Origin of the sequence: Budvicia aquatica DSM 5075 = ATCC 35567, from assembly GCF_000427805.1 — a bacterium.
In the GTDB taxonomy this organism is placed as follows: Bacteria; Pseudomonadota; Gammaproteobacteria; order Enterobacterales; family Enterobacteriaceae; genus Budvicia; species Budvicia aquatica.
In genome coordinates this window covers 161,609-261,443 of record NZ_KE386588.1, presented here as the reverse complement: position 1 = coordinate 261,443, position 99,835 = coordinate 161,609, and the positions used below count along the sequence as shown (strand labels likewise).

General features: G+C 45.3%; 83 protein-coding genes (1 of these 83 only partly in view). 63 read left to right on the top strand and 20 right to left on the bottom strand.

Translation table 11 applies throughout. The features are described from left to right. Positions 1–172: 172 nt before the first annotated feature. Positions 173–1,648 carry a membrane-bound lytic murein transglycosylase MltF gene (mltF, locus tag YWE_RS0125030; protein ID WP_029096907.1) on the bottom strand — a complete coding sequence of 492 codons (1,476 nt, stop codon included), beginning with the start codon at positions 1,646–1,648 and terminating at the stop codon, positions 173–175. Between the two features lie 333 nt (positions 1,649–1,981). Between mltF and purL the strand changes: the two genes are divergently transcribed. The 7 genes from purL (at position 1,982) to YWE_RS0124995 (ending at position 14,216) form a co-directional block, all read left to right on the top strand. Next, positions 1,982–5,872, top strand: coding sequence for a phosphoribosylformylglycinamidine synthase (gene purL, locus YWE_RS0125025; RefSeq protein WP_029096906.1), 3,891 nt, complete (start codon positions 1,982–1,984; stop codon positions 5,870–5,872). A gap of 994 nt (positions 5,873–6,866) precedes the next feature. Further along, positions 6,867–8,291: a sensor histidine kinase gene (locus YWE_RS0125020; RefSeq protein WP_029096905.1), complete on the top strand. Its 1,425-nt coding sequence runs from the start codon at positions 6,867–6,869 to the stop codon at positions 8,289–8,291. Between the two features lie 75 nt (positions 8,292–8,366). Further along, on the top strand, positions 8,367–9,254 hold the full coding sequence (gene qseG, locus YWE_RS28665) for a two-component system QseEF-associated lipoprotein QseG (RefSeq protein ID WP_051323574.1): 888 nt from the start codon (positions 8,367–8,369) through the stop codon (positions 9,252–9,254). Between the two features lie 24 nt (positions 9,255–9,278). Further along, positions 9,279–10,616, top strand: coding sequence for a two-component system response regulator GlrR (gene glrR, locus YWE_RS0125010; protein WP_029096904.1), 1,338 nt, complete (start codon positions 9,279–9,281; stop codon positions 10,614–10,616). A gap of 77 nt (positions 10,617–10,693) precedes the next feature. Continuing rightward, positions 10,694–12,316, top strand: coding sequence for an NAD+ synthase (locus YWE_RS0125005; protein WP_029096903.1), 1,623 nt, complete (start codon positions 10,694–10,696; stop codon positions 12,314–12,316). A 12-nt stretch (positions 12,317–12,328) separates the two neighbouring features. Further along, on the top strand, positions 12,329–12,667 hold the full coding sequence (gene glnB, locus YWE_RS0125000; RefSeq protein WP_029096902.1) for a nitrogen regulatory protein P-II: 339 nt from the start codon (positions 12,329–12,331) through the stop codon (positions 12,665–12,667). A gap of 160 nt (positions 12,668–12,827) precedes the next feature. Then, positions 12,828–14,216 carry a hypothetical protein gene (locus tag YWE_RS0124995; protein WP_029096901.1) on the top strand — a complete coding sequence of 463 codons (1,389 nt, stop codon included), beginning with the start codon at positions 12,828–12,830 and terminating at the stop codon, positions 14,214–14,216. A gap of 55 nt (positions 14,217–14,271) precedes the next feature. Here the strand turns inward: YWE_RS0124995 and hmpA are convergent, their stop codons facing one another. Further along, complete coding sequence (gene hmpA / locus YWE_RS0124990; protein ID WP_029096900.1) at positions 14,272–15,462, bottom strand: NO-inducible flavohemoprotein; 1,191 nt, start codon at positions 15,460–15,462, stop codon at positions 14,272–14,274. Between the two features lie 238 nt (positions 15,463–15,700). On the opposite strand from hmpA, the gene glyA reads away from it, so the two are divergent. The 5 genes from glyA (at position 15,701) to YWE_RS0124965 (ending at position 20,219) form a co-directional block, all read left to right on the top strand. Beyond that, on the top strand, positions 15,701–16,954 hold the full coding sequence (glyA, locus tag YWE_RS0124985; protein WP_029096899.1) for a serine hydroxymethyltransferase: 1,254 nt from the start codon (positions 15,701–15,703) through the stop codon (positions 16,952–16,954). Positions 16,955–17,315: 361 nt separating this feature from the next. Then, positions 17,316–17,690: a rhodanese-like domain-containing protein gene (locus YWE_RS0124980; RefSeq protein WP_029096898.1), complete on the top strand. Its 375-nt coding sequence runs from the start codon at positions 17,316–17,318 to the stop codon at positions 17,688–17,690. Between the two features lie 144 nt (positions 17,691–17,834). Beyond that, positions 17,835–18,461: a DUF1007 family protein gene (locus YWE_RS0124975; protein ID WP_051323573.1), complete on the top strand. Its 627-nt coding sequence runs from the start codon at positions 17,835–17,837 to the stop codon at positions 18,459–18,461. Next, positions 18,452–19,453 (top strand): nickel/cobalt transporter, encoded by a 1,002-nt coding sequence (locus YWE_RS0124970; protein ID WP_029096896.1) that lies wholly within the window; start codon positions 18,452–18,454, stop codon positions 19,451–19,453. The genes YWE_RS0124975 and YWE_RS0124970 overlap by 10 nt, the downstream gene beginning before the upstream one ends. A gap of 40 nt (positions 19,454–19,493) precedes the next feature. Then, complete coding sequence (locus YWE_RS0124965) at positions 19,494–20,219, top strand: glycerophosphodiester phosphodiesterase family protein (RefSeq protein WP_029096895.1); 726 nt, start codon at positions 19,494–19,496, stop codon at positions 20,217–20,219. A gap of 82 nt (positions 20,220–20,301) precedes the next feature. On the opposite strand, the gene suhB is transcribed toward YWE_RS0124965, so the two are convergent. Then, positions 20,302–21,105: an inositol-1-monophosphatase gene (gene suhB, locus YWE_RS0124960; protein ID WP_029096894.1), complete on the bottom strand. Its 804-nt coding sequence runs from the start codon at positions 21,103–21,105 to the stop codon at positions 20,302–20,304. A 132-nt stretch (positions 21,106–21,237) separates the two neighbouring features. Here suhB and trmJ point away from each other — a divergent pair, with 132 nt between their 5' ends. The 26 genes from trmJ to der all read left to right on the top strand — a co-directional run bounded on the left by trmJ (position 21,238) and on the right by der (position 52,456). Then, entirely contained in the window at positions 21,238–22,011 is a 774-nt protein-coding gene (trmJ, locus tag YWE_RS0124955) for a tRNA (cytosine(32)/uridine(32)-2'-O)-methyltransferase TrmJ (RefSeq protein ID WP_029096893.1), read from the top strand. Between the two features lie 199 nt (positions 22,012–22,210). Further along, positions 22,211–22,714 carry a Fe-S cluster assembly transcriptional regulator IscR gene (iscR, locus tag YWE_RS0124950; RefSeq protein ID WP_029096892.1) on the top strand — a complete coding sequence of 168 codons (504 nt, stop codon included), beginning with the start codon at positions 22,211–22,213 and terminating at the stop codon, positions 22,712–22,714. Positions 22,715–22,762: 48 nt separating this feature from the next. Continuing rightward, positions 22,763–23,977 (top strand): IscS subfamily cysteine desulfurase, encoded by a 1,215-nt coding sequence (locus YWE_RS0124945; RefSeq protein ID WP_029096891.1) that lies wholly within the window; start codon positions 22,763–22,765, stop codon positions 23,975–23,977. Positions 23,978–24,031: 54 nt separating this feature from the next. After that, positions 24,032–24,418 carry a Fe-S cluster assembly scaffold IscU gene (iscU, locus tag YWE_RS0124940; protein WP_029096890.1) on the top strand — a complete coding sequence of 129 codons (387 nt, stop codon included), beginning with the start codon at positions 24,032–24,034 and terminating at the stop codon, positions 24,416–24,418. Positions 24,419–24,442: 24 nt separating this feature from the next. Next, a complete protein-coding gene (iscA, locus tag YWE_RS0124935) occupies positions 24,443–24,766 on the top strand; it encodes an iron-sulfur cluster assembly protein IscA (RefSeq protein ID WP_029096889.1) in 324 nt (107 codons plus the stop codon). Between the two features lie 122 nt (positions 24,767–24,888). After that, positions 24,889–25,407, top strand: a complete 519-nt coding sequence (hscB, locus tag YWE_RS0124930) for a co-chaperone HscB (protein ID WP_029096888.1) — start codon at positions 24,889–24,891, stop codon at positions 25,405–25,407. A gap of 12 nt (positions 25,408–25,419) precedes the next feature. Next, on the top strand, positions 25,420–27,270 hold the full coding sequence (gene hscA / locus YWE_RS0124925; RefSeq protein WP_029096887.1) for a Fe-S protein assembly chaperone HscA: 1,851 nt from the start codon (positions 25,420–25,422) through the stop codon (positions 27,268–27,270). Positions 27,271–27,272: 2 nt separating this feature from the next. After that, positions 27,273–27,608 (top strand): ISC system 2Fe-2S type ferredoxin, encoded by a 336-nt coding sequence (fdx, locus tag YWE_RS0124920; RefSeq protein ID WP_029096886.1) that lies wholly within the window; start codon positions 27,273–27,275, stop codon positions 27,606–27,608. Positions 27,609–27,664: 56 nt separating this feature from the next. Further along, positions 27,665–27,865, top strand: coding sequence for a Fe-S cluster assembly protein IscX (gene iscX / locus YWE_RS0124915; RefSeq protein ID WP_029096885.1), 201 nt, complete (start codon positions 27,665–27,667; stop codon positions 27,863–27,865). Positions 27,866–28,012: 147 nt separating this feature from the next. After that, positions 28,013–29,308 carry an aminopeptidase PepB gene (gene pepB, locus YWE_RS0124910; RefSeq protein WP_029096884.1) on the top strand — a complete coding sequence of 432 codons (1,296 nt, stop codon included), beginning with the start codon at positions 28,013–28,015 and terminating at the stop codon, positions 29,306–29,308. A 102-nt stretch (positions 29,309–29,410) separates the two neighbouring features. Further along, the gene (locus tag YWE_RS0124905; protein ID WP_029096883.1) at positions 29,411–30,262 is read left to right on the top strand and encodes an enhanced serine sensitivity protein SseB C-terminal domain-containing protein; all 852 of its coding nucleotides are present in this window, start codon (positions 29,411–29,413) and stop codon (positions 30,260–30,262) included. 190 nt (positions 30,263–30,452) lie between these two features. After that, the gene (locus YWE_RS28660; protein ID WP_084167205.1) at positions 30,453–35,393 is read left to right on the top strand and encodes an alpha-2-macroglobulin family protein; all 4,941 of its coding nucleotides are present in this window, start codon (positions 30,453–30,455) and stop codon (positions 35,391–35,393) included. Positions 35,394–35,548: 155 nt separating this feature from the next. Further along, positions 35,549–37,861 carry a peptidoglycan glycosyltransferase PbpC gene (gene pbpC, locus YWE_RS0124895; protein WP_265331682.1) on the top strand — a complete coding sequence of 771 codons (2,313 nt, stop codon included), beginning with the start codon at positions 35,549–35,551 and terminating at the stop codon, positions 37,859–37,861. A gap of 710 nt (positions 37,862–38,571) precedes the next feature. After that, positions 38,572–39,927: an MFS transporter gene (locus YWE_RS0124885; protein ID WP_029096881.1), complete on the top strand. Its 1,356-nt coding sequence runs from the start codon at positions 38,572–38,574 to the stop codon at positions 39,925–39,927. Between the two features lies 1 nt (position 39,928). Next, complete coding sequence (locus tag YWE_RS0124880; RefSeq protein WP_029096880.1) at positions 39,929–40,738, top strand: sugar phosphate isomerase/epimerase family protein; 810 nt, start codon at positions 39,929–39,931, stop codon at positions 40,736–40,738. A 1-nt stretch (position 40,739) separates the two neighbouring features. Beyond that, positions 40,740–41,597, top strand: a complete 858-nt coding sequence (locus YWE_RS0124875) for a phosphogluconate dehydrogenase C-terminal domain-containing protein (protein WP_029096879.1) — start codon at positions 40,740–40,742, stop codon at positions 41,595–41,597. Positions 41,598–41,732: 135 nt separating this feature from the next. Further along, positions 41,733–42,434: a transcriptional regulator NanR gene (nanR, locus tag YWE_RS0124870; RefSeq protein ID WP_029096878.1), complete on the top strand. Its 702-nt coding sequence runs from the start codon at positions 41,733–41,735 to the stop codon at positions 42,432–42,434. 281 nt (positions 42,435–42,715) lie between these two features. Then, entirely contained in the window at positions 42,716–43,147 is a 432-nt protein-coding gene (gene ndk / locus YWE_RS0124865; RefSeq protein ID WP_029096877.1) for a nucleoside-diphosphate kinase, read from the top strand. A 343-nt stretch (positions 43,148–43,490) separates the two neighbouring features. Continuing rightward, the gene (rlmN, locus tag YWE_RS0124860) at positions 43,491–44,657 is read left to right on the top strand and encodes a dual-specificity RNA methyltransferase RlmN (protein ID WP_029096876.1); all 1,167 of its coding nucleotides are present in this window, start codon (positions 43,491–43,493) and stop codon (positions 44,655–44,657) included. Between the two features lie 101 nt (positions 44,658–44,758). Then, positions 44,759–45,511, top strand: coding sequence for a type IV pilus biogenesis/stability protein PilW (gene pilW, locus YWE_RS0124855; protein WP_029096875.1), 753 nt, complete (start codon positions 44,759–44,761; stop codon positions 45,509–45,511). Then, on the top strand, positions 45,501–46,421 hold the full coding sequence (gene rodZ, locus YWE_RS0124850; protein WP_029096874.1) for a cytoskeleton protein RodZ: 921 nt from the start codon (positions 45,501–45,503) through the stop codon (positions 46,419–46,421). Before pilW ends, rodZ begins: the two co-directional genes overlap by 11 nt. 48 nt (positions 46,422–46,469) lie before the next feature. Next, the gene (gene ispG, locus YWE_RS0124845; RefSeq protein WP_029096873.1) at positions 46,470–47,585 is read left to right on the top strand and encodes a flavodoxin-dependent (E)-4-hydroxy-3-methylbut-2-enyl-diphosphate synthase; all 1,116 of its coding nucleotides are present in this window, start codon (positions 46,470–46,472) and stop codon (positions 47,583–47,585) included. Between the two features lie 144 nt (positions 47,586–47,729). Next, positions 47,730–49,019, top strand: a complete 1,290-nt coding sequence (gene hisS, locus YWE_RS0124840) for a histidine--tRNA ligase (protein WP_036017086.1) — start codon at positions 47,730–47,732, stop codon at positions 49,017–49,019. Between the two features lie 15 nt (positions 49,020–49,034). After that, positions 49,035–49,640: a YfgM family protein gene (locus YWE_RS0124835; RefSeq protein WP_029096871.1), complete on the top strand. Its 606-nt coding sequence runs from the start codon at positions 49,035–49,037 to the stop codon at positions 49,638–49,640. 10 nt (positions 49,641–49,650) lie between these two features. After that, complete coding sequence (bamB, locus tag YWE_RS0124830) at positions 49,651–50,832, top strand: outer membrane protein assembly factor BamB (protein ID WP_029096870.1); 1,182 nt, start codon at positions 49,651–49,653, stop codon at positions 50,830–50,832. A 160-nt stretch (positions 50,833–50,992) separates the two neighbouring features. Further along, complete coding sequence (der, locus tag YWE_RS0124825) at positions 50,993–52,456, top strand: ribosome biogenesis GTPase Der (RefSeq protein WP_029096869.1); 1,464 nt, start codon at positions 50,993–50,995, stop codon at positions 52,454–52,456. Positions 52,457–52,520: 64 nt separating this feature from the next. Here the strand turns inward: der and YWE_RS28655 are convergent, their stop codons facing one another. Further along, the gene (locus YWE_RS28655; protein ID WP_071605935.1) at positions 52,521–54,299 is read right to left on the bottom strand and encodes a cation:proton antiporter domain-containing protein; all 1,779 of its coding nucleotides are present in this window, start codon (positions 54,297–54,299) and stop codon (positions 52,521–52,523) included. Between the two features lie 440 nt (positions 54,300–54,739). Between YWE_RS28655 and YWE_RS0124815 the strand changes: the two genes are divergently transcribed. The 4 genes from YWE_RS0124815 (at position 54,740) to YWE_RS0124800 (ending at position 60,303) form a co-directional block, all read left to right on the top strand. Next, positions 54,740–55,696 (top strand): AEC family transporter, encoded by a 957-nt coding sequence (locus YWE_RS0124815; protein ID WP_029096868.1) that lies wholly within the window; start codon positions 54,740–54,742, stop codon positions 55,694–55,696. A 12-nt stretch (positions 55,697–55,708) separates the two neighbouring features. Beyond that, positions 55,709–55,936, top strand: coding sequence for a zinc ribbon domain-containing protein (locus YWE_RS29995; RefSeq protein WP_029096867.1), 228 nt, complete (start codon positions 55,709–55,711; stop codon positions 55,934–55,936). A 98-nt stretch (positions 55,937–56,034) separates the two neighbouring features. After that, positions 56,035–57,915 carry an ATP-binding protein gene (locus YWE_RS28650; protein WP_051323570.1) on the top strand — a complete coding sequence of 627 codons (1,881 nt, stop codon included), beginning with the start codon at positions 56,035–56,037 and terminating at the stop codon, positions 57,913–57,915. A gap of 72 nt (positions 57,916–57,987) precedes the next feature. Further along, positions 57,988–60,303, top strand: coding sequence for a tetratricopeptide repeat protein (locus YWE_RS0124800; protein WP_029096866.1), 2,316 nt, complete (start codon positions 57,988–57,990; stop codon positions 60,301–60,303). An 82-nt stretch (positions 60,304–60,385) separates the two neighbouring features. On the opposite strand, the gene xseA is transcribed toward YWE_RS0124800, so the two are convergent. Next, entirely contained in the window at positions 60,386–61,741 is a 1,356-nt protein-coding gene (xseA, locus tag YWE_RS0124795; protein ID WP_029096865.1) for an exodeoxyribonuclease VII large subunit, read from the bottom strand. A 169-nt stretch (positions 61,742–61,910) separates the two neighbouring features. Here xseA and guaB point away from each other — a divergent pair, with 169 nt between their 5' ends. From guaB to YWE_RS0124770, 5 genes are all read left to right on the top strand, one after another. Further along, positions 61,911–63,374, top strand: a complete 1,464-nt coding sequence (guaB, locus tag YWE_RS0124790; protein ID WP_029096864.1) for an IMP dehydrogenase — start codon at positions 61,911–61,913, stop codon at positions 63,372–63,374. 165 nt (positions 63,375–63,539) lie between these two features. Further along, entirely contained in the window at positions 63,540–65,117 is a 1,578-nt protein-coding gene (guaA, locus tag YWE_RS0124785) for a glutamine-hydrolyzing GMP synthase (RefSeq protein ID WP_029096863.1), read from the top strand. Positions 65,118–65,218: 101 nt separating this feature from the next. Continuing rightward, positions 65,219–65,551 (top strand): hypothetical protein, encoded by a 333-nt coding sequence (locus tag YWE_RS0124780; protein WP_029096862.1) that lies wholly within the window; start codon positions 65,219–65,221, stop codon positions 65,549–65,551. 215 nt (positions 65,552–65,766) lie between these two features. Next, positions 65,767–68,472, top strand: a complete 2,706-nt coding sequence (locus tag YWE_RS0124775) for a DUF6493 family protein (protein WP_036017084.1) — start codon at positions 65,767–65,769, stop codon at positions 68,470–68,472. A 1-nt stretch (position 68,473) separates the two neighbouring features. After that, a complete protein-coding gene (locus YWE_RS0124770) occupies positions 68,474–69,817 on the top strand; it encodes an SWIM zinc finger family protein (RefSeq protein WP_029096860.1) in 1,344 nt (447 codons plus the stop codon). A gap of 350 nt (positions 69,818–70,167) precedes the next feature. Here YWE_RS0124770 and YWE_RS0124765 read toward each other — a convergent pair whose 3' ends face one another. Together YWE_RS0124765 and YWE_RS0124760 are read right to left on the bottom strand one after the other, a co-directional pair. Beyond that, positions 70,168–71,523, bottom strand: a complete 1,356-nt coding sequence (locus YWE_RS0124765; protein WP_029096859.1) for a glycoside-pentoside-hexuronide (GPH):cation symporter — start codon at positions 71,521–71,523, stop codon at positions 70,168–70,170. A 54-nt stretch (positions 71,524–71,577) separates the two neighbouring features. After that, entirely contained in the window at positions 71,578–72,768 is a 1,191-nt protein-coding gene (locus YWE_RS0124760) for a M20 metallopeptidase family protein (RefSeq protein ID WP_029096858.1), read from the bottom strand. 601 nt (positions 72,769–73,369) lie between these two features. On the opposite strand from YWE_RS0124760, the gene YWE_RS31605 reads away from it, so the two are divergent. The 6 genes from YWE_RS31605 (at position 73,370) to YWE_RS0124730 (ending at position 77,032) form a co-directional block, all read left to right on the top strand. Next, entirely contained in the window at positions 73,370–73,483 is a 114-nt protein-coding gene (locus YWE_RS31605) for an SWIM zinc finger family protein (RefSeq protein ID WP_071605937.1), read from the top strand. 101 nt (positions 73,484–73,584) lie between these two features. Continuing rightward, positions 73,585–74,076, top strand: a complete 492-nt coding sequence (locus YWE_RS0124750; RefSeq protein WP_029096857.1) for a hypothetical protein — start codon at positions 73,585–73,587, stop codon at positions 74,074–74,076. A gap of 116 nt (positions 74,077–74,192) precedes the next feature. Then, complete coding sequence (locus YWE_RS0124745) at positions 74,193–74,384, top strand: hypothetical protein (RefSeq protein ID WP_029096856.1); 192 nt, start codon at positions 74,193–74,195, stop codon at positions 74,382–74,384. 390 nt (positions 74,385–74,774) lie between these two features. Further along, the gene (locus YWE_RS0124740; protein ID WP_029096855.1) at positions 74,775–75,092 is read left to right on the top strand and encodes a type II toxin-antitoxin system RelE/ParE family toxin; all 318 of its coding nucleotides are present in this window, start codon (positions 74,775–74,777) and stop codon (positions 75,090–75,092) included. Between the two features lie 48 nt (positions 75,093–75,140). Next, a complete protein-coding gene (nadS, locus tag YWE_RS0124735) occupies positions 75,141–75,437 on the top strand; it encodes a NadS family protein (protein WP_029096854.1) in 297 nt (98 codons plus the stop codon). 464 nt (positions 75,438–75,901) lie between these two features. After that, positions 75,902–77,032 (top strand): DUF4056 domain-containing protein, encoded by a 1,131-nt coding sequence (locus YWE_RS0124730; protein WP_029096853.1) that lies wholly within the window; start codon positions 75,902–75,904, stop codon positions 77,030–77,032. A 74-nt stretch (positions 77,033–77,106) separates the two neighbouring features. Here the strand turns inward: YWE_RS0124730 and YWE_RS0124725 are convergent, their stop codons facing one another. The 3 genes from YWE_RS0124725 to YWE_RS0124715 form a co-directional block, all read right to left on the bottom strand. Continuing rightward, positions 77,107–78,165, bottom strand: a complete 1,059-nt coding sequence (locus tag YWE_RS0124725; protein WP_029096852.1) for a DUF418 domain-containing protein — start codon at positions 78,163–78,165, stop codon at positions 77,107–77,109. A 2-nt stretch (positions 78,166–78,167) separates the two neighbouring features. Further along, a complete protein-coding gene (locus YWE_RS0124720; protein ID WP_029096851.1) occupies positions 78,168–78,758 on the bottom strand; it encodes a TetR/AcrR family transcriptional regulator in 591 nt (196 codons plus the stop codon). A gap of 216 nt (positions 78,759–78,974) precedes the next feature. Next, positions 78,975–80,204, bottom strand: a complete 1,230-nt coding sequence (locus YWE_RS0124715; RefSeq protein WP_029096850.1) for an MFS transporter — start codon at positions 80,202–80,204, stop codon at positions 78,975–78,977. Between the two features lie 704 nt (positions 80,205–80,908). Between YWE_RS0124715 and YWE_RS0124710 the strand changes: the two genes are divergently transcribed. Next, positions 80,909–82,168, top strand: a complete 1,260-nt coding sequence (locus YWE_RS0124710; RefSeq protein ID WP_029096849.1) for a DUF3142 domain-containing protein — start codon at positions 80,909–80,911, stop codon at positions 82,166–82,168. A 2,290-nt stretch (positions 82,169–84,458) separates the two neighbouring features. Then, on the top strand, positions 84,459–84,776 hold the full coding sequence (pspE, locus tag YWE_RS0124700) for a thiosulfate sulfurtransferase PspE (RefSeq protein WP_029096847.1): 318 nt from the start codon (positions 84,459–84,461) through the stop codon (positions 84,774–84,776). A gap of 61 nt (positions 84,777–84,837) precedes the next feature. Here pspE and YWE_RS0124695 read toward each other — a convergent pair whose 3' ends face one another. Together YWE_RS0124695 and btsR are read right to left on the bottom strand one after the other, a co-directional pair. Continuing rightward, a complete protein-coding gene (locus YWE_RS0124695) occupies positions 84,838–85,200 on the bottom strand; it encodes a DUF2799 domain-containing protein (RefSeq protein WP_029096846.1) in 363 nt (120 codons plus the stop codon). Between the two features lie 68 nt (positions 85,201–85,268). Further along, complete coding sequence (gene btsR, locus YWE_RS0124690) at positions 85,269–85,985, bottom strand: two-component system response regulator BtsR (protein ID WP_029096845.1); 717 nt, start codon at positions 85,983–85,985, stop codon at positions 85,269–85,271. Between the two features lie 251 nt (positions 85,986–86,236). On the opposite strand from btsR, the gene YWE_RS0124685 reads away from it, so the two are divergent. Together YWE_RS0124685 and tyrA are read left to right on the top strand one after the other, a co-directional pair. Then, positions 86,237–87,304 carry a 3-deoxy-7-phosphoheptulonate synthase gene (locus tag YWE_RS0124685; protein WP_029096844.1) on the top strand — a complete coding sequence of 356 codons (1,068 nt, stop codon included), beginning with the start codon at positions 86,237–86,239 and terminating at the stop codon, positions 87,302–87,304. Between the two features lie 165 nt (positions 87,305–87,469). Further along, positions 87,470–88,591 carry a bifunctional chorismate mutase/prephenate dehydrogenase gene (tyrA, locus tag YWE_RS0124680; RefSeq protein WP_029096843.1) on the top strand — a complete coding sequence of 374 codons (1,122 nt, stop codon included), beginning with the start codon at positions 87,470–87,472 and terminating at the stop codon, positions 88,589–88,591. Between the two features lie 424 nt (positions 88,592–89,015). On the opposite strand, the gene speD is transcribed toward tyrA, so the two are convergent. The 4 genes from speD to YWE_RS0124660 form a co-directional block, all read right to left on the bottom strand. Next, the gene (gene speD / locus YWE_RS0124675) at positions 89,016–89,816 is read right to left on the bottom strand and encodes an adenosylmethionine decarboxylase (RefSeq protein ID WP_029096842.1); all 801 of its coding nucleotides are present in this window, start codon (positions 89,814–89,816) and stop codon (positions 89,016–89,018) included. 46 nt (positions 89,817–89,862) lie between these two features. Next, positions 89,863–90,717, bottom strand: coding sequence for a polyamine aminopropyltransferase (gene speE, locus YWE_RS0124670; protein ID WP_029096841.1), 855 nt, complete (start codon positions 90,715–90,717; stop codon positions 89,863–89,865). 162 nt (positions 90,718–90,879) lie between these two features. After that, a complete protein-coding gene (locus YWE_RS0124665; protein ID WP_029096840.1) occupies positions 90,880–91,239 on the bottom strand; it encodes a YacC family pilotin-like protein in 360 nt (119 codons plus the stop codon). A gap of 156 nt (positions 91,240–91,395) precedes the next feature. Continuing rightward, complete coding sequence (locus YWE_RS0124660) at positions 91,396–91,716, bottom strand: helix-turn-helix domain-containing protein (RefSeq protein ID WP_029096839.1); 321 nt, start codon at positions 91,714–91,716, stop codon at positions 91,396–91,398. A gap of 303 nt (positions 91,717–92,019) precedes the next feature. Here YWE_RS0124660 and YWE_RS28645 point away from each other — a divergent pair, with 303 nt between their 5' ends. Next, positions 92,020–92,298, top strand: a complete 279-nt coding sequence (locus YWE_RS28645; RefSeq protein WP_036017082.1) for a YdgH/BhsA/McbA family protein — start codon at positions 92,020–92,022, stop codon at positions 92,296–92,298. An 84-nt stretch (positions 92,299–92,382) separates the two neighbouring features. Here the strand turns inward: YWE_RS28645 and YWE_RS0124650 are convergent, their stop codons facing one another. The 3 genes from YWE_RS0124650 to YWE_RS0124640 form a co-directional block, all read right to left on the bottom strand. Continuing rightward, complete coding sequence (locus tag YWE_RS0124650) at positions 92,383–92,703, bottom strand: Dabb family protein (protein ID WP_029096838.1); 321 nt, start codon at positions 92,701–92,703, stop codon at positions 92,383–92,385. A gap of 67 nt (positions 92,704–92,770) precedes the next feature. Next, positions 92,771–93,601: a phosphoenolpyruvate hydrolase family protein gene (locus YWE_RS0124645; protein WP_029096837.1), complete on the bottom strand. Its 831-nt coding sequence runs from the start codon at positions 93,599–93,601 to the stop codon at positions 92,771–92,773. A 9-nt stretch (positions 93,602–93,610) separates the two neighbouring features. Beyond that, a complete protein-coding gene (locus YWE_RS0124640) occupies positions 93,611–94,822 on the bottom strand; it encodes a Tm-1-like ATP-binding domain-containing protein (protein ID WP_029096836.1) in 1,212 nt (403 codons plus the stop codon). A 115-nt stretch (positions 94,823–94,937) separates the two neighbouring features. Between YWE_RS0124640 and YWE_RS0124635 the strand changes: the two genes are divergently transcribed. Both YWE_RS0124635 and hpt read left to right on the top strand, forming a co-directional pair. Further along, entirely contained in the window at positions 94,938–95,600 is a 663-nt protein-coding gene (locus tag YWE_RS0124635; protein WP_051323568.1) for a TetR/AcrR family transcriptional regulator, read from the top strand. Between the two features lie 305 nt (positions 95,601–95,905). Then, positions 95,906–96,442: a hypoxanthine phosphoribosyltransferase gene (gene hpt / locus YWE_RS0124630; protein ID WP_029096834.1), complete on the top strand. Its 537-nt coding sequence runs from the start codon at positions 95,906–95,908 to the stop codon at positions 96,440–96,442. A 149-nt stretch (positions 96,443–96,591) separates the two neighbouring features. Here hpt and can read toward each other — a convergent pair whose 3' ends face one another. Then, on the bottom strand, positions 96,592–97,245 hold the full coding sequence (gene can, locus YWE_RS0124625) for a carbonate dehydratase (protein ID WP_029096833.1): 654 nt from the start codon (positions 97,243–97,245) through the stop codon (positions 96,592–96,594). A 352-nt stretch (positions 97,246–97,597) separates the two neighbouring features. Between can and YWE_RS0124620 the strand changes: the two genes are divergently transcribed. The 3 genes in view from YWE_RS0124620 to YWE_RS0124610 are tightly spaced (at most 56 nt apart) and all read left to right on the top strand, a layout consistent with a single transcriptional unit that may run on beyond the window. After that, the gene (locus YWE_RS0124620) at positions 97,598–98,524 is read left to right on the top strand and encodes an ABC transporter ATP-binding protein (protein ID WP_029096832.1); all 927 of its coding nucleotides are present in this window, start codon (positions 97,598–97,600) and stop codon (positions 98,522–98,524) included. Then, positions 98,521–99,291: an ABC transporter permease gene (locus YWE_RS0124615; RefSeq protein ID WP_029096831.1), complete on the top strand. Its 771-nt coding sequence runs from the start codon at positions 98,521–98,523 to the stop codon at positions 99,289–99,291. The genes YWE_RS0124620 and YWE_RS0124615 overlap by 4 nt, the downstream gene beginning before the upstream one ends. A gap of 56 nt (positions 99,292–99,347) precedes the next feature. Continuing rightward, positions 99,348–99,835, top strand: the 5' portion of a protein-coding gene (locus YWE_RS0124610) for a DUF1287 domain-containing protein (protein WP_036017101.1). It continues 64 nt past the right edge of the window; 488 of the gene's 552 nt are visible here — the first part of the coding sequence; it begins with the start codon at positions 99,348–99,350; the stop codon falls past the right edge of the window.

Sequence of the window (99,835 nt, the reverse complement as noted above, 5' to 3'; positions counted from 1 at the left end):
GCCAAGTTTGGCCAGCCCGAAAACCTGTTTAGCCCATGAATAGCAGTCAGAAAGTAACATTTTAAAATCAAGAATGAGAGGAAATATAAAGAAAGATCAACAGACAGAGAAAAAGTTCAAAAAAATCCCCAACGAATAGGTCGGGGACTTGTGTATAAGAGACAGGCCTAATTTAGGGGGTTGTAGCCTTTAACTGGCTAAGTTTAACGGCAGGGTAAGACGAGCCCATTTCAGTTTCTTGTGCTGCCGCTAAGAGGGTATTAGCCATTTGGCTCTCCTTCTTTTGCAGATATCCGATCAGGCTGATCCGATAACGGCGAATATTTTCAACAAACTGATAGGCCTGATGGCCGCGAGCATAGCCATAGCGAGTTTTACTGTAGTATTGCTTTTGACTCAGCATCTTCAGTCTTTTTTTAACATCAGCCCAACTGTCCGGATTTGCTCCCTGCTGAGCGGTGAGACTACGTGCGTCAAGCATGTGGGCATATCCCATATTGTAGGCAACCAGCGCAAACCATATTCGGTCATCTTCAGGCACAGTTTTTGGTATCTTCTCAATAAGCTGCTGGAGGTAAGTAATCCCGCCTTTGATACTCTGCTCCGGATCAAGACGATCGGTCACTCCCAATGATTCTGCAGTATTACGCGTCAACATCATGATCCCGCGTACGCCGGTTGGCGAGGTTGCCAGCGGATCCCAATGTGACTCTTGGTAGGCAATTGCCGCAGCGAGCCGCCAGTCAATTTTAGTTGCATACTTTTCAAAGTGGGGCTGAAGTCCCGGGAGGACATTATCAATCGCATCCAAGAACGTTTTTGTATCGACATAGTCGAATTCGCCAACGTGTCCCAGATACTTTTCTTCCAGCTTAGCCAGCGTACCGTCTTCAATAATTTGGTTGAAGAAATCGAGCATGGCGGCATTTAGACTATTGTCATCGCTATTTCTGACATACCACATCACCGGTTCTTCCTCTGTTATATCAAAGGCAACGGCAAGATTCGGGTAAACCCGTTGGAGAATAGCAATAGTGACAGAGTCTGCGATGGTGTAATCGAGTTCACCGTCAGCAACTTGCTTAAGTAATTCAATCGATGAACTGGTTGATGATGAATTCCATGCCAATTCCGGATACTTGCTCTTTTTAAGCTGATGGAGCGTTGAAATACTGGCTGCACCGGTTACTACGGTTAGCTGGCCTTTTAAATTCTCCAACGATTTTGGCTTAGGCGTGTTTTGCCGGTAAACCAACTGCTGGGATACCGAGTAATAAGCAGGACCTGTGCTGTACTCTTTCATTCGATCGGGGTTGTATATCAACCCGGCAGCTAAAATATCTGCTTGTTGATTTTCAAGTTCAGGGAAAAGGTTAGTAATGTTATGTTTGGTCTCAACATTAAGCTTAACGCCTAGGTATTCGGCAAAGAGTTTAGCCAGTTCGTAGTCTAAACCTCCGGGTCCGTTACTACCTTTGTAATAATATGGGGTCGCATTGAGCGTCGCGACATTCAGTACGCCACGGGCTTGAATTTTTTGAATCTGAGACTCCTCGTTACTATGCCAGTGGAACATGGGCCACAGTGCTAAAGTCACGAGTAAGGTCACGACACCAATAAACAGATAACCGATCTTTAGTGGTTTCAAATAATTTTCTCTATAGGTGGAATTTTTGCTGAATACGGCCAGAACGAATATTTGTATCGATACAAACTGCTCTGGTATGAATTATCCCGTACAGCTGTTTATCTATTGATATTAAATGAAATTATCTATCTATTTGTCGCTAAGGAATCGATGAACTTAAATGCTAATGACGCATTTTGCTCAACTCAGTGCGACTTGGCAAACACTATGTATTCAGGATGAGATTCCTGCTTCAAAAAATAATAGCTACGCAAACGGTTTCGTCATTGTGATTGATTCTCTATAATGGCGGCAGTTTTCCTTCGCTCAGCCTTAGACTAGAGACAATCTACTATGGAAATTTTGCGCGGTTCCCCAGCTTTATCCGCTTTTCGTATCACTAAACTATTATCACTTTGTGAAGAAGCCCAACTTCCGGTTAGTGATATTTACGCTGAATATGTTCATTTTGCTGACCTGACTGCTCCACTATCCAGTGATGAAACTATAAAGCTGGAGCGTTTACTTCAATACGGTCCCTCCTTGGCCGGGCATCAACCGGAAGGTCGCTTATTATTGATTACACCAAGACCGGGCACCATTTCTCCATGGTCATCTAAAGCGACGGATATCGCACATAACTGTGGTTTAGTGCAGGTTGAGCGCCTTGAGCGTGGAATCGCCTATTACATTCAATCTGACACCCTGTCCCAAGCCCAGTGGTTTACGCTGTCCGGGTTACTACATGATCGTATGATGGAGTCGGTGTTTACTGATTTCAATCAGGCCGAAGCCCTTTTTTCTCATCATCAGCCAGCACCACTGGTTGAAATCGATATTTTAACCAATGGCCGTCAAGCATTAGACAGTGCCAACCTAAAGCTGGGATTAGCTTTAGCGCCGGATGAGATTGATTACTTATTGCAAGCCTTTAACCGTCTGGGTCGGAATCCGACGGATATTGAGTTGTACATGTTTGCTCAGGCCAATTCAGAACACTGCCGCCATAAAATTTTCAACGCCGACTGGATTATTGATGGTAAAACTCAAACTAAGTCATTATTTAAGATGATTAAAAATACGTTTGAGCAAACGCCTGATTATGTTTTATCGGCATATAAAGATAATGCGGCAGTAATGGAAGGGTCAGAGGTCGGCCGATTCTTTGCCCAACCGGCCTCAGGTATTTATGATTACCATCAGGAAGCAGCACATATTCTGATGAAGGTAGAAACGCATAACCATCCGACAGCTATTTCACCTTGGCCGGGGGCTGCAACCGGTTCCGGCGGTGAAATTCGCGATGAAGGTGCTACCGGACGGGGAGCCAAACCGAAGGCGGGTCTGGTTGGTTTTTCGGTTTCTAACCTGCGTATTCCCGGTTTTGAACAACCTTGGGAACAAAACTTCGGTAAGCCTGAACGCATTGTAACGGCTCTGGATATTATGACAGAAGGGCCTTTAGGCGGAGCTGCGTTTAACAACGAGTTTGGTCGCCCGGCAATTCTGGGTTATTTCCGTACTTATGAAGAAAAAGTCTCCAGCCACAATGGTCAGGAACTGCGCGGTTATCATAAGCCAATTATGTTAGCGGGTGGAATTGGCAACATTCGAGCCGATCACGTTCAGAAAGGCGAAATTGTCGTCGGCGCTAAGTTGATCGTACTGGGCGGACCATCGATGAATATAGGCCTCGGCGGCGGAGCTGCTTCATCGATGGCCTCTGGGCAGTCTGATGCCGATCTGGATTTTGCATCCGTTCAGCGGGATAACCCTGAGATGGAACGACGCTGTCAGGAAGTTATCGACCGCTGTTGGCAAATGGGTCATAACAACCCGATTCTATTTATTCATGACGTTGGCGCCGGTGGTTTATCAAATGCGATGCCTGAATTAGTCAGCGATGGCGGGCGCGGTGGCAAGTTTGAACTGCGTGATATCCTTAATGACGAACCCGGTATGAGCCCGCTGGAAGTTTGGTGTAACGAATCTCAGGAGCGCTATGTACTGGCTGTCTCTGCGGATCAACTGCCTTTATTTGATGCAATTTGCCAACGTGAACGGGCACCTTACGCTGTCATTGGTGAAGCAACCGAAGAACTCCAGTTGACCATGAATGACAGCCATTTTGACAATAAGCCGATTGATTTACCTCTCGATGTCTTATTGGGCAAAACGCCAAAAATGGTACGGGATGTAAAAACACTCAAGACAAATGGACATGGGTTAGACCGCTCGGCTATTACCCTTGAAGATGCTGTTCATCGGGTCTTCCATTTGCCAGCGGTGGCAGAGAAAACCTTCCTAATCACCATTGGCGATCGTTCAGTAACCGGTATGGTTGCCAGAGATCAAATGGTCGGGCCGTGGCAAATTCCGGTTGCTGACTGTGCGGTAACGACGGCCAGCTACGATAGCTATTATGGCGAAGCTATGTCTCTGGGAGAAAGGTCACCCGTTGCATTATTGGATTTCGCCGCATCGGCCCGTCTGGCCGTAGGTGAAGCGCTAACGAATATTGCGGCAACGCAGATTGGTGAGCTTAAGCGTATTAAACTCTCTGCTAACTGGATGTCGGCTGCCGGGCACCCGGGAGAAGATGCCGGTTTGTATGAAGCCGTCCGGGCGGTCGGTGAAGAGCTTTGCCCTGCGTTAGGGATTACTATTCCGGTAGGTAAAGATTCCATGTCGATGAAAACCCGCTGGCAGCAGGATGATAAAACCGTTGAGATGACATCTCCTCTATCGTTGGTCATTACGGCATTTGCTCGAATAGAAGATGTTCGGGCGATGGTAACGCCACAGTTACGTACAGACAAAGGTGATAATGCACTACTGCTTATCGATCTTGGCGAAGGGCGTAATGGCTTGGGTGCAACAGCGCTGGCTCAGGTTTATCGCCAGCTGGGTGAGAAGCCTGCAGATGTTCATGATGCTGATAAACTGGCCGGTTTCTTCAATGCGATTCAGAGATTAGTTGCAGAGCGTGCCTTGCTGGCTTACCACGATAAGTCTGACGGTGGATTAATCGTGACTTTGGCTGAGATGGCTTTTGCCGGTCACTGTGGTCTGGATATCAATCTTAAATCGCTAGATGATGATATGCTATCGGTGTTGTTTAACGAGGAATTAGGCGCAGTTATTCAGGTTACTCAGGATAAGCTTGAGCACGTTAAGCAATGCTTAGCTGAATTTGGCTTAGCAGATTGCGTCCATCATATTGGCCAAGCGGTTAGCGGAGACGATATTTGTCTCCGTCATGGTAATCACCTTGTGTATCAGCAAAGCCGACAAACGCTGAGAATGTGGTGGGCTGAGACTACGTGGCAGATGCAACGTTTACGCGATAATCCGGCATGTGCTGATTCAGAACATCAGTCTAAGCAGAATATCCAAGATCCGGGTCTGAACGTCAGTTTAACCTTCGATCCTAATGAAGATATTGCGGCACCTTATGTTCTCACGCAGGCCCGCCCGCGTTTAGCGGTACTGCGTGAGCAAGGGGTTAACTCACACGTTGAAATGGCGGCCGCATTCCATCGTGCCGGTTTTGAGCCGGTAGATGTTCATATGAGCGATTTGCTGGGTGGTGCGCTTTCACTGGACGGCTTCCATACTCTGGTCGCCTGTGGTGGTTTCTCTTATGGTGATGTCTTGGGGGCCGGTGAAGGGTGGGCTAAATCTATTTTGTTTAACGATCGGGTCAGAGACCAGTTTGAAACCTTCTTTAACCGACCGGACACGTTGTCTTTAGGCGTCTGTAACGGTTGTCAGATGATGTCTAATTTGAGTGAACTGATTCCGGGAGCTGAATACTGGCCGCGCTTTGTTCGCAATCTGTCAGACCGTTTTGAAGCTCGCTTTAGCCTGGTTGAAGTTGCCAATAGTCCGTCATTATTCCTAAATGATATGGCAGGATCGCGATTACCGATAGTGGTCTCACACGGAGAAGGGCGAGTGGAAGTCCGTGACGCACAGCATTTATCCGCGCTGGAACGGTCAGGTCTGATTGCTTTACGCTATGTTGATAACTTCGGCAAGGTCACTGAAAATTATCCGGCCAATCCGAATGGTTCTCCAAATGGAATTACTGCGGTGACCAATAATGACGGCCGTATTACCGTAATGATGCCTCATCCTGAGAGGGTGTTTCGGACCGTCAGTAATTCATGGCATCCGGAGGAGTGGGGCGAAGATAGTCCGTGGATGAGACTGTTCCGCAATGCGCGTAAACAGCTAGGCTAAATTCACCGATGGCGTTTTAGCTATTGAAGTAAAAACAAAATCAAAGTGAAAACATAAAAAGGTGACGAAAGTTGCCTTTTTTAATACTTTGATTTTATAGGTATTTTAATTTTATGTTGGGAAATACAGACAATGCGGGTATTCGGGTGTCTCAAAAGAGAGACATTTAATTCATTGATTTATATTGTAAAAATAACATCAGTCAAAGTATGTCGGTATTTGGAGACAAAAAGGCTATCGTTAAGCCGGTCTGGTTAACTCAATCAGTGGGATAACGAAGTGATAATTATATTAATTCATATATATCATATAGTTATTTGATTCACCTAAAACTTGGCACGCCATGTGCATTAAGTAGTTCGTCGCTCATTCAACTATTTATGTCAGAGCAGTGAAAACTGAACTACATAAGCCTCCGAATGATGCCAAAGCCATGGTACCTATCGTCTACGACACCGATATCAACTGCTTTAAGCAGCTTATCAAACATCAGACGACACGTTGAGTGAGGTGCCAGCCTGTGTCTAGCTACGATGAACAGTGTTTCATCAATAATTGACACATTTGGATGTTATTCGTCAAGTCTACCGATGATTGGCTTAGCCTTCATCAACCAGAAGACGAAAAAATAAGGACATCCACGTATTCCTCCCGAAGGGTGTGAAAGCATTCTTCGGGAACACCAATTACAGATAAACGATATTCGTTAAGCACTTACCATTTATTGGATAAGTGCTTTTTTTTGCGTTTAAAACCGATAGGTTAACCCGTGCCGGACAAATCCTTGGTTAAATAAGTGAATAAATCTATTTTCTTACGTAAAGGTCGGTTAGCATCTATATCCGTCATACTTCAAGTTGCATGTGTGTTGGCTACATTCATTCACCCCGGTCACTTACTTTAGTCAGCGCCTAGGGATTCATTCACTTGCAGCCTCCCTGCAACTCGAATTATTTTGGGTATAACAAGAGCGATTTATTGTGAGAGCGTTGCGTTGAAAAAGTTTAGCCGTTTTCCTCATTCCCTGCGTCAATTAGTATTACTGGCTTTCTTGCTGGTGCTGCTGCCCTTATTGATTCTGGCCTATCAGGCATATAAAAGTTTGGATTTGCTCAGCGAACAAGCCGCTGAGATCAACGGAACGACTCTGAAAGATGCTCAGCGCAGTGAGGCAATGACCAACTTAGCGCTAAGCATGGAGCGGAGTTATCGGCAATATTGCGTACTGGGTGATAAAACGCTGGAAAAACTTTATCTCAACCAGCGTCAGCAATATGCCGAAATGCTGAACGTTCATGCGGCTATTTTGCCCGATGAAAAATATTATAAAATGTTGCATGAACAGCTGGCCGGGCTATCTGCGATTAGCTGCAAAAATAGCGGGCCGGATGATAATTCATCACTTTTATTGGAGGCTTTCTCCAAATCAAATACCGAGATGGTTCAGGCCACCAGAACGGTTATATTTACCCGCGGTGAAAAGCTTCAGCAGGCGATAGCCGATAAAGGTTATTTTTTCGGCCAGCAAGCGTTATTGCTATTTTTACTCAGTATTTTCTTGGTATTTCTGTTCACCCGAATGATTATCGGCCCGGTTAAAGCGGTGGAGCGTATGATCAATCGGTTAGGTGAAGGGAAGTCATTAAGTCATATTTCTCTGTTTAAAGGCCCGCGTGAAATTCAGTCTTTGGCTCAACGAATTCTCTGGCTAAGCGAGCGTTTATCGTGGCTGGAGTCACAGCGCCATGAATTTTTACGTCATATCTCTCATGAACTTAAAACACCGCTCGCCAGTATGAGAGAAGGTACTGAATTATTGGCCGATCAGGTTGTTGGTCCGTTAACCGAAGACCAAAAAGAAGTGGTCGAGATTCTTGATAAGAGCAGTCGTCATCTACAGCAGCTAATTGAACAGCTACTGGACTATAATCGTAATCAGTCTGACTCACTGACAGAAAAAGAGCATATCGATCTCGAAGAATTAGTTTCTGCCGTCGTTTCAGCCCACAGTCTGCCTGCCAGAGCTAAATCGATGCGTACTGAGTGCCAACTGGCTAAAGACCATTGTTGGGCAGAATCTGTGCTATTAATGCGCGTTCTTGATAATCTCTACTCCAATGCGGTGCACTATGGTGAGGAATCCGGTACCATTTGGATCATGAGTCGTCAGGTTGGACAATCTATTCAAATCGACGTAGCCAATACCGGTGATGAAATTCTGCCGCAGGAAAAAGCGATGCTTTTTGAGCCCTTTTATCAGGGTAGTCGCCAGCGAAAAGGCGCGGTGAAAGGGAGCGGATTGGGGCTGAGTATTGCTCGCGATTGTATTCGTCAAATGGATGGTGAGTTAGTGCTAGTCGATGTTGATTACGCTAACGTGTGTTTCCGAATTGAATTACCGTTAACTGCTGAGAAGTAATGCATAATGCGAAAAAGGTCTATACAACACAATTCAGACAGCAGATTAAAATTAACCACAGTGGCGGTGTCCTCTGTGTCGAGTAAGCTTAAGGCCGTTCTGGCACTGGCTTCAGTGTTAGCTATACCGGTTATGTTAGCTGGCTGTAGTAATCAAACGTTAAGTAATAGCCTGTCTGGTTCCATAAAAACCGAAGCGCCGGATCGTAAGATCAGTGATTATTCCCGCGTTAGCTGTGACAGCGCTATTTGGCAGAATCAAAACGATGACACTAATGCCAATTCGCTATACTGGCTGAGACTGATGAGCTGCGTTCAAACATTGACGCCGCCAGTCGCTCGAATTCAGTCCTATGGCTATGAAGTGGTCAAATGGGATCGCGCGTTTAAACGCGCCATTTTGTTGGCCCGAACTGAGCCAACCAGCAGTGAACGCCGAAAATCTCTGGAGCAGCTAAAGAGCTTCAGAGGTGTTTATCCGGATAACGTCTATCCGTTGATTCAGCTATGGAGCGATGAACAGACCCTTGAGTTAGCGCTGTTTGATGAGCGGCTTCGTTCCCAGCGATTAAAAGAAAGTAGTGATGCGCTGCTTGGCTCTTTACAAGAGCAGCATCAGGAACTGAAGCACCAGTTGAACGAGACAACCCGTAAGTTGGAGAACCTGACGAATATTGAGCGCCAGCTCTCTTCGCGTAAAACGCCTCAGACTGAAGCTTCTCATAGCGAGGCTATCGAAAATCCGAAGCCGGATGCGGCAACTGAGCCGTCAGTTACTCCTCCAGCAGAAAAAACAGAGCCGCCTAAAGCGCCTGTACCCCCTGAAGTGCCTGAGAAAAGTGCAGTAAAGGAAGAGGTTAAATCACCAACCCCGAAAACGGCAGGTGAGCAGCCGGTAACCTCTCAACCTGCGGCTACTTCTCCGGTACCAGCTAAGCCAGATACACCGCCACAAAAACAATAAGCCTCTATAAGGAGCTTGGGTGATATGACACAGCGTAAGCCAGCAAATTTATTATTGGTCGATGACGATCCCAGTTTATTAAAGCTTTTAGGGATGCGCCTGACCAGCGAAGGCTTCAATGTCACAACCGCCGAAAACGGACAAGAAGCTTTACGTCGTTTGGCCCGCGACCCGATTGATCTGGTCATCAGTGATTTACGTATGGATGAAATGGACGGCATGGCGCTGTTTGCTGAAATTCAAAAACGCCAGCCGGGAATGCCGGTGATTATTCTTACCGCCCATGGCTCAATTCCTGATGCGGTCGCCGCAACTCAGCAGGGCGTATTCAGCTTCCTGACCAAGCCGGTTGATCGTGATGCTTTATATAAAGCGATCGATGAAGCACTGATTCTTAAAATCCCGGCGGGTGATGATAGCTGGCGGGAGCAAATAGTTACCCGTAGTCCGATTATGCTCCGCTTATTGGAGCAGGCTAAAATGGTGGCACAGTCTGACGTCAGCGTTTTGATTAATGGTTTGAGCGGAACCGGCAAAGAAGTACTGGCTAATGCGATTCACCACGCCAGCCCGAGAGGAAATAAACCTTTTATCGCCATTAACTGCGGCGCTTTGCCTGAACAGTTACTGGAATCGGAGCTGTTTGGTCATGCTAAAGGGGCTTTTACCGGCGCCGTCAGCAGTCGTGATGGCCTGTTTCAGGCGGCGACCGGCGGTACGCTATTTTTAGATGAAATAGGCGATATGCCTTTGGCCCTTCAGGTCAAATTGCTGAGAGTATTACAGGAGCGTAAGGTTCGCCCGCTGGGAAGTAATAAAGATCTGGATATTGATGTGCGCATTATTTCCGCGACGCACCGTGATTTGCCGAAAGCAATGGCTAAAGGTGAGTTTCGTGAAGATCTCTATTATCGCTTAAACGTAGTAAACCTTAAAATACCGGCATTGAATGAACGGGCTGAAGATATTCCGTTATTAGCCGACCACTTATTACGTGAGTCAGCTAAGCGTCATAAGCCATTTGTTCGCAGTTTTTCTACCGATGCCATGAAACGTTTAATGGCCGCAAGTTGGCCGGGCAACGTTCGTCAACTGGTTAACGTAATTGAACAGTGTGTCGCCTTAACCAGTACGCCAGTCATTAATGAATCACTGGTTGAGCAGGCCCTTGAAGGTGAGAATACGGCATTGCCTACTTTTGCTGAAGCCCGTAATCAATTTGAACTGGTTTATCTGCGTAAGCTGCTGCAAATGACCAAAGGAAATGTGACTCACGCCGCTAGAATGGCCGGGCGCAACAGAACCGAATTCTACAAATTACTGTCGCGTCATGAACTGGATGCGAATGATTTTAAAGAGTAGAACTTAATCTTTTTTAATCCGGACGAGAGTCATCTATACTTTCGTCTTTGTAATCAGATAGCGAACAGTGAATTGATATGAGCAGAGCTCTCTCTATCGCATTAGCGCAGTTAAATTGGCTGGTGGGTGATATCGAAGGTAACGCCCAGCGGATGTTGCATACTATTAATGAGCAACAGCAAGCAGGTGCAGATATTGTGATGTTTTCTGAGTTGGCCCTTACCGGGTATCCACCAGAGGATTTACTTTACCGCGACGATCTTTATCAGCGCTGTGATGAGCAGCTAGCCAGGTTACAGGCAGCCTCCTCCGATATTGCTATTATTGTCGGCCATCCTTTTAAGCAAAGTGGCCAGATATATAACGCGCTATCCTTATTTTGGCAGGGAAATCTGGTTACCCGTTATTATAAACAGCAGTTGCCTAATTACGGCGTATTTGATGAGAAACGCTATTTCAACGCCGATAATAAAACCCGCTTTATTGAGTTTAAGGGATACCGATTAGGGCTACTGATTTGTGAAGACCTCTGGTTTAACGGGCCTGTAGATGAACTCAAAGCGGCCAATGTGGATATGATTCTGTCGATTAATGCTTCTCCTTATAATCGTGAAAAGCCATATATCCGTAACCAGTTACTGTCTGAACATTGCCGTCGTACCGGATTGCCATTGATATATTTAAATCAGGTTGGTGGTCAGGATGAGCTGATTTTTGACGGCTGCTCCAAAGTTTTTGATGCCTCTGGCGATATGACTCACCGTTTGGCTGCTTTTCAGGAACAGATCTTACAGGTAAAATTTAATAATACTTGGATCGAACCGATGCCAGACCTTGCACCTCAGGCTTGCGATCTGTCATTGATTTATGATGCGCTGGTTTTAGCCGTTCGCGACTACGTCACCAAGAATGGATTCAAAGGCGTCATCCTTGGCCTTTCCGGTGGTATTGATTCAGCCTTAACGCTGGCTATCGCCGTTGATGCTTTAGGCAAAGATAAAGTTCAGGCCGTGATGATGCCTTTCCGCTATACCGCTGAAATGAGTATTCACGATGCGAGGGAAGAGGCGGAGATCTTAGGTGTCGAGTTCGATATTATCTCTATAGAGCCAATATTTGATGCCTTTATGACTCAGCTAGCCCCGATGTTTGTTGATACTAAGCGAGATACCACCGAGGAGAACTTACAGGCTCGTTGCCGTGGCGTTATCCTGATGGGTCTATCAAATAAACGCGGTAGCCTTGTTTTGACAACCGGAAATAAAAGCGAAATAGCCGTAGGGTATTCTACACTTTATGGAGATATGGCCGGTGGTTTTGATGTATTAAAAGATGTGCCAAAAACGCTGGTGTTTAAGCTGTCTGAGTACCGAAATACCCGCTCTTATGTTATTCCACAGCGGGTTATTGACCGTCCACCGTCAGCTGAGCTGGCTCCTGACCAGCGGGATGATGATAGTCTTCCTCCTTACCCTGTTCTGGATAAGATTTTGGATGGCTATGTCGAACATGATATGTCGGTAGAACAGCTGGTTGCCGAAGGATTTGACGAGACTATTGTTCGCAAAGTGATTCGCTTGGTCGATATTAATGAGTATAAGCGTCGTCAGGCTCCTGTAGGCCCGCGCATAACAGCGCGTAATTTTGGCAAAGATCGGCGTTATCCGATCACCTCTGGCTTTGGCCGTAAAAACTGGTAAGGATTTGCTGTTATGAAAAAGATTGACGCTATCATCAAACCATTCAAATTAGATGACGTCCGGGAAGCGCTGGCAGAGGTTGGTATTACCGGTATGACAGTGACCGAAGTCAAAGGTTTCGGGCGCCAGAAAGGGCATACGGAGCTGTACCGCGGAGCCGAGTACATGGTGGATTTTCTACCAAAGGTAAAAATTGAAATTGTCGTCGCAGATGACATTGTCGATACCTGTGTCGAAACAATTATGAATCGGGCTCAGACCGGGAAAATCGGTGACGGTAAAATTTTTGTTTTTGACGTTGCCAGAGTTGTCAGAATTCGTACCGGCGAGCAGGACGAAGACGCAATCTAACGTATTTATTTATCGGGTAATTTATTTAATTGCCCGATAAATCGTGACCTTTTGTAAAATAGGGTTTTACTGACTTCTTACGCTATCTTATCAATACCTTGCCTGTATTCATGCTAATGTCTTGTTGCTTCTGCCAATTTTTAATTAACAGGACGTTATCATGTATCGATTATCTTTTTTTATCCTGATTATTTCATTGCTCTCCGGCTGTGCTATTCAGCAAGCTGAAAATGCTTATAAAAGTGGTAATTATCAAGAAACAGTTTCCATCATTGCAGACTATCTGGATAAGAAAGGGACCCTGCCTAACGAGAGCGATTCTGAAAGCATGTTTTCAATGGTGAACAATATTGTTATTCGCTATGAGAATAAGATTGCTACCGCTTCTGATGGGGACTATGGCACTAAAATATCTGCCTATGACAATTTATTATCGATGCGCAAGCGCTTAAATAATCGGTTCTACGATAATCATATTCGCTTTCTTACCGGAAAGTACTCGATTGAACAACTGAATAAAAATATCGCTGAGCAATACTATCTTAAAGGTAAAAGCATTAAGCCAAGCGGTAAGGATAGCCACTTAGCCATTGCTAAGGCATTTTCTTCCGGTGCTGAATATTATGACTACCAAGATATTAAACAACTAAGAGATAGCCATTATAAAAAATACGCGACGCTCAATGCTGATGATTTTTACCAACGTGGATTAGCTGCGGTAAAAACTCAGGATTATGCTTCAGCAGCAACGGCATTTTTCTCTGCTGAAGAAGCTTATAGGCAATACGGGAGTTATAAAAACAGTAGCAGCTTAGCGGTTAAATATGACAAGCAGGATAAAAAACAGTTATCAGATCAACACTATAAAGATGCGGTAGCTCTGAGTCGTACGGCAACCTCAAAATATGATTATCGCAGAGTGGCTGATAAGTATGCTGATGCTTATAAAGCGTATGCCAAATATGGGCAGGTTAACGATGCTCAGCTACAAATGAATAACTACAAAAATAAGGGACAGATTCGAGTTTATATTGCGGCTGATTCAGGTCTGCAATCTAAAGTAGAAAAAGAGCTCCGCTATACGTTTATTGATTTCACTAGCTCCGCCGCATCTGCTGACGTGGTAATCAATTTATCAATCGACTCTGATTATAAAAAAGAACATGAGAAACGCCGTACTGAAGCCTTAAGCGAAAACATTGTTGTCAGCCATGAAATGGTTAAAAATGATAAAGGCGAGTTAGAAAAGAAAAATGTCTATAAAGAATATAAATTCAACCGCAAAGAGATTGAAAATCGAAACCGCCTAGATCTTAGTGCCCGGCTAAACGTTTCCGGCGCATTTTCTTATCAGAATAACTATCAAGAAAAGGCCTCGTCCTACTACACTGAATTCAGCTATTCGGGGGATGTGCCGAAAAAATATAAGGATTATTCTGAAGGGCGCTGGAAATCAGAAGATCAACTCTATGATGAGGCTAATTCAGATGTGTGGAGAAAGATAAAAAAAGATATTGCGATTGTCTATGACCGAATTACTGATATTTAGCTATGGCTATGGTGCCACCATGGATAGCCGTGGTGGCATCTTTTACGAATTAAGATTAAACAATTTTATGCGGGCCGAAGCACTCATAGTGTAACTGCTCGGTTTTTACTCCACGCTGAGTAAGCTGCTTGGCAATATATTGCATAAACGCAACCGGCCCACAGAAATAATACTGCATATCCCGGCTAAATAGACGGTGCTCCGACATATCAAGCTGCATCAATCCCTGATGATGATAGTCAATGCCGGCAATATCATCTGAGTTGGGTTGGTTATACCAAACCTGTTGGCGCACGTTAGCCATAGCATCAGTAATCTCTGTGACTTCATTACGGAATGCGGCAGCCGCGCCGTTTTCTGCCGCGTGCAGCCAGTAAATATTCCCCTGATGATTTTGTGCTTTTAGCGTATTTAACATGCCTAACATCGGGGTTAGCCCTACGCCGGCCGAGATCAAAGCTACCGATACTTCCGGTTTTACATCAATAAAGAAATCTCCGTATGGCGGTGCCAGGCTCAGAATGTCACCTTCCTGAATAACATTATGCAGGTAGTTCGACGCCTTACCTTGATCCTCTCGCTTTACGGCAATTCGATAAGTTTTACCATTTGGTGAGCGGGTTAGTGAGTATTGACGAATTTCTTGATTTTCCAACTGCTCACCTTGCAGATAGACAGCAATATATTGGCCGGCAGCATAATCGACAACAGGCTTATTATCGACCGGAGCCAGTTCAAAGCTGGTGATAACATCACTTTCTTTTTGTTTTTTAACGATGCGAAATTCTCTTAGTCCTTTCCAACCCCCCTGTTCATCAGCGGTTTGCTGGTAGATCTGGGCTTCTCGTTGAATAAACACGTTGGCCAATACCTGATAGGCTTTACCCCAGGCTTCAATGACTTCTGTGCCCGGATGCAGTAATTCATCAATGGTCGCCAACAAGTGATGACCTACAATATTGTATTGCTCTGGCTGAATATTAAAGCTGGCATGTTTTTGTGCAATACGTTCAACGGCAGGGAGTATTGCCGACAGGTTTTCAATATTTGAAGCATAGGCACAAATAGCACCAAATAATGCTTCTCGCTGAGCCCCGCTTTGCTGGTGGCTTAGGTTAAAAATATCTTTTAGTTCAGGATTATGTTTGAACATTCGCTCATAAAAGTAACCGGTTAATTTAGGTCCGGTTTCAACCAGAACAGGGATTGTAGATTTAACAATAGCGATAGTTTGGCTGTCTAACATGGGTGTTCCTCAATATTTTAGCTATGCATTAAGCTGTATTTAAAATGCATCTTATTATTGATTTATATCAATGTAAAATATTTTTAAATGGCTTTCAGCGGCTACCTTGAATATGCAATCGTTTGCGTAAAAACCTTCATTTGGGTCTATTTAACAAGATGAAAACATATTACACTGGAACCACGTTGCACTTAGTTGCACCTTTTGCCAGTTGAATTAGCTTATTCAGGAGATGCGGATGTTAAAGCGAGAAATGAACATTGCCGATTATGATGCCGAGTTATGGCAGGCCATACAAAAAGAGAATGTTCGCCAAGAAGAGCATATCGAATTGATTGCTTCTGAAAACTACACCAGCCCGCGTGTTATGCAGGCACAGGGTACCCAGTTAACCAATAAATATGCAGAAGGGTATCCGGGCAAGCGCTATTACGGTGGCTGTGAATACGTAGATATCGTAGAACAACTGGCTATCGACCGCGCAAAAGAGCTGTTTGGGGCTGATTATGCCAACGTACAGCCACATTCAGGTTCTCAGGCTAACGCCGCTGTTTACATGGCTCTGCTGAACCCGGGCGATAAAGTGCTGGGTATGAATCTGGCCCATGGCGGTCACTTAACTCACGGTTCACCGGTTAACTTCTCCGGTAAATTGTATGACATCGTCCCTTACGGTATCGATGAAAGCGGCAAGATTGACTACGCCGATCTGGCAGCTCAAGCGCAAGCACATAAACCAAAAATGATTATCGGTGGCTTCTCTGCCTATTCAGGCGTGGTTGACTGGGCCAAAATGCGTGAAATCGCAGACAGCATCGGAGCATATCTATTTGTCGATATGGCCCACGTTGCGGGTTTAGTTGCTGCCGGTGTTTATCCTAACCCGGTTCCCCATGCTCACGTGGTGACCACGACGACGCACAAAACTCTGGCTGGCCCGCGCGGTGGACTGATTTTAGCCAACGGCGGTGATGAAGATCTGTATAAGAAACTGAATTCAGCGGTGTTCCCCGGTGGCCAAGGTGGCCCATTGATGCATGTGATTGCGGGTAAAGCCGTTGCATTAAAAGAAGCCATGGAGCCAGAGTTTAAAACTTATCAACAATTAGTTGCCAAGAACGCCAAGGCAATGGTTGAAGTATTTCAATCTCGTGGATATAAAATTGTCTCCGGTGGTACTGAAAACCACCTGATGCTGCTGGACCTGGTTGATAAAGATATCACCGGTAAAGATGCTGATGCAGCACTAGGCAGAGCTAATATTACGGTAAATAAAAACAGCGTACCTAACGATCCAAGAAGCCCGTTTGTGACTTCAGGCGTACGTATTGGTACGCCGGCCGTCACCCGCCGTGGTTTCAAAGATGCTGAAGTTCGTGAACTTGCCGGCTGGATTTGTGACATTCTTGACAACATGGGCGATGAAGCAACAATCGAACGCATCAAAGCCAAAGTTCTGGATGTTTGCGCCCGTTACCCGGTTTACGCATAATATTGGCAGCTTATAGGCTCATTTTCATATATACCCGTCATACTTCAAGTTACTTGGCTGGTGACTAGAATTATTTTGGGTATAGTGTGAAATGTGACTTAATAAAACAGGCGTTATATTTATACATATGGCGCCTGTTTTTTTTAGCTGTACCCGTCATACTTCAAGCTGCATCTTTGCAGGTTGCGCCCGGTCACCCGAATCACTTCTCTGAGTAAGTGATTCGGGACAACATGGTCTATTCATTGGCTTTGCCTCGATAAGGCCGCTGCAAGCAGCGATGCAACTCGAACTATTTTGGCTATAAAATTGGTTTGAATCTGATGAGAAGCGATAACTTCTGATAATAAAGGTGAATTTAATGAAGAAGCATAATCCTGGTTTTGAACAACTATGTGAAGCGGCTCGTAAGAATGTAGATGAAATTAGTATCGGGCAGGTTAAGGCGATGATTGATTCAGGTACCGCTCCTCTGGTGCTCGATGTCAGAGAAGAAAGTGAGTGGAATAAAGACCATATCCCGGGTGCTCAGCACTTAGGGCGAGGCGTATTAGAACGAGATATCGAAACCCGAGTTCCTGATAAAACAACGCCAATTATCCTCTATTGCGGTGGTGGTTACCGTTCGGCGCTGGCAGCAGAAAGCATCCAAAAAATGGGGTATAGCCAAGTGTTATCAATGGACGGCGGCTATCGTGCATGGAATGAAGCAAACTACCCGCTAGATAAACAATAATTAGCCGTGATAGTTTATACCCGTCATCCTTCAAGTTGTTTGGGTGTTGGCTGCGCTCGTTCGCACCTGTCACATAGTGGGCGATGCTCCTGCCGACTCTCGAACTTGCCGGCTTCAAGCAACTTGAATTATTTAGGGTATAGAATGATCAGAATACTGGCGTTGATATTGAGCATGATAAGCCCGTTTGTCTGGGCCCACCCTCATAGTTTTATTGATTTAGACTCCAGTTTAGTCACTGAGAATCAGACAATCACGGGCATCAACATGGTCTGGTCGATGGATGAAATGACTTCGGCTGAATTATTACACGATGCCTCTCTGGCAAAAGATAGCCCGGCCATATGGCAATCTATGGCGGATGAGCTTATCGCCAATGCTGCTATTCAGAACTATTTCACCGAGATGCGCTCGGGCGGACAGCCGGTTGAATTCGGCAAAAAACCGGAAAAATATGCCCTATCCCGAAAGGGAAACAAAGCTATTCTGAGCTTTGTGCTACCGCTGGAAAAACCGGTATCGCTGGTCAATAATGTCATTACTATCTCTACTTATGAGCAGAGTTATTACGTCGATATGAGCTATGTAGAAGATGATAATTTCCGGCTGCCGGCTGATATTGCCGCTAGCTGTAGTGTTAGTATCGATACACCGAAACCTGACGCCTCATTGTTGGACTATGCCCAGTCTCTGGATAAAGATGATGCGCCTGAAGAGGATATGGCACTGGGAAGTCAGTTTGCTCAAACCGTGACGATTACATGCAAATAACCCATTCAGACAAAAATCAGAAAAAACAGAGCAATCAGAGTTTATGGCCGCTCTATGTCTGTTTGGTGGTATTGCTACTGTTAGGCGGGGTGATTTGGCTAAAGTGGCCGGATCTAGTATTACAAAGCGCTCTCTGGCAGAAGTCCCTTCATCAGCAACTGGTAGGATTATTACAGGAAGTTAAAACACATCCTCTGGAAACTGGCGCCATGCTGATGGCGTTCAGTTTTGTCTATGGCGTACTTCATTCAGCAGGACCCGGGCACGGTAAAATTATTATTACCGCCTATCTGGCAACCCACCCGTTAAAACTTCGCAATAGCCTGTTACTGACCATTGCAGCATCAATGGTGCAGGGCATCGTAGCGATTGTATTGGTGACGACGGTTACTTATATATTGCAGCTCTCTTCACGCTCTTTACACCAAAGTAGCTTCTGGATGGAAAAGGGGAGCTATTTATTCATTGTGCTAATTGGTGGAATTATCAGTTACCGGGCTTTGCGTAATCTGATGGCGACGTCAAAGGCCAACAGAATTAACATTCGCTCTCTGACGCCCATTGATGCAGAACATGTGCACAGCGCTGATTGTGGCTGCGGGCATCGGCATCTTCCTACCGAGAATGAGCTTTCAGCCGGCGGTGGATGGAAAACCAACCTGGCCATTATTTTTTCTATTGGTTTACGCCCGTGCTCCGGTGCAATATTAGTGCTGTTATTCTCAAAAGTGATTGATGCCTATTACTGGGGCATGGCTTCAGCTATGGTAATGGCAGTTGGAACTGCAACTACGATTTCATTATTAGCTCTACTGGTCCATTTTTCTCGCCGTCTGGCCGAACGTCTGACGGTAACCAGAGGCCGCAAATTATGGGGGCGAGTCGCGATATATTCTCTCTCATTTACAGGTGGTGTGTTGCTCATTCTGGCTGGAATGATTCTTTACTATGCGGCTTCTCCCGCGGCTATGGGTGGTATCCGTATTTTTTAGATTCTTAATAGTCGTTATTATTAAATAATAAGGATGCGTTATGAGAACTATCTATGCCCATCGCGGCATGTCTTCACTGGCTCCTGAAAATACACTCTCGGCTTTTAAACTCTGTGCCGATTACCGTGTTGGTTGGTTTGAGTGTGATATCGATATTCTGCACGACGGTACCATTGTCGTTTCCCATGACTCAACGCTGGATCGCTGTACTAACCGTTCCGGCCTGCTATTTGATATAAATAAACAAGACCTCGCTGATATTGATGCCGGTAGCTGGTTTAGTCACGATTATTTGGAAGAACCCATACCGACCTTAGATCAACTGATTGAGGTCATGAATCGCTATAAGCTGAATGCCAATATTGAAATCAAATCTTGTGAGTCTAACGTTCAGGCTAGCCGTGATTTACTCGATGGGCTGAACGCGGCGCTAGAACAGCTTGCTCCTGAACGTGAATATATTATCTCTAGCTTTAACCCCATTCTTCTAGCCGAATTTAAAAAAATCCGACCTGAAGCCCCAATCGCTTGCCTGTTTGAAAATCAGACTTTAAATGATGACTGGCATGTGATTATGGAGTGGACCGGGGCGCAATATATCCATCCGCAAAACGATGGATTAACTCGCGAACAGGTCAAAATGTTTAAGGATCGAGGGTATAAAGTCAATGTCTGGACGGTGAACGCCAAAGATAGGGCTAATGAGCTGTTTAACTGGGGAGTCGATGGGATTTTTACTGATTTTGCCCAGAATTTTTCACGCTAGGTGCTTGGTCGATCTTTTGCCTTTGAGGATTAAGAGGCTTATCGGGCAATAACACTATATTTATTGCCCGATAATAAAATGATTAACGCTTAAGTGCATCACTCAGTTCGTCACGCATGGTGGAAAGCAGCGCTTTCACTACCCGCGGGTTTCCTGCAACGATGTTGCCAGAAACATACGAATTATGGCCGCCAACAAAGTCAGTCACAATACCACCAGACTCGCGAACCAGTAACTCTCCGGCAGCAAAATCCCAAGGTTTCAGACCAATCTCAAAAAAGCCGTCAACGCGAGAAGAGGCGACGTATGCCAGATCTAACGCAGCTGAACCGGTGCGACGGAAGTCGGCGCATTGAGTAAATAATTTACCCACAATATTGATATAGGTTGCTGAGTGTTGCTTCAGTTTGAACGGGAAACCCGTAGCAAGAATAGTACCGGAAAGATCTTTAGCATTTGAACCGCGCAGGCGGTAACCGTTTAGTTGAGCACCCTGACCGCGGGTAGAGGTAAAGAGTTCATTGCGCATTGGGTCATAAACAACGGCAACTTCGGTACGGCCTTTAACGCGAACGGCGATAGAGACACAAAAATGTGGAAGGCGTCTGATGAAATTGGTGGTGCCATCTAGTGGATCGATAATCCATTGAACGTCCGGATCTTCTCCGGCCATTTCACCGCGTTCCTCGCTGATGATGGTGTGTTGAGGGTAAGCTTTGCGAATCACTTCAATAATTAAATGTTCAGCTTCGCGATCAACGTTAGTAACGAAATCGTTGTCACCTTTTTGGCTTGCTTCAACGGCGTCAGGTGTTTCATAAAACTTGGCGATCAGGTTACCGGCCTTGCGCGCAGCGCGTACGGCTATGTTCAGCATAGGATGCATGGGTATCTTCCACTAAATGTTAAAGAACAGGAGAAACTTAAAACGGCGCAAAGTATACCAGAGGATCGGCAAAATACATAGGCTGTGTTACCATTCTTCTCCACAACTTTTAGCGCGCAGAATTTTGTTCCTATGTCAGAGCTTACGTCACAGATAATCACCGGATTAGACAATATCCGCATTGTTTTGGTTGAAACTTCTCATACCGGCAATATGGGCTCTACTGCCCGGGCCATGAAAACCATGGGACTGACCAACTTATATTTAGTTAATCCATTAGTCCGGCCGGACTCTCAGGCTATTGCCCTCGCCGCGGGCGCCAGCGATATTATTGGTAAGGCTTCAATTGTCGATACGCTGGATGAAGCCTTAGTTGGCTGTCGCTTGGTGGTAGGTACCAGTGCCCGATCGCGAACCTTACAATGGCCAATGTTGGAACCGCGTGAGTGTGGAGTCAAAATGACCCAAGAAGCCGCTCAGGCGCCGGTTGCTTTAGTCTTTGGCCGTGAGCGTGTCGGTTTAACCAATGACGAGCTACAGAAATGTCATTATCACGTCGCTATTCCGGCTAACCCTGATTACAGTTCGCTAAACTTAGCAATGGCAGTACAAATTCTAGCTTATGAAATTCGGGTGGCGTGGCTTGACCAACAGGCTAATCATGCTGAACCACAGCCGACTGAAGCAGAGGTTTATCCCTTAGCGGAGGATCTTGAACGTTTCTATCAGCATCTGGAAACTGTATTGCTTGATATCGGTTTTATTCGAGCTTCCCATCCGGGACAGGTGATGAATAAACTTCGCCGTTTAATTAACCGTTCTCGGCCCGAAAGTCAGGAAATTAATATCCTGCGGGGGATTTTGAGTGCGATTGATAATCCGGATGACAGAAATAGGCATAAATAATACCCTTTAACGCCTTTTCAATTGTTACAATACGCGCGACAATAGCGACCACACATTGTTTTCAGTCGTTCTAGCCCATTGTTGTTGCGTGTTTTAGTCATCGAAATAATACCTGACTAAAATAGTCAACTAAATAGTTGACTGAAATAGTTGGGAATGCCAAACTATCTGCATATTCACTAACAGATGGGCATTATCAATGAGACTGACTTCAAAGGGTCGCTATGCAGTAACCGCCATGTTGGACGTGGCTTTACATTCTCAAGAAGGACCTGTCCCCTTAGCTGATATTTCCGAACGTCAGGGGATTTCTTTGTCGTATCTTGAGCAATTGTTTTCCCGTTTGCGTAAAAATGGGTTAGTCAGTAGCGTGCGCGGGCCCGGCGGTGGTTATCTGTTGGGAAGAAATCCTGCTGAAATTGCAGTAGGTTCTGTAATTAGTGCAGTAGACGAATCAGTAGATGCTACTCGTTGTATGGGGCGCGGTGGATGCCAAAGCGGCACCCGTTGTTTAACCCATACGTTGTGGCACGATCTCAGCGAGCGGATCAGTAGCTTCCTCAATGATATTACTCTGGCTGAGCTGGTAAAAAATCAAGAAATACTCGATGTTGCTGACCGTCAAAATAATGATACTCAAGGTTCAGCAACCAGTTCTCATCGTCTATTCGATGAAGCGAAAAAAATCAATCTGCGCGCTTAATCGCCAGTGATTATTTGCATTATTTTGAAGTAATGTACGGAGCAAAGAATGAAATTACCTATCTACCTAGACTACTCTGCAACAACTCCGGTCGATCCGCGTGTTGCTGAGAAGATGATGCAGTACTTAACCCTTGATGGCATCTTCGGCAATCCGGCTTCCCGGTCCCACCGTTTTGGCTGGCAGGCTGAAGAGGCTGTTGATATTGCCCGTAATCAAATTGCTGATTTGGTTGGCGCAGATCCGCGTGAAATTGTTTTTACTTCTGGTGCCACAGAGGCTGATAACCTAGGTATTAAAGGCGCAGCTAACTTTTATCAGAAGAAAGGTAAGCACATCATTACCAGCAAAACCGAGCATAAAGCGGTTCTGGATACCTGTCGCCAGTTAGAGCGCGAAGGTTATGAAGTGACTTATTTAGCGCCACAGGCTAATGGCATCATTGACCTGAAAGAGCTTGAAGCGGCGATGCGTGAAGACACCTCGGTGGTTTCTATCATGCACGTAAATAATGAAATCGGTGTGGTTCAGGATATCGCGACTATCGGTGAAATGTGCCGTAGCCGTGGCATTATCTTCCATGTTGATGCGACACAAAGCGTCGGTAAATTACCGATCGATCTGTCTCAGCTTAAAGTCGATTTAATGTCTTTCTCTGCACATAAAATTTATGGTCCTAAAGGTATCGGTGCTCTGTACGTTCGCCGTAAACCTCGTATCAGAATTGAAGCTCAAATGCACGGTGGCGGCCACGAACGTGGTATGCGTTCAGGTACGCTACCTGTACACCAAATTGTTGGTATGGGCGAAGCTTATCGTATTGCTAAAGAAGATATGGACTCCGATATGGCCCGTATCCGTGGGTTGCGCGATCGCCTGTGGAACGGTCTGAAAGATATTGAAGAGACTCATTTGAACGGCTGCCTTGAGCAAGGCGTTTCTAACATCCTCAACGTTAGTTTTAACTACGTTGAAGGTGAATCTTTAATTATGGCACTGAAAGATTTAGCCGTTTCTTCAGGTTCAGCCTGTACTTCTGCCAGCTTAGAGCCGTCTTATGTTTTACGCGCTTTGGGAATGAGTGATGAATTGGCTCATAGCTCGATCCGTTTCTCTTTGGGTCGCTTTACCACAGAAGAAGAAATTGACTACACAATTGATTTAGTTAAGAGATCAATTGGCCGTTTGCGTGATTTGTCTCCTCTTTGGGATATGTTTAAGCAGGGTGTAGATATCAGCACCATCGAGTGGTCTCACCATTAATTGACTTAATATCGCGTCATTATCGGTGGCGCGGTCAAAAGCAGGAGTAATATCATGGCTTACAGTGACAAAGTAATAGAGCACTACGAGAATCCACGTAACGTGGGCTCTTTTGATAATGAAGATCCTACCGTTGGTAGCGGTATGGTTGGCGCACCCGCTTGTGGTGACGTAATGAAATTGCAGATTAAAGTTAACGATGCAGGTATTATTGAAGATGCGCGTTTCAAAACTTATGGCTGTGGTTCAGCAATTGCTTCCAGTTCGCTGGTAACCGAGTGGGTTAAAGGCAAATCACTGGATCAGGCTGGTGCCATCAAGAATACTGAAATTGCGGAAGAGCTGGCATTGCCACCGGTTAAAATCCACTGCTCTATTCTGGCAGAAGATGCAATTAAGGCAGCTATCGCGGACTATAAAAATAAGCATAGCAGCAAATAAGAACTAAAAAATTGAGGTTTGGTTATGGCGATTACCATGAGCGACAGCGCAGCGCAGCGTGTTCAGACTTTTTTAACTAACCGGGGAAAAGGCGTCGGCCTTCGCCTTGGGGTAAGAACGTCGGGCTGCTCCGGAATGGCTTACGTTCTTGAGTTTGTTGACGAATTATTCGATGAAGATACGGTATTCGAAGACAAAGGCGTTAAGGTAATTGTTGATGCAAAAAGTCTGGTTTATCTGGACGGCACCGAGCTTGATTTTGTTAAAGAAGGCCTGAACGAAGGGTTTAAATTTAATAACCCGAACATTTCTAGTGAATGTGGTTGTGGCGAAAGTTTTAACGTCTAGTCTGCTTTCGTAGTATGCCAACGGCATACACAGCGTATTTTAAGTTTTGACTATACCGTTGCTCCTTTACTTCACTTGGTGGTGAAGGAGCTTTCGCCCAACTACTATCATCAGAGCATGTCATGGATTATTTCACTCTATTCAACTTACCCATCCATTTTGTTGTGGATACCCCATCGCTCTCCGCCCGTTATCAAGAACTTCAGCGCCAGTATCACCCCGATCGTTATGCTACCGCTTCTGACAGCGATCGACTTCAGTCGATTCAACAGGCAGCGACCATCAATGACGCTTACCAAACGTTAAAAAATCCGCTGCGGCGGGCAGAGTATCTGCTGTCTCTCAAAGGCTTCGACGTAAGAAATGAACAACAAACCATGCACGATACTGCTTTTCTTATGGAGCAGTTGGAATTGCGTGAAGAGTTAGATGCCATTGAGCGTAAATCAGATGCAGAATCTGCACTGGCTAGTTTTAGCCAGTGGGTAGAAAAAATGACTCGCCAGCGCAGTGAACAGCTAGTCAAAGAATTAGATGATGAGAATTGGCAGACAGCGACGGATACAGTCCGTAAACTACGCTTTCTGGATAAGCTTCAACAGCAAGTAGAGCAGCTGGAAGAAAAGCTGCTGGACTCCTGACGGATACTGAACATGGCTTTATTACAAATAAGTGAGCCCGGATTAACCGCGGCTCCACATCAACGCCGGCTTGCAGCCGGTATTGATCTTGGCACGACTAATTCTTTGGTTGCCACTGTCCGTAGTGGACAAGCTGAAACACTTCCTGATGAGCAAGGTCGCCACCTTTTACCTTCAGTGGTTCATTATCAGACGGATGCCATTGACGTTGGTTGGGACGCTCGCGCTCAGGCTGCGCGCGACCCTTCAAATACAGTGAGTTCCGTCAAACGTATGATGGGCCGTTCGCTGAACGACATCGTTCAACGTTACCCTAATTTACCTTATCAACTGCAGCCAAGTGAGAATGGATTACCGACAATCGTTACGGCTAGCGGGGTGGTTAATCCGGTTCAGGTTTCGGCTGAAATACTGTCGGCACTGGCTAAACGGGCTAAGGAAACGTTAGCGGGCGAGCTGGAAGGCGTAGTCATTACCGTGCCTGCCTATTTTGATGACGCTCAGCGCCAAGGTACTAAAGATGCCGCCCGTCTTGCAGGGTTGCATATTCTGCGTTTGCTGAATGAACCGACTGCTGCGGCTATTGCTTATGGTCTGGATTCAGGTCAGGAAGGTATTATTGCCGTTTACGATCTGGGTGGCGGTACTTTTGATATTTCTATTTTGCGTTTGAGCCGTGGCGTATTTGAAGTGCTGGCGACCGGCGGTGATTCTGCTCTCGGTGGCGATGATTTCGACCATCTACTGGCTGACTGGCTGCGTGAGCAAGCCGGATTAGGTGAACACAGCGATCATCAGGTACAGCGCCAGCTATTAGATACGGCGATTGCCGCTAAGATTGCGCTGAGCATGAGTGACAGTACCGAGGTTAAGATTGGCGACTGGCAGGGGGAGGTTACCCGTGAACAGTTTGATAGCTTAATTGCTCAGCTAGTTAAGAAAACCCTGATGTCGTGCCGCCGGACCTTAAAAGATGCGGGCGTTACCGCCGATGAAGTTTTGCAAGTGGTGATGGTAGGCGGGTCGACTCGAGTCCCTCTGGTTCGTTCGATGGTTGGTGAGTTTTTTGGCCGCACGCCGTTAACTTCGATTGACCCGGATAGAGTGGTGGCGATCGGTGCCGCTATTCAGGCAGATATTCTGGTCGGCAATAAGCCGGATTCTGATATGTTACTGCTCGATGTCATTCCTTTGTCATTGGGCATTGAGACTATGGGCGGATTGGTTGAAAAAATTATTCCGCGCAATACCACGATTCCGGCAGCCAGGGCTCAGGAATTTACGACGTTTAAAGATGGTCAAACGGCCATGATGGTGCACGTTTTGCAAGGTGAGCGTGAACTGGTTGATGACTGCCGCTCTCTGGCTCGATTCACGCTGCGCGGTTTACCTGCGATGCCTGCCGGTGGCGCTCATATCCGAGTGACCTATCAGGTTGACGCCGATGGTTTACTCAGCGTGACCGCGATGGAAAAATCGACCAACGTTCAGGCATCTATTCAGGTCAAACCATCTTATGGTTTAAGCGATGATGAAATTGCTACCATGATTAAAGATTCGATGGCTAATGCGCAGCAGGATATTAATGCCCGTATGTTAGCTGAGCAAAAAGTTGAAGCAGCTCGCGTACTTGAGAGCTTAATTGCTGCTCTTAACAGCGATGCAGATCTGCTAAATGAAGCAGAGCTTAGCCAAATTAATGCCGGAATTGTTCAGTTAGAAGCTATTGCACAGGGCGATGACCCTGCCGCTATTGAGGCGTCTATCAAGGCGCTGGATTCAGTCACCCAAGATTTTGCCGCCCGCAGAATGGACTCTTCCATTCGCCGCGCTTTGGCGGGTCATTCTGTAGATGAGGTTTAAGCATGCCTAAGATAGTTTTTCTGCCCCATCAGGACCTGTGTCCGGAAGGTGCCGTTGTTGAAGCCAAAGAGGGCGAGACCATATTAGATGCCGCATTACGTAACGGTATTGAAGTTGAGCACGCGTGTGAAATGTCCTGCGCATGTACCACTTGCCATTGCGTTGTGCGTGAAGGCTTTGATTCTCTGGATGAAAGCAGCGAGCTGGAAGATGACATGCTGGATAAAGCATGGGGGTTAGAGCCAGAAAGCCGCCTCAGCTGCCAGGCTAAAGTCGCTAACGAAGATTTAGTTGTAGAGCTGCCTCGCTATACGGTTAATCACGCACGCGAGCATTGATCCTTAAATCTGTTGTTACTAAATCGGTAACGCCTGACTTGATGAGGGCCGGAGTAATGAATTTAACATGGCAAAATACGCGTGAAATTGGTGAAGCCTTATATGACCAGTTTCCCGATTTAGATCCAAAAACGGTACGGTTTACTGACTTACACCGCTGGGTCTGTGAGCTTGAGGATTTCAATGACGATCCTGAAGCTTCAAACGAAAAAGTATTAGAAGCTATTTTACTGGTTTGGTTGGATGAAGCCGAGTAAATGATATCGATTAGGGTCACCTTAGGGTGGCCCTAATTATACCCGTCGCGGGTGCGTTGGCTGCGGTCATTCACCTTGATTTATTTCGGGTATATTAATTTTCTATCCATCACAAGATTAAAAATAAAAAATCGGGAGCAATAAAAAATGACCAATCAATTTATGCCTGTTTCGATTTCCCATGAGCCTGCCAGTGCTGTCTGGGGTGAAAAAGCGCTGTTAAGCGCAAATAATGATGGTATGACTATTCATCTGAGTGGTAATGGCAAGCTAGGTGCGATGCAACGTGCCGGGCGTAAGCTGGATGGACAAGGTATTAAGCAGGTTAAGCTTGTTGGTGACGGCTGGGATTTAGAGCGAAGCTGGAGTTTTTGGCAGGGTTTTCGCGGGCCAAAAGGTGAGCGAAAAGTTGAATGGGCTGAGTTAGATGCCCAAGACCAACAAGAGTTAGAACGTCGTCTGCGGATTATTGACTGGGTACGTGACACCATCAACATGTCAGCGGAAGAGTTAGGGCCTGAGCAACTGGTTAAGCGTTCAATTGATCTGCTTTGCAGCCTGTCTTGTGATTCAGTTAGCTATCGTATTATTAAAGGTGAGGCACTGCGTGAACAGGGCTATATGGGGATTCATACCGTTGGCCGCGGCTCTGTGCGTGAACCTGCATTTTTAGCGCTGGATTATAATCCAACCGGTAACCCGGATGCGCCAGTATTAGCCAGCCTGGTCGGCAAAGGTATTACCTTTGATTCCGGTGGATATAGCATGAAACAAAGCGCATTTATGGACTCAATGAAGTCTGATATGGGCGGCGCTGCAACCATTACCGGTGCGCTGGCGCTGGCTATCAGTCGTGGTTTAAATCAGCGAGTAAAACTATTCCTGTGCTGTGCAGATAATCTGGTCAGCGGTAATGCGTTTAAGCTCGGCGATATTATCCGTTATCGCAATGGTAAAACGGTTGAAGTGATGAATACCGATGCTGAAGGGCGTCTGGTGCTCGCTGACGGACTTATTGATGCCGAAGCGCAAAATCCTCAGTTGATTATTGATTGTGCGACGCTGACCGGCGCAGCTAAGACCGCATTAGGCAATGATTATCACGCTTTACTAAGCTTTGACGACCAACTGTCTGATGAACTGCTGAGCTGTGCGAGCAGTGAGAATGAGCCGTTCTGGCGTCTGCCTTTGGCCGAGTTCCATCGTAGTCAGTTGCCGTCTAACTTTGCTGAACTAAACAATATGGCCGGTGCTGCATACAGTGCGGGCGCCAGTACTGCGGCAGGCTTCCTGTCCCATTTTGTGAAGAATTATCAGCAAGGCTGGTTACATATCGATTGTTCTGCAACTTACCGCAAAGGTGCCGTTGAGCAATGGGCTGCCGGAGCCACTGGTTTAGGCGTCCGGGCTATAGCTAATCTATTGTTACAAAAAGCTAAGTAATACTTTAGCGTTATTCGTTGATTTAAGATGGCCAATCCGTTAGGGTTGGCCAGAATTTAAGCACAATGATGTGCTTTAGAAATATCACTCATGGATGAATTGATGGACCACTCCTTACTCGAACAGTTAAACCTGTTATCTGATACTTCTAGCACTGGCGATCTCGACCATTATTTACAGCAATGTGAAGCTTTTCTCGAGGCTTTTGAGCCACATCTTTTTTGGGTGTTGTGCGATTCTTCCAACCATGAAAATAATAGCGAGATGGTTAATCTGATTCTTGAAGATTTGGATTCCACTGAGTTACCTATTCTGTTTGCGACCTTAGGTCATCAACCAGGGGTGCCGCCTTTATCGCTACCTAAAATTCACCAACCCGATAAATTACAATATCTGGAAGTGAGTGGCTCGACAATTATAGGATTTGCCCGTCAGCAGCGTTTTAATACCGCCCTGATAGGTGATGAGGATAATTTCGTTATTCTGGAACATTCGTTAATGAACCGGCTAATCACTATTTCTTTGATGCCGGAAATGGACGCTAATCCCTCAGCATTTTCTGGCCACAATATCAGGCCACAAGATATGCCGGTGACGTTTGCTAAAGCGCTCTATCAATATTGCGTTTCCCAGCCAGAGATTAAAGATTGTCGATTAGCTATGGTCAATATGGGGGCCGAGCGTTGGTCATTGCTAATGTTACTAGACTGTATTGATAATGCCGAACGGAGCGGATTGATTGAGGAAATTACAAATTTATCAATTAAGCTTTTACCGGTAAACGTTGAATTAAGCTGTATTGCATTAAACAATGAAGGAATGGATCACATTGTCAGCGGTATGAAATCCTATCCTGCATTTTATCGCCACACTGATTCTCAAGGATGGTGGGCTAGGTTAAAGCGCCGGAGTAATCCTCCGTTACCGATTGTGCTGACTTTTAGCGAAAGCTAATTCCTTATGTGCATCCTTATCTTTTCAGATGCGTAAGGGCTAAGTATTATTTATATTGTTATCGAGCTAGTATTGTATACCCGTGATACTTCAAATTGTATCTGTGTCGGCCGCCCTTCACAGCGTCTCGAATGATTTGGGGTATACCACTCATATATTTTTATCCGATCGTTTTCAGAGAGAATCGCTTATGCGTCAGGGAAGTTCTGATTTTATGTGGCTAAAGAGTTTACTTTTTGCCTCCTGCCTTGGGTTGGTCTCTGCGCCGCTATATGCTGCCCCGGAACCCGCTGGTAAAACCACCGAACAATCTGCTGAGCGTTATGCCGGTAAAGAGTTCACCATACTGGATGCTTCCGAAGTTCAGTTAGACGGTGCCAGTGCTATGGTAGTAACCTTTTCCATTCCGGTAGCCTCGAACCAACAGTTTGCTTCTTTGCTGCATCTGGTTGACGAAACCAGCGGAAAGGTTGACGGCGCATGGGAACTTTCTGACAGTAAAACTGAGCTTAGACTCCGACATTTGGAGCCCGCCCGTAAGCTAATTCTGACTGTTGATAAAAATCTTGCCGGCGTTAACGGCGCTAAACTGGGCAAAGAACTACAGCAAAAACTGACTACCCGTGATATCGAACCTTCCGTTGGCTTTGCCAGCCGTGGCTCTTTATTACCGAGCAAGGTGATCAGCGGATTACCGGTGATTGCTCTCAACGTGAATAAGGTTGACGTTAACTTTTTCCGTATTAAGCCTGAAGCTCTGACGGCGTTTCTGGCCGAATGGGAAGGAACTGGCGCTAAGAGCTATTGGGAATCAAATGAATTCCTGAAAAAAGCAACTTTAGCTTACACCGGACGTTTTGATCTAAGTCCACAGCGTAATACGCGTGAGCAAATTTTGCTGCCGCTAAACGGCGTGAAAGAGTTAAGTCAACCGGGCGTATATTTGGCCGTGATGCAGGAAGCAGGCGCCTATCAGTACAGCAATCCGGTGACTATTTTTACGTTAAGTGACATTGGTATTTCCTTTCACCGTTACCACGACCGCCTTGACGTATTTACTCAGGCGCTGGAAGGTGGCCAAGGTATTGAAGGCGTCAAAATTGAGCTGTTTGATGAAAAAGGTCATTCTCTGGCACAGGCCAAAACCTCATCAGACGGCCATGCGCAGTTAGTTAAAGACGTTAAAGCAAAAGTGATGCTGGCGACTAAAGACGGTCAAACCAGCATGATTGATTTAACCAAGTCAGCGCTGGATTTATCCGAGTTTGATATTGCCGGCCCGGAAGGTTATGCCACTCAGTTCTTTACCTTTGGCCCAAGAGATCTTTATCGTCCGGGTGAAACACTGATCGTTAATGGCTTATTACGTGATTCTGACGGTGCCGGGCTACCGGATCAGCCGATCAAAGTCGATATTCTTAAACCTGATAATCAGGTGATCCGCAGCTTTGTCTGGCAGCCAAATAAAGGTTTATACCAGTACCAATATGAGATTCCGGCCGGAGCACCCACCGGCGAATGGTCACTGCGCTTTAATCTAGGCGATAAACAACCGCGTTTCTATAAGTTTAAAGTCGAAGACTTTATGCCTGAACGTATGGCATTAGAGCTGAAGTCTGTTGAAAGCGAGCCGGTTTCACCAACTCAGGAAATTACTTTTGATGTAACCGGCCGCTATCTTTATGGCGCACCCGCATCGGGCAATCGCCTGCAGGGGCAGATGTTCCTGCGACCGGCCAGAGATGCGGTTGCTAAACTACCGGGATATGAGTTTGGTTCAGTGCTGGAAACCGACGGTTTCCGTTCACTTGACGAGTTTGATCTTAAGTTAGATGAAGATGGTTTAACCAGCGTCACCCTACCAAGCAGTTGGGATAAGGTGAAGTCACCGCTTAAAGTGGTGATTCAAGCCAGTCTGATGGAGTCGGGCGGCCGTCCTGTGACGCGTCGGGCAGAGCAGGCCATTTGGCCGGCAAAAACCATGCCGGGCATTCGTCCTCTGTTCGTTAAAAAAGAGACCTATGACTATAAATCCAATAGTTATAAGCCTCAGTTTATGGTCGATTCCGACAGCCTTGCCGGTTTTGATGTGGTGTATGCCGACGCTAACGGTAATAAGCTTGCCGCTCAATCACTGAACGTACGCTTAGTGCGTGAACGTCGTGATTACTACTGGGAGTGGTCATCTGATGGTGGCTGGAGTTCCCAATACGATCAGAAAGATCTGGTTGTTTCTCAAGAAACAAAAAGTATCGCTGCCGATCAGGTTGTTAAAGTCAACTATCCGGTCGAGTGGGGCTCTTATCGCCTTGAAGTTGAAGATCCTAGCACTGGTGTAACCAGTAGCCTGCGTTTTTGGGCTGGCTATAGCTGGCAGGATAATACCGATGGCACCGGTGCATTAAGACCGGATCAGGTGAAGCTTAAACTGGATAAACCGGCCTACAGACCGGGAGAGAAAGTAAAAGTTAACGTTGAGGCTCCGACAGCCGGTAAAGGTTACCTGATGCTTGAGTCTAGCGATGGCCCGCTATGGTGGAAAGAGATTGAAGTTCCGGTAGGCGGCGCTGATTTTGAAGTGCCGGTCAATGAAGAGTGGAATCGCCACGATCTCTACATTAGTGCTTTAGTTGTACGCCCGGGAGATAAGACGTTACAGGCAACGCCGAAACGTGCAGTTGGCCTGTTACATCTTCCGTTGGTTGATATTAATCGTAAGATTTTTTTAGCGCTAAGTACGCCTGAACGTATGCGCCCGAATCAAACATTGACGGTAAAAGTGAAAGCCTCAATGAAAGAGGGTGAGCTGCCGAAATCGATTAATGTACTGCTGTCTGCGGTAGACAGTGGCGTGCTCAATATCACTAATTTTGTTACGCCGGATCCTTACGAAGCCTTCTTTGGTCGTAAACGCTACAGCGTCGATCAGATGGATATTTATGGTCAACTGATTGAAGGGCAGGGGAAGACAGCCAAACTTAGCTTCGGCGGTGACGGTGAAGACGATGCGCTGTCTCGCGGTGGTAAGAAACCGGTTACCGTGGTCCAAATTGTGGCGCAGCAGGCACTACCTGTCGTGCTGAACGATAAAGGTGAAGGCGAGATTAAACTGCCTATTCCTGATTTTAACGGTGAGCTTCGCTTAATGGCTCAGGCCTGGAGTGATGAAGAGTTCGGCAGCGCTGAAAGCAAGATTATTGTCGCTGCACCGTTGATTGCTGAGCTGTCTATGCCGCGCTTTATTGCCGGTGGTGACCGCAGTATTCTGGCGCTTGATCTGAGTAACCTAACCGACGCTGAACAGACCTTAGATGTAAAAGTTATGACTAATGGTTTGATTAAACAGACCGGTACAGCAACGCAAAACGTGAAGCTAGCCAAAGGACAGCGTAAAACGTTAAGTATCCCGATTGAAGCCTTAAATGGATTTGGTCAGGGTGACATTAAAGTGACGGTTAATGGGTTAGTGTTACCTAATGAGCCAACCATGGTTATTGAACGACACTGGACATTAGGCGTTCGTCCGGCAACGCCGGCTAAGACTAACAGCTATGCCATGACATTAAGCTCCGGGCAAAACTGGGTATTACCCCCTGATGCATTACAAGGACTGGCGACTTCTACCATTGAAGGCCAAATGACCTTAACCGGCACGCCGCCATTGAATGTGGCACAGCATATTCGTGAGCTGTTTGCCTACCCTTATGGTTGCCTTGAGCAGACTACCAGCGGGCTATATCCATCGCTTTACTCTAATCAGGCTCAGTTAGCTGCGTTAGGAATTAAAAGTGACAGCGATGATGTTCGTCGCAAAAATATCGATATCGGTATTGAGCGTTTGCTGGGAATGCAAAAAGGGAACGGCAGCTTTGCACTTTGGGACAAGCAAGGCTATGAAGAGTACTGGCTGACAGCCTATGTCACCGACTTCCTGATCCGTGCCCGTGAGCAAGGTTATTCCGTACAGGAAGATGCGCTGAACAAAGCAAATCAGCGTCTGCTACGTTATCTGCAGGACCGTAATCAGATTGAAACTCGCTATAGTGAGAGCAGCAAGACGGCTGATGCTTCGCGCTTTGCCGTTCAGGCCTATGCCGGACTGGTATTAGCTCGCCAGCAGCAGGCTCCGTTGGGGGCATTGCGCCAGCTTTACGATCGTCGTGGTGAAGCGATGTCAGGTTTACCATTAGTTCAATTGGGCGTAGCTCTGCAACTAATGGGCGATATGCCAAAAGCCACGCAGGCGATTAAGCAAGGCGTAGCCATGGGTGGCGCTCAACGTAATGTTTGGTTGGGTGATTACGGGAGTGAATTACGGGATAACGCATTAATACTGTCGTTATTAAACGAGTACAATCTGCTGCCTGAACAGCAAGGCAGCGTATTGATGGGGCTATCAGATAATCTTATCTCTGAGCGTTATCTTTCTACTCAAGAACGTAATGCCGTTTATCTTGCCGGCCGGAATTTATTGAATAAGCAGTCTGCAGACTGGAGCGTTGACGTTTCAGGTGTAGAAAGCAAAGAGGTAGAAAACAATAAACCAGTCTCTTTCCTCTATGATGCTAATCAACTGGCGAAAGGTATTAATCTGACTAACTCCGGTGGTCTGACGGTTTATCCTCGCGTTGATATTACCGGCTATCCATTGAAGCAGCCGACTCCGGTCAGCAATAATCTGCATATTGAGCGCAATTTCCTTAATCTGGACGGTTCTCCGGTTGCGCTGAATCAGGTGAAAAGTGGCCAACTGATGGTGGTTCACTTAAATCTGTGGGCCGATCGTCAAGTGAACGATGCCTTGGTTGTGGATTTACTACCGGCCGGTTTTGAACTGGAAAATCAGAATCTTGGCGATAGCAGTGCCAGTCTGGGTGACAGTGCCGGTGAGCTAGCCACGCTACAAAGTAAAATGCAGAGTGCTGAAATTCAGTATCAGGAATACCGTGACGATCGCTATGTTGCCGCTGTGAAAGTTGACGGCAGCCGTAACTATCCGGTAACGCTGCTGTATTTAGTGCGGGCGGTTACGCCGGGAAGCTACAGCATTCCGGCTCCGCAGGTGGAATCAATGTATAAACCTGAATGGCGGTCTGTTGGTTCGACGCCGGCCCGTTTAGACGTTAAGTAGAAATGACTAATCTGCTTGTGTAATAAAAGGGCGCCGTATGGCGCCCTTATCGTGTTGATGGCGTAGTTTAAATTTCGTCTCTTTAATTTGGTACTAATTTCAATGAGTAGCCCTAATTGCGTTGGATATTTTCAAATATAATCACACTTCGGTTTTTGCGTAGATCGCTGGCCGCATTGATACTCATGGTTGGGATAATCGCTGCCGGGCTGTGGGGCGCGGATAAAATATGGCCTTTGCCGGATACCAACGTACAAACAGCGCGAGTGGTGGTTGCCGATGATGGCACTCCGCTTTGGCGCTTTGCCGATGCTGAAGGGGTATGGCGCTATTCCGTTTCACTCGATCAGGTATCTCCTTATTATATCGAAGCCTTGCTGACCTATGAGGATCGCTGGTTTTACGAACATCCCGGAATTAATCCACTGTCTATCGGTCGGGCCCTGTGGCAAAACCTGACAAATCAACGCATTGTTTCCGGCGGAAGTACGCTATCAATGCAGGTTGCCCGCTTAATTGAACCCCATGACAGGACGCTTACCGGCAAGCTGCGTCAGGTTTTTCGCACCTTGCAACTTGAGTGGCATTACAGCAAAGATCAAATTCTTACGCTGTATATCAATCGGGCACCCTATGGCGGAACTTTGCAGGGTATCGGTGCCGCCAGCTGGGCCTATCTGGATAAACCGCCGTCAGAGCTAACCCGGGCTGAGTCGGCCTTGTTGGCGGTGTTACCACAGGCGCCAAGCCGTTTACGACCGGATCGTTATCCAGAAAGAGCCCAGTTAGCCAGAGATAAAGTGCTCTCACGCCTGGCCGAATATGGCGTATGGAGTGAGCAACAGGTTGAAGAGATAAAAGAGGAAACCGTCTGGTTGGCAGGTCGTCAAGCGCCACAGCTGGCTCCTCTGTTAGCTCGTCGTATGTTGTCTGAAAGTAAGTCCGATGTGATTGAAACCACCATTGATGCCTCGTTGCAGCGCCGGCTTGAAGATATGACGATGGGGTGGAAAAGTCAGCTGCCTGAAAATACCTCAATGGGAATTTTGGTAGTTGAACATTCCACCATGGCGGTTAAAGCCTACATCGGTTCCGTCGATCTTAATGACGTTAGCCGCTTTGGTCACGTTGATATGATCACCGCGTGGCGCTCTCCGGGCTCTACGTTAAAACCATTTGCTTATGGAATGGCGTTGGATGACGGCCTGATTCATGCCGAATCATTATTGCAAGATGTTCCCCGCCGTTTCGGTGATTACCGGCCCGGTAATTTTGATACCGGATTTAACGGCCCGGTGAGTGCGTCAGACGCTTTAGTCAGATCGTTGAATCTGCCCGTAGTACAGGTTCTTGAAGCCTATGGCCCTAAGCGTTTTACCGGCAATATGCGTAATGCCGGCATCACTTTACGTTTTCCGCTTAATAGTGAACCTAACCTTTCCCTTATTTTGGGGGGAACCGGCATGCGAATGGATGAGTTAGTGAGTGGTTACAGTGCCTTTGTTCGCCATGGCAACGTTGCCGCTTTGCGCTACCGGCCACAGGACCCTTTAATTGAACGCCCTCTACTTTCTCCCGGTTCTGCATGGATTGTACGGCGGATATTGGCCGGCGAGGCTCGCCCGGTTCCTGATAACCAACTCTCTGATATTGTTCCGTTAGCGTGGAAAACCGGGACAAGCTATGGCTATAGAGATGCATGGACCATTGGTATGAATGGTGGTTATCTTATTGGTATTTGGGTTGGTCGTCCCGACGGTACTCCGGTTGCAGGGCAGTTTGGCTACGCGACAGCAGTACCTATTCTGCATCAGATTAATAATTTACTGGTTAACCGAAGCGCTCAGACTGCAAGATTTTGGCCAAGAGATCCCCGGCCTGATTCAGTCGGCAGGGCAGTTATCTGTTGGCCTCAGGGACAGAGTTTGGAAGCCGGTGACCCTAACTGTCGTCAACGACGTCAGGCATGGATTTTGGACGGTACCATTCCACCGACATTATCTGCCCCGGGGCAAGATACCGGTATTGGCGGCTGGTTAAGCCTATGGGTAAACGCTGAAGGAAAACGCGTGGCTCCGGATTGCAGCGGGGCAATTAAACGCCGTATTGCTCTATGGCCAACCCCTCTGGAGACTTGGCTGCCGTTAGCTGAGCGTAGAGACGAGCGCCTGCCGGTACGTGATGAAACGTGCCCGCCAATCGGATATGACACTAGCCCGCCCTTGTTAATATTGGGCATAAAAGAAGGGGCTATATTAAAACGTATACCGGGTTCTCTCTCACTGGATCTTCGCCTTGATACTCAAGGCGGCAGAGGTAAACGCTGGTGGTTTATTAACGGCGAGGCAGTCACCGAAACAGAGCAAACAGATCCATTCATTCAGACATTGACCGTTTCGGGAAAATATCAAATCAGCGTATTGGACGAAAGCGGTCAGGTGAATAGCGTAAGCTTTGTGCTGGATTGATTGGGTTATTAGATTTGTAAACCACAGACATAAGCCCAGATTAGGGCTATCTATGCATTATACCTTCGGCCTGTATTCTACAGGCCGTTATTTTTATCATTTCTGCTATAGCTAACTAACATATGATTTATTTATTGTTCATATGTTCAGCCGGAACGCGATTTTTACTCACATCAATTTGCTGAATCGTTTATCCATAGTTTAAATTAAGTTTAACAAAATAAACCCAATCAACCATATTATTTATCTCAACGGTATATTTTGTGAGCTTGATTGCAATATTATACTCTAATTCAGGTAACTGATTGACCATCCAAATCCATAATGATAGTTATCATCATACTTCTAAAATCCACCCAATGTTTAAGTTGTGAACAAAAGATCACGACGATCGTTTTTATAACCGTATTTATTCATCATGTCATCATACCAATGACTCAAGCTGACCAATAATTAAAAAACCAGGCGTTCAGTTTTGAAAAATACGTTTATAAAAATAAGTATCAGATTGATGAGATAGATACATAGTCATCGGAATTATAAAGCATCTAGCCACCCTTAATGGATAGCTATTTGAACCGCCTACGTTTTTTATTTGTAGGCATATTGTTAATCTTAATTAGAAGTCACGTCATCATACCACTGAGGCTGTTTTTTTAACCGCAGGCTCAGCAGCCAGTATAGGTAGTGATAGTGTGAAAGGAATAATTATGAGCGAACATTCTCCACCGAGCAGCGTAGAAAAATCAGCGATTAATAAAATATCTCTGCGGTTGGTCCCTTTTGTTGGTTTGATGTTTTTTATCAATTTCTTAGATCGTACGGCAATTTCATTCGCAGGGCCGAATGGGATGAGTCAGGATCTTGGGTTGACGATTGCACAATTCGGACTGGCATCAGGCATATTTTTTATCGGATACATACTACTTGAAGTCCCGAGTAACCTAGCATTGCACCGTTTCGGAGCCCGTAAGTGGCTGGCTCGAATAATGGTGTCATGGGGTATTGTTTCACTGCTGTTTACCTGGGTATCCGGAATTAAAGAGCTCTATATTCTACGGATATTGTTAGGAATTGCTGAAGCGGGCTTCTTCCCCGGAGCCATTCTCTATCTTAGCCTTTGGGTACCCGCCAGCTATCGGAGCAAAATTCTATCGTTATTCTATCTGGCTCAGCCTTTAACGGTGGTTTTTGGTGCGCCTTTAGCGGCTGTACTTATTGGACAGGATGGTTTTTTAGGGTTGGCCGGTTGGCGGGTTATGTTCCTCGGGGTATCGATTCCAGCGATCCTTGTGGGCCTGATTGCCTGGTTCTGGTTGGTTGATAAGCCTGAGCAGGCACGCTGGCTAAATGATGATGAAAAACAGTGGCTGGTGTCTGAATTGGAACGGGAACATGCGACCAAGCAAAATAGCCAGCATCCCAGCGTATTAACGGTAATGTTTAATGGCCGTGTGTGGATGCTAAGCCTGATCTATTTTGGCTTTATTTATGGGTTGTATGCTTTAGGTTTCTTCCTGCCGACAATCATTGCCGGTTTCCAGCAGCAGTTTCAGGTTACCTTCGACATCTTTGATAAAGGATTGATTACCGCTATTCCTTATCTACCTGCAGCTTTAGCTCTTTATCTCTGGTCAAGGGATGCAACGCGACGAGGTATTCGCCGCTGGCATATATATATTCCAGCTATTACTGGTGCAGTAAGTATACCGCTCGCATTATTTATGGAATCACCCTTTGCGATTATGGTGGTTATTACCATCACCGCATGCTCCATATTTTCTGCACTTCCTAACTTCTGGACCCTTCCGACACAGTTCCTGACCGGAGCATCCGCAGCGGCGGCAGTAGCGCTAATCAATACCATCGGCAATATTGCGGGGTTTTCCGCGGGCTATATTACCGGAATTCTGCACGACCTTAGCGGCAACTATGAGGTTCCGATGTTTGCCGTCGGCGGGTTTATGCTGCTGTCCGCAGTGCTGATGCTAATGATGAAAAGCTATCAAAAACCCGCTGATGCTCCTTCAATACCCATCGCTTCTCAGTCATTACAGGAAAAATAATATGGCTATTGGTTTGAGTACTTATTCGTTTTTCTGGCGCGGCTCTGAACGTGTTCCTACGCCGATGACATTAGTTCAAATGTTAGAACAGTGCGCTGAGTTAGACGTTAAGCTTTTTCAGATTTGCGACTATGAAAAAATTACCACGCTGTCTGATGCCGAGTTGTTGGAACTACGCAAACAGGCTCAGGCGTTAGGTATTGAGTTAGAGCTGGGCACCAGAGGATTAAAGGCTGAACACTTAGATCCTTATTTGCACATTGCCCGCAAACTCAATGTCCGAATATTACGCAGTATGTTTAATACGCCAGTGCATCAACCGACAGCTAAAGAGGCTGAAGTCTTCATTCGTCAGGCGTTACCTCGTCTTGAAGCAAGCGGTATTCACCTCAGTTTAGAGACTTACGAGCAAGTGAACAGCAAGACCATGGTGTCGGTGATAGACCGTATCGACTCCCCCTATGTCGGAGTCTGTCTCGATCCCGGTAACTGTGTGGCTGCATTAGAAAACCCTAAAGACGTAATTAACAACACTAAGCATCGAGTCACTAATCTTCACGTTAAGGATTTCCTCTTCTCCCGTCAGGCGGGGTGGGTGGGGTTCAATCTTGTTGGCTGTCCGCTGGGTACCGGCTTGCTGGATTACGACTATCTAATCAAGCAGGTCAACCCGGAACCACGTGGGATTAATCAAATTATTGAACACTGGCTGCCGTGGCAAACCAATGCCGTTACAACCTGCCGGCTAGAGAATCAATGGACTCGTCATAATCTGAATTACATCCGTAATAGACTTAAACAGGAGCAATAACATGTTAACTGAATTGAAAACCATCACTTTACTGGGTGCCGGCGGTAAAATGGGCATGCGAATTTCTGACAATCTTCAGAAGAGCCAGTATCAAGTCTTCTATTGTGAAACGGCTCCGCAGGGACAACAGCGGGTAAACGATGCTGGCAGGGAAGTGACGGATGCAGATACTTCTATTGCTATCAGTGACGTCGTTATTCTGGCGGTGCCAGATATTATTTTGCAAAAAATATCCTCTGTTATCGTACCTAAAATGAAGCCGGGTGCGATATTACTCACGCTTGATCCTGCGGCATCCTATGCCAATTTGATCGCTCAACGGGCAGATATTCTCTATGCCGTGGCCCATCCTTGTCATCCGTCGGTGTTCTTAGAACGATACACCAAAGCAGAGTATGACGATGCCTTCGGCGGCGTGGCTGCGGTTCAGTCCATTGTTGCTGCATTTGAGCAGGGAACGGCTGAGCAACGTAGCGCGTTAGAGAATATTGTGCGCCAGATGTATGCTCCTGTGGATGATGTTCATTGGATTACCGTCAAGCAGTTAGCCTATTTGGAGCCGACGTTGGTCGAAACGGTGACTTGCATGGTCGGGACTTTAATGAAAGAGGCTTTAGATGAGACCGTTAAAAGCTGCGGGGTTCCTGAGGCAGCCGCAAAAGCGATTATGTACGGACATATTCAGATTGCGTTAGCCGTTGCCTTCCGTAGTACTAATCCGTTCTCTGATGCCTGTATGATCGCGATTGAGTATGGTAAAGAGAAAATTATTAAGCCTGACTGGAAAACGATTTTTGATGAAAAAGAGCTCGATTTAGTCTTAGCCAGAATGCTTAAGATTAATGCGGTTCGTCGTTAATTTTTAGTAAATCACCCTTATTCGGACGTCTTTATATTGCATAAAGACGTCCGGTTTTTTGTTCAAGTTGTGACCCTCTGGTTATATCGATAGAATACTGAATACTCAATCAGATACGCAAAGAGTGGTATTCAGATGCCCGTAACTAAAAGTCGATTAATCCAACGTAAAAAACTCTCTGATGAAGTTTTCGAACAGCTATTGAATATGATTCGGGAAGAGGATTTACAACCCGGCGACCAGATGCCGCCGGAAAGAGAACTGATGACTCTATTCGGCGTCGGGCGACCTGTAGTGCGTGAAGCTATGCAGCGCCTGTCCGGGATGGGAATGATCACCATCCGTCATGGCGAAAGAGCATGTATTGAGCGTATCGATATGCATTCAATGATTGAACAAATTGATGTTGCTGCTCGCCATATGCTCTCCAGTTCCAGTAAAAATATTGACCACTTATTAGAGGCGCGAATATTTTTCGAATCGGGTTTAGCCAGAATGGCGGCAGAAAAGGCCAATGCTATTGATTTAACCCGTTTGAAAGTCGCGCTTAAAGCCATGCATGATGCGGTTGAAAACGATGATTTTGTTATGGCCGATATGGCTTTTCACCAAGAGGTTGCCCGAATATCAGGTAATCCTATTTATTTGGCGGTATCACAAGCGGTATTTCAATGGATGTCAGATTATCGTCAGGAGATGCTCAGGTTTAAAACCCGTGAAGTCACCCTTCAGGAACATGAAAACATTTACCGTAGCATTACCGAACGCGATCCATTAGCCGCAGAAAAGGCGATGTGTGACCATCTCAATAACGTTCTGGAAGATAAAAATAGCTAATTTTTAGAGCTATTGCCTAGTTCTTCTAGTGCATTCGAGGCGATTTTTATGCGGTCATGCTCGAACTTTTTATAGATATCCTATTTAAAATATCAATCGAAATGCGCGATGGACTGAAAAGTGTGTAATAAGATGAGTTTATTTTAAAAAAATGTTACATCTGAGATGGTCAAGGTTAATATCTCTTCGTATAATCAGCCCCGAATAGCGTATTCCTACAATGCCTTATCCAAAAAATACAAAATGATAAAACATATACATATGTATCATATGAGGTGAACATGTCTGCTGAACGTACTCTTTCTATCCTGAAACCAAATGCAGTTGCTAAAAATGTGATTGGCTCTATCTATGCTCGCTTCGAAAATGCCGGTTTTACTATCGTCGGAGCCAAAATGTTGCATCTGACCCGTGAGCAGGCTGCCGGCTTTTATGCCGAGCATGACGGAAAACCTTTCTTTAATGGTTTGCTGGATTTTATGACTTCAGGACCGGTTGTTGTTCAGGTACTTGAAGGTGAAAACGCCGTTCAGCGTTATCGTGACCTGATGGGAGCGACTAATCCGGCAAATGCATTGGCTGGTACATTGCGTGCTGATTATGCTGACAGCCTGACTGAAAATGCGGTCCATGGCTCTGATTCAGCGGCTTCAGCGGCGCGCGAAATTGCTTATTTTTTCAGTGAAGGTGAAGTTCATTCACGTATTCGCTAAGTTAAATACCAGTAAATATCATGGCCTTTTCGGGCCATGATATTTTTGTAAACTCTGAAGGCGGTTTATCTGGGCAGTAATTAAATTCGAAGGCGTAGTGATATTAAGATAGCGTTACATTTATCTTCATCTAACCAGACAATACTCAGTTATTATTGCTAAATTATGAGTCGGTATAAATATTTTTTAACTCTGATTATCTGCATAGAAACTTAGTGTTAAAAGCAGTACAATGCACCGTGTGCCGTAGTTTAATGCGGTTTTTGTTAGGTATAATTTTATCATCCTTTAATTCTCTAGATTTTCTAGCGCCATAAAGTGTAACAACGAGGCCTTTATTACCATGTCCGAACATGTTTCTGCTCAATCTGAAGCCAGCATTTTAATTGCTAATCCATCAGAAAAAATTAATTTATTAGATCTTAATCGTCAGGCAATGCGTGAGTTTTTTGCTTCACTGGGTGAAAAGCCATTTCGTGCCGATCAGGTAATGAAGTGGATGTATCACTTTGGCTATGATGATTTTGAGCAAATGACGGATATAAATAAGGTCTTGCGGGCAAAGCTTCAGCAAATTGCAGAAATTCGTGCACCGGAAGTGGTGACCGAACAGCGTTCCGCTGATGGTACCATCAAATGGGCTATTGCCGTTGGCGATCAGCAGGTTGAAACCGTTTATATTCCGGAAGAAGATCGGGCTACGCTGTGTGTATCATCGCAGGTTGGCTGTGCTCTGGAATGTAAGTTTTGTTCTACGGCCCAACAAGGCTTTAACCGCAATTTACGGGTTTCAGAGATTATTGGTCAGGTATGGCGCGCGGCTAAAATTATCGGTCCATCCAGACTGGCCGGACAACGCCCGATTACTAACGTTGTCATGATGGGAATGGGCGAACCGCTGCTGAACCTGACCAACGTTGTACCTGCGATGGAAATTATGCTTGATGACTTCGGCTTTGGTTTATCTAAACGTCGGGTAACCTTATCGACCTCTGGTGTGGTTCCTGCACTGGATAAACTTGGCGATATGATCGATGTAGCATTAGCGATTTCATTGCATGCACCAAATGACCGGATTCGCGATGATATTGTGCCGATCAATCGTAAATATAATATCGAAACATTTCTCTCTTCTGTTCGCCGTTATTTAAGTAAATCAAATGCGAATCAGGGGCGTGTTACCGTTGAGTATGTGATGTTAGACCATATTAATGACGGTACTGAACATGCACATGAGTTGGCGGAGTGTCTTAAAGACACACCTTGCAAAATTAACCTGATTCCATGGAATCCGTTCCCCGGAGCCCCTTATGGGCGTAGCTCTAATAGTCGGGTTGATCGTTTTTCTAAAGTACTTATGGAATATGGTTTTACCGTTATTGTGCGTAAAACCCGAGGTGATGACATCGATGCCGCCTGTGGCCAGTTAGCCGGCGATGTTATTGATCGGACTAAGAGAACGTTAAAAAAGAAAATGAACGGTGAACCAATTGTAATAAAAGAAGTCTAAAACCTGATGCGTAACAATTAGATGCCTATCTCTTTGTCGTAGAGCGCTTCTGATAACGTATCGCCTTGGCCCGTCGTCAACAGGCAGGGAAGATAAGTCTGATGCAAAAGGTATTGCTACCGGTATTGTTAGTCATCAGTAGTTTAGTGGGTTGTAATAGCCATTTATCAGGTGACAACGCGGTTGATAAAAGTAAGGCTGCTCAGGCGCGTCTTGCTTTAGGCATGGCCTATTTTAGCGATGGTGATATGCGTGCTGCGCGGAGCAATCTTGAACGTGCCGTAAGTTATGCGCCAAAAGATTACCGAACACAGTTGGGCATGGCGATATATCAGCAGAGCATCGGTGAGAATGATTTTGCCGAGAGCCGTTTCCAACAGGCTTTAGCGTTAGCGCCAGATAATGGCGACGTAATGAATAATTACGGTGTCTTTCTCTGTAGCTTAGGGCAGTATGAATCAGCCTTAGCCTATTTTGATGATGCCGTTAAATTACAAAATTCCGAAAAAATAGCCGATAGCTTTGAGAATTCAGGCTATTGTTTGTTAAAGGCCGGGCAGTTTGAACGGGCAACCGAGACACTGAGCCGGGCATTAAAGCAAGATCCACAAAAAGGGGCGCGCTTGTTAAGAACAGCAACTGAATATTATCAGCGTGATCAACGCGCGGAGGCGATGGCTTTGTTAAACAGCTACCAAGATACCTTGCCGGACAGCGCCGAAAGTTTATGGATGCAGATTCAATTTGCTGCGTTAGAAAGTCGTTTAAATGACGTACAACGTTATGGTCAACTACTAGCGCAAGATTTTTCACAGTCAAAACAATACCAATTATTCCTAGCTCATGAATATTGATGCACCTAAAGAACTAACCCCGCTGGCTGAAATCGGGCGCCGACTCGGCGAAGCCAGAGAATCATTAAATCTCAGTCAACAAGTCGTGGCTGAACAACTGCGTTTAAAGGTTACTACGGTTCGTGAGCTTGAAGAGGGATTGAATCCTTTGGGCTTAGCTCCGACGTTCATTCGCGGTTATATCCGTTCTTATGCCAAATTGGTTCAGGTTCCTGAAGAAGAACTGATTGCACTATTACCCAGCGTTCTTGGTGATAAGAATATTGTTGAATCCAACCGGATTAAAGGATTTACGCTAGGAAAACCGCGTAAGAAACTCGACCGCTGGTTAATGATGTTCACCTGGATGATACTGTTTGTGGTTCTGGGGCTGACTGGCGCATGGTGGTGGGAGAACCACAAAGCTCAACAAAATGAGATGACATCCGCTTCAGAGCAAAATCAGATTGCTATTCCGGCTCAGCAGCAACAGCCAGAAACTACCGGGCAGCCTACCGGTAGCGATCCTGCTCCAGGCACATCGCCAACTCAAAACGTTTTACCTACCAATAACACATCGTCAAATGCCGTTCAGGGAACGCCAACGCTGGAACAGGCTGTTGCGGCTCAAATTGCAGAGAATGAAGCCTCTAGCGGCAGAGAAACCGCGGTAATGGCCACTGACTCGAATGACATTAATATGACATTCACGGCGGACTGTTGGGTTGAGGTTATCGACGCCAGAGGTAAAAATCTCTATAGCGGACTGCAACGCAAAGGTGGCAAAATGTCACTGACCGGGCAGGCACCTTACCGCGTTAAGCTAGGTGCCCCAGCCGGAGTTGATATTGTGTATAAAGGCAAACAAGTAGATTTGACTCAGTATAAAAATGCGAATCGGACTGCTCGCCTGACGTTAGCGGCTGAATAAAGTGAACAATCTCTATTCTGCCGTGATTGTTATTGTGGAGTTTTTATAATGCATAGCGAAACGCCGATAGTTCGTCGTCAATCAAAACGTATTTATGTCGGTAATGTACCTATCGGTGATGGCGCGCCTATTGCCGTTCAATCAATGACTAACACTAAAACCACTGATGTTGATGCAACGGTTAAGCAGATTGAAGCTCTGCAACGCGTTGGGGTTGATATTGTGCGGGTTTCTGTTCCGACAATGGAAGCAGCTGAGTCATTTAAACTTATTAAGCAGCGTGTCTCCGTACCTTTAGTCGCCGATATTCATTTTGACTATCGTATTGCGTTACAGGTTGCTGAATACGGCGTGGATTGTTTACGTATCAATCCCGGCAATATCGGCCGAGAAGATCGTATTCGGGCGGTTGTTGAATGTGCCCGAGATAAAAATATTCCAATTCGGATTGGTATCAATGGCGGCTCGCTGGAAAAAGATATCCAGGAGAAATACGGTGAACCTACGCCGGAAGCTTTAGTGGAGTCAGCGCTGCGCCACGTAGAGATTCTTGACCGCCTGAATTTTGATAATTTCAAAGTGAGCGTTAAAGCCTCGGATGTGTTTCTTGCCGTCCAGTCTTATCGTTTACTCGCTAAACAAATTATCCAGCCTTTACATCTGGGTATCACTGAGGCCGGCGGGGCACGAAGTGGTTCGGTTAAATCGGCTATCGGTTTAGGCATGCTGCTGGCAGAAGGTATCGGTGATACATTACGTATCTCACTGGCTGCAGATCCGGTAGAGGAAGTGAAGGTTGGCTTTGATATTTTAAAAGCGTTACGTATTCGTTCCCGTGGTATCAACTTTATTGCCTGCCCGACCTGTTCCCGCCAAGAGTTTGACGTTATTGGCACTGTGAATGCGCTGGAACAGCGTCTTGAAGATATTATTACTCCAATGGATGTTTCCATTATTGGCTGTGTTGTTAACGGGCCGGGAGAGGCATTGGTTTCTGATATCGGCGTCACCGGTGGCCATAATAAGAGTGGCTTTTATGAAGACGGTGAAAGGCAAAGAGAACGTTTTGATAATGATAAAATGATCGATCAGCTAGAGGCTAAAATTCGCGCCCGAGCATCAATGATGGATCAATCGAAGCGTATCGATATCACTCAGGAATAATGTTAAATCTCAGTAATATTGAACGCTGAGAGTAAAAAAGACTTATTATGGCGGTATTACTGTGTAACAACTGCCTGTTTACGTTGATGTCGAGTGTGTATAGCTCCTATAATCAGCAAAATTTTAAAGATATAGAGAATTGACGTGTCAAAGAAAATTCAATCTGTACGTGGCATGAATGATTACCTGCCAAAAGATACGGGAATATGGCAACGAGTAGAAGAAATCATTAAGCGTGTCGTAGAGTCTTATGGATATAGTGAGATCCGTACGCCAGTTCTTGAACAAACGCCATTATTTAAGCGAGCCATTGGTGAAGTTACTGATGTTGTAGAGAAAGAAATGTATACCTTTAACGATCGTGAACGCGATGGTGAAGAGGTGACATCACTCACGATGCGCCCGGAAGGTACCGCTGGTTGCGTTCGCGCTGGAATTGAGCGTGGTCTTCTTTATAATCAAGAACAACGTCTTTGGTACTTAGGACCCATGTTCCGCCATGAGCGCCCGCAGAAAGGCCGGTATCGCCAATTTCATCAAATGGGTGCCGAAGTGTTTGGTCTACAGGGACCGGATATTGATGCCGAACTGATTATGCTGACTGCACGCTGGTGGCGTGAGTTGGGTATTGCAGAGCATGTGACTTTAGAGCTGAATTCTATCGGTTCACTCGATGCCAGAGCAAAATACAAAGAGGCATTAACCGCCTATCTGGAACAGTATAAAGATAAACTGGACGAAGACTGTAAGCGCCGGATGTATACCAATCCGTTGCGGGTACTTGATTCTAAAAATCCAGATGTTCAGATATTACTTAACGATGCTCCAACGCTTCCTGATTATTTGGATGAAGAGTCAAAAGCTCACTTTGCGGGCCTGTGCAAGTTTTTAGACAGTGCGGGTATCGGATATAAGATTAACCCACGTTTAGTCCGCGGCTTGGACTATTATAACCGGACTGTATTTGAATGGGTAACGACCAGCTTAGGTGCGCAGGGTACTGTTTGTGCTGGTGGTCGTTATGATGGGCTGGTTGAGCAACTTGGCGGTCATCCTACTTCAGGCGTAGGATTTGCGATGGGGCTTGAGCGCTTAGTGCTATTAGTTCAGGCGGTTAATCCAGATTTTCAGGCAGATAAAATCGTTGATGTTTACCTGATTTCATCAGGTGAAGGAACCCAGATAGCAGCAATGCAACTGGCAGAAAACCTGCGAGATACCTTGCCTAAGTTACGTTTGATGACTAATTACGGCGGTGGGAACTTTAAGAAGCAATTTTCCCGTGCTGATAAGTGGGGTGCAAACATCGCATTAGTCATGGGTGAAAATGAAGTTGCTGCGGGTCAGGTTGTAGTAAAAGACTTGCGTAATGGTGAACAACAGACGCTGGCTCAAGCTGAAGCAGCCACGTATTTAGCAACATTGATCGGTTAATTTAAGAGGGACACCGTGGAAATCTATAATAATGAAGACGAACAGCTAGATGCGGTGCGCAGCTTTTTCCGTGATAACGGAAAAGCGATGGTTGTCGGGGTTGTATTAGGTATTGGTGCTTTATTTGGCTGGCGCTATTGGCAGTCTCATGAGCAGCAGACATCTGCCGTTATATCAATGTCTTTCGATCAGGCTATTGTGCACAGTGATAACACGGCTAATCTTGAAGCTTTCATTCAAGCTAATGACAACACCTATGGTGTTTTTGCTGCGATGAAGATGGCTCAGGAAGCTGTTGATAAAGGCGATTTTGCTAAAGCGAAACAGCAGTTGTTATGGGCCCAGAGCCACACTAAAGACGACAACTTGTTGCCAACGATCAATCTGCGTTTAGCGCGCATTCAACTGCAAGAAAAGCAGTATGATGAAGCACTAAAAACGCTGGATAGCGTACAAAAAGGTGGTTGGTTCGCTCAGGCGCAGGCCATTCGTGGCGACGTGCTGGCAGAAAAAGGTGATATCAAAGGGGCTCGAGAAGCTTATAGCCAAGCCTCTGAAGCCGATCCTTCACCGGTACTGAAAGAATTACTGCGTATAAAACTGAATAATCTGGCCGCTTAAGGGGACTTGAATGAAATTACGTAGGATTTTTTGCGTAGGATTGCTTTCTGTAACGATGCTGAGTGGCTGTTCGCTGTTTGGTGGTGAAGAAGACGTAGTGAAGATGTCTCCGCTGCCGAAAGTTGATAACCAATTTTCTCCGAATAAAGTTTGGAGTACTTCGGTTGGTAGTGGTATCGGTGAATATTATTCTCATTTACGCCCAAGCTGGCAAGATGGCCGTATTTATGCGGCAGATCGTGACGGCATGGTTAAAGCGATGGATGCAGATACCGGTAAGCAAATCTGGAAAACCAACGTCGTTGATAAAAACTATTTCTTTTCTTCAACGAAATCAGCCATGTTATCCGGCGGTGTAACCGCAGCGGGTAACCATGTCTACGTTGGCAGTGAAAATGCGATCGTTTATGCGTTAAACAAAGATGATGGTTCTATCGCGTGGAAAACGACCGTTGCCGGTGAAGCAATGTCTCGCCCGGTTGTTGACGGTGGCTTAGTGCTAATTCATACCACTAACGGCATGCTACAGGGCTTAAATGTAGAAGACGGCTCTATCAAGTGGACGGCTAACTTAGATATGCCACTGCTTTCTCTGCGCGGTGAATCAGCCCCTGCAACTGCACATGGTGCAGCAGTAGTTGGTGGTGATAATGGCCGTGTGAATGCTGTTCTGCTAGACCAAGGCCAATTAATCTGGCAGCAAAGAATTTCTCAGCCAAGCGGCGCGACTGAAATAGATCGCCTATCTGACGTTGATAGTACACCGATCATTTTAGATAACGTTATTTATGCCATTGGTTATAACGGTAGTTTTACCGCGTTAGATCTGCGTTCAGGCCAGATTTTATGGAAAAGAGATATGGGGTCAGTCAACGACTTCTTTATTGATTCCGGCAAGATCTATCTGGTCGATCAAAACGATCGCGTAGTCGCATTAGATATTAACGGTGGCGCCATTCTGTGGACTCAGAGCGATCTGTTACACCGCGGATTAACGGCTCCGGTTATTTTTAATGGCTACGTCGTTGTTGGTGATGCCGAGGGCTACTTACACTGGATGGACAGCGCAAGCGGTTATTTTGTTGCTCAGCACAAGGTTGATGGCGATGGTTTCTTATCATCCCCAATCGTAGCGGGTGACAGACTGGTAATTCAGGCTCGCGGTGGTTACGTTTATTCTTTCACCCGCTAAGGCTTTAGTTTATCAGGCGAACATAATGATTTAGTTTTCAACTATGTTCGTTTAAAACGGCTCCTGACATCAGGGGCCGTTTCGTCTTATATAAAGCTGATTATAAAAACTCGATATTCAGCATAAAATCATAGAGTTATAAAAGAAAGAGGCTTCAACAATGATACCTGTTATCGCGCTGGTCGGGCGTCCGAACGTGGGTAAGTCCACGCTATTTAACCGCTTAACGCGTACTCGTGATGCATTGGTTGCTGATTTTCCAGGGCTAACCCGCGATCGTAAGTACGGCAGAGCTGAAGCTGCCGGACATGAATTTATTGTTATTGATACCGGTGGTATCGATGGCACGGAAGATGGCGTTGAAACTCGTATGGCCGGGCAGTCCTTGCTGGCCATCGAAGAAGCAGACGTTGTGTTATTTATGGTCGATGCTCGTGCCGGGTTAATGGCCGCAGACCAAGGTATTGCACAACATCTTCGCATGCGTGAAAAGGCGACGTTCTTAGTCGCTAATAAAACGGATGGTCTGGATCCGGATACCGCGGTTGCTGATTTCTATTCATTAGGTTTGGGTGAGGTTCACCCGATCGCTGCGTCTCACGGACGTGGTGTGACCTCGCTGATTGAACAAGTATTAGGCCCGGCTATTGAAGAAGAAATCGATGAAGATGCCGACGATGCTTGGGGTGATGAGGCTGAAGAAGAGCTGCCGGATGAAGATGCCGTCGAAGACACTTCTTATTTAGAAAATTTACCGATTAAGCTGGCGATTGTCGGTCGCCCTAACGTGGGCAAGTCAACGCTGACCAACCGTATATTAGGGGAAGACCGGGTTGTTGTTTATGACATGCCGGGTACCACGCGGGATAGTATCTATATCCCGATGCAGCGAGATGAACGTGAGTACATACTTATTGATACTGCCGGCGTACGTAAGCGTGCGCGGGTAACTGAAACCGTTGAGAAGTTCTCAGTGATTAAAACGCTACAGGCGATTGAAGATGCCAACGTAGTGCTACTGGTAATCGATGCCCGTGAAGGTATTTCCGATCAGGATTTATCTCTGTTAGGTTTTATTCTGAATAGTGGGCGCTCACTGGTAATTGCCGTGAATAAATGGGACGGGCTAAGCCAGGAAATTAAAGAGCAGGTTAAAGAAGCGCTGGACCTGCGTCTGGGCTTTGTCGATTTTGCCCGGGTGCACTTTATTTCTGCTCTGCACGGCAGCGGTGTCGGTAACCTGTTTGAATCAGTTCAGGAAGCCTATCGCTGTGCAACTCATCGTGTAAGCACGTCAATGCTGACCAGAATCATGCAAATGGCGCAGGACGATCACCAGCCACCGCTGGTTCGCGGCCGTCGGGTTAAGCTGAAATACGCCCATGCCGGTGGTTATAATCCGCCGATAGTGGTTATTCACGGTAATCAGGTAAAAGATTTACCAGACTCCTACAAGCGTTATCTGATGAACTATTTCCGCCGTTCATTAGAAGTAATGGGAACACCGATTCGTATTCAGTTTAAGGAAGGGGATAACCCGTTCTCTGGCCGAAGCAATCAACTGACCCAAAGCCAGCAGCGTAAACGTAAGCGTCTGATGCAGCACATTAAGGGCCGGAAATAGGGCTACCTTAGACTTAAAAATAAGAAGGGCGCCTATTGGCGCCCTTCTTGTTCGCTATCTAAGCTTAAGCCACCGCCGGTTTATGGTCGGTAAAATCATCTTGTTGAACATCATCCTGACTTTCATCCTGAGTTTCATCTTGCTCTTCAGATTCAGCAGAGGATGACATCGATTCATCTTTACGTAATGAATCGACGAGCTCTGAAACCTGATCGTCTGCAACCCCCAAGACTTTCAGCGCTTCGGCACCAATATGTAAGCTACTTTCTAAGGTTTCAACTACCACCCAGTTAGCGCCGGCCTCAATTAATTTATCTTTCAGTTCAAGGTCTAAAACCCGGGCTAATATTTTTAGCATCGGGTAAAGCGTTCGCAGGGTAGAAACTGCTCGCAGAGCGCTGGCACTGTGATCGATAGAAACAATCACCATCTGAGCTTGCTCAACCCCAATCACATTGAGTAGTTTAGGATCGGTAATATCGCCAAAGTAAGCCGGAATTCCTGCTTTTTGGGCCTTTTTCACCACTTCTGGATTCTTTTCAATCACGATATGCGGAATCGCAGAGTCTTGCAGCATTTGAGCCAGAACATAGCCGGTATCACCATAACCAGCTACCACCACTTTGGCACTGTGGGCCATATCTTGCGGAGTCAGCGTCGGGTCAATATCAGACTTGGCGTTTCTTTTCGTCAGGTTGCAGCCGAAGGCATACAGGCTTGGCGTAAAGGCCATGCTGACAGAGATAACGCCGATACCCATAATAAATGTCGCGTCATCGATCACGCCGAAGGCCTTAGCGACGCCAAATAATACAAAGCCAAACTCACCACCCTGACACAACAGGAAGGCAATTTTCGTTGAGGCTTCTTTTGATGCACCAAATAGCAACGATAGTATAAACAGCACGGCTATTTTAATTGCCAGCACAACGGTCACGTGCATGGCAAACAGGAACGGAGTCTGTGCCAAGGTGACAAAATCGATAGACATGCCCACCGAAATAAAGAAGATACTCATCAACAGGCTTTTTGCTGACTCGACGCTGGCATGAATCTGAAAGCCGTATTTAGACGTTGAAAGCATCATGCCCATAATAAAGGCACCAAGGGCCATCGATAGCCCAAAGTGGTCCATTACGTAGGCAGCAAGCATAACGGCAAACATCACAAACAGGGCAAAACTTTCACGATAGCCATTTTTTGCCATGCGGTTTAATACCCACGGCACCACGATACGGCCAAAGGCAATAACTAATAAAAGCGCCCCGATAACCGAAATAGTCTGCATCCACATCGGTGAGTCATCGGGTAAAACGGCAATCTTATCGGAAAGCAGAGGGACTAAAGCCAGCAGCGGCACAATAGCCAGATCCTGCATAAGCAAGATAGCAAAACCAATTTTGCCGTGTTCACTGGAGAATTCGTTATGTTCCTGAAGTATTTGAATAACAAACGCGGTAGAGGATAGTGCTAAGGTTAACCCGATGATAATCGCGGCATTCACATTGCTACTGAACAGGTAGAAATAACCGCCAATGGCGGCACCGCTGAGTAATATCTGCCAGGAACCCAGACCAAATACCACTTTACGCATGGCCCAAAGCCGCTTGGGCTGCATTTCCAGACCAATGATAAAGAGTAACAGTACAATACCAAATTCAGAGAAATGAAGTATCTGACCAACGTGCTCCTTCAGGATAACCTGGCCGGGAGTATGAGGGCCAATAATCACACCGGTAATGAGTAAACCAAGAATGGAGCCTAATCCGACTTTTTTAGACAGAGTAACGGCAATGGCGGCAACAAAGAGAATAATAACTAATAGCAGAAGAAGATCATTCATGGTGGGATCTTCCTTCACTAAGTTGAGAGAGGATTCTTATGTTTAGTCGGCGCCTTATCATTAAGTTACAGTCCTTTTTCGTCTTCTACTTCTTGTTTATGCAGTCACTTCACCCGAATATTTAGAACAAAGCATGATTATCTACAGTTGAGTGGATATTATACTCAATATGGCCCCATTGGTGCAGGGTGTTTTAATTATTAATCATTACTCGGCTTTCTGCCTACCAGAATAATTATCAGTTGGTATAATCATTGAAACGAAATAGTAATATGACGTTGATTTGATTATGTTCGAATGATAATAATTGGGATTATAATCAATTGTGGTTAACAACCGCGTTTTTCTAAGAGTTTAGATTGTTATTATTTGATAGATAAGCAGAATATTGCCTAACTAACCATTTTATTATTTTGCTAAAACGGGTGTAACTGGAAATGATGTCATGGGAAGCATGGAACTTTGCATTTAACGTTACCGTGCCTAATTTACTGATGTTGCTTATGGGCATCTTTCTACGTCGTTTCCGTCTGATTGATGATAACTTTTGCGACTCTGCCAGTCGGCTGGTATTTAATCTGGCCTTACCCTGCACGCTATTCTTTAGCATTGCTACCAACCATGGCGACCTCCAGCAACATATACCTATTATTATTTATGGGGCAGTTGGAACGATTGTTACATACCTGATGCTTGAACTTGTTGCACCGCTTTTGGTTAAAGACCCCAGAGAGCGCGGTATTTTTGTTCAGGGCGGCTTTCGTGGTAACGCCGCGATATTAGGCGTGGCGTATTGTGCAATGGCCTTTGGGAGTGAAGGCGTTGCTATTGCCTCATTTTATATCATTGTTACGGTGATTCTGTTTAATGTCTTATCCGTTATCACCTTGACCCGGTCTTTATCTTCCGGCAGAGGCGGGGCCCCCGGTTTTTTAAGTATGCTGCGCGGTATTGTTACTAATCCCCTGATCATCGGTATTTTATTCGGCTTACCTTTCTCCCTTTTTTCTATATCGATGCCGGAATTTGTTGTTAACACGGGTAAATATATCTCAGGTATTGCTCTGCCGTTGGCCTTGTTGTGTACGGGTGCCAGCCTTGATTTTCGTGCTATGTTCAGAGCGTCTAACGTGGCGGTTTTATCTTGTATTGCCCGAATTATAGTGGTTCCCGGCGTGCTGTTTTTGGGTGCCTGGCTGTATGGTTTTCGTGGCGTTCCGCTGGGAGTAATATTTTTGCTGACGGCTACGCCAACCGCGTCTGCCAGTTATATTATGACCCGTGCAATGGGGGGGAACTCTACGCTGGCCGCCAATATTATTGCCTTAACAACCTTGGGATCATTTTTTACCACCGCTTTCGGCCTGCTGTTTTTCCGCGCTGCCGGACTATTTTGACGGGAGAATCAAATGGACGTATTTTGTCCACAATGTCACCAGACGTTGTTATGGCAGCAGGGTAATATTTATCATTGTGCAACCTGTGATAAAGGCTATCTACAAGTAGCTCCATGCCCGGAGTGCAACAAGCCACTAGAAAAAATGCAGGCCTGTGGTGCAGTTGATTACTTTTGTCAGCACGGGCACGGGCTGGTATCAAAGAAAAGGCTTCACTTTATCTATGTTGAACAAGAATAATTGATTATCAGCATGATGAATTTAAGGCCGGCCAAACGGTTTTACCGGCGATGGCATGGTTAGTCGCTACAATATATTCAGGATCATAAAACGCTTATATGGATAATTCTTCATTTTCCCAAGACCCTTCAGTAACCGCCCAGTTTTGCTCTGCCGGCGTTGACCTTAGTGGATTAATGCAGGTACTGAGTAAACATCTTTATTCTACGCCCATGGTGGCTTTGCGCGAGCTGGTACAGAATGCACATGACTCCATTATTCGTCGTCGCCTTGAGCATGCCGGCCAGCCTGATACCGGGCGCATTCAGGTTATTGGCGATGCTAAAAATGGCCTGATTCGTATTATTGATAATGGTGCCGGGCTGACTGAAGATGAAATTCATGCTTATTTAGCAACGGTCGGGGTTGGCTATACCCGTACATTACGTCAGCAAGATAATGACACCGGATTGATCGGGATGTTCGGGCTGGGTTTCTTGTCTGCCTTTGTGCTGGCAAAACAGGTAATGGTAACCACCACATCCTATCAAAACCCGCAGCAAGGTTGGCGTTATCGCTCAGCGAACGGTGAGAAATACTCTACCGAACCGGTGAACTGCCGTGAGATCGGGACTGAGGTTACGCTGCTATTACGTGATGAATTTAGCCATCTGGCTAATGAAAAAGTGCTGAACGATATCCTGAGCCGTTATTGTGTTCTATTACGTGAACCGATCTTTATTGGCCAAAATTTAACTCCGGTTAATCCGGATATGCCGCCATGGCGCAGGGATGGCGATATTGCTGTGCATCCTATTCAGGATCGGCGGTTACGCATTGAGTTTGCCGCCCGGTTTGAACAAAACTTTGAACCTATTTGCACCGTACCTGTTGTTCCGGATGGAAAAAGCGATGCCATTGGTATGCTTTGGGTGCAGGATGGCTCGACTTACGGTACCAGTGATAATCGCAATCTGTCTATTTTTCTGCGTGGCATGCTACTGGACGATGATGCGCGAGATTTATTACCGCCCTGGGCCGGATTTATTGGTGGAGTGATTGAATCTAATAAGCTGACACCAACAGCCAGCCGTGAAGATCTTCAGCGTGATAGCCACTATTCAGCCGTTCAATATGCCCTGAGTGAATCACTGATTACCGGTTTGGCAGAGATTTCACGCAGGCAGCCAGAGGTTTGGCGGCGTATTATTGTTCGTCATAATGAAACCCTGCTCGGCGCCTCATTGTGCGATGAACGTTTGTTTGACCTGTTAATCGATACTATCAAAGTGCCGACTTCGCAAGGCGATCTGCGTGCTCAAGATTTGCGTTCCAAAGGGGCTATCCATGTGATTCTGGATGCCAAAGAAGGATTTGAAGAAACCCTGTTTCAGGCTTTGGGGGTACCGGTAGCCTATGGCGATCGCTATGCGGTAGTGCCATTTTTACGGCGCTGGGCGACGGCAAAAGGCTGTCAGTTGGTTGAGTTGGGTACCAATGCCGGTAACAAGCAACTGTTTAAACTCGATGATTTACCAATTAACGAAAGTGAGTGGTTACTTTCGGTATTGGGTGACGGAGAGAAGCTTATAACCTCACGCTTTGAACCGGTTGAATTGCCGCTGGTGGTGGTTCATGACCGCGAAGCAGAGCTGAAGAAGCGTCTTGAAGACGATGAAACCGATAAGCGAGTATCGATCGCCGCCCTGCATTTAGCCCGACAATTCACGGCAAAAATCAGCGCCACCAATACCCGGCAGCTTTATGTGAATCTTAACAATCCGGCGGTGAATGCATTACTGGAAGGGTTCCGTACTCATCATGTTGGCTTGAATGATGCAGCCCGTATGCTGAAGGCGCTGAAAGTGATTATGTCGAGCCGCGGTAGCCAGACGCAGGCGATGGCCCTTAACTCTGCCCTGTCTGATTTTAGCCAACTGATTCCACAGATGCTGGCCCGATCGGGTGGCCGGGTAACAGAAAACGGTGAGAGTGAGTAGATACTCGCTATTTTGCTAATCGCGTAGTGCCCGGCCGTGCGGGTATAAAATAAAAATTATAAAGGATGACAAATGGATATTTGGAACTGGGTTAATAAATTAGAAGATGATTTAAAAGAGGCCGGACAAGGCGAGGCGGCCCGAATTATTGACCGATTTACCGATGACGTCGCAGAGCTGAATATTGATAAAGCGGACGCTTTATTTCCAGAAGTACTCGCCCTGAGCCGCAGCCTGAAGAATCCATGGCTGGAAGTGTTTGTCCGGCACTGGCATTTACGTAATCGGGTAGGTAGCCGGCTTGAGGGGGAATCTGCACTGGCTACTTCCGTTGAGCTATTTGAGTTTGCTCATCGCCCGGAAACCATGGAGTGCCCGCAGTCAGTATGCGTTACTCAAGATTTATCCGGCTGCTATGCCAATATTGATGGCCCAGGCTGGGTTGATGAACGAATTGCGGTATGTGAAGAGACGTTGGCCAGAATTGATGCCAGTTGGAACTGTTTTCACTGTCTGTCCTGTGAATACGCCGAGGCCCTGCTTGACGACGATCGGCCAGATGATGCGCTGGCATTTTTACAACAGCAGGAAGAGAAAATCACCTCCACGACGGCAGACGACTGCCTGTCTATCCATAACTTCCAGATCAAAACCCTGCTAAATATGGGGCGCTATTCTGAGGCGATGGAACTATTTGATCGCACCGATGAGCTGGCTAAGACCTATCAATGGCAGAAGAATAACCAGTTTCGTAGTTTATTAAAGGCACGGTGTTTGGCAGGATTAGGTCGTGATGAAGAGGCTATGGAGGCGATTCCGGCATGGTCAGACTTGGTGCCTGAATTTTATATGGACTGGGTGGATGCCAGTAAACTACTGCTGAATAACTCATCGGAAAGAAATAACTGGCAGTTAGGCCGTCTGATCCAAAAAATGTTAGACCATGTTAGTCAGGTTGGCGCTCACCGCCACACTATTACGCTGGCCGTTTGGCATGCAAAACTTGCTCTAGCCCGTGGTGCAGTCTGGACGGCACGACGTTCTCTGGATGTTGCTTATCAGCATTTGCCTAAGTTAAATAAGGTTCGCGGAGCCGATCTGTTATTAGATAGCCTGAAGCTATCTATCGATCAGACGAACGATAATTCATCTTTACCGGTGGCTGCCGATCAACTATTAGCTTGGTTGGAGCAGCGGGCTGGCGAAGGTGAATCGCGTAATCCGGAAGAGGAGGCGGAGTGGTTATTACAGGCCACTTTGGCGCGCCCTGACGATGAAGAGTTGATTGAGATGGCGTCATCGGCTTTGGTGGCCTGTGGTGCCGTTGCTCAGGCTAAATCAGTGCTTTGGACATTTGTTGAGACTCATCTGTCCGTAGAATCAGTGCTAGCCTACCGGCTGCTGGATATTTTACTGGATGAAAAGTCCGATCCTTCGAGCCAGTCGGAAATCGTTCGCCTAGCCGATGCCTATCAGCCAACCTTACCGGCAGTTGCACTCTGGTGCCGAATTAAACAGGCTCAGCATCAGGCCAATTGGCCGGAAGTTGAACGGCTATGTAAGCAGATGATTGACGTCGTTCCTGAATATCGAGGCCCGAGGATGATGCTGGCTGAAGTGTCAATGCAGCAAAAACTATTTCAACAGGCCATCGAGTGTTATCAGCAATTGGTTGAGCAAACGGATGAGCCAAGGAATATTCTTTGGGATCTGATGACCGCCGCCAGCGCGGCAGAACAGTGGGATCTTGTTCGTGAAACGGCCGAAAAAATCGATATTAAATTGACTCCGGGAGAAGGGGAAATTAATGAAGATTGGGGCTGGGTTCGTTTACGCATGGACGATCGTGACGATGAGGTTGAATACTACGGTCAATTTATTGGCCCTGTAACGGCTAAAGTACTGCAACTGGCCGCGCCGAATAATAGCCAATGCTACGGTGATGTGGTGGTGATTGATGCCGGCATGTTAGAAACACCCCCGGAGGATGAAGAACAGCGTAAAGAGTACACCGCAGTGTATCGAGTGGTACACACTCTAAAACGTGGGAATTATGGTGATAGCTGGTTTATTGATGGTGTTATGCCAAGCGAAGAACAATACCAAGATTTTGTTGATGCCATTGAGCAGCTTGGCTGGCAAATTCGGGTCAGAAGTTCGACAGAATACCAGCTAACCGATGCACAGAATCCTGAAGCCGAACCACTAAACGGCATCTATTTTTATCTGGCTGCCCCAGCGAATGTAACTGCTGCAGAAATCAATGCCAAGCTGCTAGAACTGACAGAAAGCTGGCAGCACGATTGGTGTTGGTTTACGTTGGCAGAGAAAGCAGATGCCCCCGATGTTGAGCGGCATCGGGGATTGATTGAGCGCTACGGCTTATAATCTATTTGGCTTATATGTTCTGTTGAATGTTCTGTTGATCGAGCGAACCGTTTTTATTCAACGGTTCGCTTTTTTTGTATGACTAAAGCTGTGCGGATTTTTTGATATTGCTGACGCTGCTTTCTACCCATCCGTCGCTCAGGCGGGTTTTTAACACATCACCGACTTTAACCTGTTTGGTCTTTTTCAGCGCGCTTCCGTCCGGCGCACTGGTGACGCTATAGCCTCTGGCCAGCGTGGCTAACGGGCTAACGGCTTCTAGCTGTGAATAGCTAATGCTAAAGCGCTGTTTAGCCGCATTCATCTGGCGTTCTAAGGCTTGCTGAAGCTGATATTGGCGCTGCTGAAGCAACTGCTGGTAACGATGAACACGTGCCTGTGGCTGAGTCTGGATTAAACGCTGTTGTAAGCGTTCAGATTGGCGACTCTTTAGCCGTAGCTGGGTTTGAATGCCATCTTCCAGTCGATTGTGTAATTTTAACAGTGCAGTTTGCTGGCGTGACAGGCGTAGTTGGGGGTGTTGCTGCTGTAACCGACTGTCTAAACGGTTAATGATTTGATGCTGACGAGAAAGATAGTAGTCCATCGCCATTTCTAAACGCTGTTGCTGGGTTTGTAAGCGGCGTACCAGTTCGACCTGATTACGGCTGACCATTTCAGCCGCGGCCGACGGCGTAGGTGCCCGAAGGTCGGCAACAAAGTCAGCAATGGTCACATCAGTTTCATGGCCGACGGCGCTGACTATCGGAATTTTACTGTTAAAGATGGCTCTGATGACCAGCTCTTCGTTAAAACACCACAGGTCTTCTAACGACCCTCCGCCTCGGCCAACGATTAATACATCGCATTCATTACGTTGATTAGCCAGCTCAATGGCTTTGACTATCTGCATAATGGCATCGGTGCCCTGAACGGCGGTCGGATAGATAATGACCGGCAGTGAAGGGTCGCGACGGCGAAGAATCTGCAAAATGTCATGTAGTGCCGCACCGGATTTTGATGTAATTACTCCGATACAGGCCGCCGGAGAAGGGAGAGGGCGCTTGCGCTGCTGGTCGAATAACCCTTCATCAGACAATCTTTGTTTTAGCTGCTCAAAGCGCTGTTGTAGCAGGCCGTCTCCGGCCGGTTGCATACTTTCAGCAATAATCTGATAGTCACCGCGTGGTTCATACAGCGTTATGGTTGCCCGAACTAAAACCTGCTGGCCATTTTGAGGTTGGAAGGTGGTTTTTCGGTTAGCAGTACGAAACATAGCGCAGCGAACCTGAGCTCGGTCATCTTTCAGGGTGAAATACCAGTGGCCGGAAGAGGGCTGGGATAAGTTTGATATTTCGGCCGAAAGCCATATCTGACCCATTTCCATTTCCAACAGTTGGCGGACCGTCTGATTAAGGCGGCTTACAGTAAAAATTGGTGGTGATGTAGGTAGTGACATGTGACGGAGATCAAACTCTAAAACAAAGACTTAATCTTTCGATACTACATAGGTGTACAGGCTAATCAAGTATTATTTTTAAAAATGAGTGGCGGCAAGGGGCATGGCTCTGTATAATGCCACTGCAATATTTTATCTGTTTCCAACCCACTGTCGGTGAGATATTGCCATGCTACGTATCGCTAAAGAAGCCCTAACATTTGATGATGTTCTATTAGTTCCTGCCCACTCGTCCGTGCTACCAAATACTGCTGAATTATCGACGATGTTGACCTCAACAATTCGTTTAAATATTCCTATGCTTTCAGCAGCGATGGACACCGTAACTGAGGCCAGTTTAGCTATTGCTCTGGCTCAGGAAGGTGGAATCGGTTTTATCCACAAAAATATGTCGATTGAACGCCAGGCTGAAGAAGTTCGCCGGGTGAAAAGACATGAAAGCGGCATCGTAACCGATCCTATTACCGTGACGCCTGACACTACCGTTCGTGAAGTTAAAGAACTGGCGGTGATTAACGGTTTTGCCGGTTATCCGGTGGTTGGCGAAAATAACGAGCTGGTTGGTATTATTACCGGCCGTGACGTACGTTTCGTCACCGATCTTGATTTACCTGTCAGCGCGCTGATGACCCAGAAAGCAAATCTGGTGACGGTAAAAGAGGGTGAAACCCGTGAAGTTGTATTCCAGAAAATGCATGAAAAACGCGTAGAGAAAGCGCTGGTTATTGATGATCAGTTCCATCTGTGCGGCATGATCACGGTTAAAGACTTTCAAAAAGCAGAACGCAAACCGAATGCCTGTAAGGATGAACACGGTCGTTTGCGCGTTGGTGCTGCTGTCGGTGCCGGTGGCGGCAATGAAGAGCGCGTTGCTGCGCTGGTTGAAGCTGGTGTTGATGTGTTACTGATTGACTCTTCTCACGGTCACTCCGAAGGCGTTTTACAGCGTATTCGTGAAACTCGCGCCGCCTATCCTGACCTGCAAATTATTGGTGGTAACGTCGCCACCTCTGCCGGCGCTCTGGCGTTAGTTGAAGCCGGTGTGAATGCGGTTAAAGTTGGTATCGGCCCGGGTTCTATCTGTACTACCCGTATTGTTACCGGCGTAGGCGTACCGCAAATTACGGCAATCGCTGATGCGGTTGATGCTGTAGGCCATTTAGGTATTCCGGTCATTGCCGACGGTGGTATCCGTTTTTCCGGTGATATCGCTAAAGCCATCGCTGCCGGTGCCTCCTGCGTTATGGTTGGTTCAATGTTAGCCGGTACTGAAGAATCTCCGGGTGAAATTGAGCTGTATCAAGGTCGTTCATTTAAGTCATACCGCGGAATGGGGTCTTTAGGTGCAATGTCCAAAGGTTCGTCAGACCGTTATTTCCAGACTGATAACGCGGCAGATAAATTAGTTCCTGAAGGTATTGAAGGCCGTGTGGCTTATAAGGGCCTGCTGAAGGTTATTATTCATCAGCAAATGGGCGGATTACGTTCATGTATGGGCTTGACCGGCTGTCCGACCATCGACGATCTGCGTACCAAGGCTGAGTTTGTTCGTATTACCGGTGCCGGTATTCAGGAAAGCCACGTGCACGATGTGACCATTACTAAAGAATCACCGAATTACCGTATGGGCTAATTCAGATAGCCTCTGAAATCAGCCATATTTGCAATATCGATAAGATACGAGAGTCTGAGTAACAGATTCAGCTCTCGTAATCTTTGCCAACGCAGTTATAATACCGAAAAATTCCCAGTCGGGTCTGTGCTCAGATCCCCCACTACAGTTTTTGGAAAGCTATTCATGTCAAAAAACATCCATAAGCATCGTATCCTAATTCTGGATTTTGGTTCTCAATACACCCAATTAATTGCCCGCCGAGTACGTGAAATCGGTGTTTATTGTGAACTATGGGCATGGGACGTGAGCGAAGCTCAAATTCGTGAATTCCAACCAACCGGTATTATTCTTTCCGGTAGCCCTGAAAGCACCACTGAAGCCGGAAGCCCGCGCGCACCGGAATATGTATTCAATGCCGGCATTCCTGTATTAGGTATTTGCTATGGTATGCAAACCATGGCCGTACAGCTTGGCGGTCAGGTTCAGGGGTCAACTGAGCGTGAGTTTGGCTATGCTAAAGTTGATATCGTTGAACAAAGCGAGTTTGTCCGTGATATTCAGGACGCGCTATCTGCTGAAGGCAAACCTCAGCTTGACGTCTGGATGAGTCATGGTGATAAAGTGACGGCTATTCCGGCCGGTTTTAAAACCATTGCCCGCACCGATACCTGTCCGTTTGCCATTATGGCCAACGAAGACAAACACTTCTATGGCATACAGTTCCACCCGGAAGTTACCCATACCCATCAGGGGTTAAACCTGTTAAAGCGCTTTGTGCTTGATATCTGCGGATGTGAAGCCCTTTGGACCCCGGCTACGATTATTGATGATGCTATTGAGCGCATTCGCGAGCAGGTGGGTGAAGATCAGGTCATTCTTGGTTTGTCTGGTGGTGTCGACTCTTCGGTTACCGCCATGCTATTACACCGTGCTATCGGTAACCGCCTGACCTGCGTGTTTGTTGATAATGGCCTACTGCGCCTGAATGAAGCAAACCAAGTGATGGAGATGTTCGGCGATCGCTTTGGTCTGAACATTATTCATGTTGAAGCTGAACAGCGCTTTCTGAGTGCTTTAGCCGGCATTGATGAGCCTGAAGCTAAGCGTAAAACTATCGGTCGGGTTTTTGTTGAAGTCTTTGATGAGCAGGCAACTAAGCAGACTAACGTTAAGTGGCTGGCTCAGGGCACGATTTATCCTGATGTTATCGAGTCTGCTGCTTCTGCAACCGGTAAAGCTCATGTGATTAAATCTCACCATAACGTTGGTGGCTTACCGGCTGAAATGAAGATGGGCCTGGTTGAGCCATTAAAAGAGCTGTTTAAAGACGAAGTGCGTAAGATTGGTCTGGAGCTAGGCCTGCCGTACGACATGCTGTATCGCCATCCGTTCCCGGGCCCGGGTTTAGGGGTTCGCGTTCTGGGTGAAGTGAAGAAAGAGTATTGCGACTTACTGCGCCGTGCTGATGCGATCTTTATTGAAGAGCTGCATAAAGCCGATCTGTATAATAAAGTCAGTCAGGCGTTCACCGTATTCTTGCCGGTGCGTTCCGTTGGCGTAATGGGCGATGGCCGTAAGTATGACTGGGTTGTTTCACTGCGCGCAGTCGAGACTATCGACTTTATGACCGCGCATTGGGCTCATTTACCGTATGACTTCTTAGGCCGTGTTTCTAACCGGATCATTAACGAAGTGAACGGTATTTCTCGTGTGGTTTATGATATTAGCGGTAAACCACCGGCGACGATTGAGTGGGAATAAGACCCTAGTTCCCATAAAAGGCTAGTTGATATCATGCCCAGATTAATCGATGGATTATCTGGGTTTTTTTATTTGTGTCACATCATTGGCGAGTTATCTGAATGATAAAAGCTTCTAAGAGCAAATATTTGTCGCAACTCGGCACACAGCATTGGCGCACAATCTATATCCCTCTGTCCCAAATCGAAAGCATATACGGCCATGGTAATTTCGATGATGCCGGTGATGAACTGGTATATACCCTGGGTGAAATTTGTGGCATCGAAGATATTGAACGTGGTTGTCGGATCGACATTGACAGCAGCCATGCTAATCCATGGTTTCATGTGTTGATCTTTGAGGTGGCTGATATGTCTGAGGAAGAATTCGAAAAGCTTATCGCTGGCGTTAAGAGGCTGAAATTGTGGGATGAGAGTTTTCAGACAATTAAGTGAAATTAACAAGGTGCGATGGTTTCGTGAGGGAAAGGGCAGACAACGAAAAGTAGCCATTGATGGATAACCGAAGAGGACATGCCTGAATTCAGTAACGCGCTACATACAAGGCTTGCTATAGCGTGATGTGGCACAACCACAACGCATGGTTAATTGTGTAAAATAGATAATTATTAATATTAGCAAATAAAGTCAGTAATTAAGGTAAATATCAAATGGAATTGGATCATAAGAAAAAATACTCTGAAATTATTGAGTTGGGTAATGGGGAACAGCTGGTTTCCTTTTTTAAGAAGTTGAATGCTGAGGACAGAAGAGCGCTAATACCTTCGATTAAACAAGATATAAAGCGTTTATACACTACCCGTGAATTGAGCAGAAGAATTTGGGGATATGCTGGCACAAGAGAACAGCTCAATATGTTAAGCATTGCGATGTTTGTATGCTACGGAAAAGCTGATCGTAAGTTAATAAAGCCTCATTTATTGCCTGCCGATAAGCAGATTGATAATATTTTATCGTGGTATCAACCGGAATGGTTTAATCAATATGTTAATGAGTTATCTAATCAGGAATATATACCTATTCAATATGAAAGCTTGGCTGATTGGATAGCTAAAGGTTATTTGTTAGACGTTGTTCCTGAATTAATCGCCCAAAAAATGGTATTGGATGTGAGTTGTCTGGAAAAATATCCTTTTATTTTAGATAAGCATATCTGGTTTATTTTCCAATATCCTAATACTATTTCATGGTCGGACTATTGGTCGCCAAAAGAGAATAAGCCTATAGATGCGGATGACCGAAAGTGGATATATATTTTTAAGAAAATTATTAATAATAAACTAATAAATCGGATGCAGGTGCTGAAGGAATGTCTGCTGTCCGTAAACCGCAATTTTGATAAAAATCAGACCAATTGGTATGCCGATTTGTTTGTTGCTCTTGAGCCAACTGTTGAAGAATGTATCCATTTGCAGAATGAGCTATTTTCTGTGTTTCACTGTCCACAAAGCAAACCGATAAACGTTGCGCTGAGTATGATTAAAAAAATAAACGCTCAGCCAAAATTTAGTGCCGGTGAGTTTATTGCGTACATGCCGTTATTGTTATCTTATGAAACCAAAGGTATTGTAAATAACACCTTGATGATAGCCGATAGTTTAGCAAAGCGATCTCCTGAGTTGGCTGATGATATTGCGGTACTGCTACCTAATACATTCTTGAGTAAAGACCAATCTTTGCAAACGAAAGCGGCCAAGCTTATTGTTAAATATGCAAACCCTGCGGACCAGAACCTTATAGCGAATATCTGTGATTATATTGATAATCTTTTGATGGATACCCGCCTTTTATTAAAAGACTTTCTTGAGATACCGGCAGTAGTTGCTGAATCCTCTGTCTATAAAGAAAAAGAACGGATAAGAATCGAACTGATTAGGGAAGATAACCGTATTCCTGAAATTAGCACCTGGGATGATTTTGTTTTTCTTTTAGGTCAGGTATTTTTTAACGCAGAACCCTATCATTTTGATCAGTTGCCCACCTATCTTTTACAATTTTCCGGACAGATTAACGAAGATACGGTTCAACAGCTGGAACCCGCTTTCTTACAGGCTTACAAAACAATTGATATATGGAATTCAACCATTGGATTTTTAGACCGAATATCAGCCGCTTTCTTCTTAGAATACGGGCGTCGCTTGATCGAGCGTTACCCGGAGCAAACGAGAAATCTGCAAAAATTAGCCGATAAATATAAGCATATTACTTTCAGCCCCGAGAACTGGAAAACGTCGAAGATGGAAAAATATATCCCATATATGGATATATTTTCATACGTGTTAGAACAACTGAGTAATAACTCAAGGTTACCACTGTTATCAACGCCAACTCATTTACCGTGCTTTATTGATCCCATGGTCTTAGCGGAAAGACTATATCTTTATCAACAACAAAACGTTGAACCCAGCAGCTTTGATTTACAGCTAGCGCTACAGCGCTGTGCATTGGATGCAGATCTCGATAAGCTGAAGCCGGTATTGAAAACTCTTAAGGGCGATGCTCCGTTATTACTGAGTTATTTACTTTCAGGTGATGCAGGTTGCCTTGATAAGGCTGCCAATAAGGACTGGAAATTAGCCGCTGTCATTACTCGCTATAGCTATAGCCCTGATGAAACGGCCTTTAATATGGGTTGTTCTCTATTAGAAACTAACAATATCCCTATTGAGCTTATGACTCAAATATTGCCTTGGCAGATAAATTGCAGAAAACAGAATGTGAGTATTTTGAATAATGAAAGTAAGGATATTTTTACCAAAAAGCTACGTATTGATATTGCCGATTATTCACTTAAGGTAGATAGTCCTCTGTTTTACCAATATATGTGTGCGAGCTACAGTTATAGTTCTTTCGAGTGGTCTGCAGATAATAGACGGCGTATTTTTAGCTGTCCTTATGTTCCCGATATTATTCTGAGGCGGTTTATATCCTCAAAGTTTGAATGCTCTGATATAAAAGAAGTCAAAGCGATTTCAGAGGTGTTGCAAACAATTTATCAATTGCCTTTTCCGTTAACTGATACGTCGTATCTGCTGATTGCATTAAGTATGTTGCACGGTGATAAAACAATACGAACGCTAGCCGGTGAAATTTGGATTGATAAATTAGGCCAATATTCACCCGTCAACAATCAGTTAATTGGCGATATTATCGGAACGTTGGAAAAAGAAGAGTGGGCGCCGTTAAAACGCTTTACTGACTTAGCGTCTCAAACGCTGGTTGGAGTGAATCCCGACCAAAATAAAGCGTTGGAGGTGATAGTCTCTAATATATTATCTCACCTGTCAGAGACTAATATTGCCAATTATAAAAAGCTAGTCATGCTTCATGATGATTTAAAGGCGAGAATTCAATAAGATGGATGATCTATTAACCTATAACTATTTAGCACCATCAGCCTTGCTTAAAGATAATGGCTCAGAAGCGCTTTTTTTATCTCAATACAGTGAGATTCAGAAAAGTACCGATGTGCCCTGTTTTTTTCTGGGCAGAGTGAAAGAACCGTTTACGATGGCGCGATGTTTGGTCGCTTTATCAAACGTTGTTAAATCAAGTTTTAATCTTTCACCTTTCCAATTGGCGCTGTTAAAAGATCCTATTGTTACCGCTGGCAATAGCTGTGTACGGTTTGAGGGCTTTTCCCATTGCGCCGGAGTTTATGCCCGGGTTGACCTATTAGCTGATGCACTAGACGGTGAGTTTTTGGCTAACGGGACAACGAACGTTGATTTTAATCAGCCGATGCTAACGGCGTTAAGCAGCATTCAGAACAATGAAAACGTGATGCTTTCTATTGGGCAGAAAGAGGTGGGGCTGGACGTTGAAGGTAAGACTGTCGTTGAGCGAAAAGTACCTCTGCCGGTTAAGTGGATTAAAGGCCTAAGTTCGGTACAAATCTATCTATCGCAATCAGAAATAAGTCATACGTTCAATAAAATTCAAACCCAACAGCTGTTTAGGTCAATGCCAAAAGGGCAAGTAAAAACGGATTATTTTTTAGTTATTAAAGGCAATACGCCACTTTTTTCACCGATGAAATCAGAAGGGGCGATTTGTCTGGGGGGGCTACATCGATTGAGATTGCTGGAGCCATTATTACCATTTATAAAACAGCTACAAGTTTTTGCCCATTCAGAGATGCAGGCGACGACCTGGCAATTCAGTTTTGGTAGCCTGAGATTTAGCCTGTCATTGTCCAGAGATCCTTGGCGAGGTTTCTCAGGAGAAGGTGCGACGTTAGATGCGCTTATTGATAACGTTTCTCAAGGGTGGATGGATATTTTTGAACAGAATGCCTATGCCAATCAGACTTTTGATCCTTCACTTTTTACTATTAAAGAAAGTCTCTATTTAAGTAAAACAGAGAATGTATCTGCGCAATTAGCGGCTATGGGACTATTAGGCTTTGATCTGAATGATAATGTTTTTTTCTATCGACAGCTCCCCTTCAAAATCAGTCGTATCATGCAGTTAAATCCGCGTTTAAAAGGTGCGGAAAAACTGATTGCTGGTAATAAAGTTGAAATTATTCAGAATACTTTAGGACGGATAGAAGCCCGGGTTGAAGGTAGTGGTATTTTTCACACAGTGATATTTGATGGTAATAATCAGCGTTGTACCTGTGAGTGGTATGGTAAGCATCAGGGGGCTAGGGGGCCTTGTAAACACGTATTGGCGGTGAAGAAAATAGTCATGGTTTGATTATGCTAGATTAATAAATATCGCTATTTTCTCCTAATTGAGGCGACTACCAGTACTGATTCAACTTAGGCCAATAGAGTTTTAAGCAAAGGATGCTTTATGTTCAATTCTTTGATTTTTATCTATACCCCAATTCCAATGAGTTTTGACAGCCATTTTGATCTACCGACTTGATTAGAACGATCGAATAATAACATCAGCCAAAAGAGACTATTCCAAATACCGGTAGAAACCGGTGTGGTGGGGCATGCTTCTGAATAAGCTAGTAAAACCCAGCTTAATCAATTGATTAACTGGGTTTTGTGTGTGAATTAAACATATCTATTTAGTATAACCGTATATTACAGTGCTCAGTTATTGCTTAATTTATGGCGTTTATTCAGGTCGTCAATGATTTCATTAAAGGGTTTTTCATATTTAAAGAAAAATAGAATCAAAACGCAGACTAGAGCAAAGGCGATAGGGATCCAGATATAGCTGGCAATAATGGCATCCATTGAAGCCTCAGTCTGAGGCTGATTCGCGACGTAACCGCCGGCCGCCATAACCCACATAGGTATAGCTCCACCAAGGCCTGCTCCAAGTTTTATACCAATTCCTGCGGCCGTCGATACCAATAGCCCTTGGGCTCGGATACCTGATTTCCATTCACCAAAATCAACGGTATCAGCGATAAGAACGAATAATAAACCGGAGGTAAACCCTTTGCCTATTGCGCCGAATACGGTACCAAAATAGATCAGTGCAATATTTTTATCGCCAAGGTAGATGATCAGCTGACCCAGAGCAAATACGCTAAAGCCAACTAAAATAACCCAGCGCTTATCAAATCGCTTGGTTAAAAATGGCACCATAAATAAACCTAAGATGCTGCACATAGCTAATGAATTTACAATCGGGACAAGCTCAGGTTGACCGATATAGTAAGTCACATAGTAAATAGCCGCAGTAGAGCGTTGGGTATAACAGATATAACAGAAAATTGTTAATAGCAGCGCCATAAACCAAGGGGTATTGCCTTTAATCGCTTTTATCCCCTCTTTTAGTGGCAGTGATTTTTGGCTTGAATCAGTATGAACACGCTCTTTGGTATTAAAAAAAGTAATAAGTAATAGCGCAACGGCGACAATGGCATATAAACAAATTGTGGCAAAGAAGCCTTTTTGCATATCCCCAGCGCCAAAGAAAGCAACTAAAGGTAAAAGGGTTAAATTGACAACAAGCCCACCAAATTGGCCACCTAACATCCTAAACGTATTGGCGACGGTTCTTTCCTGTTGGTCATTGGTTAAGCTGGGTAAAATAGTTGATAAAGGGTTATTGACTGCCGAATACAATACGCTGACTAAAATATAGGCCGTGAAGGCATAAATCATTTTTCCTGACGGGCTTAGATCGGGCCCCCAGAATAACATAACGCAAGCGGCAGCAAAGGGAATACAAAACCATAATATCCATGGACGTGATTTTCCCCAGCGGGTATTTGTTTTATCAATTAACATACCAAGAATAGGGCTATCAATCATATCTAAAAAGCGGACTGCTAGCATTAATATACCGACAGCCCCAAGGCTAATACCATATACATCAGTGAAGTAATAGGTTAAATAGGTCGTTACCACAATATAGACTAAATTACAGGCGGTATCGCCTAATCCATAACTGATTTTTTCAAATAAAGGGATTTTCTGATCTTTAGCTGTCATTGATAAAATCTCCTATATCAACAAATTATTATTTTTAGTTTTACTTTAGAAAGCTTATTTCTCCTCTATCATGATTTTTCTTATAATATTAAGAAACGCTTTCATCGAATATTGCATTGACTCCTCATTGATATTGAATTTAGCGTGATGATGGGGGTAATCGGCACCCGGCGAGCGGGTACCAATAAATAGAAAACAGGCGGGTATACCCTGTTTGGTATATTGAGAAAAATCTTCACCAGCTAGCGTTGGATCGGTGTATTGACAATGTTTGGCACCCATCCCCTCAGTGAGTGCCTCTTCGACCAGTTTCGTGGCCTCAGGATTATTATAAAGAGGGGCTGAGTTATGGCGCTGCTCAAAGCACACTGTTGCAGTTGCACTATGCATATGGGCTATTTGAATACTTAATTTTTCAATTTCGTCATAGATTTGATTCATGGTCTCCATATCTAAAGAGCGTAGAGTACCGCCGAGAGTGACTTTTTCTGGGATGACGTTATAGGCAGAATCGGATAAAAAGCGGGTGACGGAGATTAATCCTGTACGAATCGGATTAATTTTACGAGAGATAATAGTTTGTAGAGCTAAGACTAATTCAGCTCCGATAATGACGGGATCAATGGCTTCTTGTGGGATTGCTGCATGGCCACTTTTTCCCGTGATGGTAATGGTAAAAAAATCACCTGCGGCCATCATTGGACCATAACAAATACCAATTTTCCCAAGCTCTAGCGGTGACCAAATATGAGCGCCAAACAGGTAATCCAAACCCTCCAAAATGCCATGTTCAATTAGTTCAAGCGCTCCGGTACCAATTTCTTCTTCGTGTTGAAATATTAGCTTAATTGTCCCTGTTATTAGATGTTGATACTGAGCCAGAATACAGGCAATACCTAACAGGGCTGCGGTGTGGCCGTCATGGGCACACGCATGCATAATGCCAGGATGTTGAGATTTAAATTGACTATCACTCTCTTCCTTAACCGGCAAGGCATCAATATCGGCTCTTAATGCAATGGTTTTGCCCGGCCTATGGCTTTTTAAAATAGCAATAACGGACGTTTCTGTGGGGCGTTGTAACTCAAAACAATTTAGCTCGGTTAAAATCTGGTAGATAAAATTAGCAGTTTTAAACTCTTGACCGGATAATTCGGGATATTGATGAAGATGCCTACGCCATTGAACTACCTGAGGATATATCTGTTTTACAGATTGATTGATAATGGTAATAAAATTAGACATATAATACTCCCTTATATTATTTTAATATCAATGCAGATGAATGGCTTATTTATATTAAATGCTGCCATCTAATAAATAATTGGAGATGCTTGAGGTGTTTTAACAAATTTATGATGAGTTGGCGTATTACTAAATCTTACAAGCAGGTTATGATTTTTTATTAATGTGATGTTGTCGGCAAAATTAGCTAATTAATATGCATTAGTAATGAAATAAAAAATATTTAACCATGGTTTTATTTCTTTGGTAATAAATCATCTATCAGTCATGTTATTTTTACCCTTACTGCTTATTAGTATTATTATGAGACAGTAACATAAGTAACTTTGTGTTTGACTTATATATCGATGATATATAAATATGATTTAATTTATATTGCTCCCAGGTATTGAGCGTAATTATCTGCGATGGGGCTATTTGGCTTTAGTCTGAACGATAAAGTTTTTTCTATCAATGGTTCCTCTTCAAAATCAGCCGTATTATGGTGCTAAATCCACGCCTAAAGGTGTGAACAAGCTGATTGTTGGTAATAAAGTTGAAATTATTTAGAATATCTTAGGACGGGAGAGCCAGAGTTGAAGGTAGTCGCGTTTTGCACACAGTGATATTTGATGGTAATAATCAGCGTTGTACCTGTGAGTGGTATGGTAAGCATCAGGGGGCTAGGGGGCCTTGTAAACACGTATTGGCGGTGAAGAAAATGGTCATGGTTTGATTGTGTTACGTTAAAAAATAGCACCATCGTGTCCTAATCGATAGCTAGCACCAGTACTAATCCCATTGATGCCTATAGAATTTTAAGCAAAGGATGCTTATATGTTTAAATTTTTGAGTTTTATCTATACCCCTATTCCTATCAGTTTTGACAGTCGTTTTGACCTATCGACTTCATTAGAACGATTGAATAATGGCATCACCCAACGCCGACTATTGCAAATTCCGGCAGAAACCAGCGTTGTGGGGCAGGTCTCTGAAAATAATGTAGTACTTAAAAAAGTGACTCCTAACGTTAGGAATTCATTTAGCTTAAATTTTACCGGTCGTTTTGAATCCATTGATAATAAGATCGTTTTGAACGGTAATTTTGAAATGAGCACCTTTGTCGTCGCCTTCGTGACTGTGGCGATGTTGCTATCTCTGCTGGTTACTCTAGGTTCTATCGTCGCGCTGGTTGTAAACCATTCCGCGAATGTATCTGCTTGGTTTGTTCCTTTAGGCGGACTGGCCGTTGGAACCGGCTGTTATGCCATAACCTATATAGGGTACTCAATTTCAAAAAGTAGCGTATTCCTTATATTTCAAACGTGATTAAACAGGCATTTTCCAGAAGATAGCGTTACTTGTCGCATTTTTATGCTAAAGATTAGGTCAATAAGCTTAATACTTCGGTTTCCAATCTATGGTTGTTAGAGGAAATTTATACAATGGCCAAGAAGAAAAAGATGCTACCAAAGAATATCAACGACTTAATAGAAGCCGCTGATATTGCCGCCTTGAAAGCGGTTTATGATACCTGTGAACTGGATGCCCGAGGTGGTTCCGGTAAACGGACGGCTTTAAGCCTGTTTCAGATACCTGATGAATTGACCCGCTGGTTAGTTGCACAAGGGGCATGAAGCAAAGCACTATCGACAGAGACATCACGCCGGTATGGGGACGCAAGCTGCTGTCAGAGATAATGCCCTCTCTTACGTGAGTATTGTGACAAGATAAAAGCGCGTGGTGCGCCAGCGGCGGCGATTCAGGTTCACAAAATGCGGTTTTGATACCGGTGGCTTTTAATACACCGGAGCGAGGATCGTACTCCACCACCGTACCGTCCGGATAGGGGAGCTGGTGTACTTGTTCATCCATCAGCGGGGAAAGAGGGAAGGGAATTGACTTGTAGACGACAGGGTTACAAGTTAAGGTAATAAATAGTGTACTCCGTACATGTAAGTGACTTGAAATATGTACGGAGTACATTTATTCTACTGTGTAAGGACAATAATTAATCAGGGAGTATGATGTTCACTTTTATTGAACTGCAAGGTTTCAGTAAACGGCGGCGGGAATTATTACCTGATGATGAATACCGGGAATTTCAGGAAACGCTGATTAATGATCCTGACATCGGTGACACCATCGCAGGTACCGGTGGATTTCGCAAAGTACGCTGGAGCCGTTCGGGTATGGGTAAGCGCGGTGGTGTGCGGGTTATATACTATAATGTAACAAGTAATGGACGTATCTACCTTGCTTTGGTATATCCAAAGAATGAGCAGGATAATTTGACTGAGGAACAGAAAAAATTATTGAGGCAACTGTCGGATATACTGAATTAGTTGCGTTATCTTGGGAGTAACTCCCAGGCCAGAGGGCTGAGAAAGAGTATGAAAGACGAACTATTTGCCGATCTGCTGGCTAGTGCAGAAGAGATGGTAAGAATTGAAAAGGGCGAACAGACGCCGAAGCCGGAGCATGTTCATACTTTTAGCGAGATTGACGTTAAGGCGATACGCGAGGCAACCGGGTTAAAACAGCAGGATTTTGCCGTCGCTGTTGGCGTCAGTTATGATCTTGTGAAAAGCTGGGAAACTAAGCGTCGCCAGCCTACGGGGGCCGCGCGTAAACTACTTATCTTATTGCAGGCTAACCCCTTTATCATTAATCAAATTAAAGTTGCATAAACAATGAGTGCGCCTGTTCTGTAGGCGCACTAGATATTTAAGCGATAGCATTTAACCTAGACCGAAGTATCCACAAAGCAATCTGGTTACTACTCCGGCAGCGACAGCACCTGACATTTTTAATGAACCTGCATATGCTTTACCTACAATTTTTCCAAGCCATGCGCTGGTTTTATTGCCCAAGGCGTCTATCGAAGGTAGTAACCGTGCGATTAAAAACAATTAAGTCAGCATAATGTTGTACGCCTACGGCTGATTTTTTCTCGATGAGGAGAGAGTGGAATTCTAACGTTTAAACCTCTCCTGACTTTCTATTATGCTGAACCCATCTAATCAATCACTTGGCTCATGCATTACGCCAGATATGCGCTATGCTCTGAGTATTCCTTATGGGTAGGTATCCGTTTTTGACTTGATGAAATGATAATATCTACCGCTGCTGTTTTCTAAAAAGGCACTTCTCTATGCGTGGTCTTGGCATATTAATCGTACTACTACTTACCGGCTGCCAAGGTGACCAACAGGCCCAAATATCCGATCTGAGCGCCGAGATTCCCGATAAAATCTCCCATATATGGCCGATTCCCGCCCCATTATCTCAACCCGACGGGCTGCGACCGTGCTGTGCTTTTGGCTATGATCTCAAGGCTGAATTGTTAGGTGTTCCGGTTCCTTTTTATCATGCTGAAAATGTGATTGATGCCGATCAGCTTGGCGCACACGTTTATAACAATAGCGAACTGAGCGGAATTACTAATCTGATGGGAATGAGCAGTGAAAATCTGGGTTTGCTGTATACACGGCGCGCCGGGTTTATTGATATCGCCCATATCAGAGATACGGCTGATAATACGCTATTTCTGTTTAGCCAAATCTGGCCTCGATTAGGTGAGGAGTGGCAGTTGGAGTTGGGGACAGAGTTAGCCTCTAGGCGTATACAGTTCAGGGCTTTTACTCCGCCAAAATCAGAGCAGCAGCGCTATATTTTAGCCACTTTCTTGGCTGCCCGATTAGCCTATCAAATGGCAGTGTGGCATGAAATAGCCCAGTGGTATGGTTATCAATCCGTATTTGGTTTTTCAGAACAGGTATCGGCATTTTCTCCAGAGGACCTCTACTCCAATATGATTGGCGCAAAATTAAGTGCCACGCTGATATTAAGCGGGCGGGCAACTTCATTGGATCAATACAACCTTTCGATGATGGCAGCATTACCACAGGTACTGCATCAGTTGGGGGCAGTAAACCAGACTGAGACTCGCCTGCAGTTTGACTATGTCGATGGTACGTGGTGGGACAGCAAGCGCTATTTACCGCAAAAGTTTCTGCTGTTATTACGTGACTATGAAACCGGAAATGCGCGTAAGCCGATGATGGTACCGGGTGAGAATATGCCAGCAGCTAGTCTGGCACTGCCAACCCGGTTTGCTGACGTCAGGCTGGCGGATATTGCTGAATTACAAATGAGGCCCGGTAAACTGATGGAAAATTTACCGGTGCCTAAAAGTTACTACACGGCTAAAGACTTCAGCCGTCTGGCTCAATATGCAGAACGGCAGGATGCCAAGCAACTGCTACAAAACAAGCGAAATTAATATATTCACCATAGGTTAAGTCGCTGTAGGGGCTTAGAGGATAGGCTTCACGTTACTCGAAAGATTAAGCTGGACTAGATACGTTTAGATACGCCTGCCAGCACACTTTCTAATAAACCGTAGCGAAAGTATTTCGCCCAGATATTCGCGAATACCACTGCGCTGAAAAAATAAATTAACGCAGTCAATACGGCTCTCGATAGCGATTGTCCGTATAGCCACCCGAGATATTCAAGGGTGCCCATAGCTAAAATAATATGAAAAATATATAAGGTTAATGTCTGGCGCCCGGCGGGAATTAACCAGTTAATGGCTCTTACATGAGGGAAGTTTTGGTAGAGAAGAAGGCACAAACCAATCGTGGCTGTGGCAAAACCACCGGCGGCTATTAAATAGAATGGTGTCGGTGGAACGGGGGAGGTCGCAAATATCCAGCCTAATGAATGGTTATTTAGGTATGGAGTAAGCTGAGATGATAGCAGTACTGATAATAGCCCCGCGGACAAACCAATATATAACAAACAGCGCTGAACCCGTTTTGTATTGAGTGATAACCGGCTGAGATAAATGCCGAATATCAGAAAAGCGAGCCACGGCAGTACCGGGTGAAAGCCATTAAACCACAGATTACGCATAAATCCGTGAAACGTCCAAAAGTCGCTATAGGTTAACGTTTGCCAATTCCAGCCAGTATTAAAGTTGAATGTATCAATTAAAAATACCGACGTGAGAGAGAGTAGGGGTATTAACAGCAAGAGTAGGGGGGAAGGCAGCTTTAGGCATAATGCGCCTAATAAAAAATACGCGGCATAATAGTGGATTATATCGGCCGGGAATATTGCTACGTTTAGCATGCCAATGAGGAATAAAAGAATGGCGCGTGGAAATATCTTTTTTTGTGCTGCTGACCAGTCGATATCTGTTGTCGATATTCCCAAGCCAATGCCGGCTAGTATAACAAACAGAGCCGATGCCTTCCCTTCCAGTGCGGTTATTATGCTAAACAGCCAGCCTGATGTGCGATCGCTGCTTTCTACCATAGCCAGACGAAAATTGACCAATACCATGCCTAGCAGCGCGATACAACGGGCGAGGTCTAATCCATAAATGCGCTTTTGTTTATTACGGGTCATGATTATTTTTCAGTATTTTTCAGCAAGGTGAGTAGCAACTGAATCAACCCATGGCCTGTGGTTGAAGTATCGCTAAACAGTGATTTCCTCATAGCGAAACCTTCTATTCCATCGATTATTAGTTCGGCTAATATTTCTGATTGAATATCTTGACGGATATCCCCGGATTGAATACCCCGGGTGATAGTTGTGGTTAACGCTGAGGTAATAGTCCGCTGATTGTCAGCAAAAATCAGGGCAATTTCAGGATCCCGAGTACACTCTGCGATAATTTCAACCGTCAGTTTTATTCTGTCTGGCTGGCTTAACTGCTCCAGATAGATTGCCGCAAATTTCTGAATTGCCGCTAAAGGTTGTTGTTGTTCCAAGGTAGAAATTAATACGCTTTGTTCTTGGCTCTCTAATCCGGCAATTTCCTTAATGATCTCCCCTTTACCGGTAAAGTAATTATAGAGGTTACCTAAACTGACCTTTGCCTCAGTGGCAATGTGCCGCATGCTGGTTTGGTGAAAGCCGTGTCGGGTAAAACAGTGAAGCGCTGATAGCACGATTAATTCACGGCGCCTGCCCTGCGTCCCTTTTCCTTGACTCATATAATACCCCAGCAAAAAACGAACGTTCGTTCATTTTGGGCGAGAAAAAATAATTGTCAATAAGGAAATGGGTAACCGGACTTAGTGAAGAAGGGGTGATTATCGGTCTGGCAGCTTTATTTAGTGCTTAGAAATGACTTTTGATAGGAAAAACAACCATGGCCGTTTGGCACCTTATGTAGAAATGTCTGGTGCCAAACGGTGATGAGAAATCTATCAGGCTAGCTGCTTCGGTTTCTCTGTAACAAACAGCATTGCGACAATACCGATAACGGTAATCACCGCTGCACAGTAGAAGCCGGTATTCAGGCTACCTGTTTTATCCGCTAAGAATCCGGTCATGATCGGTGCCACAATCGATGAGGCCATACCAAAGAAGTTATACAGGCCGAATGCCGTACTCAGTGATGCTTTAGGCGCATTATCTGCGACCAGTGCCACCAATACCGGATTCAGGCTGATTTTGCCGATAAAACCATACAGGATTAATACCACGATAAGCATAACTTCAGTCGTTGAGTAAACAATACCGAAGATAGCGACTAATGATAAAGGCATCATAAACAGAACAACCGGCTTTCTTCTGCCCATCTTGTCAGAAGCGTAGCTGCACAGCAGTGTACCGATAACAGAAATCCAAGGTACGATAGAGGCAATTCCGGCCGCGTGAACAATATCCATTCCGCGTTCTTGCTGCAGGTAGTAAGGCAGCCAAGTGATAATTACGAAGAACCCGTAGATAGAACAGAAAATGGTAATGTAGGCTAAAACCAGATTGCGGTTTTTAAACAGATCCCAGAAGCTGAACTTCTCGGCGGGTGCTGCTGCCGCTTTGCTTGCTGCTTCATCAGTAGCCGGTGCTTTTTCTTTAATAAAGATCAGCATCATCATGGCGATAATAAAGATTGGGATGGCGATGGCCAGGAACGGCATTTTCCATGAGGTGTTATAGGTCTGAACCATGGTGCTCGACAGGTTATAACCCAGAGCAATACCAAATGACATTCCGCTACCGATAATTGCGCTGCCTAACGTAATCCATTTTTTAGGAATGGCTTCAGAAGAAAGTGCATATTGTGGGCCGTAGTAGGCGCCTTGAGAAGCACCGGTTAACATCCACAGAATGATAAACAGAATAAACGACGATGAAATACTGATCGAGGCAATAAAAATAGCAAACAGGAAGAAGCCCTGCACCATGATTTTTTTACGGCCAATTTTATCGCCTAAAATGCCTGCCGGGATTTGTAGCGTGGTATAGGCAAGAAAGAACAGGCTACTGATCATACCCAGCTCTGTTTTTGATAAGCCAAATTCGGTCTGAATCATTGGCATGATTGGATTAAGCACCGTCCGGCCAGCATAAATAGCCACCCACCCGAGGAAAAAGATGGTCACCATCTTTATCCAATAGGGAATCAGAGGGTTTTTATTGTCATTATTCATAGAGTTTTCCTTATAAGGAGGCTATTTTATTGGAGTATGATTAATTTTTCGCGCTTGGTTAAATTAAGTACTGTTGGTTAAATGGTCGTTATGCTCTTTATTTTTAAGACACATTTATGGTTGTTCAATATAGTTGATGAAAATAATGATTTTCGCTAAAAATATATGTGACAGGAGTCAAAGCCCGAGTATTGGTGATTTTAATTTGAGAATTACCCTTTGATTTTTAAATAATATTGAATGAATGGTCGCCAGTCAGCTAACTTTTATTAGCATATTGATTTTTATATATTTTTTTGTTTTTTATATTCTTTGCCTCAACGGGCATATTATCATTATGAATTGTACTGTTATATTTAATCTGTTCCTTTTTTCCTCACAGGCTGGATTCTATATTTCTCCGTTGTTAAGGCTATATTTTTATATTTGATATGTCCATCACTCCGTAAATGCTCTAAAGCATTGCGCCTATTAGCCTTATTAATCCCGTGTGATTTATTCATATGGATTGGCCTATTGGGGTGATGTATCTTATATACCTGTCATACTTCAAGTTGCTTGGGTGTTGACTGTGCCCACTCGCACCAGTCACATAGTCAGCTATGTTTCTGGCGACTCTTGGGCTTGTCGCCTACAGGCAACTCGAATTATTTTGGGTATACAGTCTGTATGGCATTCATTTTGCGAGGATTGAGCTGGCTGATATGAATCGTGTATTTGTTATTCTTGGGGTGATGGCATTTCTTTTCGGCATGCTTCTTGGTCACGTTAAAGATCAAAATCCTCAACCGTCGGTCAATGTGACTTCATGGCAGCATCAAGCCTATATTTGGCAGAGAGTGTGGACGCCTCAGCACCGTGAGGCTCTTCAACAGAGTCACGAGCTATTTTCCGGCCTGCGTATTCTGGCTGTACAGCTCAATCATGGTGAAGGAATCCGTAAGATCGCCGTCGATACTAGACTGTTGCAACAGGATGGGCGACCGGTCTGGCTGGTGGTTCGTATTGATGGCCAGCTACCGTCTATCGACTCATCGTTAGTGTATGAAAATCTGTTTAATCAGCTACACCAATGGCAGCAGGCTGGATTAACCGTTGCCGGTATTGAGATTGACTACGACTCAGCCAGTTCAAAGCTGGCCATTTATCAACAGTTTCTAAAGCAGCTGCGCATGAAGCTACCGGCAGAGCAGCAGTTGAGCCTTACTGTGCTGCCGTCATGGATCGAATCCCCCGATTTGCCCGCACTGTTACAGCAGACAGATACCTCTGTACTACAGGTACATGCGGTTCTTTCACCACAGCAAGGGCTGTTTGATGCAAAACTGGCATCAGGCTGGATAGCGCGTTATAGCCAGTTGGCTCCCAAACCCTTCTTTGTTGCCTTACCCGCCTATGGTATGGGGCTGGCAGGGTATCAAGACCAAAAACCCATAGTTGAGAGTGAAACGTCGGTGCGTGTTGCCGGTCAGATGCAAGAGTTATCGGTTGAACCTCAGGCTATGGCTGCTTTTTTATCTCAGCTTCGGCAGCGGCATTTGCCTAATTTGAATGGTTTGATTTGGTTTCGCCTGCCGTTAGAGAACGATCGGCGGGCATGGTCAATGTCGACGCTGAAAGCGGTTATTCTTCAGCAACCTCTGGTTTCTGAATGGACGGTAGAAGTGCAGGCCCAACCTGCCGAGGCCGGTCAGAACAATTCATTATATAACCTGATATTACGTAATACCGGCCAGATCGACGGCGTTCTGCCGGAAGAAATAGTCTTACCTGAGGGTAAGTGCCAGATTGCCGATGGGGTTGGTCACTATCAGGTAAACTCTGGTAATCAAATAAATTCAAATGGCCAACGGTTGAGCTTTGTCCGTATGCATTCTCAGCAATTACGGGCAGGCCAAAGTCAGGCTCTGGGATGGGCCCGCTGCACTTCCCTTATTCAAGGAGATATTCATGTTAATCCCTGAACGACTCACGATAAAATTTCCCCGCAAATCGCTATCGTGTTTAAGCCTGCTGATGGCAACATCGCTGGCGGTATCCGTTCCTGTGAACGCCTGTGGCCCGGATTTTATTAACCGCCTGCTGGTCGATCGTAATAGTACGCTGTTGTATATGCCTGAGGGCAATTTCTCGTTTGAAGCCGGCAAGCTGGTCGATATTGATAATAAACTTCCGCGCTGGAAAGAGGTAAAGGCCATATCGATGGAAGAGTTCAGATCTCGCATGAGCGCTGAACAGCTTCGCCAATCAGATATTATCGACCAGATGCGGGCTAGCCATAGCATTGAACAGGCTGAGGCGTTGAGTGCAGGATTAGATCCGGAGCAACGGCTATATACGCTCGGTGCGGTGGCTTTTAAGCTGATGGACCCAAAGGCAGTTGATTATTTCTCTCAGGTGCTGGCCCTACCGGAAAGTGAGCGGCAGCTTTATGGGCTGGACGCTCAATACTCTTTAGGCCGGGCTTTGATGGGGGATTACTCCAGTGAAACGGAAGATGAAACCGGCCGTTCGATACCGCCTCGACCTGATGACGCCCAGCTCAAACTTGCATTGGTGGCATTTCAGAATGTGATAGACCGGGTTAAAAATGGCGAAGCTGATGAAACGTTATTGTCGCTCAGCAGCCTTGGTCAGCAGGCGCGAATCCATATCTGGTTAGGTGATATGGTTACTGCGACTCACCTTTACGCGCAGCAGGCGGCGCAGGGGGATAACACCGGGAGCCGGTCATTGCGTTATATTTCCAGCACCTTGATGAATCCACAAAATGAACGGCTGGTAGTAGAGGCTATTAAAGATCCACTGGTGCAACAGCTGATGACAATCCAGCTGTTTACCAATAACTGGAACTGGCTTGGCTATGAGCGTGAAAGTGAGAAGCCCAAAATTGTCGCTAAAATGCTGGCCTTAATTAACTCATCGGCAACGACCGGATTTAAGGGGAGCGATCGTCTGGCTGCGCTGGCATATCGTTCCGGTGACTATGATATGGCGGCGGCACTGCTGAAAAACTCCGGTGACAGCGCGCTGAGCTGGTGGCTGCGGGCAAAAATGGCATTACGTAATGGCGATGAAAAAACGGCAACTGCGGCTTATGCTAAAGCAGCCGAAGGATTTCCATCCGATGAATTTTGGGGCGAATCCGCTGAAGATCGCGAGATGATTCCCCAGAGTAATTTACTACCCGGCTGTCGGGTTGCCGGAGAACAGGGAATTCTGGCCCTTAATCGTGGCGATTATCTGCAAGCCATGGATTTATTTTATCGGGGTAAAGATGTTTACCGCGCAGATGTCATGGATATCGCTGAGCGAGTATTAACTCTTGATGAGCTAAAAGGGTTTGTTGATAAAAATGTNCCTGCCGTTGCTGAGTTGATTAACAGCGATGCCGGAAACGACTATTACTACGGTATAGGGTTTGCATCAGACGTAGAACTACGTGAAGTGCTGGCCCGTCGCTTGATGCGGGCAGGGCGCTATGATGAAGCACTGGCTTATTTTCAGTTTGCAAACCATCAGCAATTGGCCAAGCAGTATATTGATAACCTCAAGGTTGCTAATGACATCAAAGTCGATAAGTTAACTCGTGCTCAAGCCTACTATCAGGCTGCGCTGTTATTACGCGAGAAGGGAATAGAATTAATCAGCTATGAGATGACGCCGGATTATGCGATTTACGGTGCAGATTATTCATATGTTGGTGATGCTTTTGATACTCGCTATCAACGCAGCAATAATTGGTTACGGGATGAGAAAGAGCGGGTTAACGGTATTGAGCCTGATAGCCGCCCGATAAAAATCAAAACCTGGATTAATCCGGCTGAAGCCGCCAGAGCTAAATCAGTATTGCCGAAAACCAATAATAATTATCTTCACTACCGCTGGAAGGCGGCTGATTTAGCGGTGAAGTCAGCCGATCTTCTGCCGACCAAAAGCCAAGCCTATGCGGCGGTATTGTGTAAAGCGAGTAGCTGGATTATTCACCGAGATCGTAAGGGCGGGCTAAAGCTATATCAACGCTATATTAAAAATGGTGCCAGCTTTGATTGGGCGCCTCAGTTTGGTTATCAATGTCCGGAGCCTGAATTTAAGGTGAGTGGCTAATACCTGAGCTATATTAAAAAAGTGTGATCGTGATGAGACCGCTATTTACGTTTTGCGATCACATTTTTTTCCTCAAGAGTTATTTATCATATGGTACTGTTTTACAAGGCAACGGCCGACAGGCTACGCATTAAAGAAAGGATGATTATGTTCAGAACATGTTTAGTCGCTATCACTCTATTGCTTGGTTCCGCTTCAGCCTTAGCGGCTGAATATTGGATCGACGTGCGCATTCCGGAGCAATATCAGACCGAGCACATTGATGGTGCGATAAATATTCCATTAAAGCAGCTAAAAGAAGATGTTGGTCATCAGGTTAAGAACAAAGACGATACGCTACATCTTTACTGTAATTCAGGCCGTCAGTCAGGAATTGCTAAACAGGTTTTACTCGATATGGGTTATACCAATGTGTTGAACGAGGGCGGTATTGATCGGGTTAAAGAGCGATTGAATGCCAAATAGGGCAGTATCAAGGCCGAAGAGCTGGGATGGCACAATATCGGCAACAGTGCCACCCTTGCGGCTATTTATCCATCACCTGCTGCCATTGGTGTTTTAACTGGGCTGAATCAGCTACGCTGTTGCAACTGGCCGGAAAATCTTTTCCTGAATTGGCGAAAGCCGTAATGTTGTCAGGCAGGCAAAAGTCTTGCTGTCCTTTGGCATATCCCTGTAAATAAGCACTGCGATTGATCTCAGCCTCACCATACCATTCAGCCAGCGTGGTGTTTTCTTTAACGCCGTTACCACCCAGCGCTTCGTTATACCCAATATCAAACCATTTAGACTGAGGAACGGCGCTATCGGTATTTTCAACCTGATGACTGCTTGAGGATGAACAGGCGGTAAGAATCAGTGCTAATGTCAAAACAAGGGCGTATTTCATCACTCAGTCTCTGTCGGTTAGTATGACATTCTGCCAGCAGGCAAAGGCTCATTATTAATTTTATCGGTTCAGGTGATACCTAACTGCTCTTTTAAGGGCTTTAAGTAGCGACGGCTGACCGGAATGCGTTTCCCTGTTCGGGTGATGACTTCAGCCGATCCGTTATCCATCAGCTGAATTTCATTTACCTGATCCAGATTAACCAAATATTGGCGATGGCAGCGGGTATATGGCGTTTTTTCTTCCAGCATCTTTAGCGTTAGTTGGGTATAGCCACTTTGTTTTATACCGATAACATGTACACCGCTGAGCTCTGAACTAAGGTATTCTACTTCGTCCAGGCGCAGTAAAAAAATACGGTTATGACCATAACAGGGAATGTGCTTTAACGGAATGTTCATTACATCGTGTATATTATTGTTTACACCTTTACTGCTTTTTAATCTCTCGATTGTTTTTAATAGTCGTTGGTAATCGATAGGTTTTAGTAAATAGTCAAAAGCATGCTGTTCAAACGCTTTGATGGCATATTCGTCATAGGCGGTAGTAAAAACGATGTAGGGCATCTTGACCGGATCGAGCATGGCCGTCATTTCTAATCCGCTGATCCTGGGCATTTGAATGTCTAAGAAGACAACATCGGGCTGAAGCCGATGGATATCTTGAATAGCTTCTAAAGCGTTACTGCACTCGCCGACAATGGTCAGATCTTCTATTTCCCTGAGAAGTTCAGCCAGCTCTTCTCTGGCCGGTTGTTCATCATCAACAATGATCGCTCTAAGCATGTTCCCTCCACCAATTTGGTGTAGTTTAACATGGGCAGCTTTAACTGCGAATGACCATATTTAGCGATCTAAAACAGAGGGGAAAATAGCGGGGCATAAGGCCGGTTTTTAAGTGAAAAATATTTAATAGTAAAAATATGTTTACATCAATGGAGTTAAAAGTTTACACTTATTCTCGTGGTCTTAATCTCTTCCATATTTGGGTGTTTTATCATCGTTAAGCTCGATGGTTTAAGGAATAAAAAATGAACATGCAGAAAGATAAATTGAATAACGTCAACATTAGCGCAGAGCAAATTTTAGTCACGCCGGAAGAGCTTAAAGCAAAGTATCCATTGAGTTTAAATGATGAAGCTAGCATCTCCGCAGCCCGCCAGACAATTTCTGATATTTTACACGGTAGAGATAATCGCCTGCTGGTCGTTTGTGGCCCTTGTTCTATCCACGATCCTGAAGCCGCGTTGGAATACGCTGCACGCCTGAAGAAACTGGCGGAAGATACCAAAGATCGCCTGTTTATTGTGATGCGCGTGTACTTCGAGAAGCCGCGTACAACGGTTGGCTGGAAAGGCCTGATTAACGATCCTCATATGGATGGTTCATTTGATGTGGAGCACGGTTTACACCTGGCCCGCCAACTTCTGCTCAAATTAGTTTCTATGGGGCTACCGCTGGCAACCGAAGCGTTAGATCCGAATAGCCCGCAATACTTGGGTGACCTGTTTAGCTGGTCGGCTATCGGCGCGCGTACTACTGAATCACAGACTCACCGTGAAATGGCATCAGGCCTGTCTATGCCGGTAGGCTTTAAGAATGGTACCGATGGCAGTTTAGGTACGGCAATTAATGCAATGAAAGCGGCATCTATGCCTCACCGCTTTATGGGTATCAACCAGTCAGGTCAGGTTTGCCTGTTACAAACTCAGGGTAATCCGAACGGCCACATTATTTTGCGCGGTGGTAAAACGCCTAACTACGAAGCTGAGCACGTTAAAGAGTGCGAAGTTCAGATGGCTAAGGCCGGTCTGAATGCTGCCCTGATGATCGACTGCAGCCACGGCAATTCAAATAAAGATTACCGTCGTCAGACCGAAGTAGTTAACTCACTGATTGAGCAAATTAAAGCAGGTAACACGTCTATTATTGGCATGATGCTGGAAAGCAATATCAACGAAGGTAGCCAGTCGTCTGAACAACCTCGGGCAGATATGGCTTACGGTGTTTCAGTGACCGATGCCTGTATCAGTTGGGATACGACTGATGTACTGTTGCGGAAAGTACATCAAGAACTGAAAGCGCTGGAATTAGTGTGCCAATAAGCGCTGCCTCAACGCAGAATTATTTTGGGTCTAGCCATAGAAGTCTGCGTGTTTATTGATATATTAAGTTATCGATTTCTGGTTTACCAAACTTCGTCGCCTAAGGGCGACGAAGTGCTTATTAGACGGTAATATCCGGCTTTATTTTTAGGAGACATACGGAATATGGTGGCTGAACTAACGGCTTTGCGCGATCAAATAGATGACGTTGATAAAGCGCTGTTGAAATTGCTGGCTAAGCGACTGGATTTGGTCGCGGAAGTGGGAGAGGTTAAAAGCCACCATGGTTTGCCCATTTATGTTCCTGAGCGTGAAGTGAGCATGCTAGCCTCTCGGCGTAAGGAAGCTGAAGCTTTGGGCGTTCCGCCTGACCTGATTGAAGATGTTCTGCGCCGCATCATGCGCGAGTCTTACACCAGCGAGCATGATAAGGGATTTAAAACCCTATGTCCTGAAGTAGGGCCGATTGTTATCGTCGGCGGGCAGGGCAAGATGGGAGAGTTGTTCAGCAGAATGCTACAGCTTTCGGGCTATCAGGTTCGCGTTCTGGAGCAAAATGACTGGGATGATGCCGAGGCTATTTTATCCGATGCCGGAATGGTGATCGTCAGCGTTCCTATTCATGTGACAGAACACGTTATTCGTCAGTTACCTAAGCTGCCTGAACACTGTATTTTGGTTGATTTAGCGTCGGTTAAAGGTATCCCTTTAGAGGCGATGCTGGCCGTTCATCATGGCCCTGTTTTGGGGTTACATCCGATGTTTGGCCCGGATGTCGGTAGCTTCGCTAAACAGGTGATTGCATATTGTGACGGTCGAAGCCCTGAGTCTTATCAATGGTTACTGCAACAACTTCAGGTTTGGGGCGCTAAGCTACATGCGATTAGTGCGGCAGAACACGACCGGAATATGGCATTTATTCAGGCTCTGCGTCATTTTGCGACCTTCACCTATGGTTTAAATTTGTCTCAGGAAAATGTACAGCTTGAGCAATTATTAGCGTTATCGTCACCAATTTATCGTCTGGAGCTGGCAATGATCGGCCGGCTGTTCGCTCAGGATGCTCAGCTTTATGCGGATATTATTATGTCGTCTGAGGATAATATTGCCCTTATCAAGCGTTACTATACCTGTTTCGGTGAGGCAGTCAGCCTGTTAGATAACGGCAACAAAGCCGAGTTTATTGAACAGTTTAATAAAGTTAAACAGTGGTTTGGTGACTATGCGCCGCGTTTCTTAAATGAAAGTAAAGCGTTGTTACGCCAGGCAAATGATAGCCGGCAGTAAAATAAAACGTTGAATAGAGAGATTTCGGTTATCTGATTTTGTTAAGGGCCACGCTGTGTGGCCTCAGACTGCTGACAAACCCCAATAATTAAAATATTGGTCTTAAAAGTGGTCAATCGAAGGGAGAGCTTTACTGGCTACTTCCTGTCGCCAGCCCTTTGGGCCAACACTCCGTGTTGTTCAACCCGCGTTGTTCAACGCCGTTCCCTACGGCTTTGTCCGTTGGGGTCGTAGCTGCGTGAGCAGCCGGAGCGCTCTGGGGATTCTAGGTCCGAGGCCCCGAGTACTCAAAATATCGTCTCTCGGCCGCTAGAAAAAATCAATATTCCGATACTCATTATGCGGACGAAATCTACGCTGAAATCAAATTAAACCCTTTGTCATAAAATTCAGGGCCACATTGTGTGGCCCTGAATTTATGCGGCTATGCCGGTACTTCAGGCATATTTCTACCGTAGTAGATTTCTTGCATTTCTTGACGCAGGCGGCGGGTAATATGCTGTCTTTCCGCCGGATCTAAATCTTCAGGTTTGGCATTAAACAGATAATGGTCAAGGTCGAATTCTTTGAGCATCATTTTAGTGTGGAAGATATTTTCCTGATACACATTCACGTCAACCATATGGTAAAGCGAGGTTATATCTTCGGTCATAAAGTTTTGAATAGAATTTATTTTATGATCGATATAGTGCTTTATGCCGTTAATATCTCGGGTAAATCCGCGTACCCGATAGTCGAGCGTGACGATGTCAGATTCGAGCTGGTGAATGAGGTAATTCAGCGCCTTAAGCGGTGAAATCACGCCACAGGTCGACACTTCAATATCAGCCCTAAAGGTACAAAGACCGCTTTCCGGGTGACTTTCTGGGTAAGTGTGGACACAAATATGACTTTTATCTAAATGAGCAACGATCGCATCAGGTAAAGGGCCCGGGTTTTCTGAACGGTCAACCAGGTTCGGATCCATCGGTTCTTCACTAATTAATATAGTGACGCTGGCCCCTTGAGGGTCATAATCCTGACGAGCGATATTCAATATGTTAGCCCCAATAATTGAACAGGTTTCAGTCAGGATTTCTGTCAATCGGTTAGCATTGTACTGTTCATCGATATAAGCAATGTATCGGTCTCTGTCTTGAGCTGTCTTAGCATAGCAAATATCGTAGACACAAAAACTCAGGCTCTTGGTTAAGTTATTGAAGCCGTGTAGTTTTAGTTTATGCAATTTGGTTCACCGCCTTATTTATAGTTTATAACGAGAAATATTATTATCAGGATAATGCGTCTTGTAAATATTGTGGCAGAGCGAAGCTGCCCGCATGGATCTCCGGGTTATAATAACGGCACTTAATCCCGGACTTATTAAACCGTTCTTTTAAAACAGCTAAATCATAGTGACGTAATAATGCATTCTGGGTTGCCCAGGCAAACGTCATTATTCCACCGTAATAGGTAGGAATCGCCGCCTGATAGAAGCTGGTATCTTCAAAATAATTCGACAGTTTTTTATGGCTACTAACGGCTTCATCTTGCTGTAAAAAACAGACGCCATTTTGCGCGACAAAGATTCCGTTTTCATTTAAACAGCGGGCACAGCCTTGATAGAAATCAGAGGTGAATAAACTCTCTCCGGGGCCGATAGGGTCGGTGCAGTCGGAGATGATAACATCAAACTTCATATCCGTTTGGCTGACAAAGTTTACGCCGTCTTCAATCACCAGATTGAAGCGCGGATCGTCATAGGCTCCGGCACTGTGGTTTGGCAAATATTCACGGCAAAACTCTACGACATTAGCGTCAATTTCAACCATGGTAATGTGCTCAACGCTTTGATGCTGACAAACTTCACGTAGCATACCACCGTCGCCGCCGCCAATAATCAGAACACGTTTGGCTCTGCCATGGGCAATGATTGGAACGTGAGCCATCATCTCATGGTAGATAAACTCATCGCGTTCGGTGGTTTGTATTACGCCGTCTAAGGCCATCACGCGCCCCATGACGTCATTTTCAAAAATAATTAAATCCTGGTGTTCGGTTTTATCCTGATACAAGGTTTTATCGATAGAGAAAAACTGACCGAACCCGCTATGCAGGGTTTCAAACCAAATCTCTTTATTGGACATGACTGATATCCTTAATACCGCACAAAAGTAAGCGGAATATAATAGCTAACTCATTACCTATATGCACGATTAATGGAGTCGGCCATATTAGCTGAAATATGATGTAAGACAGGGGGATAGGGCCGGGATAAATAAAATAAGGGAAACCAAACCGGTATTCCCCTATTTATTGCTGTAATTCATAATGCCAAATGAATCTTTGGCTAAGGCCTTACATTTCCGGTCTTTAGCAATAGGAATCAGGCTTAGGTCTCTGTAGCTAGACTGACCTAATTCTTCCATATTGATTTGATTATAATTACTTAAATCCCAGCGGTTTTGCTGAGCAAAATAGACTAGTGCCCGTTTAATCTCAGGTACCGGAAGATCATTATATCCGCACTCTTTTTTCAGATAGAGAAATACAGCAGTGAGATCGGCCAGCTCTTCTGCTTCTGATTCTGTAAGAGCCTGACAAGTCGATGAAAACCCGATAAGCGGTAACAGTAATAGCGGTATATTAAAAAAGGATTTTTTCTTCATTACATCAGCAATAAATTTATCAATATGCTGACGTTACCATACTGGCCGATTATGACAAATCTTTTTATGTCTGGCCGATGGTTCAGCCAGCATTGATTCAGTTTAATGTCTTCCCTTGAAAACTGAGAACCAACAGCACTTGGAAACCGATAATCATTAATGATATCGATAATCTGAAGGCGTTTGTGAAAACATTTTTTTAAACGCGCGGGTAAAACTTTGTTGAGAATCAAACTGATACTGATAGGCAATTTCAGCAATGGTTCTTTTACTCTGTTTTAGTTCAAATGCTGCATTTTGCAGGCGTTTTTTACGAATATACAGGGCCAGGGAGTCCCCGGTAATATCTTTAAATAGGCGTTGTAGATGCCATTGTGAATATCCTGATTTTGATGCGACTCGCTTGACATCCAGAGGTTCTTCTAAGTGATTTTCAATCCAATGGGCCAATTCTTTTATAATGCTAATACGGAGCATGATTACTATCCTCTGTCGTTACAAATCTATCATCGTACGGACTAATTTTTTTGCTTACTTGAAACTGTACCGTACAGTATTAATTTGTGGTTCAAGAGTCAATAAAAACAAAATTAGCAGGGCACTAAAAGTCAAAAATGGGCGAGGGGAAATAAAGTTCGCTATGCTTTAATTTATCCGGCGTATGATATAGCCGTTATACTTCAAGCTCTGGAGCATTGGCCTTCGCTATTCAGTCGGACCATGCTTGCTGGGATATAGATAAATCAGAACGTTGGTCCTAAAGCCAGAATGGAAAAGAATATGAAGATATCAACCCTATTGGCCACGTTTTTAGTGGCTTTGAGCATAAATACGGCCTACGCCATTACTGAAATCAGAAATACCCAGCAGGCAGAAAAGATGCAGTTGGAAAGCATGGGGGTAGTCGGTACAACGGTGGTTGCCGATACGCTTGATGAAGCCGTTGAGGCAATTAAAGCTAAGGCAGAGAAGCAGGGCGCCTCTTACTTTCGGGTCATTGGTGCCAAGTCTTACGATACCTCACCATATTGGCGTATTTCAGCAGAAATATATAAGTAATCAATCAAATAGTAAAAGCCCGATAACGTGATGTTATCGGGCTTTATTTTATCTGAAATTCACATCGATTCAGTCCAAATTGGACTACAGGCCTTTGGTCGGATCGTAGTCAAAAGCCATCAGTGAGTCAGTGCCATTTTTTAACAGCGGAATGACTTTTCCGGCTACGGCGACGTGGTCCGGATGGAATAGATAGATATCCCGATCTTCTGCGTTATCAAACTCAATTTCAAACCCGTATTCGAAGCCATGGTTCATGCCTTCATTGCTATCATATTTACCGCACTTAAAGGATTTTATCTGAGGGATAGTCTTACCTAATCCTTCAAGTAAAATGAAAGCCTCTTTGATCTCTTGAGCTGTCAGTGACTCTTTAAATTGCAGTAAAACAATGTGCTTCATCATATTGCTGTTCCCTTACGGTTAGTAAAATTAGTCCGCTAAGCGTAGCCGGACATTTATGATGCCTAAGTTAGCGGGTAATATTTTTAAACTGACGGGTTGTATCGGTTAATGCCACTTCGGTTGGCAAACGCTCCATTGAGCTTGCACCATAGAAGCCATCGCAATCCGGGCAATTTGCCAGAATATAGCTGGCATCTTCAGGGGATGAGATTGGGCCGCCGTGACAAAGTACAATAATGTCTTTGCGCACTGATTTAGCTGCTTTAGCCCAGGCGTTAATCATAGGGACACAGTCTTTTAAGGTCATGGCGGTTTCTGCGCCAATGTTACCACCGGTGGTTAGCCCCATATGCGGAACGATAATGTCGGCGCCGGCTTCGGTCATTGCGATGGCATCTGCCTCACTGAATACGTATGGGGTGGTCAATAGCCCTTTTTGATGGGCTAAGCGAATCATGTCGACTTCTAAGGCATAACCCATTCCGGTCTCTTCAAGATTGGCCCGGAAGTTACCGTCGATCAGACCGACGGTCGGGAAGTTTTGCACACCCGAGAAGCCGGTGCGGATAACATCATCCAGAAAAACATCGAAGTTAACAAAAGGGTCGGTACCGTTAACACCGGCCAGAACGGGGGTGTTTTTTACTACCGGTAGCACTTCTTTCGCCATATCCATCACAATGTCATTGGCATTGCCATAGGCTAATAGACCGGCCAGCGAACCGCGGCCGGCCATGCGATAACGACCTGAATTATAAATAACAATCAGATCGATCCCTCCGGCCTCTTCGCACTTGGCCGAAAGTCCGGTACCGGCACCGCCACCAATAATTGGTTCTTTACGTTCAATCATGGTGCGGAATTTTTTCAATAGCTCCTCACGGGAGAAACGTGACATATAGACTCCTTATTTTTTATTCCAGATTTCTTTAAATTGGGTAACTGCTTCTTCAGCAAAGCGCGGGTCGTTAATGTTATAAGGCACGCGAATTAAACGACGACGTTCAGTTTGGTTAACCGTTTTTTCTAATGCTTCAAACAGTGCTTTATCGTTTTCTGGCGACCAGAATAATTGGTCCGGCGCATCTAACGCAGAGACACCCCCTTCAGGGATCAAAAATCTTACTTCACCTTCGCAGGCATTAAGCTTGTGACCGATCCATTCTCCCATTTTTTGATTTTCTTCTTTGGTGGTTCGCATCAGAGTGACCTGAGCATTGTGAGGATAGAACAGTCGATCTTTATAATGGGCAGGGATGGTGTCAGGGTTACCGAAATTCACCATATCCAATGCGCCGCAGGAACCGACATAAGGGATTTTAGTTTTTGCAACCACGTCTAACCGATCCGGTCCGCAGGCTAAAACGCCGCCAAACATCATGTCGCAAATCTCTGTGGTAGTGATATCCAGCAGGCCATTTAACAGGTGGCTACCGGCTAACTTTTCCATTGCCGTTCCGCCAGTTCCCGTGGCATGGAAAATCAGGCAGTCAAACTGCTCGGACAACTGTGCCGAAATAGCCTGCATGCAAGGGGTTGTCACGCCAAACATGGTGAGCCCCAGAGCCGGTTTTTCGTCTTTAGCTTCCGGAACCTCAAATTTGACGGCACCTGCGATGCTGTGAGCGGCGTTAGCTAAAACCTGACGGGATATCCGGTTCAGCCCGGCAATGTCAGTAACGGAATAGAGCATGGATATATCACTGGCACCCACATAGTTTGATACGTCGCCCGACGCCATGGTTGAGACCATCAGCTTTGGCATACCAATTGGTAAGGCCTGCATTGCGGGTGTAATAAGTGCGGTTCCACCGGATCCCCCTAAACCCACGATGCCCGCGATGTCATCACGAGAAAGGATAAAATGTTCAAAGGCCAACGCCATTGCCACCATGGCTTTTCCACGATCGCCACAAAAGACAGCCTGAATTCCTTCCGGATGATGTGCGGCAACATCTTGAGCCGATATATCAGCCTGCGGGTGATTTTGAGAGGATTTGGTCGATAAATCTATAGTAGTGACCGAAAGGTCAGTTGCAATAATGAGGTCTCGAATGTACAAAGCCTCTTCACTTTTAGTATCAAAAGTTGTGGCGATATAGATAGATTTCTTTTTCATCGTAACACTTCCTTGGCATCAGAATTTAGTCGAGGTATCAGTTTTTCAGTGAACGCCATTAATGTACCTGATCTATATACTATAGCCAAAATGAGACCGGAGTATCACATTGAAAATGAGAGATGGCCTACAAAACGGACAAAAAATCTCTTCAAGTGAGAGTAAACAAACGCTAACACGCGCCCGAGCGAGAACACAAAGTAAGCTGATTGATACGGCAATGGGGATGTTGGAACAGGGGTGGTTTCCATCAATAACTGAACTTGCAACCGCAGCCGGGGTATCTCGGGCCACGGCCTATCGCTATTTTCCGACTCAGGGCGAGTTAGTTTCATCTATTGTTGATGAAAGCCTGGGGCCAATTCAGCGTTGGTCACCTAAGGAAGATACCGTCGGGGAAAGAATTTCTGCGCTACTTGAGTTTGCATATCCACAAATGGAAAAGCATGAAGGCGCATTACGGGCGGCACTTCAGGTCTCTTTACAACAATGGGCTGATTTACGGGCTCAGAGATTGGATAAAGAAAATAAGGCTCTGTTTGTTCGTGGTAATCGTAAACGTTTAGTTGAACTAGCAGCAGAACCTTTGAATGGCAAAATTTCTAATGATGAACTGGCGCGTATGAAACATGCGTTTTCTCTGATTTATGGTTCTGAAGTCTTTCTGGTATTTAAGGATATCTGGAACCTTGATTCAGAGCAGATTCAAAATATCGTCCAGTGGATGGGCAAAGCGATTGTCCGCCAGGTTGAAGAAGATGCCGGCTTAATTAATTAAGTTTTTACCTCCGTCATACTTCAAGCTGCATTTTGGTTGGCTGCGTTTGTTCACCTTAATGGCATCGTTATCTATGCCGTTGAGGTGAACTGACTCGCCGCTTCAATGCCATTCGAATTATTTGGGGCGTCTGGCCTGCAAATTTATCACCTTGATTCAATAACGCCTGCGCTATTATTGCCCAAGGCTGTTTCTCAATATTCTCTAATCCTCTAATCGCACCGCCAACTGAGTTATGCTAAACTCTTCGACCTTCTTTCAGTCCAAGGGATGATGCGGTCTGATATTGTGACCGATATTTCGCTATGAAACATATTGTTGAAGTTATGATTACCGAGCAAGACGTGAAAACACGCATTGCTGAACTTGCTCATCAAATTAACGAACGCTATGGCGACAGTGGTAAAGAGCTGGTCTTAGTCGGTTTACTGCGCGGTTCTTTTATTTTTATGGCCGATTTATGCCGTATGATCACCGTAAACCATGAAGTCGATTTTATTACTGCATCCAGCTATGGTAATAGCATGAGTAGTAATCGTGATGTGAAGATTCTAAAAGATCTAGATGAAGACATTCGCGGTAAAGACGTACTGATTGTTGAAGACATCATTGATACTGGCTATACCCTGACTAAAGTGCGAGAGATATTAGAGCTCCGTGAGCCTAATTCTGTCGCGTTATGTACCCTGCTGGATAAGCCGTCACGACGTGAAATAATTGTCCCTATCGATTACATCGGCTTCTCTATTGAGGACGAGTTTGTGGTCGGTTATGGTATTGACTACGCCCAGCGTTACCGTCATTTGCCCTATGTAGGTAAAGTGGTGATGTTGGACGAATAGCCCTGATTACCCGTCATGCTTCAAGCTGCATCTTTGTTGGCGGTGCTCTCTTACCGCCGCAATGTAACTCGAATTATTTAGGCTATAAAAAATAAAAGCTGAACATAGGTACCCGTTCAGCTTTTATTTTATTGACGGTTTTAGTGAAATTATTTTTTGATTGTCAGTAGGTTAGAAATGGCTTTGCGGTAAAGCAGCTCCAGCGATTCGCGACTGGATGCACTAACTTCCAGATCCCGTAGCTTACCGTCTTGCATGCCGTAAACCCATCCGTGAATTAACACTTTCTGGCCTCTTTTCCAGGCTGACTGAACAATTGTCGAGTGACCAAGGTTATATACCTGCTCAACCACGTTAATTTCACTTAACAGGTCTGCACGTTTTTCTGGCGGAAGTTCACCGATAAGCGAGCTGTGTTTGTACCAGAGGTCGCGAATGTGCAGCAGCCAGTTATTGATCAGGCCAAGCTCTGGGTTATTTATGGCCGCCGTTACACCGCCGCAGTCATAGTGACCACAAATAATAATGTGTTCAATTTCCAGAACTTCAACGGCGTATTGCACCACGGATAAACAGTTAAGATCGGTGTGAATAACTAAGTTTGCTACGTTCCGATGCACAAATAATTCACCGGGTTCTAATCCGGTCAGGCGTTCAGCGGGGACGCGGCTGTCAGAGCAGCCAATCCATAGAAAACGAGGTTTTTGTGCCAGCGCCAGACGTTCAAAAAATTCCGGATCGTCCTTACACATGCTGGCTGACCAGGTTTCATTGTTATGCATCAATCGTTCAATTTCTTTCATGCTGTTTATTAGCTCATAGTTTGCAATGGCGTTAATATAAGATAACGAGTGGTTTTTTCAAAACGGAACCACTGAATTAACATAGTCCAGCTTTGTTACTGCGGGCAAGAAATTCATGCCGTTTTGGCCATTTTTATGCGGGCGTTTTCTGCTTAAAATGAATGGGCAACGGCAATAACAGCCGGATAATTAACGATTATCTGGTGATTTTATACCTGAATTACATGTTTCTATACTGTTAATTTTTTATATGTTCAGGTACAAGTTTACGGGTTAAGCTACGATAATGGTCTGTTACATTTCTATCGACCGCTTATTTTTTTAGTATCCGATACAAGGTAATCCCCAAGATATGACATATGCGTTGGAATTATCGCAATTAAGTAAAGTTTACGCCGGTGGCGTAAAGGCTCTGAAGGGCATCAATCTGACCGTGGAAGCTGGCGATTTCTATGCGCTGCTAGGCCCTAACGGGGCCGGAAAGTCCACCACCATTGGTATTATTAGCTCTCTGGTTAATAAAACATCCGGGCAGGTTAGAGTATTTGGCTATGATATTGATAGCGATTTAGTTAATGCCAAACGCCAACTGGGGCTGGTGCCTCAAGAATTTAACTTCAACCCTTTTGAAACCGTGCTGCAAATCGTGGTGACTCAGGCCGGGTATTATGGCGTTCCTCGCCATGAAGCGCTGGAAAGGGCAAAAATATATTTACAACGCTTAGAGCTTTGGGAAAAACGTAACGAAAAGGCGATGCGCCTATCCGGCGGTATGAAACGACGCCTGATGATCGCTCGTGCGCTAATGCATCAGCCAAAGCTACTGATCCTTGATGAACCTACTGCCGGCGTTGATATCGAACTACGTCGCTCTATGTGGTTATTCTTAAAAGAGTTAAACCAGCAGGGGATCACTATTATTCTGACCACCCACTATCTGGAAGAGGCTGAAATGCTTTGCCGTAATATCGGCATTATTCGCCAGGGTGAATTGGTCGAAAATACGTCGATGCGTGAGCTGCTCTCTAAGCTGAAGTCTGAAACCTTTATTCTGGACTTAGCGCCGAAAAGCCCTATTCCACAGCTAGAAGGCTATTCCAGCCGCCTGATTGATACAGCGACCTTAGAAGTTGATGTAGAAAGGGAACAAGGGCTGAATAGCGTATTTGCTCAGCTTAGTGCTCAGGGCGTTGCTGTTTCCAGCATGCGTAATAAAGCCAACCGCTTGGAAGAGTTATTTGTTCATCTGGTTAATGATTATAAGGAAGATGCGGAATGATTCGCCTGTACTGGGTTGCGCTAAAAAGTATCTGGATTAAAGAAGTCACCCGCTTTGGTCGTATCTGGGTACAGACGCTGGTTCCACCGGTGATTACCATGACGCTGTATTTTATTATTTTTGGTAATTTAATCGGGGCACGGATTGGTGATATGCAGGGGGTGGACTACATGCAGTTTATCGTCCCCGGCTTAATTATGATGTCAGTCATTACTAACTCGTACTCAAACGTCGCTTCATCATTTTTTGGTGCTAAATATCAGCACAGTATTGAAGAGCTATTGGTTGCTCCGGTGCCAACGCATATTGTGATTATTGGCTTTGTCGGTGGCGGGGTTGCGCGTGGTATTTGCGTTGGTGTCTTAGTCACGCTCATCTCGCTGTTTTTTGTGCCATTAGAAATCCATTCATGGTGGGTGATTGCCGTCACGTTACTGCTGACTGCGGTGCTGTTTTCTTTGGGCGGGTTAGTTAACGCTATTTTTGCCGAGTCTTTTGATGATATCAGTATCGTTCCGACTTTTGTGCTGACTCCGTTAACCTATTTGGGCGGTGTGTTTTATTCGCTGACGCTGTTACCTCCTGTATGGCAAGTCGTTTCGAAGATTAACCCGATTGTTTATATGATCAGCGGCTTCCGCTATGGTTTTCTGGGAATTTCTGATGTTTCTTTAACACTCACCTTTAGCGTGCTTATTGCCTTTACCGTGGTATTTTATCTGCTGAGCTGGTGGCTGATTTCTAAAGGAAAGGGACTGCGTAGCTAGTCATTACTGATTATTCATGGAGGAATATGTCAATATATATCCGAGCGCTGGCAGCAATGTTAGCGCTGACTTTTTGCCTTCCGCTTTATGCCGGCAACCGCGAACTGGCTGCCGGTGCTGAACAACAGATAGGTAAAACGCTATTTTACGACCCGGCATATGCTTCGTTGAGCTATCCCGGTGGCGATGTGCCGATTGAACGCGGAGTGTGTTCAGATGTGGTTATCCGCGCCTTGCGACAGCAGAACGCCGATCTGCAGAAATTAGTTCATCAGGATATGAAAGCTAACTTTTCGGCCTACCCCAAAAATTGGGGTTTAAAACGACCGGATACAAATATTGATCATCGCAGAGTGCCGAACCTTGAAACTTATTTTAAACGGCATAAAATGGAGCGGCCAATAACGCTTAATGCCGATGACTATCGGCCCGGAGACATTGTTTCCTGGCGTTTGGATAATGGATTGCCTCATATTGGTATTGTTACCGATCGCCATACGCGTGAAGGCCGGCCTTTGGTTATTCATAATATTGGTGCCGGTGT

Bases quoted from the DNA above. Each gene is read 5' to 3' on its own strand.
- hscA (WP_029096887.1), top strand. From the start codon at position 25,420: ATGGCTTTATTACAAATAAGTGAGCCCGGATTAACCGCGGCTCCACAT.
- YWE_RS0124685 (WP_029096844.1), top strand. From the start codon at position 86,237: ATGCAGAAAGATAAATTGAATAACGTCAACATTAGCGCAGAGCAAATT.
- YWE_RS0124880 (WP_029096880.1), top strand. From the start codon at position 39,929: ATGGCTATTGGTTTGAGTACTTATTCGTTTTTCTGGCGCGGCTCTGAA.
- suhB (WP_029096894.1), bottom strand. From the start codon at position 21,105: ATGCATCCTATGCTGAACATAGCCGTACGCGCTGCGCGCAAGGCCGGT.
- YWE_RS0124635 (WP_051323568.1), top strand. From the start codon at position 94,938: ATGAGAGATGGCCTACAAAACGGACAAAAAATCTCTTCAAGTGAGAGT.
- YWE_RS0124775 (WP_036017084.1), top strand. From the start codon at position 65,767: ATGGAATTGGATCATAAGAAAAAATACTCTGAAATTATTGAGTTGGGT.
- YWE_RS0124710 (WP_029096849.1), top strand. From the start codon at position 80,909: ATGAATCGTGTATTTGTTATTCTTGGGGTGATGGCATTTCTTTTCGGC.
- YWE_RS28645 (WP_036017082.1), top strand. From the start codon at position 92,020: ATGAAGATATCAACCCTATTGGCCACGTTTTTAGTGGCTTTGAGCATA.
- glyA (WP_029096899.1), top strand. From the start codon at position 15,701: ATGTTAAAGCGAGAAATGAACATTGCCGATTATGATGCCGAGTTATGG.
- YWE_RS0124645 (WP_029096837.1), bottom strand. From the start codon at position 93,601: ATGTCACGTTTCTCCCGTGAGGAGCTATTGAAAAAATTCCGCACCATG.
- hscB (WP_029096888.1), top strand. From the start codon at position 24,889: ATGGATTATTTCACTCTATTCAACTTACCCATCCATTTTGTTGTGGAT.
- YWE_RS0124995 (WP_029096901.1), top strand. From the start codon at position 12,828: ATGTATCGATTATCTTTTTTTATCCTGATTATTTCATTGCTCTCCGGC.
- YWE_RS0124715 (WP_029096850.1), bottom strand. From the start codon at position 80,204: ATGAATAATGACAATAAAAACCCTCTGATTCCCTATTGGATAAAGATG.
- trmJ (WP_029096893.1), top strand. From the start codon at position 21,238: ATGTCAGAGCTTACGTCACAGATAATCACCGGATTAGACAATATCCGC.
- glrR (WP_029096904.1), top strand. From the start codon at position 9,279: ATGACACAGCGTAAGCCAGCAAATTTATTATTGGTCGATGACGATCCC.
- YWE_RS0124695 (WP_029096846.1), bottom strand. From the start codon at position 85,200: ATGAAATACGCCCTTGTTTTGACATTAGCACTGATTCTTACCGCCTGT.
- glnB (WP_029096902.1), top strand. From the start codon at position 12,329: ATGAAAAAGATTGACGCTATCATCAAACCATTCAAATTAGATGACGTC.
- xseA (WP_029096865.1), bottom strand. From the start codon at position 61,741: ATGTCACTACCTACATCACCACCAATTTTTACTGTAAGCCGCCTTAAT.
- YWE_RS0124875 (WP_029096879.1), top strand. From the start codon at position 40,740: ATGTTAACTGAATTGAAAACCATCACTTTACTGGGTGCCGGCGGTAAA.
- YWE_RS0124945 (WP_029096891.1), top strand. From the start codon at position 22,763: ATGAAATTACCTATCTACCTAGACTACTCTGCAACAACTCCGGTCGAT.
- purL (WP_029096906.1), top strand. From the start codon at position 1,982: ATGGAAATTTTGCGCGGTTCCCCAGCTTTATCCGCTTTTCGTATCACT.
- guaB (WP_029096864.1), top strand. From the start codon at position 61,911: ATGCTACGTATCGCTAAAGAAGCCCTAACATTTGATGATGTTCTATTA.
- tyrA (WP_029096843.1), top strand. From the start codon at position 87,470: ATGGTGGCTGAACTAACGGCTTTGCGCGATCAAATAGATGACGTTGAT.
- YWE_RS0124665 (WP_029096840.1), bottom strand. From the start codon at position 91,239: ATGAAGAAAAAATCCTTTTTTAATATACCGCTATTACTGTTACCGCTT.
- YWE_RS0124740 (WP_029096855.1), top strand. From the start codon at position 74,775: ATGTTCACTTTTATTGAACTGCAAGGTTTCAGTAAACGGCGGCGGGAA.
- YWE_RS0124770 (WP_029096860.1), top strand. From the start codon at position 68,474: ATGGATGATCTATTAACCTATAACTATTTAGCACCATCAGCCTTGCTT.
- YWE_RS0124980 (WP_029096898.1), top strand. From the start codon at position 17,316: ATGAAGAAGCATAATCCTGGTTTTGAACAACTATGTGAAGCGGCTCGT.
- YWE_RS0124800 (WP_029096866.1), top strand. From the start codon at position 57,988: ATGGATATTTGGAACTGGGTTAATAAATTAGAAGATGATTTAAAAGAG.
- YWE_RS0124965 (WP_029096895.1), top strand. From the start codon at position 19,494: ATGAGAACTATCTATGCCCATCGCGGCATGTCTTCACTGGCTCCTGAA.
- pepB (WP_029096884.1), top strand. From the start codon at position 28,013: ATGACCAATCAATTTATGCCTGTTTCGATTTCCCATGAGCCTGCCAGT.
- pilW (WP_029096875.1), top strand. From the start codon at position 44,759: ATGCAAAAGGTATTGCTACCGGTATTGTTAGTCATCAGTAGTTTAGTG.
- YWE_RS28660 (WP_084167205.1), top strand. From the start codon at position 30,453: ATGCGTCAGGGAAGTTCTGATTTTATGTGGCTAAAGAGTTTACTTTTT.
- YWE_RS0124660 (WP_029096839.1), bottom strand. From the start codon at position 91,716: ATGCTCCGTATTAGCATTATAAAAGAATTGGCCCATTGGATTGAAAAT.
- der (WP_029096869.1), top strand. From the start codon at position 50,993: ATGATACCTGTTATCGCGCTGGTCGGGCGTCCGAACGTGGGTAAGTCC.
- fdx (WP_029096886.1), top strand. From the start codon at position 27,273: ATGCCTAAGATAGTTTTTCTGCCCCATCAGGACCTGTGTCCGGAAGGT.
- YWE_RS0124760 (WP_029096858.1), bottom strand. From the start codon at position 72,768: ATGTCTAATTTTATTACCATTATCAATCAATCTGTAAAACAGATATAT.
- YWE_RS0124970 (WP_029096896.1), top strand. From the start codon at position 18,452: ATGCAAATAACCCATTCAGACAAAAATCAGAAAAAACAGAGCAATCAG.
- nanR (WP_029096878.1), top strand. From the start codon at position 41,733: ATGCCCGTAACTAAAAGTCGATTAATCCAACGTAAAAAACTCTCTGAT.
- iscX (WP_029096885.1), top strand. From the start codon at position 27,665: ATGAATTTAACATGGCAAAATACGCGTGAAATTGGTGAAGCCTTATAT.
- YWE_RS0124885 (WP_029096881.1), top strand. From the start codon at position 38,572: ATGAGCGAACATTCTCCACCGAGCAGCGTAGAAAAATCAGCGATTAAT.
- YWE_RS0124640 (WP_029096836.1), bottom strand. From the start codon at position 94,822: ATGAAAAAGAAATCTATCTATATCGCCACAACTTTTGATACTAAAAGT.
- hpt (WP_029096834.1), top strand. From the start codon at position 95,906: ATGAAACATATTGTTGAAGTTATGATTACCGAGCAAGACGTGAAAACA.
- bamB (WP_029096870.1), top strand. From the start codon at position 49,651: ATGAAATTACGTAGGATTTTTTGCGTAGGATTGCTTTCTGTAACGATG.
- YWE_RS29995 (WP_029096867.1), top strand. From the start codon at position 55,709: ATGGACGTATTTTGTCCACAATGTCACCAGACGTTGTTATGGCAGCAG.
- YWE_RS28655 (WP_071605935.1), bottom strand. From the start codon at position 54,299: ATGAATGATCTTCTTCTGCTATTAGTTATTATTCTCTTTGTTGCCGCC.
- YWE_RS0124745 (WP_029096856.1), top strand. From the start codon at position 74,193: ATGGCCAAGAAGAAAAAGATGCTACCAAAGAATATCAACGACTTAATA.
- can (WP_029096833.1), bottom strand. From the start codon at position 97,245: ATGAAAGAAATTGAACGATTGATGCATAACAATGAAACCTGGTCAGCC.
- iscR (WP_029096892.1), top strand. From the start codon at position 22,211: ATGAGACTGACTTCAAAGGGTCGCTATGCAGTAACCGCCATGTTGGAC.
- pspE (WP_029096847.1), top strand. From the start codon at position 84,459: ATGTTCAGAACATGTTTAGTCGCTATCACTCTATTGCTTGGTTCCGCT.
- YWE_RS0124975 (WP_051323573.1), top strand. From the start codon at position 17,835: ATGATCAGAATACTGGCGTTGATATTGAGCATGATAAGCCCGTTTGTC.
- YWE_RS0124730 (WP_029096853.1), top strand. From the start codon at position 75,902: ATGCGTGGTCTTGGCATATTAATCGTACTACTACTTACCGGCTGCCAA.
- ndk (WP_029096877.1), top strand. From the start codon at position 42,716: ATGTCTGCTGAACGTACTCTTTCTATCCTGAAACCAAATGCAGTTGCT.
- rlmN (WP_029096876.1), top strand. From the start codon at position 43,491: ATGTCCGAACATGTTTCTGCTCAATCTGAAGCCAGCATTTTAATTGCT.
- YWE_RS0124720 (WP_029096851.1), bottom strand. From the start codon at position 78,758: ATGAGTCAAGGAAAAGGGACGCAGGGCAGGCGCCGTGAATTAATCGTG.
- speE (WP_029096841.1), bottom strand. From the start codon at position 90,717: ATGTCCAATAAAGAGATTTGGTTTGAAACCCTGCATAGCGGGTTCGGT.
- btsR (WP_029096845.1), bottom strand. From the start codon at position 85,985: ATGCTTAGAGCGATCATTGTTGATGATGAACAACCGGCCAGAGAAGAG.
- rodZ (WP_029096874.1), top strand. From the start codon at position 45,501: ATGAATATTGATGCACCTAAAGAACTAACCCCGCTGGCTGAAATCGGG.
- YWE_RS0124765 (WP_029096859.1), bottom strand. From the start codon at position 71,523: ATGACAGCTAAAGATCAGAAAATCCCTTTATTTGAAAAAATCAGTTAT.
- YWE_RS0124750 (WP_029096857.1), top strand. From the start codon at position 73,585: ATGTTTAAATTTTTGAGTTTTATCTATACCCCTATTCCTATCAGTTTT.
- iscA (WP_029096889.1), top strand. From the start codon at position 24,443: ATGGCGATTACCATGAGCGACAGCGCAGCGCAGCGTGTTCAGACTTTT.
- YWE_RS0124725 (WP_029096852.1), bottom strand. From the start codon at position 78,165: ATGACCCGTAATAAACAAAAGCGCATTTATGGATTAGACCTCGCCCGT.
- YWE_RS0124780 (WP_029096862.1), top strand. From the start codon at position 65,219: ATGATAAAAGCTTCTAAGAGCAAATATTTGTCGCAACTCGGCACACAG.
- nadS (WP_029096854.1), top strand. From the start codon at position 75,141: ATGAAAGACGAACTATTTGCCGATCTGCTGGCTAGTGCAGAAGAGATG.
- YWE_RS0124815 (WP_029096868.1), top strand. From the start codon at position 54,740: ATGTCATGGGAAGCATGGAACTTTGCATTTAACGTTACCGTGCCTAAT.
- hmpA (WP_029096900.1), bottom strand. From the start codon at position 15,462: ATGTTAGACAGCCAAACTATCGCTATTGTTAAATCTACAATCCCTGTT.
- YWE_RS0124620 (WP_029096832.1), top strand. From the start codon at position 97,598: ATGACATATGCGTTGGAATTATCGCAATTAAGTAAAGTTTACGCCGGT.
- ispG (WP_029096873.1), top strand. From the start codon at position 46,470: ATGCATAGCGAAACGCCGATAGTTCGTCGTCAATCAAAACGTATTTAT.
- iscU (WP_029096890.1), top strand. From the start codon at position 24,032: ATGGCTTACAGTGACAAAGTAATAGAGCACTACGAGAATCCACGTAAC.
- guaA (WP_029096863.1), top strand. From the start codon at position 63,540: ATGTCAAAAAACATCCATAAGCATCGTATCCTAATTCTGGATTTTGGT.
- YWE_RS0124650 (WP_029096838.1), bottom strand. From the start codon at position 92,703: ATGATGAAGCACATTGTTTTACTGCAATTTAAAGAGTCACTGACAGCT.
- YWE_RS28650 (WP_051323570.1), top strand. From the start codon at position 56,035: ATGGATAATTCTTCATTTTCCCAAGACCCTTCAGTAACCGCCCAGTTT.
- YWE_RS0125005 (WP_029096903.1), top strand. From the start codon at position 10,694: ATGAGCAGAGCTCTCTCTATCGCATTAGCGCAGTTAAATTGGCTGGTG.
- YWE_RS0124615 (WP_029096831.1), top strand. From the start codon at position 98,521: ATGATTCGCCTGTACTGGGTTGCGCTAAAAAGTATCTGGATTAAAGAA.
- YWE_RS0124905 (WP_029096883.1), top strand. From the start codon at position 29,411: ATGGACCACTCCTTACTCGAACAGTTAAACCTGTTATCTGATACTTCT.